The organism is Streptomyces sp. NPDC057900, assembly GCF_042887885.1.
Lineage (GTDB): Bacteria > Actinomycetota > Actinomycetes > Streptomycetales > Streptomycetaceae > Streptomyces.
In genome coordinates, this window is record NZ_JBHVOI010000001.1 from 914,931 (window position 1) to 1,029,326 (window position 114,396).

Sequence of the window (114,396 nt, forward strand, 5' to 3'; positions counted from 1 at the left end):
GCGCGTTCTTCGGTACCTGTGGGATCGGCCCCGCCATCACCGTGCAGTCGGCTGGCACGCTCACCTTCCCCGGCTCGGGCTCCGGGGCGTCCTGTGCCTTCGGTTCGGCGCTGAGGCCGGTGCTGTTCCTGGACGTCCCCGGTACGTCGGGAGAGTCGCCGGATCCCGGCGACGGGGCCCCGGCGAGCGGGGGCACGTCCACGGCGGCCAGCTCCGCGCTCCGGTCGGGGTCGATCGTGCACGAGAGGGAGACGGGAGACGGGACGGGAGTGGGCGCGGGAGACGGCGCGGTCGCCTCGCCCTCCGCGGCCCGGAAGGCGAGACCGACGTCGAGGTGCCCCAGGGCGAAGCCGATGGATCCGCTGGATCTCGGAGTGATCGTCGGCACGTCCCCGGTGGCCGTGAGCTCAAGGTCGCCCTCGGCGGGAACCGGCCCTTCCGGAATCTCCAGCCCCTGCCAGGGCACCGACGTCGTCTCCCCCCGCTGCGAGACGTCGGCCACCACGCTCGCGGATCCGGAGACGAAGGCGGAGTCGATGCCCGGCAGATCCGAGACGGCTGAACGCGGCAGTGTGAGGGAGACCTTCACGTCGTCGGCCCGGACCGGAGTCCCGACGTTCGCGGTGAGGGGCAGCTCCGCCGCGACCTTCACGGCCACCGGCACCGAACCGGATGGCGATTCACAGGTGTAGTCGAGCTCCGCCTCCGCGACCCGGGTGTCGTTGGCTTCCCCGGTGCCCGTCATCAAGCCGGTCATCAGGGCCAGCGCGCCGACCGTCGCGATCCGTGCCGCACGCCGCGGATCGCTCGTCCTGAATCTCATCTCGACCCAACCTGCCGTCGTCTCAGTGCTCAGCACTCGTCCATGGGAATCGGATGGCGGACGGGTCCGCCATCCGGGAGAGGGCCGCGGGACAGAGACGAGCTCCGCTCCGCAACCCTCTCCCGGTACAGAGGCCCCGGTCCGGTTACGGCGAGGTGATGGTGATCGGCGTGGCGAGCTTGTACGTCGCGTCGAAGGTGGCCGCGTCGCCGGTGTTGAGCAGCCCGCTGCAGTTGGTGGCGCTCTCCACCTTCAGGCCGGTCCCCTTGGCGATCTTGAGCTCGCCGGTGGAGTTGGTGTAGCTCGCGTTGCTCGCACTGCCGGTGATCACGGCCTTGCAGGTGCCCAGGATGGTGTCACCCGTCAGGTTGACGCGGATGCCGGACAGCGTTCCCTTGGTGACGCCGCCGCTGTAGGTGCTCCCGTTGACGCTGATGGTGGAGCCCGAGGCGAGCACCGCCGTGAAGGAGGAGCCGAGCGGTCCGGGGCACGGGCTGGCGGCCGAACCGAAGGTGGCGGCCGTGATCTTGGCGAGGCCCGTACCGGTGGCGTACGTCCCGCTCGTCGAGGTTCCACTGGCGGACGCCGTCGAGCAGTCCACCTGCTGGCTGGTGGCGGTGTCGACCAGGGTGGCCACGGTGCCGGACTTGAGCGACGCCGAGAAGGTGCCACTGGGGTTGGTCACGGTCCACGTCGCGAGTGCGGTGGCCGAGGCCGACGTCGTGGCAAAGCCGAGTGCCGCCGCGGCGACGGTGGTCGCGAACAGCGCTCGCTTGAGGGTGCTTCTCACGGAACTTACCTCCGGAATGTGGAGTTGGACGTACCCGATTGCCTTGCACCGCACCCGTCGAGGGGTTCGGTGCGAGGGCGGCTCAACATCATGGAACGCAGAAGTCGATGGACTCGACTGCGTGATCGAACTCCGTGCGGATCGAACGTTACGAGCCAGTAGCCCAACGCTGCAATACCCGGCACCGAAATTCCCCGAGCCTCTCGATAAAGACATTCCGTCTTAGCGATAACTCAGCAGATCGCCACGATTTTCTATCCGAAAGTGAGTAGTTGTACGCGGGCCGGGGGCCGGTGCCGCCTCCGCACACTCACCTGAGGCGTAGCCACGGGAGCGGCGAACTCCCCCCGCCCGACCAGCTACCCGCCGGTAAGATCGTCGATCACGCCACCGGGTGCGGCCCGACCGTCTTCCGGTACAGCGTCGCTGAACTGGGCGGAGCCGCCCATGGAGTCCGTACGGGTGGCTCGGCGGGTGGGCCGCAGGGTCCGGCCCCTCCCGGCGCCGCCCGCCGAGCCCCACCGGATCACCGCGACGGCGCGCCGGACAAGCTCCGGCGCTGGGCCCAAAACTCCGGCACGGACGACTCGGAATTCGTCCGGACCTCGGCCCCGAATCTTTCTTCCGGAACCAACGATGGATTCTTCACCGAAATTCGAATTACTCTTCGCGCGAGGCACTTTCGCACCACCGGACCTCCGGGCTCCGCAGACCGGGCGCGAGGATGCCCGCCGCCCCGTGACGTGCCCCGCCGCCGTCGCGGCCGGCCCGGCCGCCCGACAGGCCGTCACGGACGCCGCAGGCACACTTTCTTGTCGCCACGGCGGTAAATGTCCGAAAAATATTGTCCGGAAGTGAGCAGTCGCTTCCCACCTGCACCGGAGCACCACAACGGGGCCGAGATGTGTGCCCCCTGCACTTCGATCTTGTGCAAGTGGTGGGCATGGTCGTTGACTTGGTCTATCTTCATCGCGGACTTGGTACGCACCTGTCGGTTTGTGGGAGCGCTTTCCCCCACTGCCTCACCCCCACCGGGCGCTGGAGAGCAAGGGGACACGTCATGCGAGAAGTCATTTCGCCATTGGACACGGGGGATCCGCTGGGGCCGCTTCCCCAGGAGTTCGCCGCGATCATGCGGCCCGAACTTCCGAGCCTCATCAAAGAGATAGGCGTCGAGGTCACCCGGGCCTATCCGGAATACGCGCGTCTGCTCAGCGGACCCAACGGTCAGGCCATTCGCGTGGGTGTCGAGCAGAGCCTCTCCTCGTTCGTCGATCTGGTCGCGGAACCGTCCACCTCGACCTCGTTGCGGGACGACATGTGCCGCCGGTTCGGACGGTTCGAGGCCTACGAGGGCCGCACCATGGAAACGCTCCAGGGTGCCTACCGGCTCGGCGCCCGTGTCGCGCTGCGACGGGCGAAGAAGGTCGGCCGCAGTTACAACTTCTCGCCGACCCTGATGCTCAGTTTCGCGGATGCCCTCTTCGCCTACATAGACGAGCTCGAATCGCTCTCCCGCGAGGGCTTCCTGGAGGTGCAGTCGCAGTCGGGCGAGCAGAGCGAGGCCATGCGCCGTCGCCTGCTCCACCTGATCCTGGCCGGGCGCCCCGTGCCCCGTACCGCCATCGCCGAGCTGTGCGAGCAGACCGGGTGGACGCTCCCCGAGGAGGTCACCCTGGTCGCGGTGCGCACCCCCGCCGGGCTCGACCGGGTCAGCGCCGACCGCGACATCCTGGCCGATCTCAGCGATCCGCAGCCGCACTTACTGATCCCGGGCCCCCTCGACGACGCGCGAAGATCCATGCTCGACCAGTCCCTCCTGGGCAGTCGCGCCGCGATCGGACTGACCGTCCCCACCGCGCTGGCCTCGGACTCGATCCGCTGGGCCAGGCGGGTCCTCGAACTCGTCGACGCCGGTGTCATCGAGGACGCGCCGTTCGTCCTGTGCGAGGACCACCTCATCACCCTGTGGCTGCTGTCCGACCCGGTCCTGCTCGACCAGCTCGCCCAGCGGGAGCTCGCACCCATCGCCAAAATCAGCGCCACCCGGCGGGAACGCCTCGTCGAGACCCTGCGCATCTGGCTCGACACCCGCGGCACGGCGGCCCACATGGGCGAACTCCTGGATGTGCACCCGCAGACCGTCCGCTACCGCATGCGCAACCTGGAATCCATCTTCGGCGAGCAACTGATCGATCCCGAGAGCAGGTTCTCCACCGAGGCCGTGCTGCGGGCACTGCAACTGCAGTCCCGGAGTCGGGAGTCCGCCCTGTAGAAGTCCCGCAGAACGGTTTCAGGCCGGATCACGGCCCTCACGTCGAGTCAACTTACTTATGGGTAAGGCGAAATACCCGGTCACTCCCAAACGGTTGCCACACGGAGACGTTCTCAACGAGAAACCCGGAACTGCGTCCCGTTATATGGAGGAGTCGACCGCCCACCCGGCGGCCGCACCGTACGACCTCCTGGCCACCATTCGAGAGGGAACACCCATGACCGCCTCACACCTGCTCGTCCCCGTACCGATCCCGGACCGGGTCGCCGCGCTGATCGGCTCCTGCATCCCGCAGTACGTCCTGGAGGCGGAGTTCGACGCCGAGTGCGCCGCCCGCGAGGTCCGCAGGTTCCGCGGCCCGCGGCTCGGCGTCGAGGACCAGGCCGACCGCGAGCAGGCCCTGTCGGAGCTGGCCCGCGCCAACAAGGTGCTGGCCGCCCACCACCCCCTGCTGACGGTGCGCCCCGGCAGTGCCTGGTGACTCCCTCGCACCTCCCCCGCATCCGTCTTGCGAAGGGACGGCCCTGCGCCTACCTTACTCAAAAGTAAGTTTACTTCAGAGTAAGGAACTGGCGTGGCCGACAACAGCAGCGGCAACCTCACCGGTGAACTGGCCGCACTCGACTTCGCAGCCGTCTCCCCGCCGGAGTTCGCGCGGATCGTGAAGGGCCTGTCCGCCAAGCAGCTCGGCGAGGTCATGCACGGCGAACTGCGCGCCCGGATACTCGGCGAGGTCTTCGGCCGGATGAGGCAGCAGTTCCGCCCGGAGGCGGCCGGACAGCTCAAGGCGCTGATCCGCTGGAAGATCACCGGGGACACCGACGAGGTGTACGAGACCGCGATAGCCGACGGCGCCTGCACTGTCAGCGCGGGCCGTTCCGACGCCGAACCGCGCACGACGCTGGTGATGGGCGACGCGGAGTTCCTCAAGCTGGTCTCCGGCAACGGCAATCCCGTGACGATGTTCATGATGCGCAAGCTGAAGGTGGCCGGCGACGTCGGTCTGGCCTCGGGCCTCACCCGTTACTTCGACATCCCGAAGGCCTGAGCCGATGAGCTACTTCTCCCTCGCCCTCACCGAGGAGCAGCAGGACCTCCGCAATTGGGTGCACGGCTTCGCCGCCCAGGTGGTGCGCCCGGCGGCCGCCGAATGGGACGCCCGGGAGGAGACCCCGTGGCCGGTCATCCAGGAGGCGGCCCGGATCGGTCTGTACGGGTTCGAGTCGCTGGCCGACATGTACGGCGACCCGTCGGGGCTCTCCCTCCAGATAGCCAACGAGGAGCTGTTCTGGGGCGATGCCGGAATCGGCATGGCGCTCTTCGGCACCTCCCTCGCCGTCGCCGGGATCTTCGCGTCCGGCACACCGGACCAGCTCGCCGAGTGGGTTCCGCAGTGCTACGGCGACGAGGACGATCCCAAGGTGGCGGCGTTCTGCGTCTCCGAACCGCAGGCCGGCTCCGACGTCTCCGCGATGGCCACGAAGGCCCGGTACGACGAGGCCAGGGACGAGTGGGTGCTCTCCGGCCAGAAGGCGTGGATCACCAACGGGGGAATCGCCGAGATCCATGTGGTCGTCGCCTCGGTCGACCCGGCGCTCGGCGCCCGCGGACAGGCCGCGTTCATCGTGCCGCCCGCCACGAAGGGCCTGGAGGCGAGCCGCACCATCAAGAAGCTCGGCCTGCGCGCCTCGCACACCGCGGATGTCTTCCTCGACGACGTCCGGGTCCCCGGCCACTGCCTGCTCGGGGGCAAGGAGAAGCTGGACGCCCGCCTCGCCCGCGCCCGCGAGGGCGGCAACGCGAAGGGACAGGCGGCGATGGCGACCTTCGAGGTCAGCCGCCCCACCGTCGGCGCCCAGGCGCTCGGCATCGCGCGAGCGGCGTACGAGTACGCGCTGGAGTACGCCGGTGAGCGCGAGGCGTTCGGCCGCCCGATCATCGAGAACCAGTCGATCGCCTTCGCGCTCGCCGACATCCGTACCGAGATCGAGGCCGTGCGGCTGCTGATCTGGCAGGCCGCGTGGATGGCCCGTAACGACCGCACCTTCGACGCGGGGCAGGGCTCCATGTCCAAGCTCCGGGCGGGCGAACTCGCCGTCTCCGCCACCGAGAAGGCCGTGCAGATCCTCGGCGGCGCGGGGTACAGCCGGGAGCACCCGGTCGAGCGGATGTACCGCGACGCCAAGATCTACACCATCTTCGAGGGGACCAGCGAGATCCAGCGCCTGGTCATCGCGCGGGCGATCTCGGGACGCCACATCCGCTGATCCGGTACCCGGCAGCCGCCCTCCGGGTGAGAGGGCGGCGGCGCGGATGTCCGTACCGTCGCCCCTTCCGCTCAGCCCGCGACCGGGGTGAAGCGCACCGGCAGCGACCGGGGACCTCGGGTGAAGACGCCCTGCTCGGACGGGGTGAATCCGTCCGCGAGCCGTACGTCGGGCATCGCGTCCAGCAGCTGGTTCACCCCGGTCTCCACCTCGGCCCTGGCCAGCAGCGCGCCCACGCAGAAGTGCCGGCCCAGGGCGAACGCCAGATGGTCGGCCGCCGCGGAGAACGCCGTGGTGGCGGTCAGGTCCGTGCGGAAGATGTCGAACCGGTCCGGGTCGCGGTAGCGGGACGCGTCCCGGTTGGCCGCGCCGATCAGACAGGTGACGGTGGACCCTGCGGGCACCCGGCCGCCGCCGAGCTCCACATCCGTGGCGGCCTGACGCATGATCATGTGCACCGGCGGGGTGTAGCGCAGCGTCTCCGCGAAGGCCCGGTCGATGAGACCGCGGTCCTCCCGCACGGCCGCCAGCTGCTCGGGGTGGGTCAGCAGGTTGGCGAAGATCGAGGCGATGGCCTTGTCGGTGGTCTCGCCGCCCGCGGCCAGCAGCAGGCTGCAGAAGGCCTTGATGTCCTCGTCGCTCATCCGTACGCCGTCGACCTCGGCCGCGCAGAGCGCGGAGAGGAGGTCGTCTCCGGGGGCCGCCCGGCGCTGTTGGATGACCGGGATCATGTACGCGGCGAACTCCTGCCGGGTCCGCTCCCCCGCCGCCGCCACCACGGGGTCGCCCGCGAGGTTGCCCAGGAAGGCGATGACCGTGGTGTACCAGCCGTGGAAGCGGTCGTGGTCCGCCTTGTCCAGGCCGAGCATGTCCGCGATGACGAGGACGGGCAGCCGCGTCGCGAACGCTCCGACGAGATCGGCCTCCCCGGTGCGGCGGAAGGTGTCGATCAGCTCGCGCGCGTTGCGTTCGATGACCGGGAGGAACTTCTCCTGGAGGTCCGTGCCCCGGAAGGCCGGGGCGACCAGGGCCCGGCGCACCGCGTGTTCGCGGCCGCTGAGCTGGAGGATGGTACGGCCGTGGACGGGTTCGATCTGCCAGTCGTAGTTGTCGGTGGTGAACTCCCCCGCCTTGTCCTTGAAGACCCGCTCCACGTCCTCGTAGCGGGAGACGATGTAGCTGTCGGTGGCCTCGTGCCTGATCAGCGGGGCTCTGTCGCGCATGATCCGGTAGGCCCCGTAGGGATCGGCTGCGAAGGCGGGCGAGAGAATGTCGGGCACCGGCGGTTCGTGCGGGGCGAGCGACTCTTGCGGGGCAGACGTCATGACGCTCCAGGCTCGTTGACGGACAACGCCGTCCAGGTTATTGACCCACCCGTCCGCTCATACACCCCCTGGGGAACACCATGGCCACCGGCCCTCGCCCGTCCCTCCTCTTCGTCACCGACCTGGCCTACGAGGCGCGCGGGCGCCGCTACTGCGACGAGGACATCTTCCTGACCTCACGGCTGCGCGAGGACTTCGACACGGCGCTGTGCCATCCGCGCGACGCCGCCGCGCTGCTGGCCGGATTCGACGTGGCCGTCATACGCAACAGCGGCCCGGTGCTGCACTACCAGGAGGCGTACGACGCGTTCCGCACACGGGCCGGGGAACTGGACGCCCGGGTCTACAACCCGCTGACCGGCCGGGGCGACATGGCGGGCAAGCAGTACCTGGTCGACCTGAGCCGGGCCGGGTATCCGGTGATCCCGACCGTGGACCGGGTCGCGGACGTGGGCCTGTTGCCGGCGGCCGACGGATACGTGATCAAGCCGAAGCTGGGCGCGGACTCGGCCGGGCTGCGCTTCGTACAGAGCCCCGACCTGGGCCCGGAGACGGACGGGACGCAGCTGATCCAGCCCCGGATCGACTTCCGCTACGAGGTGTCCTTCTACTTCGTGGACCACGACTTCCAGTACGCGCTGCACGCGCCGCACCCGGAGCGTCGGTGGGTGCTGGAGCCGTACGCGGCGAGTGCGGCGGATCTGGAGTTCGCCCGGTCCTTCGTGGCGTGGAACACCCTCGATCACGGGATCCAGCGGGTCGACGCGTGCCGGACGGCGGACGGTGAGCTGCTCCTCGTCGAGCTGGAGGACCTGAACCCGTACCTCTCGCTGGACCGGGTGGCGGAGCCGGTGCGGGAGGCGTTCGTCACACGGATGAAGGCCTCGCTCAGGGATCTGGCCGCCTGAGCCATCCGGCGGCGCCCGGCATGCGGGTGACGGGGCGCGGTGTGAGGGTGCAAGCGTGACCACTGCCAGCGAGACCGCCCCCGCCGCGCAGAGTGCCGCCGCGCCGCCCCTGCTCGACCCGCGCCGCCGGAACATCGTCTTCGCCACGATCGTGCTGGGGATTCTGCTGGCCGCGCTCGACCAGACGATCGTGGGCACCGCGCTGCCCACGATCGTCTCCGACCTGGGCGGCGCCGCCCATATGTCGTGGGTGGTCACGGCGTATCTGCTCGCGGAGACGGTGGCGACGGTCCTGGTCGGGAAGTTCGGCGACCTGTTCGGCCGGAAGATCGTCTTCCAGCTGTCCGCGATCATCTTCATCACCGGTTCGTTCCTGTGCGGCCTCGCGACGAACATGACGCTGCTGATCGTGTGGCGCGGTCTCCAGGGCATCGGCGCCGGCGGGCTCATGGTCACGTCGATGGCACTGATCGCGGACGTCATCCCGCTGCGCGACCGGGGCAAGTACCAGGGCGCGATCGGTGCGGTGTTCGGTGTCTCCACCGTCATCGGACCGCTGCTGGGCGGGCTCTTCACCGACCATCTGACCTGGCGCTGGGCGTTCTACGTCAATGTGCCGATCGCGATCGTGGTGGTCATCGCCGCGGCCCGCACCATCCCCTCCGTGAAGGCCGCGGGGCGTCCGGTCATCGACTACCTGGGCATCGCCATGGTCACGGTCGGGGCCAGCTCGCTGATCCTGGCGACGAGCTGGGGCGGCAACCAGTACGCCTGGAGCTCCCCCGTCATCATCGGCCTGTTCGCACTCGGCGTGGTCGCGCTCGCGCTCTTCTGCCTCGTGGAGTTCCGGGCGAAGGAACCGATGCTGCCGATGCGGCTCTTCGGCAACCCGGTCTTCACGGTCTGCTCGATCCTCAGCTTCATCGTGGGCTTCGCGATGCTCGGCGCGATGATCTTCCTGCCGACGTATCTGCAGTACGTGGACGGGGACTCCGCGACCCTCTCCGGTGTCCGGACGCTGCCGATGGTCATCGGGCTGCTGGTCGCCTCGATCTTCAGCGGCAACGTGGTCAGCAAGACCGGCCGCTACCGGATCTTCCCGATCATCGGTTCACTGGTCATGGCGGCCGGCCTGTTCCTGCTCTCCCGGATGGGCCCGGACAGCGGGGTGTGGCTGGAGTCGCTGTACATGCTGGTGCTCGGTGTCGGGATCGGGCTGTCCATGCAGGTGCTGACGATCGCGGTGCAGAACACCGTCGACTACTCCGACCTGGGCACGGCGACCTCTGGCGTGACGTTCTTCCGTACGCTCGGCAGCGCCTTCGGCACCGCGGTGTTCGGCACCATCTACGCCAACACGCTCGGCCCCAACCTCAAGGACGGGATCGCCGCCGCGGCACGGGCGGGCGGCGATCCGGCGGTGCTGGTGAAGGCCTCGCAGAGCCCGGAGGGCCTGCACTCGCTGCCCGGCGCGCAGTCGGCGGTGCTGGCCCTGGCGTACGCCGACACCCTGCACACGGTGTTCCTGTGGACGGTGCCGGTCGCGGTGCTGGGGTTCGTCGTGGCGCTCTTCCTGAAGGAGGTGAAGCTGCGCGACACGGTGCGGGCCGGCTCGACCGACATGGGCGAGGGCTTCGCCTCACCGAACACCGGGGACCCGGCCCGGCTGCTCGAATTCTCGGTGGCCAAGGTCCTGCGCCGGGTCGACCCGGAAACGGCCCGGCGGATCATCGTGGAGTCGGACACCCGGCTGGACATGGCGGGGGCCTGGGCGGTGATGCAGGTCGAGCTGTTCACCCGGATGGTCGGCCACGCCGGGCTCCGGCTGATCGCGGCCCGGCACCGGCTTCCGCCCGAGGTACTGGTGCCCGTCTTCGACCGGATGATCGAGGAGGGCTACCTCACCGGGGACGGCCACCTGTTCGCCCACACGGAGGCGGGCCGCAGGGAGGCCGCGACCATCACGAACGCCTGGGCGGCCTGGCTCAACGACCAGCTGGGCCACGACGGCGAACGCCCCGACGACGCCCGCCTGCGCGCCGCGGTCGACGTCATCGCCAAGCGGCTGCTGGCGGAGGACCTCACCCAGGAACTGTCCCCGGCGGCCCCGGCCGGCGCCCCGGTCTGAGCGGGTGCCGGGCGGCTGACGGCTCGTACGTCCTGCGGGCTTCGAGGGGCGCGGCCAGGTGGTCACCTTCGGCGTGACGGTGGCAGTTGTCGACGAGCACGAGAGGCGCCGACCCCGCACCGCACGCGGGTGTCCGTGTTCAACTGACGTCGGCGGTCCGGGCCTCCGTGGTCAGTCCGCGAAGACCGCCGACTCGTAGACCCAGGCACCGCCGTGCCGGACGAAGCGGCTCTTCTCGTGCAGCGAGTCGGCGCGGCCGCGGTCCTTGAAGTGCGCCCGGAAGGTGACCGTGCCAGTGGTGTGGAAGGCGCTGCCCTCCGTCGTCCCCAGGATCTCCAGCCGCTCCCAGCGCACCCCCGGATCGAGGTCGAGGGTGGCCGGCCGGGTGCCGGGGTGCCAGGTGCGCAGCAGGTACCCGGCGTCCCGGACGACGAAGGCCGCGTACCGCGAACGCATCAGCGCCTCGCAGGTCTGCGCGGCGGCCCCGCCGTGCAGCCTCCCGCAGCACGCGCCGTACGTTGCGGGCAGCCCGCACGGGCAGGGCGATGCCGCGGTGATCTCGGCGACTGGAGCGGTACGGGCGCGAGCGGCGGAGGGTCGCCGGGGGTGGGAGGTACGTCGGGACATGGGTCCATTGTGGCCTGCGGCGGTACCGGGCCGGCAACCGGACCGCCGCCCGTCACCCTCAGGTCAGCAGGAAATCCGCCTGGCCGGCTTTGGCTCCCTGGATGAAGGCGGCGATCTCGCGGTGGGTGTAGATCAGGGCGGGGCCGTCCGGGTCCGCGGACTGGCGCATGGCGATTCTTCCGTCGGACAGCTTCATCGCTTCGACACAGTTGCCGCCGTTGCCACCGCTCCACGGCTTGTACCAGCCCTCGGAGCCGAGTTCGGCGGCCGGCATGCCGTTGTATATGGGTGTCATCACAGCTCCTTGCGGAAGCCCCGGAGGATTTCCTTCGTGCGTTGTGCAGTCGCGGCCTGGGCCGCCATTCGGTCCATGACCTCCAGGTAGGAGGCCACCTCGGGGCGTGCGTCGAAGTAGACGGCCCCGGTCAGGTATTCGCTGTAGACCATGTCGGGGAGCTCCGGGACGGCGAACCGGAAGAGCACGAAGGGTCCGTAGGTGCCCGGGTGATGGCCGGTGGAGAACTCGGCGATCTGGACGGTCACGTTGGGCATCGCGGTCGCTTCGAGCAGCTGGTCGATCTGGGCGCGCATGGTCTCCGGGGCGCCCACCGGGCGGCGGAGCACCGTCTCGTCCATCACGACCCACAGCCGCGGGGCATCCGGCTTGGTCAGCAGGGACTGGCGCTCCATCCGCAGCGCCACATGGCGCTCGATGTCCTCCGGCCTGGTCTGGCCGACGGCTCCGGTGCGCATCACGGAGCGCGCGTAGTCCTCGGTCTGCAGCAGCCCGGGGACGAAGTGCGGCTCGTACATGCGCAGCAGGCTCGCCGCGCCCTCCAGGCTGACGTACATGCTGAACCAGTCGGGCAGCACGTCGTGGAAACGCTGCCACCAGCCCGGCTTGTTGGCCTCCTCCGCGAGGACGACGAAGGCGTCGGCCTCCTCCTCGGAGATCCCGTAGGCCTTCAGGAGAAGTTGCACATAGGCGATCTTGAGGGCGACCTCGGCCGTCTCCAGCCTGCGTATCGTCGCGGGCGCGACGCGCAGCACCTTCGCAGCCTGGTCACGGCTCAGGCCGACACGTTCCCGCAGATCCTGCAGGCGCTTGCCGAGAACGACCTGACCCACGGTCGGGGCGGACCGCGGTTCACTCACTTCAGACCTCCCCATGCGCTGTTTGCGAGCAGTGTGCCATGCGCGTGCCGTCAAAGACACAGCCACTCTGGAAATTTCAGAGTGCCCCTTGCCAAGTGTTCGCGACAGGGGGAGAGTTGGTGAGTGAACCAGTTCACTAGTCGCGCTCAGCTGTTTTCACCAAGATCGCGAAGCGTGACACAGCCCCCACTGTGAGGATTCGGTCGTGGCACCTGGCAGTGCGCTCATCTCCCGGCTCGTCGACCTCAGCCCCGGGACCGAAGCGCTCCGGTACTGCTTCGCGCTGCCCGCGCACCCGGAGTCGGTCGCCGGTGCCCGCCGGCTCACGCGGGCCCGGCTGGACGAGTGGCGGCTGGACGACGACGCGCACGAGGCGGCGATCCTCATCGTGTCCGAGCTGGTGACCAACGCGGTGGTGCACACCTCCAGCTCTCGCGTCGTGTGCGAGCTGCGCTGCCTCGATCACCGGCTGCACATAGCCGTACAGGACCAAGGACACCAGCCCGGCGGACCTCAGTTGCGCCGCGACGCCGACGACGAGCACGGACGCGGCCTGCTGCTCGTGGACGCGATGTGCAGTGCCTGGGGGTCCCGCGACGCGGGGGACGGCTCGGGCCGCATCGTCTGGGCAGAACTGCCGCACGGCTCGGAGCACTCATGTTGAAGAACGCAATGTCCCATCTCCTGGGAACCCGTCGCCCCCGTGAGACGGGCCGCCCCGGTGGCGGCCGGGTGCAGCTCCCGCTCCCCTCGGCCCTCACAGCGGCCCTGGGCTGCGACGCGGTGGGGGTGCCCGCCCGGTACGGCTTCCGGCTGATGTCTCATCTGCCGCGCACCGGCTGCGTCTTCGACGACGGGGAGCGCTGGTGGTGGATCGTCCCGTCGGGTTCCGATCTCGAACTGGACTGGCCGGCCCAGGCCGCGTACGCGCGCGGCGCCTACGTACCGGCGGTGCGGCCCCGGCTGATCCATCAGCCCGACAGCCGCACGCCCTATACGCCGCCCATCCCGCTCTACCTGATGGTCTGCCAGGTGACGGGGGTGACGCCCTCGTGGACGTCCGCGGGCGGCCCGCGGGTCTCCTCCGCCCCCTGACCCGCGCGGCCGCCCCGTGAGCGGCGCTACTTGAGGTACGAGAGGCCCGGGTGGACGCGGGTGTAGCCGTCGAGCAGGCGGCGGGCGACCGAGACCGAGTCGACCAGCGGGTGCAGGGCGAAGGCCCGGACGGCGTCGCCGCGCGCACCGCTCGCCGCCGCGTCCAGCACCGCCCGCTCGACGGCCTTCACCGAGGTGACCAGCCCGACCGCGTGGTACGGCAGCGGGTCGACGGCGACCGGATGGGCGCCGTTCGCGTCCACCAGGCACGGCACCTCGATGACGGCGTCCGCGTCGAGCACGGAGAGCGTGGTGCGGTTGCGGACGTTGAGGATCAGGGAGGTCCGTTCGTCGCGGGCCACGGCCCGCATGAGGGCCAGCGCGACCTGCTCGTAGCCGCCCGAGCCGAGGTCGCTCTCCTCGCGCTCGCCGGCCCCCGCCACCTCCCGGTTCTCCGACATGTAGGTGGCCTCGCGCTCCGCGCGGGTACGGTCCCAGGTGGCGAGGGCGGGGGTGCCCGGGTTCTTCATCCGGCCGTAGAAGCCCTCCTGCTGCTCCCGGAGGAAGGCGCCACGGGTCTGCTCCGCCTCCTGGTAGGCGCGGACCGCCTCGCGGTTGAAGTAGTAGTAGTGCAGGTACTCGTTGGGGATCGCGCCCAGGGACCGCAGCCAGTCGGTGCCGAAGAGCCGGCCCTCCTCGAACGAGCCGAGCAGCTCCGGGTCCGCGAACAGCCTCGGCAGTTCGTCCCGGCCGTCGACGTACAGACCCCGTACCCAGCCGAGGTGGTTGAGGCCGACGTAGTCGATCCGGGCCCGGTCCGGGTCCGCGCCGAGCACCCGGGCGATCCGGCGGCCGAGCCCGACCGGCGAGTCGCAGATCCCGATGACCCGGTCACCGAGGTGGGCGGACATCGCCTCCGTCACCAGTCCGGCCGGGTTGGTGAAGTTGATGACCCAGGCGTGCGGGGCTAGCCGGGCGATGCGCCGGGCCAGGTCGACCGCGACCGGCACGGTGCGCAGTCCGTAGGCGATCCCGCCCGCGCCGACGGTCTCCTGTCCGAGCACGCCTTCGTCGAGGGCCACCCGTTCGTCGGCGGCCCGGCCCGCGAGCCCGCCGACCCGGATCGCGGAGAAGACGAAGTCGGCGCCGCGCAGCGCCTCGTCGAGTTCGGTGGTGGCGATGACGGCCGGGGCGTCCGCGATGCCCTCGGCCTGTTCGGTGAGCACCCGGGCGACGGCGGTGAGCCGGTCGGGGTCGGTGTCGTAGAGGGTGACCGAGGAGACCCGTCCCTCGGCGTGGTCGGCGAGCAGCGCCCCGTACACCAGAGGAACCCGGAACCCGCCGCCACCCAGAATTGTCAGCTTCACGCTTCCGCATGGTACGTGGGGGCGTCGCGAGGGGCTCGGCGCGACGGGCCGGTGGCGCCGCCGGAGGGTGACGACGGCCCGGCGGAAGGAAGCCTGAGGGTTCCCTTCCGCCGGGCCGTCGTCACCGTCCACCGCCGGTCAGTTGCCGCTCCACCAGCGGGTCACGACGCGCCACAGGCGGGCCGGGGCCGCGGGCCGGCGCTGCTGCGGGATGAGGCCGGACGCATCGCCGGGCGTGGCCGCCGAGCCGTCGGCCGCGGCGGTCGCCCCGGTCGGGCCGGTACCGGCCGGGTCCGGGGACACGGCGGCCCTGACCGGGATCGGCGCCGTGTGACGGACCGCCGACTGGACCTCCCAGTCCTGGCGGGCCGGGTTCGGCTTGCCCATGGACGGCGGTTCCCGGTCGTCCTGCGGCGGGCGCGAGGCGAACTCGGCGGGAAGCTCCACCAGATGACGGCCCATGATGTTGCCGACCCACTGGAGCTCGCTCTCTTCCACGGCGAGTTCCAGGTCGGGCAGCCGCATCAGCAGCGCGTCCACGCCGACGTCCGCGATGGCGCGCCCGATGTCCTGCCCCGGGCATTCGTGCGGTCCGCCGCTGAACGCGAGGTGGGCCCGGTTGCCCTCCATGTTGGCGCTGAGGTCGGGCCGTACCACCGGGTCGGTGTTGGCCGGCGCGATGCCGACGATCAGCGCGTCGCCCGCCTTGATGCGCTGCCCGCCCAGCTCGGTGTCCCCGACCGCCCAGCGGCCGAAGACCGCGGTGAACGGCGGCTCGTCCCACAGGGTCTGCTCCACCGCCTCCGGGACGGTCATGTGGCCGCCGCTGAGCCTGGCCCGGAACCGGGGGTCGGTGAGGACCATGCGGAGCACGTTGGCGATCAGGTTGGTGGTCGACTCGTAGGAGGCGATCAGGACGAGCCGCAGATGCTCGGCGACCTCTTGGTCGTTCATGTCCGCGGGGTGCTCGACGAGCCAGGTGGCGAAGTCGTCCGCGGGTTCGCGGCGGCGCCGCTCGACGAGGCGGCTCAGCGCGGCGAGCACGTAGGCGTTGCTCTCGACGGCGGTGGCGGTACCGCGGACCATGTCCCGGGCGGCCCCCACCATCCGGTCGTTGTACTCCTCCGGCATCCCGAGGATCGCGCACATCACCATCATCGGCAGCCGCTCGGCGAACTCGCTGACCAGGTCGGTGCGGCCCTCCCGGCAGAAGTCGTTGACGAGCCGGTTGCTGTAGCGGTTGACGTGGCGGCGGACGCCGCGGGTGTCGATCCGGTTCATGGAGTCGGTGACGGCACCGCGCTGGCGCTCGTGGGTGGCACCGTCGGCGAAGACGCAGATCGGCTGCCAGGTGAAGATCGGCGCCAGCGGGTGGTCGGGCGCCACGGTGCCGTCCTGCAGGGCGCGCCAGCGGCGGGAGTCGCGGGAGAACTGCGAGGGCGTACGGGTCATGTGCAGGTTCTCGCTGTGCCCGAGGACCAGCCAGGCCGGCACGTCACCGTGCAGCAGGACGGGCGCCACGGAGCCGTGCTCGGCGCGCAGCTTGTCGTACAGGCCGTGCGGGTCCTGCTCTGCCTCGGGACCGTAGAGCCGTCGCAGGCCGCCGGGGCCGATGCCCAGGCCGTGGGCCGGGCACTCGGGGGGCGGAACCGGCCCCGTGGCCGCTCCGGGCTCGTAGTGGAATGGGGTTGTCACGATCGCTCCAGGGATCAGACTGCCAAGGGCGGACGAATGGGGGTACGCGGTGGGGGCGCGCGGAACGGGTGCGCAGGACGCGTGGGACGTCAGCCGAGCGGGACAGCCGCACTGTGCAGATACCGCATCAGGGTCATCAGCACATCGCGGCTGGAGGCGCGCAGTCGGGCGTCGCAGTCGATCATCGGTACGTCGTCCGGCAGGTCCAGCGCGCTGCGCAGGGCCTCGACGGGGTGCTTCGGGGCGTCGGGGAAGGTGTTGACGGCGACGACGAACGGTACGCCGCGTTCCTCCAGCCGCCCGATGACGTCGAAGCTGACCTCCAGCCGGCGGGTGTCGATGAGGACGACGGCGCCCAGCGCTCCCTCGAACAGGCCGTTCCAGAGGAACCAGAACCGTTCCTGGCCGGGGGTGCCGAACAGATAGAGGATCAGTTCCTCACTGATGCTGATCCGGCCGAAGTCCATGGCCACGGTGGTGGCGGTCTTGCTCTCCACGCCGTAGTTGTCGTCCACGCCGACGCCGGCCTGGGTCATGGTCTCTTCGGTGGTCAGGGGCCGGATCTCGCTGACGGAGCCGACCATCGTCGTCTTCCCGACCCCGAACCCGCCGACGATCACGACCTTCACCGCGGCGGTGGCCGTGGTGGGCAGGACGTCCTCGCTCCGGGGGCCCGTGATCGTGTCAGAGTTTCTGAAGTCCATGCATCACCGCTTCGAGGAGGGACCTGTCCGGGAGGGTCGCGCGGACGATCGGCGCCCGCGATTCGATCAGCTCGGTCGCGAGGAGATCGGTCAGGAGCGCCGTCACCACGCTGAACGGCAGGCTGAGGTAGGCGGAGATCTCCGCGACGGACAGGGGGGCCTGGCAGAGCCGCAGGATCACGGCCTGTTCGGGCTGGACCGTCGGTGTCGGCTGTGATTTGGAGACCACCATCGTGACCAGGTCGAGTGCGGCCCGGTCGCTGCCGTCGGGATCGCCGGTGATCACGTAGAGCCGTTCCGGATCGCTCAGCGCCGGATCGACCGTGCGGCGTTCTCGTCGGATAGAACTCATCCGGCCTGCCCGTCGTGCCGGGGCGGGCTCGTCAGATGGGCGCCGATCCGTACGACCATGTCGCGCATCCGCGATCCGACGAGCCCCGCGTCCACCGTCTCACCGGCGAGCACGGCGAGATACGCGCCGGCTCCGGCGGCCATCAGGTAGAAGAACCCGCCGGTGACCTCGATGACGACGAGCCGCATCCGGCCGTCGCTGTACGGGATCTCGGAGGCGACGGCCGCGGCCAGGCTCTGCAGCCCGGCGCAGGCCGCCGCGAGCCGGTCGGCGACGTCGGGGTCACCGCCGTGCCGGGCGATGCGCAGCCCGTCCGCGGAGAGCACCACGATCTGGTGGATGTCCGGAACGTCGTCGGCCAGCTCTTTGAGCATCCAGTCCATGTTGCCCCGCTGCTGGATCACTTCAGGTCTCCCTTGTCCCACGCGTCATCGGAGTCTTCGTCGGGCCCGGGTTCCCGCGGAACGCCGTTGGCGCCCTTGGTGAACGCCTCCAGCCAGATTCCGGGAGGCGGTTCCTTGCCGTTCTCGTGGCCGTTTCCGTGGCCGTTGGTCCGGCCCGCGGTGGGGTCCGCGGGCTGCGCGGGGAGGTTGTGGGAACCCAGCGGCGCGCGGCCGCGGCTGCGGCGCTGCGGGAGTCCGCCGGCGGTCCACTCCGTCACCACGGGGAGATCGTCCTCCATGGCGACCGGGGCGGCGGGGGCGGCCGGGCGGGTGGCGGGGGCCACCGGGCCGGTGGCCGGACGGGCGCCCAGCGGGCTGGGCTTGCGGCGGTTGCTGCGTGCCGGGACGACGTGCTTCATGTCCGCGAGGTCGATGTCACTGGTCGGCCGCGAGGTGGCGCCGATGCCGTGGGCGATGCCGGGCGCGGGACCGGTGGTGATCATGGAGCGGGGCACGATGAGTACCGCGCGGACACCGCCGTACGCGGACTGCCGCAGCGAGACCTGGAGGTCGTACATCCGCGACAGCCGGCCGACGACCGCCATGCCGAGCCGCGGGGACTCGCCGAGGTCGTTCATGCTGGAGCCGGCCTGGGCCCTGGCGAGCATGTTCTCGGCCCGCGCGCGGGCCTCCTCGCTGAGGCTGACGCCGCCGTCCTCGATCTCGATGGCGATGCCGGTCTGCACCTCGACGGCGGTGACGTGCACACGGGTCTGCGGCGGCGAGTACCGGGTCGCGTTGTCGAGGAGTTCGGCGCAGGCGTGGATGAGCGGTTCGACCGCGGTGCCGATGATGGCGACCTTGGCGATCGAGTGCAGATCGACGCGCGGGTACTCCAGGATTCGCGACATGGCCCCGCGCAACACGCTGAACAGCGGTACGGGCTTGGGCCACTGGCGGCTGGGGCGGGCGCCGCCGAGGACGGCGATGGAGTCCGCGAGCCGGCCGATCAGCGCGGTGCCGTGGTCGATGCGGAGCAGGTCGTCGAAGACGTCGGGGTTGCGCCCGTGGTGCTCCTCCATCTCCCGCAGCTCACTGGCCTGCCGGTGGACGATCGCCTGGACGCGGCGGGCGACGTTGACGAAGGCGCGCTGCGCGGAGTCACGCGTCGCCTCCTCGTTGTCGATGATGTCCAGCACCGTGTAGACGAGAGAGCGCTGGGCGTCGGGCAGATGCCGGTAGACGGGGTCGGCGTCCACGACGTCGCGCAGCACCTCGTCCGGGGAGTTGCCCACCCGCAGCCGGTGGATCGCGGCGGGCAGGAGCTCCTTGCTGATCCGTACGGTCTCTTCGTCGTGGTTGGCCAGCCGGCGTTCCAGGCCGCCGCAGCGGTGCTCGTACTCGGCGCGCTGCCGGCGGATCGTCCGTGCGCGGCGGGCGAGTTCCGCGGTGAGCACGGCGACCACGACGGTGGCGAAGGCGCCGCACAGGACGACTGGTATCCGCGCGGCCCCGGAAACCAGCGCTACGGCTGCGGCGGTCGCGCCCGCCATCGCGACAACGGGCAGCAACACGGCGCGGACGACAGGTGTTTCTCGGTCGATCGGCGGTGATTCAACACGAACCATCTAAAACCTCTGGCGGTTGACTCGGGGGGATTATTCAGGAAGCACAGCGCTTACAGGGCAGTTGGGAACAAGCGCTCGAATTCGCATCAACTCGACTTCACTGCGCGTGAGCTTAGTCAGATCGAAACAGTGCTTCGGCACATTCACCCAACCCCCTGCGCGAGGACTCCAGCGGTAATACACTCGCGGGTTTTGCACGCACCGCCTCCGAGCGTGCGCGGGGAGTGACGGCAGGGCGGATTCCGGAGAAATCACCCGTCAGCGTCCCGTCCTGCGGAACGCGACGACCTGCCTGCCGGGCTTCGCGGATCCTCAACACCCTTGAGAAGTAAGGTGAATGGGCACACCGGCGACTCCAGCGGCTCCGGATCGGTCCAGTCCGTACCGGACAGCGGTACAGGGGCACATGTGATCGAAGCGGATCGAAAGGAACAGATTTCTGACCGGCACGCGAGTGGAGCGCGTGGTCGCCGTCCGAACGAACAGAGGAACGGGCATCTCATGGAGCCGACACGGGACTACACCATCGAGTCACTCGACACCGGACTTCGGCTGCTTCGGCTGTTCCTCACGCATGACTCGCTCACCGTCTCCGGGGCGGCCGAGCTGCTCTCCGTCGGCCGCTCCACCGCCCACCGCGTGCTCAGCACATTGGAGGGGCGCGGCTTCGCGGTCCGGGACGCCTCGGGACGCGGCTACTCCCCCGGTCCCGAACTCATGACGCTGGGGCGGCCCGCCGGCTTCGGAGCGGAGGACCGCGAACAGATCGGCGCGGTACTGGACGACGCGGTGCGGCGCACCGGCGAGACCGTGCAGAGCGTCGCCCTCGTCGGGGACCGGACCGTCGTCACCGACGGCCGCGAGTCCGGGCAGCCGGTGCGGGTGGTGCTGGAGACAGGGCGCACCCACCCCGCGTACGCGACATCGGGCGGCAGGATGCTGCTCTCCCGGCTGGCCCCGGAACAGGTCCGCGCCCTGTATCAGCGGGAGCGGTCGGACGGGCGGGAGCGGCCGGACGAGGGCGCGGACCGGGCCGAGCCGCCGTCGGCACTGCTCGACGAGCTGGCGGACATCCGCGCGTGCGGGTACGCGCTGGGCCGCGGCGAGCCGGTGCCGGGCATCAACACCGTCGCCGTACCGCTGGCCGGTTCCGGCCGCCGGGACCTGCTCGCGCTGACGGCCTGCGCACCCGCGGACCGGGGTGACGACGCCACGCTGGTGCGCCGCGCGGAGGAGCTGCGGCGGTCCGCCGCGCTCCGGGCGGTCAGCGGCGCGCCCCGCCGATCCGGCCCTCCAGCTGTACCAGCAGCTCGCTGAGCTGCGCGCTGAGCCGGTCCCTGGACTCCGCGTCGAGACCGGAGAGCACCGCGCGTTCGTAGGCCAGTTGCTGCGGCAGCAGTCCGTCGACGAGCGCGCGGCCCTCCTCGGTCAGCCGCACGTGCGCGACCCGGCGGTCACGCGTGTCGCCGCGACGCTCTGTGAGGCCGCGCTCCTGGAGGACGCGCAGGCGTTTGGTCACGGCCGCACCGGAGGAGAACGTCTCCCTGGCCAGTTCGCCGGGGGTGAGTTCGCGGTCGGTACGGCGCACCGCGCCGAGCAGGTCGAACTCGGCACGGGTCAGTCCGGCGGCCCGCAGCGGGGCGTCCTCGGCCTGCTGGAGCAGGGCGGCGCAGCGGTTGATCCGGCCGATCAGCTCCATGGGGCCGGTGTCCAGCTCCGGGTTGACTGCCTGCCACTGCCGTACCACCGAGGCGACGATGTCGTCGGTCACACCGCTCCGTTCTCCGGGGCCGGGGCGATCAGCCCCTGCCGTATCGCTGTCGCCGCGAGCGTACGGTGTCCGGCCTGCTCGGCGGCGAGTACCTCCTCCTGGGGCAGGTCGCGCTGCCACCATTCGCCGGCCGCCGTGTCGTCCGCGTCGCGCAGCTCGACCAGGCAGCCGGTGAGCCCTCGGCGGGCGGCTTCGAGCGCGGCGGGGCTCGAACCGGGGGCCGCGAGGGTCTGTACGGCGTGGGCGCGGGCCAGTTCGGCGGCGGCGAGTGCGCTCTCCACCCGCCCCCCGGCGCGCCGGTTGGTGACGAGCATCGCGGTGAGGATTCCGGCCGCGGCGCCGATGACGGTGTCCAGGACCCGGTCGCCGATGAGCTCACCGGCCGGGTGGCTGCCCGCGTACTCCAGGACGAGCAGCGCCATCGGGGTCACCGCGACGGAGCCGAGCCAGTAGTTGCGGGTGATCAGGGCCTCCGCCGCGAAGCTGAAGAAGAGGCAGAAGCCGATCAGGGCCAGCGGGCCGGTCCGGGTGACGGGGAGAACGGCGGCGAAGACCAGGACGCCGATGAGGTTGCCGAGGGTGCGCTGGAGGGCCCGGTTCCAGGAGAGCGTGACGTTGGCCTGGTAGAGGGAGGCCGCGGTGACGATGGCCCAGTAGGGGCGGCCGACGCCGACGGCCGACGAGAGGTAGCCGGCCAGGGCGCAGCCGATGAGGGTGCGGGCCGCGATCGGCAGCAGCGGGGATCCGGGGCCCAGCCGGTGGAGCAGTGCGCGGCGGGCTTCGCCGGGCGCGGTGGGGCGCAGGGCCGTGCGTTCGGCTTCGATGCCGAAGAGTTCGGCGGCCGTTCCGGGGGCGGCCGGTGGGGTGGGCACCGGGCCTCGGGCCCGGGTCCGGGCGGCCCAGTCGCGCAGCAGGGCGGGGTCTGCGGCCGAGGGGCGCTCCCCGCCGTGGGCAGCCGCTCCCCCGTCGGCGGCGGGCGTGGCTGCGGCGAGCGCGGTCTCCGCGTGCACGACGAGGCGTTCCAGCGCACGGCGTGCGGGGGTGGGGCGCCCGGCCGCGAGGAGGGTCTGCCACGCACCGTGCACCGCGGCGACCGCGGCGCGCCGGGTGTGGTGGCCGGGGTCCGCGGTGTGGGCCGCGGCCGCGTTCAGGGCGCGGGCCGTGGCGAGGCGCTCGGGCCCCTCGCGGCGGACGAGGGCGGGACCGGCGACGGTGACGAGCCAGGAGACCGCGCCCGCCCCGAGGGTCAGGGCGAGGTGACCGGGTATCTGGCCCAGGTGCTGCGGGGCGAACAGGGACGCCGAGCTGACGAACGTGAAGATCAGCGGTCCGGGGGGCCCGATCCGGGTGGCGTCGCAGAGCAGTTTCTGCCCGGCCGCCAGGAGTGCGCCGACGGCGATCAGGACGGCGGTCGAATCGGTCAGCGACGCGGTGACGAGCGATACGGCCAGTCCGGCGAGCATCCCGAGGACGACTCCGACGATGCTCCGGGCGCGTCGCGCGTACGGCAGGTTGTGGCCGTACAACGCGCAGAGGGATCCGGCCATCGTGTACATCACGAGGTCGAGGCGGTCGATGGAGAACAGCACCAGGTTGGGTATCGCCGTGGCCACGACCACGCTGGACGCCGGTTTGAGCCAGATGTCCGAGGGGCGGGCCAGGCGCAGCGGCCCCGCCAGTGGGAGCCGGTGGACGGAGGGCTGCCGACGCGGCCGGGTAGTTGTATCGCTCACCCAAATACGTTAACAGGTATTACACATATAAAACACTTGGATCGAGATCTCCCCCCGATGGCCCGCGACCGCCCACGGTCATAGCGTCGAACGGGTAGACACGTCCCGCCGAACGATGTGCGTACGGAGGAATCAGAATGAAACTCACGGCTCCGGTGCCCGGTGGTCCCTGCTGGATCGAACTGAGCACCTCCGACGTCCCGGCGGCCAAGTCCTTCTACGGGACGCTCTTCGGCTGGCGGTGCGAGACCGATCCGCGCGAGGAGGCGGGCGGCTACACGATGGCGCACCTCGGTGAGGCCCGTGTCGCGGCGCTCAGCCCCGTCTACCAGCCGGGCCAGGCGCCCGCCTGGACGGTCTCCTTCGCCACCGGGGACGTGGACTCCTCGGCCGGGAAGGTGACGGCGGCGGGCGGTTCGCTGCTAGTCGGCCCGATGGACATCTTCGACCAGGGCAGGTTCGCGGTGGTCGCGGACCCGTCCGGCGCGGTGTTCTCGCTGTGGCAGGGGCGCGCGTTCGCGGGCGCCGACCTGTTCAACGAGCCGGGCGCGCTGGGCTGGGCCGAGCTCGTCACCCGCGAGGCCGGGCCGGCGCTCACCTTCTATCCCGCCGTACTGGGCTGGACGGTCAGCGCCTCGGACACGTACCCGCAGTGGGGCATCGACGGTGCGGACTTCGGCGGCGTGCTGACGATGGACGAGAAGTTCCCGCCCGAGCTGCCGCCGCACTGGGTGCCGTACTTCGTCGTCGCGGACGTGGACGCGGCGGCGGAGAAGGCGAAGGGGGCCGGCGGCGATCTGCTGATGCCGCCCACGAGCATTCCGCAGGGCCCCAGGATCGCCGTGGTCCGGGACCCCCAGGGCGCCGTGTTCGGAGTCCACCGCACGGACGGATAGCGGCGGAGAAATCCCCCGAAGCTCCGGTCACCCGGTCTGCTCGTCCGTCGCCTGGACGTGGTCCGCGATGCCGACCACCAGGACCCGGGTGCCCGGTTCCGTCGGACGCCAGCGGTGGACGAGACCGCCGGCGCAGTAGAGGGTGTCGCCCCGCTCCAGCCGGTAGAAGCTGCCGTCCGCCTCGACCTCGGCACCGCCGTCCGCGACGTAGAGGATCTCGTCGTTGCGGTGCCTGAACTCACGGCCCCAGTCGTGGTCCCCGGTGAACTCAAGGGCGTGCAGACGCTGATGGCCGCGCACCAGCGGGCGCATCCGGCCGTCGCCGCCCTCCGCGCCGGTCTCCCGCACGGACGCGGAGGCGCCGCGCACCACATCGACGGGCCGGGGCGCCTCCGCCGTGGCCAGCAGTTGCACGGCGGTCGTGTCGAGCGCGTCCGCGATGCGCTGGAGCGACCCCATGCTCGGCCGGGAGCGGCCGTTCTCGATCTGGCTGAGGAAGGGGGTGGAGAGGCCGGCCCGGCGCGCGACCTCCGCGAGGGTCAGCTCAAGGGCGCGGCGCCGTCGGCGAATTCCCGGGCCGACCTGTGGGGTGTCCGCCTCGCTCATCTCACTCATTCCGTGTCCCGCGTGCCGCACACCACAGCCGGCGGGGCAGTGAGCAGCCTACCGGGCCGGTTAACCTTTTAAGTCCCACCTAATAAAGTTAACCGGGAGGACCGATCCATGCCCCTCGTGGACCAGAACCAGCGACGGCGCCGCGGCACCGGACTCATAGCCCTGGACGAGGAGGCCTCCTACGGCGGGTACACCCTCTTCGCCCCGCTGACCGGTGGCGGCGAGGTGTATCTCATCGACATGCGCGGTGAGGTCGTCCACCAGTGGAACCTCCCGCACCGCCCCGGCCGGCACGCCAGGATCCTGCCCAACGGCAACCTCGCGTACAGCGGCGTCCTCCCGGACGAGCCGGCGCTCTTCCCGATGTGGCACAAGTACCGCGGCGGGATCATGCAGGAGATCACCCCCGACGGCACGGTCGTACGCGAGCACCGCGACCGCTACCAGCACCACGACGCGTACCACTACGGCGACGGCCGGCTGCTGTACGCCGCGCTGGAGCCGCTGACCGGCGAGGCCGCGGCCGCCGTCCGGGGCGGGGTCCCCGGCTCCGAGCCGGACGGCACGGTCTGGGCGGACACCATCGTCGAGGTGGACGCGGAGGGACGCACGGTCTGGGAGTGGAAGGTCTCCGAGCACCTGGACCGCGAGGCCTTCCCGCTGCACCCCGACTACTCGCGCGAGCACTACCCGCTGATCAACAGCGTGCTGCCGACCAGCGACGGCAACATCCTGGCGAGCCTTCGCTCCGCCTCCGCGGTGATCGTCATCAGCCGGGAGACCGGCGAGATCATCTGGCGCAGCGAGCCCGGCGTCGTATCGCAGCAGCACTGCCCGACCGAGCTGGAGAACGGCAACTTCCTGGTCTTCGACAACGGCGTCTTCCGGCCGCACTGGGACGTGCCGTTCAGCCGGGTCATCGAGATCGAGCGGTCGAGTGGCACCATTGTCTGGGAGTACCACGACCCGGCACGCGAGTCGTTCTTCGCCCCGTTCATGGGCAGCGCCCAGCGGCTGCCGAACGGGAACACGCTCGTGACGGACTCCCCGGCCGGACGGCTCTTCGAGGTCACCCGGGACGGCTACCTGTGCTGGGAGTACATCGTGCCGTTCTTCGGCGGCTACCAGGAAGAAGAAGTGCGCAAGCTGTTCCCGTCCGAGCCCAACGCCGTGTTCCGCTCCTACCGCTACTCGGCCGGGGAGCTCCCCTGGCTCGACGTCCCGAAGGGCTGAGCCGGACCATGGCCTCCCCCGCCCCCGGCACGGCCGCCACCGACGCGGCCGCAACCGCCGGACCGGTTCCGTCCGTCGCACCGGTCGACGAGCGGCTGCCGCTCCCCCGGCTGGTCCCGCTGGCCTTCCAGCACTTGCTCGCCGGGGTCGCCGCCCCCGTCTCCTCCGTGATCCTGATCGGCACGACGCTGTCGCTGACCGCGTCCCAGACGGCGTCACTGCTCAGCGCCACGCTGGTGCTTTGCGGCATCGGGGCGCTGCTCCAGTCGCTGGGTGTGCGGGCGCTGCGGGTCGGCGCCCGGCTGCCGTTCCTGATGCTGCCGGGCGGTGCGGCGGTGGCGATCTTCCTCCAGGTCGCCAAGGAGCACGGGCCCGCCACCGCCTCGGGCTCCGTACTGATCGCGGCGGTCTTCCTGATCGCCGTACTGCCGCTCTACGGCCGGCTGGTGCGGTTCTTCCCGCCGCTGGTGATGGGCACCACGGTGGTCCTGATCGGGATCAACATGATCAAGATCACCGCGCCGATGATCGCCTCCGGACCCGGGCTCGGCTTCGCCACGCTCGGCATCATCGCCCTGTTCTTCCTGTTCATGCGCGGTGTCTGGCGGCAGATGTCGGTCCTCTTCGGGCTGGTGGGAGGCACCGTCGTCGCCGCGCTGAGCGGTACGGCGTTCCACATGGCGCACGGCAGCACGTTCGCGCTGCCGGACCCGTTCCCGTACGGCACGCCGCATTTCGATCTGCTGGCCGCCGTGCCGCTGCTGGTCTTCGCGCTCGCGTCGCTGGCAGAGGCGACCGGGCAGACCGTCCTGAACAGTGAGGCGGTCGGACGGACGCCGGACCCGGCCCGGGACGTCCCGCGGATCTCCCGCGCGGACGCCGTGACCTCGCTGGGCGCCGGGATCTTCGGTACGTCGCTGATGGTGACCAGCGCGGAGAACATCGGCATCGTCCAGCTGACCCGGGTGCGCAGCCGGTTCGTCACGGCGGGCGCGGGGGTGCTGCTGATCCTGTGCGGTCTCATCACGCCGCTCACCCGGCTGCTCGCCGCCATCCCGGAGCCGGTGGTCGGCGCGGCGGGGCTGATCATCTACGCGGTGATCGCGACGATGGGGTTCGGCATGCTCAGCCGGGAGGACCTCACGCACGGCACCAACGGCATCGTGGTCGCGCTCGCGCTCTGCGTCGGGCTGCTGCCGGTCTTCGCCCCCGAGATGTACGCGGGGATGCCGGTGTGGGCCCGGACCGTCTTCGGCAGCGGTGTGGCGGCCGGGGCGCTGGCCGCGGTGATCCTCGCGGCGGTGTTCGCGAGGCTGGGGCCGGACCGGGACTCGGAGCGGGATCCGGAGCGCACGGCGGACTGAACGCGGCGACCGCCCGCGCCCCTCACCGTGTCAGGTGGGGGCGCGGGCGGTTTCGCGTACGGGCCGTGCGGCTCAGCCGAGGCCGCGGGAGTCCTGCTTGAGGGCGGTGTCCACGGTCAGCGCCGTGGCGACCACCAGGCTCAGCAGCGGCTCGGGCAGCTGGTAGTGGATCTGCAGCACGTAGTTGTCCGCCGTGGTGAACAGCGTCTTGGCGAGGCCTTCCCAGGTCTTGGTGATCCGGGCGATCTCGGCGTCGTTGTGGTCCACGATCGCGAAGTTCCAGGCGCGCCAGTTCTCCGCCTTGATCGCACCGACCTGCTGGCCGTCGACCATGATCGCGAAGTTGATCTTGCCGATGGCGTTCTGCTGGACGATCTCGCCGACCGGCTGCCCGTCGGGGCGCTGGACGATGACCTTGGACTTGATGAACTTCGCGGGGCGGGTCAGCAGCAGCTGCGGCTGGCCGTAGGCGTCACGGATCTCAAGGCGGTGGGTCATGTACTGGTCGATGCTGCTGAGGAACCGCACCACCTTGCGGAGCGCGCTCTGACCGACCTCGACGACCGAGCCGACGGTGTTGCCGTGCTGGTCGAAGACGCTGTACTCGTTGGTGACCTCGATCAGCTTGGCCTTCTGGTTCACCACCAGGACCTGCTGGTTGAAGAGCGAGCCCGCACCCGGACCGCCGCCCTGCTGGGGGTGCGCACCCTGCTGAGGCATCGCGGCCGGCTGCTGGGCGGGAGCCTGCTGCTGGTGCTGCGGGGGCGCCTGCTGCTGGTACTGCTGCTGAGCCGCCTGCTGGTTGTGCTGCGGGGCCTGCTGCTGCGGCACCTGCGCCTGAGCGGGGGCCTGGGCCGGAGCCTGCTGCTGGCCGCCCGCCGGGTTGGTGTGCTCGGTCCACTGGGAGCCGTCCCAGTAGCGCAGCAGCTGGGGCGCGCCATGCGGATCCGGATACCATCCCGCAGATACGTTCGAGTGCGTTGTCACCGGGGCACACTATCCCGCCACGCCGTGGACGGAACCCCCTCCCCGCACATCCACAGTTTCGGAACACCCCTCCGCACTCATTGAAAGTTCACACACCGCTACGATGTCCGGGATGAACAGGCTGAGTGGACGGACCGTCCGGGTGTGCGACGCCCGTGTCCCCGTGCTGCTCGGCTGGCTGCTGATGCTGCTCTCCGTGGCGTCGTGCTGCTCGTTCAACTCCGCGGGAGCCACGGAGGACCCGCACCACGGCACGGTTCCCCTCAGCGCCTTCCACTCCTTCACCCCGGCAGCGGTGGCGGACCAGGCGCGCGTCGTGGTGGCCGACGCACCCCGGGACCGGGGGAGTTCCTGCCACGTCGCGCCCGACGACGCCACGCCGGTCGTACTCCCCACCCCGCCCGCACCGGCCGCGCTCCCCTGCGCACCGGCCGTCCTCCCGGCCGGTTCCCTCACCGGGGCCGCCGGCATCCGGGGCCCCTCCAACGACGCCGTCGGCGACGTCGACCATCTGCGCCTCCAGGTTCAACGGATCTAGCAGCAGCGCCTGTCCCCCCTCCCGAGGGGGCGCATCCGTCTGCCCGCGAACCGTCCGGCTCACCGAACCAGAGGACCCACCATGGCCTCCGCCAAGAAGAACACGCCCGCCAACGCCCGCCGCGCCAAGCTGGAGGAGGCCCGCCGCAAGGAGCGGGCCCGCGAGCGCCGCAGCCGCGTCATCACGATCACCGCCGCCGTCGCCGTCCTGGCCGGCCTCGTCGCGGGCGGCGGCTACCTGATGAACACCGCCGACAAGAAGGACAAGGCCGAGACCGCCGCCAAGTCCTCCCCCGTCCAGGGCGAGAAGAGCTGGGACAAGCTCGGGCGCGACCACGTCGACAAGAAGGTCGACTACCCGATGAACCCGCCGGTCGGCGGCGACCACAATCCGGTGTGGATGAACTGCGACGCGGACGTCTACACCGACGCGATACCGAAGGAGAACGCGGTCCACTCGCTGGAGCACGGCGCCGTCTGGGTCACGTACAACAGCAAGGCGGCGCCCGCCGACGTCAAGAAGCTCGGTGAACGGGTCTCGGCCACCCCGTACTCCCTGATGAGCCCCGTCGAGGACCAGGCCGCCCCGCTGACGCTCAGCGCCTGGGGGAAGCAGGTGACCGTGAAGAGCGCCTCCGACGCCCGGGTGGCGCAGTTCTTCACGAAGTACGTCCAGGGTCCGCAGACCCCCGAGCCCGGTGCGGCGTGCAGCGGCGGGATCGCCAAGTGACCCCCTCCGCCGGGTCCTCGGCCCGTGCGTCCCGCCCCCTTGTGCTGGCCGGCGGCGCACTGCTGCTGCTGGCGCTGGCCCTGGTCGCGCTCATGCTGGCCCGCCCCTCCGCGTCCGCCCCGGCACGGGACGCGAAGGCCGCGGTGTCCGCACCCGCCGAGTCCTCCGCGGACGTGGGGTTCGCCCGTGACATGGCGGTCCACCACCAGCAGGCGGTCGAGATGGCGTTCATCGTCCGGGACCGGACCACCGATGAGGCGGTACGCCGGCTCGCGTTCGACATCATCAACACCCAGGCCAACCAGCGCGGCATGATGCTGGGCTGGCTGGAGATGTGGGGCCGTGCGAAGAGTTCGCCCGGACCGCCCATGGCGTGGATGGGCCACACCTTCACCCCGCGCGGCGACGGGGCGCTGATGCCCGGTATGGCGACCGACACCGAACTCGACGCGCTGCGCGGGGCCGAGGGCAGAGACGCGGAGGTGCGGTTCCTGCGGCTGATGACGGCGCACCACCGGGCCGGTGCCGACATGGCTCAGGCCGCCGCGGATGCCGCGGGCACCGACGAGATCCGGAACCTGGCATCGGGCATGGTGACGGCCCAGCGCTCGGAGATCTCGCTCATGGCAGACATGCTCAAGGAGCGCGGGGCGACCGGCTGACTCCACCGGCCCCGGCCATGCCCCTGAACCGGGTGTGGCCGAGGCCGGTGGCAACCGCGTCCGGCCCGTACCGGTGTACGGGATCGCATAGGCTCGGCACCGATATGAAGAGCAACCTCACGCCGCTGGGGCCCAAGGCCGACAAGGACACCGTCCGGCGCAGCAACCTCAGCCTCGTGCTGCGGGCCGTCCGCGACGAGGGCGAGGGCGAGGCGACCCGGGCCGGGGTCGCCGCGCGGGTAGGGCTGACCCGGGCCGCCGTGTCCTCGCTCGTCGAGCAGCTGCTCGACAGCGGGTTCCTGACGGAGTCCGGCAAGACGTTCAGCGGGCAGGCGGGCCGGCCCGGCACCGCGCTCAAGATGGCCAGGACCGGTCCGGCCGGGCTCGGCGTCGAGGTCAACATCGACTATGTGTCGGTGTGCGTCGTCGACCTGGCGGGCACCGGCCGGGTCCGGCTCACCGAGCATCTCGACAACCGGGGCGCGCCGCCCGCGGAGGTGCTGGCGCGGGCGGCCAGGATCGCCGCGCGCACCCTGGACTCGGCGGGCGAGCAGGAGCTGTTCCCGGTGGGTGTCGCGTTGGCGCTGCCCGGACTGGTCTCGGGCGGCGCGGTGCGCCAGGCCCCGAACCTGGGCTGGAACCAGGTCCCGGCGCAGGAGCTGTTCGCGGCCGCGCTGGCCGAGGAGCGGCCCGGACGTCAGGCGCTGGCCGTCAGTTCGGAGAACGAGGCGAATCTGGCGGCGCTGGCCGAGCTGTGGTTCGGCGGGCTGGACCGGATCCGGAGCTTCCTGTACCTGACCGGTGAGATCGGCGTCGGCGGCGCCCTGGTCATCAACGGCGAGCTGCTGCGCGGGGCGCACGGCTTCGCGGGCGAGATCGGGCACGTGGTGGTGGACTCGCAGGGGCCGCAGTGCCGCTGCGGTTCGCGCGGCTGCCTGGAGCAGTACGCGGGTCAGGCAGCGCTCCTGCGGGCCGCCGGTATCGAGGAGACCGGCAGCGGCATCGCGGTCGCCGAGCTGGAGCGGCGCACCCGGGCGGGCGACGAACGGGCGGTCGCCGCCGTCGCCGGCGCGGGCCGGATGCTGGGCCGGGTGCTGTCGGGGGCGGTGAACCTGCTGGACCCGGACGCCGTGGTGCTCGGCGGGATCTACCGGAACCTGATGCCGTGGCTGTCACCGCCCGTCGACGAGGAGCTCACAAACCGGGTCGTGTCCGGGCTCTGGTCCCCGGGCAGCGGCCGGCTGCGCGCTTCGTCCGTCGCGGGCGACGCGGCACGGGGTGCGGCGGCCCTGGTCATGACCGACGTGCTCGCTGACCCGGTGGCGTACGCGGGGCGCGGCACGGCCTGAGGGGCCCCGCGGACACGGTCTGCGACGCGGGCACGGTCTGCGTCGCGTACGGGGCTGTGCGGCGGTCTGCGACGCGTCTCGGATACGGTCTGCGGCGCGGAGGCGGACGCGCCCGGGGGATGCCGCCTGGAGGCACGTCCCCCAGCAGGCGCGTCCCGGTAGGCGCGTCCGCCCCCGCGACGGGGTCAGCGGACGCCGAGCAGGTGGTCCATCGCCAGCTGGTCCAGGGCCTCGAACGCCATGCCGCGCTCGGCCGCGGCCGTCACGTCGAAGTCCTCGTACGCGGAGCGGTCGGCCAGCAGCCCGGCCACGCCGTCGGCCGCGGTGGGCTGCGCCAGCTCGTCCAGCCGGGAGGCGCGCAGCGCGTCCTGCACCGCCGGATCGGCGCGGAAGGCGGCGGCCCGGTCCTTGAGGATCAGGTAGTTGCGCATGCAGCCCGCGGCCGAGGCCCAGACGCCGTCGTAGTCCTCGGTGCGCGGCGGCTTGAAGTCGAAGTGGCGCGGGCCCTGGTAGCCGGCCGTCTCCAGCAGGTCGACGAGCCAGAAGGCCTGGCGCAGGTCACCGGCGCCGAAGCGGAGGTCCTGGTCGTACTTGATGCCGGACTGGCCGTTGAGGTCCAGGTGGAAGAGCTTGCCCGCCCAGATCGCCTGCGCGATGCCGTGCGCGAAGTTGAGCCCGGCCATCTGCTCGTGGCCGACCTCCGGGTTCACGCCGTACATCTCCGGGCGCTCCAGCCGCTCGATGAAGGCCAGGGCGTGGCCGACGGTCGGCAGCAGGATGTCGCCGCGCGGCTCGTTCGGCTTGGGCTCGATGGCGAACCTGAGGTCGTAGCCCTGCTCGACGACGTACTCCCCGAGCAGGTCGAACGCCTCCTTCATCCGGTCCAGCGCGAGACGGATGTCCTTCGCACCCCCCGACTCCGCGCCCTCACGGCCGCCCCACGCCACATACGTCTCCGCGCCCAGCTCGACCGCCAGGTCGATGTTGCGGATGACCTTGCGCAGCGCGAACCGCCGCACATCACGGTCGTTCGAGGTGAACCCGCCGTCCTTGAACACCGGATGCGTGAACAGATTCGTCGTGGCCATCGGAACCTTGAGACCGGCCGCGTCCAGCGACTGGCGGAACCGCTTCACGATGCCCTCGCGCTCGGAGTCCGTCGAGCCGAACGGGATCAGGTCGTCGTCGTGGAACGTCACACCGTACGCGCCGAGCTCCGCGAGCCGCTGCACGGAGTCGACCGGGTCGATCGCCTCCCGGGTCGCGTCACCGAACGGGTCGCGCCCCTGCCAGCCCACGGTCCACAGGCCGAAGGTGAATTTGTCCTGCGGGGTGGGGGTGAAACGCTCGGTCATGGTCCAACCGCCTTCGGTGCCATGGGTCCGCAGCCGGTCGAGCGGCCGAACCTCAATTTGTTCAGTGTCATGACTAATCATGCACGGACCACCCCGGCGACGTAACCCCCCAGCTCGACTCCATACCCACCCTCGCGCACGAACACCCGTCCGACGACCCAATCCGCCGCATGACGGAAATCCACCCCACCCCTGTTCCCAGCCGGTTCGATCACCTAATTTGTTCTCCGTACGATCAAATACCCGCAGGGCGATGTCCCACGGCATCCCGCCACGCCGGACCGACCCCTGAGACCAGAGAATGAGGCCAGCCATGCCGCCGCTCACCGTCGTCATCGGTGTGGACAGCTCCACCCAGTCCACCAAAGCGGCGTTCGTCGACATCGCGTCCGGGCGGCTGCTCGCCGTCGGCCGTGCCCCCCACGTCGTCACCGGGGAGGCCGGAGCCCGCGAGACGGACCCCGAGGTGTGGTGGCAGGCCCTGCGCGACGCGGTCGCCGCCGGGCTCAAGGAGTCGGGCGTCCCCGCGTCCGCCGTCGCCGGGATCGCCGTGGCGGGCCAGCAGCACGGCCTCGTCGTAATGGACGCGGACGGCGCCCCGCTCCGCCCGGCGCTGCTGTGGAACGACACCCGCTCCGCCCCGCAGGCCGCCGCCCTCACCGCCGCGCTGGGCGGCGCCGACGCCTGGACCGCGCGCACCGGCTCCGTTCCGGTGGCCGCGATGACCGCGTCGAAGTGGCAGTGGCTGCGGGAGAACGAGCCCGCCACCGCAGCGGCGACCGCGGCGATCCGGCTGCCCCACGACTTCCTCACCGAGCGGCTGTCCGGCCGCGCCGTCACCGACCCCGGCGACGCGTCCGGCACCTGCTGGTACTCCACCGCCACCGGAAGCTACGACCCCGAGCTCCTCGAACTCCTGTCCATCGAGCCCGCGTTGCTGCCCGAGGTGGCCGCGAGCGGCGCGGCCCGCATCGGCTCGCTGACCGCCCGCGCCGCCGAAGCGCTCGGCCTGCCCGCCGGTATCGCGGTCGCGGCGGGCACCGGGGACAACATGAGCGCCGCCGTCGGTCTCGGGCTCGGCGGCGCCGGGCTCCTGGACCATCCGGTGCTGAGCCTCGGCACGTCCGGCACGGTCTTCGCCGCTTCCCGGACCCGGCCCGCCTCCCCCGCGCTGTCCGGCTTCGCCGCGGCCGACGGCACGTACCTTCCGCTGGCCTGCACCCTCAACTGCACGCTCGCCGTCGACAAGGTCGCCGCCCTGCTCGGCCTGGACCGCGCCGACGCCGCACCCGGCGGCGAGACGGTGGTCCTGCCCTACCTGGACGGCGAGCGCACCCCCGACCTGCCCACCGCCTCCGGTCTCCTCACCGGGCTGCGGCACGACACCACTCCCCAGCAGATCCTGGGCGCCGCCTACGAGGGCGCGGTCTTCACCGTGCTGCGGGCGCTCGACGAACTGCTCCGGGCCTGCGGGCTCGACCCGGCGGACCCCGAGGTGGCGGCCCGGCCGCTGCTGCTGATCGGCGGCGGCGCCCAGGGGCACCAGTGGGTGGAGACCGTACGGCGGTTGTCGGGGCGCCCGGTGACGGTACCGGCGAGCGGCGAACTCGTCGCGGTGGGCGCGGCGGCCCTCGCCGCCTCTGCCGCCACGGGTACGGACCCGGTCGCCGTCGCCACCGGCTGGCGGAGCGATGGGGACCGGCAACTCGCGGCGGTGGAACGGGATCTGACCACCTGGGACAGGATCGGCTCGGTACTGGACCGGGCGGCCGGACCGCTTCTGGGCGCGAACCACGCGCAGGACCGCTCGCGGGACTGAACGCGGCACTGAAGCGGGACGGGACGCGGGCGGCGGCGCCCCCGCGCGGGACCGAACACGGGCCCGGTCGAACGCGGGCGGCGGCGCCCCGCCCGACGGCCGACGTCCCGTCAGCGACCCGTTTTGGATAGCGAACTGATGTTCACTACTATCCGGCGATGATCATAAGAAGAAGGCTGACGGTCGGGGTGGGCATTCTGCTCGCCACCCTGACCGCCGGGCTCGGCTCGGCCCTCCCCGCCGCGGCCGATGAAACCCCCACGAAAGCGTCCCCCAAGGTCGAGCTGGTGCTCGATGTCAGTGGCTCCATGCGGACCCGCGACATCGACGGCCAGTCCCGGATGACCGCGGCGAAGCAGGCGTTCAACGAGGTCCTGGACGCGGTGCCCGAGCAGGTGCAGCTCGGCATCCGCACGCTCGGCGCCGACTACCCGGGCGACGACCGGAAGGTCGGCTGCAAGGACACCAAGGCGCTCTACCCGGTCGGCCCGCTCGACCGCACAGAGGCCAAGACCGCGGTCGCCACCCTCGCCCCCACCGGCTGGACCCCGATCGGACCCGCCCTGCTGGGCGCCGCCGACGATCTGGAGGGCGGCGACTCCACCCGCCGGATCGTGCTGATCAGCGACGGCGAGGACACCTGCGGCCCGCTCGACCCGTGCGAGGTGGCCCGGGACATCGCCGCACGCGGCATCCACCTCGTCATCGACACCCTCGGCCTGGTGCCGAACGAGAAGATCCGCAAGCAGCTGACCTGCATCGCGGAGGCCACCGGCGGCACGTACACCGCCGTCCAGCACACCGATGAACTCTCCGGCCGGGTCAAGCAGTTGGTGGACCGGGCGGCAGAGCCCGTCGTCACCCCCGTGGCGACGGAGGGCGCGGACAGCTGTACCGACGCCCCGAAGCTCAAGGCGGGCCTCTACACCGACCGCGAGAAGATCGGTGAGCACCGCTGGTACCGGGTGGAGGTGCTGCCCGGCCAGGAACTGCGCGCCTCCGTCAGCGTCTTCGCGGACCGCGCCGTGAACAACGACTACGGGACGCTGCTGCGCGCGGTGACCGTGCACGGCCGCGAGATCGTCAGAGGGTCCGAGTCCGGCACCGGGCGCACCGACGCCATCTCGGCCGGGCTGCGCTACCCGAAGCCCGAACAGGACACGGACGACGAAAAGCCCGCCGCGGAGACCGTCTGCCTCCAGGTCAGCAACTCCTTCTCCGCGCCCGCCTCGGTGAAGACCTCGCCCGGAATGCCGGTCGAGCTGACCGTCGATGTGGTGGACGGGCCCGGCAACGCGGCCGACGTCGCCGCGTTCGGTCTGGGCCGCGGCTGGTGGCTGCTCGGCGTGCTCGTCCTCACCGGACTGGTCGCGGGCCTGCTGACCGGCTGGATCTCGCGCTGGCGCATCGCCGTCTGGAGGACCAACCGATGATCCGTACGACACGTGTGCTCGCGGGCGCGCTGCTGACCGGCCTCGCCCTGCTGACCGGGGCGGGAGCCGCCGTCGCGGACGACCCGTCACCGAGCCCCAGCGCTTCCGGCGACGGCTCGGGCCCCACGGAGGCGGGCACCGCCTTCCGTACCGCCACCGCGATCCAGCAGAACCAGACCGCCACCGCCGGCGGCTCCACGGGCGACTACCTGTACTGGGTGTTCCCGGCCGACGCGGGCCAGCGGCCCACCGTCAAGGCGAAGGTCACCCTGCCCGAGGCAGCCACCCGGCACGGCGTCTCGACGTGGCAGATCGACGTGTACGACGGTCTGCGCCGCCGCCAGGCCTGCATGTACGGCAAGCAGACCGGCAAGGCCGCGGCCGACGCCGCCACGGTCGAGCTGACCTGCGTCCTGCGGACCGTGAGGGCCTGGTCGGAGCCGTGGGCCAACGACCCGCTGCCCGGCAGCTATTACGTCCGCCTCACCGTCATCGATCTGCCCTCGTCCGATCTCGGTCTGCCGGTGCGGACCGAGGTCGAGGTCACGTCGGCCGGGAAGGGCGGTGCAGGGGACGTCGACGGCACCCTGTCCAAGCCGCTGGTGCCCGGGGTGTCCTCGGCCGAGCAGGCCTCCGACGACGACGCCTCGGCCGCCTCGGCCGCCCCGGTCCCGCTGGCCGGTGAACCCGAGGACGGCTGGGCCTCCGGCTGGTGGACCGACCGCTGGCTGTGGACCGTCGGCGGCGGGGTGCTGGGCGCGCTCGCGGCCGTCTTCGGCTACTCGCTGACCCGTGGCAACGGCCGCCCGTCCCGGGTCCCGCCGGGCATGTGACGTACGTCCGTCGGCCGGACCGGAACCCCGGACCGGCCGACGGACAAGGCCTGCTGACGGGCCGGCACGTTGATCAGGACGGGCGTTCGGCGCCGAACGGGCCGTCGGGCGCGAAGGCGAGCGCGGCGAAGCGGTCGCCCATACGACTGTGGGCGGCCGCGTCCGGGTGGAGCTGGTCCGGCAACGGCAGTTCGGCGAAGTCCCGCTCTCCGTACAGAGCCCGGCCGTCGAGGTAGTACAGGTTCGGGTCATCGGCGGCGCGCTGCTCGACGAGACCGCTCAGGGCCTCCCGGATGACGTTGAGCGTCAGCTTCCCGGCCGCCCTCTCCGCGGGGTCGCCCGCGGCCTTGAACTGGAGCCTTCCCTCATCGAGGTTGCTGAAGTCGGGCATGCTCGGGCCCGGGGTGTCCTCGTGAATGGGGCACAGGACGGGCGAGACCACCAGCAGCGGGACGGTGGGGTGCCCCTCGCGGATGGTGTCGAGGAAGCCGTGCACCGCAGGGGTGAAGGCCCGCAGCCGCATCAGGTCGGCGTTGACGAGGTTGATGCCGATCTTGACGCTGATCAGGTCCGCGGGGGTGTCGCGCATCGCCCGCGCCGTGAACGGGTCGAGCAGGGCGCTGCCGCCCAGGCCCAGGTTGACCAGCTCCACCCCGCCGAGGGAGGCCGCCAGCGCGGGCCAGGTGGTGGTGGGGCTCGCGGCGTCGGAGCCGTGGCTGATCGAACTGCCGTGGTGCAGCCACACCTTGCGGCCCCGGTCGGGGGCGGGTTCGACGGGGGCGTCGGTGCGCAGGGCGACGAGTTCGGTGCTCTCGTTGTACGGCAGCCAGATCTCGATGTCCTTGGCGCCTTCGGGCAGCCCGTCGAACCGTACGGTGCCGACCGGTCCCGGCTGTGTCCGCGCGGTCCCGGCGGTCATGTCGACCAGGAGGACGTTGCCGCCGGTCACGCTCCCCTGTCCCGCGAGGCGCCCGTCGACGAGCAAGTCGTAGACACCGTCGGGACGGGGCGGCGCACCCTGATAGGCCGTCTTGGTGCGGAGTGCGTCCAGCTCGATCACGGTGGCGGCGGTACGGAACACCAGCCGCACGCCGGACGGCTGGGCCTCCGCCATCGCCAACTGCGCGTCGGCGCACTGTGCGCGGGCGCGGGCGGGCAGCCGGTGCGGGCGCACGCCGTGCTCGGTGCGCTCCAGGTCGAGCGCACCACGCAGGAGCTGTGCGGTGATCGGTGTGGTGATCCAGTCGGTTTCGGTCTGCATGTCTCTGCCTGTTGTCTCTGCCTGTTGCTCGGGACGTTGAGGTGTCGCTCGGAACGCTGAGGTGCCCGGGAACTCCGGTCAGGGGGCGGGCCAGTTCCGCAGCAGGGCGTCCAGTGCGTCCAGGGACCGCGACCAGCTCTCCTGCGAGTCGGGGGCGCTGTGGCTGAATCCGCCCTGCGTCTCCAGGCTGACGTAGCCGTGGAAGACGCTGCCCAGCAGCCGGACGGCATGTGTCTGGTCGGGCTCGGTCAGGTCGTAGCCGCGCAGGATGGCCCTGGTCATCTGCGAGTGCCTGCGGCCGGCGCTGGCAGCAGCCGCTTCGGGGTCGAGTCTCAGTTGGGCCGCGGCGTAACGACCGGGGTGCTCGCGGGCGTAGTCGCGGTACACGTCCGCGAAGGCCTTGAGCGCGTCCTTGCCCGCCCGACCGGCGAGTGCGGCGGCACCGCGGTCGGCCATCTCCTCAAGGGCGAGCAGGGCGATTCTGGTCTTGAGGTCGTGGGAGTTCTTCAGATGCGAGTACAGGCTCGCGACCTTGACGTCGAACCGCCGGGCGAGCGCCGAGACGGTCACCTGGTCGAAGCCGACCTCATCGGCCAGCTCCGCCCCGGCCTGAGTCAGGCGGTCAGCCGTGAGCCCCGCGCGCACCATGCTCTTCCTTCCGTCAACCCGTCGGCCGTCACTCACGATCCTACATCTTTTAAGGATTTACCTAATAGGTGTAGGTACAGTCCGGGTACCCAGCCCCTTGGCCGTAGACATTGAACCGATATGACCCATCTATCGCCAGGAGCGTGGCATACCGTCCAGAATGTCCCTGTCGGTCCGCAAGCTGTCGACCCAAGGGGAGAAACATCATGGGCCCGTCCTCCGTCCTCACCGCCGCTCTCACCGCGACGGCCGCCGTGGCCCTGACCGCCACCGGCGCGGCCGCCGCCCCGGCCGGTACGCCGGCCGTCGCGTCGGCCCGTCCGAGTGTCTGCCAGGAGCGCTCCCTCAGCGTCTCGGCCTCGTCCGGCGGGCAGCGGAACGTGGCCCGGATCGCCGTCACCAACCGGGGCGGGAGCACCTGCGTGGTGGACCGCGTCCCCACGGTCACCTTCCGGGGGCTGGACGGCTCGGCCGAGGCCGTACCGCCCGCCACCAGCGGCCCCTATGTGCTCTCGCCGGGCGAGCGCGGGTACGCCGCCGTGCGCACGGCGGCCCCGGGCGCCACCGAAGGTCACGTCGTCCGCAGCCTGTCCGTGGCGGCGGACCCCTCGCACCACGGCGTCACGTTCGGCGCCGCGACAGTGGGCATGGGCCGGGGAATCCAGGTGTGGGAACCGGTCACCACCCTGTGGCACACCTCCCGCGCCGCCGCCGACCGGGCCCTGGCGGACGCGACACGCTGAGCGCGGGACGGTACCGGGGGAGCCGGTCACCGCCCGCGCGTCCGGGCGTCGCCCTCTCAGGCGCCCCTCACTCGCATCCGCACCGTCACCGTGCCCGCGCCCTCCCCCGTGGCTCCCGTCTCCTCGTCGACCACGCGGAAGGGCCGGTCGCTGCCCTCGGCCGTGACGCCCAGGGCGTCCCCGTCCCGGACCACCCTGAAGGTCGCGGCGACCGCGCCCGTCAGGTCCGGCACCGTGACCACGGTGTCGGCGGCGGCCGCCGGACCGAACGCGCGCAGGGTGAGTCCGTCGAGCCAGTCGCCGTCCGGGCGCTGGTCCTCCGCGCCCCAGGGGAGCACCGCGCCGGGGCGGACCAGGACCGGCAGGCTGTCGAAGCCGTGGGTCTCGTGGCGCCAGGCAGGCCCGGTGACGGTCTCCCCGGTCAGCAGCGACGTCCAGGTGCCTTCGGGGACGTAGTACTCGACCTGCCCGTCCTCGGTGAAGACCGGTGCGATCAGCAGGTCGGGTCCGAGCATGTACTGACGGTCCAGCATCCGGGTCGTCGGGTCGTCCGGGAACTCCAGCAGCATGGGGCGCATCATCGGGACGCCCGTCCGGTGGGCGGTGGCGGCCGCCCCGTACAGGTACGGCATCAGCCGGTGCTTGAGGAGGGTGAACGTGCGGGTGACGTCCACCGCCTCCTCGCCGAACGCCCACGGCACCCGGTACGACACGTTGCCGTGCAGCCGGCTGTGCGAGGAGAGCAGGCCGAAGGCGAGCCAGCGTTTGAAGACAGCAGGGTCCGGGGTGCCCTCGAAGCCGCCGATGTCGTGGCTCCAGAAGCCGAACCCGGACAGGCTAAGCGAGAGGCCGCCGCGCAGGGACTCGGCCATCGCCGTGAACGAGGCGAAGCAGTCGCCGCCCCAGTGCACCGGGAACTGCTGGCCGCCGGCCGTCGCGGAGCGCGCGAAGAGCACCGCCTCGCCGGCTCCGCGCTCCTTCTCCAGCAGTTCGAAGACCGTGCGGTTGTAGATCTGTGCGTAGTAGTTGTGCATCCGCTCCGGATCCGAGCCGTCGTGCCACACCACATCCGTGGGCACGCGCTCGCCGAAGTCCGTCTTGAAGCAGTCGACTCCCTGGTCGAGCAGGACGCGGAGCTTGCCGCTGTACCACTCGCGGGCCGCCGGGTCCGTGAAGTCGACCAGGGCCATGCCGGGCTGCCACAGGTCCCACTGCCAGATGTCACCGCCGGGCCTGCGGACCAGGTGTCCGAGCTCCGCGGCCTCCGCGAACAGCGCGGACTTCTGGGCGATGTACGGGTTGATCCACATGCTGATCCGCAGGCCGCGCTCCTTGAGCCGGGCCAGCATGCCCTCGGGGTCGGGGAAGACGTCCGGGTCCCACAGGAAGTCGGACCACTGGTACTCGCGCATCCAGAAGCAGTCGAAGTGGAAGACGGAGAGCGGGATTTCGCGCCCCGCCATGCCGTCGACGAACGACGCCACGGTCTCCTCGTCGTAGGAGGTGCAGAACGACGTGGTGAGCCACAGCCCGAACGACCAGGCCGGCGGCAGCGCGGGGCGGCCGGTGAGCGCGGTGTAGCGGGCCAGCACCTCCTTGGGCGTCGGCCCGGCGACGATGTAGTACTCCAGCGACTGGTCCTCGACGCTGAACTGCACCTGGCCCACCGACTCGGAGCCGATCTCGAAGGAGACCCTTCCGGGGTGGTTGACGAAGACGCCGTAGCCGCGTGACGAGAGGTAGAACGGGATGTTCTTGTAGGCGAGTTCGCTGCTGGTGCCGCCGTCGGCCTGCCAGATGTCGACGCTCTGGCCGTTCTTCACGTACGGGGTGAAGCGCTCACCGAGGCCGTAGACGTTCTCCCCGATGTCCAGGGCGAGCTGGGCGACCATGTGGTGGCTGCCGTCCGGCGCGGTCGCGAAGGCGGTGCCCTTGGTGTCGACCCCGGTGAGACGGCGGCCTTCGGCGTCGAGGAAGGTGAGGCCCCACGGCCCGTCGCCGTCCATGCGCAGGGTGAGCGGTCCGCTGGTCAGCTCGGTGACGGCCCCGTCCTGCCGGGTCCGGGCACCGGCGGCTGCCGGGTCCAGTCCGGGGAGCGCGAAGTCGGGCCCCCGGTTCGCCTTCCCGGCGTGGTGGGTGGCGCGCACGCCGATGATCCCCTCTGCCGGGGCGAAGCATTCGACGGTGATCAGTGGGGTGTTGAGGGTGTCGCCGCGTTCGGCGACGTGCTTGACCGCCGCGTAAGCGGTGAACCGGTCGTCACTGACGCGCAGATCGCGGATCTCGGTCGCGTAGCAGGCGCGTACGCCCTCACGCATGAGCCAGAAGCCGTCGGTGAACTTCATGAGGACTCCTTGCCGGGGACAACTCGAACGGGGCTTCCGGGAGCGGGGGTTCGCGGCACGGGCCGGTTCACTCGGCGTCCCCGGTGAAGGCGATCCGGGCGAGACGTACGCCGCCTTCCAGGGTGACGCGCAGGTCGCGGACGCCCGAGGCGCTGATCACGGCCCGGTGGGTGCGGTAGTCGTAGGGACCGCCGGTGGCGCCCACCGGTACGGTGACCGTCGCGCCGTCGACGGTGATGCGTACGGTCCCCTCCCCCGACGCCGACACCGCGAGGCCCCGGGTTCCGGCGCCGAAGTCGCAGTGGCGGTAGAGGAGTTCGTTACGGGCGTTGGACGCGGTCACGGCGTCGCCGTCGGTCTTCGTCCGGTCGACGATCGCGGTGCCGAGCTGTTCGTCGTAGTCGGCCGCCTCCAGACCCCGCGTCAGGATCTGCCGGGGTCCGGCCGGTTCGCCCTCGACGGTGAGTGCGGTGACGGTCCGGATGTCGGCGCTGGAGGCACCGGCCTGGATCTCGTACGCGCCGGGCTCGACGGTCCAGCGGCCGTGCGCCACGTCCCAGTGCCCGAGCTCGGTCATGGGGACGCCGAACTCGACACGCTCGGCGGCGCCGGGCGCCAGGTGCAGCCTGCGGTGGCCGGCCAACTGTCGCAGCGGCCTCGGGACGGACGGCGCGACCGCCCGCACGTAGAGCTGGGCGACCTCGTCGGCGGCGACGGCCCCGGTGTTGGTGACGGTCAGCGACACCCGCACGAGGTCGCCCGCACGCTCCGCGGTCAGAGCGCTGTAGGTGAACTCGCTGTACGACAGTCCGTGACCGAACGGGTAGAGGGGTGTGCCCCGGTAGTAGAGGTAGGTCTGGCGGGAGCCGATGATGTCGTAGTCGAGCAGACCGGGCAGTTCCGCGTCGGAGGCGTACCAGGTCTGCGGCAGCCGCCCTGCCGGAGAGACGTCGCCCGCCAGGACCCGGGCGAGCGCCGTTCCCGCGGCCTGTCCGCCGTGCGCGGTCCACAGCAGCGCGGGAAGCGTGGCCGCCGCGTCCGTGAGGGCGTACGGGTAGGCGGAGGTGACGGCAAGGACGGTGCGCGGGTTGGCGGCGTGGGCGGCGCGCCACAGACGTTCCTGCTGGGCGGGCAGGTCGAGCGTGGTGCGGTCCTCGGTCTCGCGGCCGTTGATGTGGGCGTCGTTGCCGGCCACGACGATCACGGTGTCGGCCGAGGCGGCGGCGCGGGCCACGGCGTCCTCGCCGCGCTCGGTCACCTCCATCTCGAAGACCGTCCCGAGAGCGGCCTCCGTCCCGAGAACTTCCTCCGCACCGCGGGCGGAGATTTCTTCGCCGGGGGCGGCAACCTTTACGCCCTCGGCGGCGACAGAGACATACCTACCCGTGCCGACGTGCAGAAGCCGGTGACCGCCCGCATGCCCCTCCACCGCCTCCAGCCGGAAAGTCTCCTGGACGATCCAGCCGCCGGGCTCGTCCGCGGATGCCCGCAGACAGCCGTCCTCGGCCACCGAGAGATAGCGGCCCGCCGGCTCGCGCAGGGTGATCACACCATTGCCCCAGTCCACGAGCGCCAGGTCTGTCGGGGTGTCGCCGCAGGTCAGCGGGGGCAGATCGGTGCGGCCCGCGAGGAGCGCCGGGTCCAGGGCGCCCTGGGCACCCCGTGCCGAGTCCTGGCCGGTGGCCGCGGCCGGCACCTGGAGCCAGCCGTCCGCGCACTTCAGCCGGACCAGGTCCGCGCCCTCCGCGAACACCACGTGCTCGGCGCCGAACCGTTCCCGGATCCCGTCGAGCGGGGTGGAGCGGTGGATCAGGGTGCCGCTGTACCAGTCGAGCTTGCAGGAGTCCGCGAGCAGCCCGACGACCGCCACGGTCCTCCCGGCGGCGGGCTCCAGCGGCAGCAGGCCGTCGTTCTTCAGCAGCACCACGGCCTGCTCCGCGGCCTCCTGGGCGAGCGCCCGGTGCTCCGGGGTGTCGAAGTCGGCGGCGCCCGCGAAGGGATCGAGCTCCGGGTCGAACTCGCCCAGGGAGAAGCGCAGTTCGAGCAGTCTGCGGACGGCGGTGTCGATGTCGTGCTCGTCGAGCAGTCCGCGCTCCAGGGCTCGCCGGATGCGGCCGGTCATGACGGCGGGGTCCTGGCCGTGATCGGTGAAGCTGTCGACACCGGCCCGCAGGGCGGCGGCCGTCGCCTCCTCGTGGGTGTCGAAGTAGTGCTCGGAGTCGACGAGGTTGGACGGCGCGCCCGCGTCGGAGCAGACCACCAGCGACCGGTCCGTCCAGCCGCGCAACTGCTGGGCCAGGAGCGGCGATACGTGGTTGGGCCGCCCGTTCACCAGGTTGTACGCGGGCATGACCCCGGCCACCGCGCCGGCCAGGACCGCGTCACGGAAGGCCTTGAGGTCGTACTCGTGCAGGACCCGGGGGCGGACGGAGGAGGAGGCGGTGTCGCGGTCGGTCTCGTTGTTGTGGGCGAGCCAGTGCTTGAGGACGGGGGCGGTGCGCCAGTAGTGCGGGTGGTCGCCGCGCAGCCCCCGGGTGTACGCGACCGCGATGGCGGAGGTGAGGCAGGCGTCCTCCGAGTACCCCTCCTCGCCCCGGCCCCACAGCGGGTTGCGCAGCAGATTCACGGTCGGGGCCCAGACGTTGAGCCCGACCCGGTCGTCCTGTGCCCGCTTGGCCCGGACCTCGTTGCCGACCGCCTCCCCGACCCGGCGCACCAGCGCTTCGTTCCAGGTGGCGCCGAGCCCGACAGCCTGCGGGAAGACCGTCGCCGGCCCCATCCAGGCGACGCCGTGCAGGGCCTCCTGGCCGGTCCTGAAGGCGCCGAGCCCGAGCCGGTCGACGGCCGGTGCGAACTGGTGCAGCATCGCGATCCGTTCATCGATCGTGAGCCGCTGGAGCAGATCGTCGATGCGCTTGGCGAAGGGCAGTCGCGGGTCGCGGAAGGGCTGCGGTTGTTCCGTCACGTACGGGTCCCCTTGGAGAGGTGGGAGGTTTTGGTGCCAGGGCCTCGTGTGGGCCTCCGAGAAGCCTCAGAAGATCTTTCGAAGCGCTTCGATGCTCTGCGGCCAACCCCGCCAGTGTCAAGGCCTCTGCCGTGACCTCCGTTCTCGGCGGCTCCCGTTGAGCCAGGAAACGGTTGGGAAACAGGTCGGAGGAATCTGGAAACGGACTCTTGTGCGGCCGGGAGCCTTCACTTAACCTCGCTGCAACATCGAAGCGCTTCGACATTGTTTCGACATCGCTCCGAAAGAGCTTCGACGGGACGCCGGACGTCCCGGAATTCCCGGGACGGTGACAGGTTCTGCCGCCTCCCTGTTGAACCGCTTCACCTGCGGCCGGTCACACCGGCCCAGTCAGCAACGCTCCACCTCAGACACAGGAACCGAACGGCGGTCACCCGCCACGTGTCGTCCTGGTGCGCCTCGAAGGGTTGACGCAATGACGCCGAATTCCTCCCCCTCCTCCACGGCTCCGAGCCGGAGAAGCTTCCTCGCCACCGGCGCGGTGGCCGCTGTCGCCGTGGCCGGCGGGGTACCGCTGCTCGCCGCGTGCGGGGGTTCCGGTTCCGGCTCCGGGAGCAAGGAGGGTGCGACAACGGGCAAGGCGCTGAAAAAGGTTGTACCGGCGTACGCCCGGCTGAACCTGGTCGAGCCGGATGTCGCGAGCGTCAACGGTTCGAGCCCCGGCTTCACCAAGCTGCCGGACCCGCTGGTCACCTCGGTCAAGTCGGTACCGGGCAAGGGTTCGCAGTTCCGCGTCATGACCCCGCTGTGGGGCACCGTCCCGAAGAAGAACAACCCGTACTACACGGCGGTGAACAAGGCGGTCGGCGCCACGCTGAACTTCGACCCGCAGGACGGCAACACCTACCAGGACAAAATCGGTGCGGTGCTGGCCGGTTCGGACATCCCGGACGCCATGACCATCCCCGGCTGGAACATGGTGGGCCAGATCCGCAACGCGATCACCGCCAAGTTCGCGGACCTGAGCCCGTATCTGGCGGGCGACGCCGTCAAGAAGTACCCCAACCTGGCGAACATCCCGACGGGCGCCTGGCAGTACTCCGTCTTCGGCGGCAAGCTGCGCGGACTGCCCATGCCGACGCCGGTCATCGGCAACGCGATCTTCTACCGCAAGGACCTGATCGGCTCCGGAGCCGTGCCCGCCGGCGCGGACGACCTGCTGGCCTTCGGCAAGGAGTACACCGCTCCCAAGAAGAAGGTGTGGGCCTTCGACGACCTCTGGACCTGCATCCAGAAGATCTACGGTCTGCTGCCCGACGCGCCGCACTACTGGCAGCTGGAGAACGGCAAGCTGGTCCACAAGATCGAGACGAAGGAGTACCGCGAGGCACTCGCCTTCGCCCGCAAGCTCCACGACGGCGGCTACGTCCACCCGGACGCCGAGGCCAACAAGGACGCCGACTCCAAGATCCGCTTCACCAGCGGTCACGTGGTCATGTACAGCGACGGCACCGGCGGCTGGAAGGGCATGGTCACCGAACAGGCCACCGCCAATCCGAAGTTCGACATGCAGGCACTCGACTTCTTCAACCAGGACGGCGGCAGGCCGGTCCTCTGGCAGGACGACCCGGCGGGCATCTTCACCTTCCTCAGCAAGAAGCTCTCCAAGGCGCGGATCGAGGAGTTCCTCGCGATAGCCGACTACGCGGCCGCGCCTTACGGCACCAAGGAGTTCATGCTCACCAACTACGGCGTCGAGGGCACCCACTACACGCTCAAGGACGGGGCCCCGACCTACACGCCGCAGGGTGTCGAGGAGGCCCAGCCCTCCACCTTCCTGTTCCTCGCCTCTCCCCCCACCTCCATCGCCTACCCGGACCAGCCGCAGCTGGCGAAGGACTACGCGGCCTGGATGGCGCGCCAGGCCCCGAACGTCAAGAAGCCGCTCTTCTTCGGCATGCAGATCGTCGAACCGCAGCGGTACGCCTCCCTGTACACACCCTTCGACGACCTGCAGAAGGACATCCGGCGCGGCCGCAAGAAGGTCAGTGACATCGACGACGCGGTGAACACCTGGAAGAAGAGCGGCGGAGAGAAGCTGCGCGCCTGGTACCAGGACATTCTCGAAAAGAACGGCTCCGGCAACTGACACGTACGGCAGGCACGGCGCGTACGACGCGCACGACACGTACCGACCGTACGCAGGACAGCACGAGGGCCGCCGTCGGGCGCACGACCCCGGCGGCCAGGGCGGAGAGCACGACATGGGGAGCACAGGGTGAAGCCACGGGCCACGGTCGCGACCGACCCGGACCGCATACCCGACGGGGCGGGCGCCCCGGCCGGCGGCAGCGGCATCGGTGACGTCGGCGGGGAGGGGAGCGGCCGCCCTCCTACGGTGAAGAGAAGACCGGCGCAGAACGCGAAACGGCCCGGCGGCATCACCTGGCGCCAGCGGCTGCGGCGCGACCGCACTCTGGTGCTGATGACACTGCCGGCCATCGCCCTGCTGCTGCTCTTCAACTACATCCCGCTGCTCGGGAACATCGTGGCCTTCCAGGACTACGACGTCTACGACCTGGGCATCACCGGCAGCCCCTTCATCGGCTTCGACAACTTCACCCGGATCTTCGAGGACTACCGCTTCTGGGAAGTCCTCATCAACACCCTGGTCATCTTCGTCACCCAGCTCGTCCTCTTCTTCCCCATCCCGATCGCCATCGCGCTGCTGCTCAACACGATCATGAGCGCACGGGTGCGGGCCTGGGTGCAGGCCGTCGTCTATCTGCCGCACTTCTTCTCCTGGGTGCTCGTCGTCACCGTCTTCCAGCAGATGTTCGGCGGCGCCGGACTGGTCGCCCAGTGGCTGCGGGAACACGGCCACGAAGGTTTCGACCTGATGACCAACCCGGGCTTCTTCAAGTTCCTGGTCTCCGCCCAGGCCGTGTGGAAGGACGCCGGCTGGGGCGTCATCGTCTTCCTCGCCGCGCTCGCCGCCGTCAACACCGATCTGTACGAGGCCGCCGCCGTGGACGGGGCGGGCCGCTGGCGCCGCATGTGGCATGTGACGCTGCCGGCGCTGCGCCCGGTCATCGCGCTGCTGCTCGTCCTGCGGGTGGGCAGCGCGCTCAACCTCGACTTCGAGCAGATCCTGCTCCAGCGCGACCAGGTCGGGGCCGGGGCCTCGGAAATCCTGGACACCTACATCTGGTGGACGGGCATCAAGACCGGCGACTTCGGCTACGCGGCCGCCGCCGGAATCTTCAAAGGGCTGTTCAGCGTCGCCATGGTGCTGGGTGCCAACAAGGTCGCCCACATGCTGGGTGAGCAGGGGGTGTACTCCAAGAAATGACAACTCTCCTGGAACATGCGAAGGACCCGGCGCCGGCCGCGCCCCGCACCGAGACCCCGCTCCAGCGCGCCCTGCGCATGGAGCCCCGGCCGGTGTGGGAGGAGGAGCCCACCAAGGCGGGTCTCGCCTTCAAGGGGTTCGGTCTCATCGCGATCTGCGCGGTCGTGATCATCCCCATCTGGGTGGTGCTCGTCACCAGCCTCTCCGACACCAGGACGATCAACGAGGCCGGCGGACTGGTCGTCTGGCCGAGGCACATCACCTTCATCGCCTACAAGGAGCTGCTCAGCGGAGGCGCGGTGACCCGCGCGGCCGCCGTCAGCGTCGGCCTCACTGTCGTCGGCACCGTGGTCAGCATGGTCGTCTCCGTCCTGTGCGCGTACGGGCTGAGCCGCCGCGATTCGTACGCGCACCGTCCGCTGCTGATGACCCTGATGGCCACGATGTTCTTCGGTGCCGGTCTCATCCCGACGTATCTGCTGGTCACGGGCATCGGGCTGAGCGACAGCTACTGGTCGATGATTCTTCCCAGCGCGATCAGCGTTTTCAATGTGCTGGTCCTGCGCGGCTTCTTCATGGACACCGCGCCCGAACTCATCGACGCGGCCCGGATCGACGGCGCCGGCGAGTGGCGCATCCTGCTCCAGATCATCATGCCGCTGTCGCGTGCGGTGATCGCCGTGATTTCGCTGTTCTACGCGGTCGGTTACTGGAGCCAGTGGTTCAACGCGATGCTCTACATCCAGGACAGCGACAAGTACCCGCTCCAGATGATCCTGCGTCAGCTGGTCCTCCAGCACCAGGTGCCGCCGGGCGCCATGGGAGCGGCGGTCAGCAGCGGGGCGATCAACAGCCTCGCCGTCCAGATGGCGGTCATGATCCTCGCGCTGATCCCGGTCGCGGTGCTGTCGCCGTTCGTCCAGAAGCACTTCCAGAAGGGGATGCTCACCGGCGCGGTGAAGGGCTGATCCGCAACATGGCCGCCCCATCTCACCGATCTCCCCGTCGCAGAACCCATTCCAAGGAACGAGAGACGCCATGCCGTCCCTGCGTGACGCGGCCCGCGGCCGCATCCTCTTCGGAGGCGACTACAACCCCGAGCAGTGGCCGGAAGAGGTGTGGGAGGACGACGCCCGGCTGATGAGGGAGGCCGGGGTCAACTCCGTCACGCTCGGCGTCTTCTCCTGGGCGAAGATCGAACCGCGCCCCGGTGCACGGGAGTTCGGCTGGCTCGACCGGCTGATGGACCTGATGCACGCACACGGAATCGGCGTCGTGCTCGCCACCCCGACCGCCTCCCCGCCGCCCTGGATGGGGGCGCGGCACCCCGACACGCTGCCGCGCGCGGAGGACGGTTCGGTCATCTGGTACGGCTCGCGCCAGCAGTTCTGCGCGAGCTCCCCGGTCTACCGCCGCTACGCCGCCGCTCTCACCGAGGACCTCGCCGCCCGGTACGCGGACCACCCGGCGCTCACCGTCTGGCACATCAACAACGAGTACTGCACGCACTGCTGGTGCGACGGGACGGCCGCCCACTTCCGGCGCTGGCTGCGGAGCCGGTACGGCACGGTCGACGCGCTCAACGAGGCCTGGGGCACCGCGTTCTGGAGCCAGCGTTACGACGCCTGGGCCGAGATCCTGCCGCCGCGCAAGGCGCAGTACATGAAGAACCCCACGCAGGTGCTGGACTTCAAACGGTTCACCTCCGACGCGCTGATGGAGTGTTACGTCGCCGAGCGGGACATCGTCGCCCGGCACACCCCGCACATCCCGGTGACGACGAACTTCATGCCGCTCTGGTCGGGACAGGACGCCTGGGCCTGGTCCGCCCAGGAGGACATCGTCTCCGTAGACATCTACCCGGACCCCCGGGACCCGCACGGCGGCCAGTACAACGCGATGATCGCCGACATGACGCGCTCCCAGGCCGCCGGGCCGTGGATGCTCATGGAACAGGCCGCGGGACCGGTCAACTGGCGTGGGGTCAACCACCCCAAGCCCGAGGGCCTGAACCGGCTCTGGTCGCTCCAGGCGGTGGCGCGCGGCGCGGACGCCGTCTGCTACTTCCAGTGGCGCCAGTCCCGGCAGGGCGCGGAGAAGTTCCACTCCGGGATGGTCGGCCACGCCGGCGAACAGGGCCGAACCTTCCGGGAGATCAAGCGCCTGGGCGCCGAACTGGCGGTGATCGGACCGGCCGTCAGCGGCAGCGGGGTCGGCGCGGACGTGGCGATCCTGCACGACTGGGACTCCTGGTGGGCGGGCGCGCAGGAGGGCAGGCCGTCCGCGCTGCTGGACTACACCGAGGTGGTACGGAGCTGGCACCGGGCGCTGTGGGAGGACGGGTTCGCCACGGAGTTCGCCCGGCCGGACGCCGACCTGAGCGGGTTCCGGGCGGTGGCCGTGCCGCACCTGTATCTGCTCGGCGACACCGCGATCGACAACCTCGTGGCGTACGTGCGCGGCGGCGGCACTCTGGTCTGCGGGTTCTTCAGCGGGGTCGCGGACGTGGACGACCGGATCAGGCCGGGCGGCATGGACGCGCGGCTGCGCGAGCTCTTCGGCATCAGGACCCTGCACGAGTGGTGGCCGCTCGACGCGGGCTCGGCCGTCCAGTGCGACGGCTTCCGGGGCGCCCTCTGGTCCGAGGAGCTGGAGGCGGAGGCGGGCACAGAGGTGGTGGCCGCCTACCGCGACGGCGAGCTCGCCGGGCTGCCCGCGGTGCTGCGCCGGGAGCGGGCCTGGTACCTGTCGACGCTCCCGGAACCGGAGGCGCTGCGCGCGCTGCTGGGCGGGGTGGCCCGGGAGGCGGGCGCGCGGCCGGTGGTGGCGGGGCTGCCCGACGGGGTGGAGGCGGTCCGCCGCGGCGAGCTGCTCTTCCTGCTCAACCACGGGCGGGCCGAGGTCACCGTGACCGTGCCCGGCGCCCTGGAGGACCTGCTGACCGGGCGGGCGGTGCGAGGCCGGGTGGAGCTGGGCCGCCACGGTGTGGCCGTGCTGAGGAGCGCCGCGCCGTGACCGGCCGCGCGCACATCGACGGCACCTGGGAGCCCCGCCCCGCCGCCCGCTGGGAGGACGCCTTCCTCGGCGGCAACGGCCGGCACGGCGCCATGGTGTACGGGGATCCGGCGGACGACCGGGTCATCGTCAACCATCACACGCTGGTGCGGCCCAACGGCAGCGAGCACCTCCGCCCGCCCGAGCTGGCGCACCGGCTGGAGCGGCTGCGGGACGCCCTGCTGACCGGGGACACCACGGCCGGTGAGCAGTTCGGCGCGGGGCGGCCACTGGTCTGGGTGCAGCCCTTCCACCCGGCGTTCCAGACCAGGATCCGCCCCACCCCCACCCGCGCCTCGGTACCGGGCTCCGGTGACGACACGGCGTACGGCGGCTACCGCCGCACGGTCGACTTCGCCACGGGTGAGATCACGGCAGTCTGCGAGGGCCGGCGCAGCCAGGTCTTCGTCTCCCGCGCGGACGACGTGATCGTGCAGCGGGTCACCGGCCCCGGCCTCGCCGTGGACCTGACCCTGGACCATGCCCTGCCCGGCGCCCCGCCCCGGCTCGCGATCGGGCGCGGCACCGCGCTGACTCCGGGCGGCGCCCGGCTGACGCTGCGGGCGGGCTACCCGGACAGCGATCTCGCGTACACCGGGGTGACCGAGGTCCGTGCGGACGGCGGGCGGGTGTCGGTGTCGGGCGAGGGCATCCGCGTCGCGGGGGCCCGGAGCCTGCTGCTGCTCACCCGGGTCCGGCGCCACGCGGGTGACCTCGACCTCGCGGCGGAGTGCGCCGCGCTGCCGGGGGACGACTACCCGGCGCTGCTCGACCGGCACGTCGCGCTGCACCGTGCCGCCTTCGAGCGGGCCTGTCTGACGCTGGACGCGGATCCGGCGGAACGGATGCTGCCCGGAAGCGAGTTGATCCGCCTGGCGGACAGTCCCGCGCTGCTGGAGCGGCTGTTCGCGGCGGGGCGCTACCACCTGCTCTCGTCCTCCGGTGTGCTGCCGCCCCGGCTGACGGGCCTGTGGACGGGCGACTGGGACACCGCCTGGTCGGGGGCGTTCACCACCAACGCCAACCTCAACCTCCAGATGGCCTCCGCGGCGGCCGCGGCGCTGCCGGAGGTGTCGCGGGCGCACGCCGCCCTGGTGTACGGACAGCTCGGTGACTGGCGGGACAACGCGCGGGCCCTCTTCGGCGCGCGCGGCATCGTCGCTCCCTCCCACACCGACGGCGAGTCCGGCCACACCCGTCACTACCAGCGCGCGTATCCGCTGCATCTGTGGACGGCGGGGGCGGACTGGCTCCTGGAACCGCTGATCGAGCACGCCGAGACCTGCGGGGTGACGGACCCGCGACTGGTCGGCGCGCTGGACGAGGCGGCCCTGTTCTACGAGGACTTCCTGACCCGTACCGCACCCGACGGCACGGTGGCCGTCGTGCCGTCGTACTCCCCGGAGAACCGTCCGGCCAACGCGAGCTGGGGGACGGTGAACGCGACGATGGACCTCGCGGCCGCCCGGCACGCGCTGACCGTGTCGGCCGACCGCTCCCCCACCCGTCCGGCCTCGGCACGGCGGCGGGCACTGGCCGCCCGGCTCCCGGAGTACCGGGTCAACGAGGACGGCGCGCTCGCCGAGTGGGCGTGGCCGGGCCTGGAGGAGACGTACGACCACCGCCATCTCAGCCACCTGTACCCGGTGTGGCCGCTGGACGCGATCAATCCGTACGACACCCCGGAGCTGTCGGCCGCGGCGCACCGCGCGCTGGAGCTGCGCGGCTCGGAGAACGACTCCGCGCACGGCCATCTGCACCACGCGCTGGTCGCCGCGCGGCTGCGGGACGGGGCACGGGCCTCGGCGGCCCTGGACGCGGTGCTGGCGGGCGACTTCTTCCACGACTCGTTGATGAGCGCCCACTATCCGTCCCGCAACGTCTACAACGCGGACGCGGCACATGGGCTGCCCGCCGCGGTGATCGAGTCACTGGTCCAGTCGACCCCGCACCGGCTGGTCCTGCTCCCGGCCCCGCTGACCAGCTGCCCGAGCGGCGAACTGCGCGGCGTGCGCACGAGGTTCGGCGCCGGACTGGACCTGGCCTGGCGGGCCGACGGCACCGCCACCGCGGTGCTGCGTCCCAGCCGGGACGCCCGTGTCGATGTACGTACGGGCGACGGCGGCACCCTCAACGGCTCCTCCACCGGATCACTCTCGGCCCCGCTGGAGCTGACGGCCGGTGTGGACCGCGTCCTCGAACTGCGGTCGCGGTTCCGATCCCCGCGCTGTCGAGTGCCGTCAGCTTCGTGACTCGGCGACCAAGTGCCGGTCCCGGTCCGTGCGTTCATGGTGTGCGGCGTCACCTCGGGGCGGGGCCGGTGCTCTCCCGTACCGTCAGCTCCGGTGCCAGCAACTCCGTTTCGTCCGTGCCCCGGCCGGAGAGCTTGGCGACGACCTGCTCGACCGAGCGGCGCCCCATCTCCTGCGCGGGAATGGCCACAGAGGTCAGCCGCACCGAGGCCTGGGAGGCCACCTGCTCGGGGCAGATGGCGACCACCGACACATCCTCCGGAACGGCCCGGCCCTGCTGGCGCAACAGGTTGAGCAGCGGTTCCACCGCGGACTCGTTCTGCACGATGAAGCCCGTCGTGCCGGGGCGCTCGTCGAATATCCGCGAGAGGGTCTGGGCCATCGCGGGGTAGCCGCCCTCGCAGGGCCGGTGCAGGACCCGTACGCCGGTCTCCCGTGCCTTGGCCCGCACTCCGTCGACGGTCCGCTCGGCGAATCCGGTGTGCCGCTCGTACACGGCGGCCGCCTCGCCGATCACCGCGACCTCACGGTGCCCGAGTCCGGCGAGGTGCTCGACGCAGAGCGCCCCGGTCGCCTCGAAGTCGAGGTCCACGCAGGTGAGACCGGCGGTGTCGGCGGGCAGTCCGATGAGCACGGCGGCGCGGTCCGTCTCGCGCAGCAGCGGCAGCCGTTCGTCGTGCAGTTCGACATCCATCAGGATCATGGCGTCCGCGAGCGAGCTGCCGGCGATCCGGCGCACCGCGGCCGGGCCCTCCTCGCCGGTCAGCAGCAGTACGTCATAGCCGTGGATGCGGGCCGTCGTGGCGACGGCGATGGCGATCTCCATCATCACGGGGACGTACATGTCGGTACGCAGCGGCACCATGAGCGCGATGATGTTCGACCGGCTGCTGGCGAGCGCCCGCGCTCCCGCGTTGGGGTGGTAGCCGAGCTCCTTGATGCTCCGCTCCACCCGTTCCCGGGTGGGGACCGAGATGGACCGCTTCCCGCTGAGGACGTAGCTCACCGTGCTGGCGGAGACTCCGGCGTGCTGCGCGACCTCGGCAAGGGTGACCATTCAGCTCTCCATCACAGAACGACGTCGGACACCGGCACGCGGAGGGGCGGCTTCAGTCGGACTCCACTGCGGCGAAGCGCTTCGATACCCCACCCATGACCTTCGGCGTGTACGGATGGTGCGAGCCTAGACCTGCTGCCACAACCTGTCCATAGAATCGTCGAAGCGCTTCGACAGGGAGTGCGCACCCTTCGCCGGACACCTCAGAAGGCGGCGGCCCGTGGCGGTCGCCCGTACGGCCACCGCCACGATATGCCGTCCGGCCCGGTTCAGGCGTTGAGCAGTACGGGGAAGGCCTCCATGTCGTTCTGGGTCATCACCGGGAGCTTGCGGATGTCCGCGTCCGGCACCGCGAGCCGCAGTCGGGGGAACCGGGCGAAGAGGGCGGGCAGCGCTATTCCGGCCTCGACGCGGGAGAGCGCGGCGCCGGGGCAGATGTGCGGACCGTGGCCGAAGGTCATGTGCCGGATCGGGGCGGGGCGGGTGATGTCGAAGGCATCCGCGTCGGCGCCGTGCTGCTCGAAGTCCCGGCCGATGGCCCGGTACGAGATGACCACGCCCTCGCCCTTGGCTATGACGCCGTCACCCACCTGGATGTCCTCGGTCGCGAACCGCATCAGCAGATGGGTGGTCGGGGTGTCCCACCGCAGCGTCTCCTCGATCACCGCCTCCCAGGAGACCTCCCCGTCGAGGACCATCCGCAGCTGTTCCGGGTGGGACAGGAGGGCTCGTACCGCGTTGAGAATGAGCCCGATGGTGGTCTCGTGGCCGGCCGCGACCATCGCCTTGAGGTTGCCCACGACCTCCTCCTCCGTGAGCGGCTCGCCGCCCTCGTCGGCGAGGATGAGCGCGGAGGTCAGGTCGTCGGTGGGCCGCGCGGTCTTCTCGCGGACCAGTCCGGCGTAGAAGACGTCCAACTCGGCCAGCAGGGCGAGTCGTTCGTCCTGCGGGGTGAGCATCGAGAAGAAGGCCTTGTACTGTCTGGTCAGCATGGCGTTCTCGGCGGGGTCCACGCCCATGAGCATGCCGACGACCCGCATCGGCAGCGGCTGCGCGAACACCGATTTGAGGTCGACGACGGCCCCGTCCCTGCCGCCGTCCGCGAGCGCGTCCAGCAGTTCCTCGGTGAACTTCTCGATGTCGGGCCTGACGGCGTCGAGCCTGCGGGGGGTGAGCGCCTGGGAGGTCTTGGTGCGCAGCCGCCGGTGCTCGGTACCGTCCACGGTGAACATGGACCGTCCGGCGTCGATCATGCCGATGAGCGGCCACGCGTGCGTCACCTCACCGCTCTGCCACAGCCCCCAGGCGCCGAGATCCTTCACCAGCCTGGGGTCGACCAGCAGTTGACGGGCATCGGCGTGCCGGGTGATCGTCCAAGCGGGTACGCCGAGCAGCTCGATCCTGGCGAGCCGGCCGGCCTCGCGCAGCCTCGCGGTCTCACCGTCCAGGTCCTGGACCATGGGGTCTATGACGACGGTCCCGGTGTCCGGGGCGGCGGCGTGCGCGGCGGCGTGAGGGCAGGTCACGAGAGGTCTCCTGTCGTGCGAACGGGGGTGAACCGAACGGGCAGCGCGGTGGTGCCGCGCAGGAACGCGGAGGGCCGTCGCACCAGGTCCGCGACGGGGACCCGGAGCTCCAGGTCGGGCAGGCGGTCGAGCAGCACCTCGATGCCGGTACGCGCGATGGTCTCCGCGATCTCCTGAGCGGGGAAGGGGCACCGGTACTCGCCGTGGCTGAAGGCGAGGTGCGCGCCGTTGCCGCCCTGGGCGGAGGAGCCGCCGCCGGTCAGGCTCTGCCGGATCAGCGGGTCGGTGTTGGCGGCGCCGAGCCCGAGCAGCAGCATGTCCCCCGCCCTGATCCGCTGTCCGCCGAGGCGGGTGTCGCGGGCGGCCCAGCGTCCGGCGAGGATCTGCGTCGGGCCGTCCTCCCAGAGCACCTCGTTCATGGCCTCGGCCACGCTGCGCCGGCCGCCCGCCATCGACCGCGCGAACTCGTCCTCCGTGAGCATCAGCCGCAGCGAGTTGCTGATCCAGTCGGCGGTGGTGAGGTGCCCGGCGGCCGTGATGGCCATCAGGTCGAGCATGTACTCCTCGTCGGTGAAGGCCTCGGGGAACGCGAGCATCCGGGAGGTCACGTCGTCGCCCGGGGCGGCACGCTTCGCGGCGACGAGCCGCGTCATGTGCTCCCCGAAACGCAGATGGGCCTCCTGCGCGCCCGGACCGCCGTCGGCCAGGTCCTTCAGCACCTGGGCGATCGAGCCGCCCTCTTCGTCGGGGAATCCGACCAGTCTCGCGAGGACCAGGACCGGAAGGGGCTCGCAGAAGTCGGCGACGAGGTCGGCCGTGCCCCGGCTGCACACGGCGTCGATCAGCCGGTCGGCCAACTGCTCGCAGTGGCTGCGGATCTCGAACGGATCGGCCCCTTCGAGGGCGGGTCCGACCATCCGCGCGTGCCGCCGGTGCTCCTCCCCCGCGCTGAAGTAGATGGACGGCAGCGGCCGCCCGACCATGGGCAGCAGCGGCCAGTCCTGCGGGATGTGCTCCCACTGGTTCCAGAGCCCGACGTCGCGCGGGAACAGCTCACCGTCACTGGTGACCTGATGGAGTTCCCGGTAGCCGATGACCAGCCAGGCGGGGAACCCGCCCGGCAGCTCGACGGGGACCACCGGCCCGTGGTCCCGCCGCATGGCGCGGTAGACGGCCTGCGGCTCGGTCTGGAACGAGGGCCCGCTGAGGGGTACGGGGCCCGGCCCCGCGTGCGCGGGGCACCCCGGAGGAGGTGAGACGGAATCGGGCTCTGCGGAGGAAGGGCGCGTCATCGTCCTGACTTCTGTGGCGGAAGCGTCACGCGTCACGATCGTGCGGTCAACGCACGCCCACTATAAGGATTTTATGTGACACCACAGCGGTCAATGACGATCAAATGTGCACTCACAATGAAGCAACCGGTAGACATCTCACGACAATTGACGACCGATGCGCAGCGGCTCGGCCACGAGCGCACGGGGCCGCTCGGCCGCCCCGTGCGCTCGTGGCCGTCCCGGTCAGCCGGTGACCAGGCCCGGGTCGCTCGTTCCGGCCTCTCCCGTCTCGACGTGTCCGGCGAACCGGCGAAGGAACGTGGCGTCCGTGTCCGAGACCACCTCGATGTCGTACCAGCGCTTGCTTCCGCGCAGGTCAACGGTGTGCCGCACGGTCGCGCCGGCCCGCACCGCGAAGGTCTGCGCCCCGCCGCCGTAGGCGTCCGCGTTACGCACGGTCAGCTGGACCGTCTCCGTACCGGCATGGGTGAGCGTCAGGTCGAGAGCTCCGCTCGCCGGGTTATGACGTGCCGTCACCTCCGGACCGGCCGCCTCGCCCGGGCTCCTGAAGGTCCGAAGGAACCCGTTGGGACCGTGCACCGTGAGGTCGGTCGCGCCACTGGAGTAGGCCGTGTTCCAGCTGTCGGAGAGCGACTTGCCCGCCTCGGTGGTGTAGGTCCACGGCCCGTCACCGCGATTGCCGGACGTCACCAGGAACTGCGCTCCGGCCGCGTCCCCGCCACTGAAGGTGAGCTGGTACTTCCCGGTGCCCGGGTCCGCAGCCCCGTCCACGAGCGGCGCGTACCGCAGCGGCCGGGTGGGCCGCGTGCCGGACTCCTGCTTCGGCACGCTGCCCGAGACCGGCGGCACCGGAACGTAGTCGGGGTGCCGCCCCTTGTCCGGCGGCGCGTATCCGTCCGTGGAGGGCAGCGAGGCGGGCGAGGTGTCCGTCGTACTGAAGTCGAAGGCCGAGGTGAGATCGCCGCAGACAGCGCGCCGCCAGGGCGAGATGTTCGGCTCGTGCACACCGAAGCGCTCTTCCATGAACCGGATGACGGAGGTGTGGTCGAAGACCTCCGAACACGCGAACCCGCCGGTGCTCCAGGGGGAAACCACCGTCATGGGCACGCGCTGCCCGAGCCCGTACGGCCCCGCCGCGTACCTGATGTCGCCGGGGAAGTGGTCGGCGGAGGTGTCCACGGTGGACAGACCCTGGGCCGCGCCGGACGGCACGAACGGCGGCACGACGTGGTCGAAGAACCCGTCGTTCTCGTCATAAGTGATGAAGAGGGCGGTCCGGCCCCAGACCTCGGGGTCGGAGGTCAGCGCGTCCAGCACCTGCGAGATGTACCAGGCACCGTAGTTCGCGGGCCAGTTGGGGTGCTCGCTGTAGGCCTCGGGCGAGACGACCCAGGAGATCTTGGGGAGCGTCCCGGCCCGGACATCGGCCTTCAGGTCATCGAGGAGCCCGTCCCCGTTCTTGACGTCGGTCCCGGTGCGCGCCTTGTCGAAGAGCGGGTCTCCGGGCTTGGCTTCGCGATAACTGTTGAAGTAAAGAAGCGAGTTGTCGCCGTACGTCCCCCGGTAGGCGTCGTCGATCCACCCCCAGGAACCGGCGGCGTCGAGCCCGTCACCGATGTCCTGGTACACCTTCCACGACACCCCGGCCTCCTCCAGCCGCTCGGGGTAGGTCTTCCAGCCGTACCCCGCCTCGTCGTTGCCCAGCACGGGACCGCCCCCGGTGCCGTCGTTGCCGGTGTACCCGCTCCACAGGTAGTAGCGGTTCGGGTCGGTCGAGCCGAGGAACGAGCAGTGGTACGCGTCGCAGACGGTGAACGCGTCGGCGAGGGCGTAGTGGAACGGGATGTCCTCCCGCGTGAGGTGGGCCATCGTCGTGGCCGTCTTGGCGGGCACCCACTGGTCGTACGCGCCCTTGTTCAGCGCCCGGTGCCCACCGGCCCAGTCGTGGTTCAGGTCCTGGAGGAACTGCAACCCGAGGTCGTCGGCGGGCGGCCTGAACGGCAGCACCTCCTTGCCGAGAAGGTCCTTCTGGTGCCAGACCGGCTTTCCGCCGGGCAGCGTGACCGGACGCGGGTCACCGAAGCCGCGCACACCCTTCATCGTGCCGAAGTAGTGGTCGAAGGAACGGTTCTCCTGCATCAGTACGACGATGTGCTCGACGTCCTGGAGCGTGCCCGTACGGCCCTTCGCGGGCAGCGAGGCGGCGCGGGCGATGCTGCTCGACAGCGTACTGAAGGCGACCGTGCTTCCGGCGAGTTGCAGGAGACGGCGACGGTTGAGATCTGCCATGAGTGGGGGCCTCTGTGGGGTGAGGAAGCATAAGGGCGAAAACGACAGGAGTGTTCCAGAACCGGCGGCCCGGTGGAAGACCCGTGCGGTGTGCACACGGTGGCGTCCGGCCGAACACTCGGCGACGAGGCGGGTCACCAACCGGGCAGGACGTGGGTGACACCCCCTGGGTGGTTGCCCCCCGAGGCCCCTGGGGGGACAACCCCCAGGAAAGTCGGGGAGAAACCGGGTCGTGGGGAGGACGCCGGGTCCGTAAGTTCTGGGGTGAGATGTTCGTACCGCCCCACACAGTCCCCGGAGGAACCCCGTGACCGCCGCTCCGTCCCGTCAGCCGACGCGCACGCCCCACGCCCTTGTCGCGGCATTCGTGCGCTTCGTGGTCTGCGGCGGCGGGGTCGGGGTCGCCTCCAGCGGGGTGCTGATGCTGCTCCACGACCGGATGCCGCTGGCCCTGGCGAACGCTCTGGTGACCGTGGTGTCGACGGTGATAGCCACCGAGCTGCACAGCCGGGTGTCGTTCCGCAGCGAACGCCGCGGGTGGGGCGTTCACCTCCAGTCGGGGCTGACCGTCGCCGTCAGCTACGCCTTCACGACCGGGGCGCTGCTCTGCCTCTACGCGCTCCGCTCCGAGCCGTCGGCCCTGGTCGAGCAGACCGTGTACCTGTCGGCGTCGGCGCTGGCCGGGGTCGGGCGGTTCGCCCTGCTGCGGGTGGTGGTCTTCGGGGACCGGAAGGCCGGCGCGACCCCTGGCCCGGTGCTCGGCAGGACCTCCGTGGCAATGGCCGCCTGACAGGCCACCCGTCCGGGCCGATTGGATATCGTGACTGGTCGGCCGGGCAGTCGCACGGCCCATGGGCCGAGTGGGGGCGCGGGTGACACAGGGGCGGGCCGGATGGCTGCGAGTGCCGGTCGGGGACGGTGCCGTGCGGTGGGCCACCCGTGGGAAGTGCCTGCGGGTGCTGGTCGTCGTGCACAACGTGACCTCCGCCACCCGGCTCCTTGACGTGCTGCCGCTCTTCGACGGCGATCTGCGGATCCAGCTCCTCGCCACCTGCCCGGAGTCCTCGGCGTTCTCGGCCGGTACGGCCGAGCTCCTCGCCGGAACGGGAGTGCCGGTGCTGCCGTGGGAGCAGGCCCTCGAAACGCCGGTGGACCTGGCCGTCTCCGCCAGCTTCGGTGGCCAACTTGAGCTTCTCCCAAGCAAGTTGGCCGTTCTCTCGCACGGTGTCGGATACACTAAAAAGCTGGCGACACCGGACACCGGACACCGGACACCGGACACCGGCGCTGGCTCTGGCGCCGGGGCAGGAGCGGAGCTCGGCTCTGTGCCCGTGTTCGGGCAGGCTCCGCAGTGGGTCCTGGCGGACGGCGTACCCATCGCGGACGCTCTCGTCCTCTCCCATCCCGAGCAGTGCGACCGGCTGCGCGCCGCGTGTCCCGAGGCCGCGCCGACCGCTGTACTCGCCGGTGACCCCTGCTTCGACCGCACACTCGCCGCCCGCCCCTACCGCGAGCGCTTCCGCCGGGCACTCGGGGTTCGGGCCGGGCAACGGCTGATCGTCCTCAACTCCACCTGGAATCCGGCGTCCTTCTTCGGGGACGGCGGCGCGGGCGGGGACGACCTCCTGCCCGCGCTGCTGCCTCGGCTCGCAGGCGAGTTCCCGGTGGACGAGTACCGGTTCGCCGCCGTCCTGCACCCCAATATCTGGCACGGGCACGGCCCCGGCCAGGTCCGGGCCTGGCTCGACCGGGCCCGGCGCTGCGGGCTGGTGCTGATCGATCCGCTGGAGGGATGGCGGCAGGCGCTGGTGGCGGCCGACGCGGTGGTCGGGGACCACGGGTCCGTCACCTTCTACGCGGCGGCGCTCGGCACTCCGGTGCTGCTGGCCGCTGCCCCGCTGGACGAACTCGATCCGGGGGCACCGATCTCCGACTTCATGCGGGTGGCGCCCCGGCTGGACCCCGGTGCGCCGCTGCGCGGGCAGGTCGACCGGCTCGTGGAGCAGCACCGGCCGCTGCCGGGGCCCGCCGAGTACACGACCTCCGTACCGGGTGAGGCCGCGGTCCGGCTGCGGTCCCTCTTCTACTCGATGATGGGTGCGGAGGAGCCGGAATGGGCCGCCTCGCTGGAACCGTTGCCGCTGCCCGGCCACGAGCCGGTGTCCGTCACGGCGCCCCTCGACGTGCTGACCCGGGTGACGGGGCCGGGCGAGGTCTCGGTGACCCGTTGGGCGGGGTCACCGCCCTCGGCCGGGTACGTGGCGGGTGACGTACACATCGCCGTGCACGAGGACACCCGCGATGTGGACGGGCTGGAGCTGGCCGACGTCGTCTTCAGGGACGGCCTGCCCGGCGATCCCCGGTTCGGGTCCCCGGCGGTCTGGACGGCCGAGGTGCTGCACCGCCATCCCGGCTGTGCGCTGGCCGCCTTCACGGTCGGCCCGTCCGAGTGTGTCGCCCGGCCGAGGGGCGGCCGGCTGCTCAGCCTGACGTGCCCGCCGGATGCCTCGGTGGACCCCGCTGCCGCCGCCTCCGCCCTCCACGCGCTGCTGGGGGCCGGAAGCGCCGGCGACGACGTCATGGCCGAGCGGCTCGCGGCTCTGCTGGACGACGGCGGGTTCACCGTGCGGTGCGGGGCCAGGAGCGCGCCGGTGCGGGTCACCGAGCTGTCCGCCGGGTGACTTGCCTCAGCCGGTGCCGAGCTCCCCGGCCGCACAGCGCTCGCGCATGGACCGCAGATACGCCACGTGGTACTCGGCACTCTGGCCGCGCAGCGTCGTGAGCGCCGCCTCGACCAGGGGGCGCGCGGTGGCGGTGTCCGACTGGTCCAGCCAGGTCTCGGCCAGATCGGTCAGCGTCCTGGCCGTGTTGTACGTGTCGCCGTCCGCGCGGAAGTGACGGAGCGCCGTTTCCAGTCGTTCCCTTGACTCCTCGAACCTGCCGAGGCCGCGCAGGGCACGGCCCCGGTGGCGTTCCAGCAGGGCGCGTGCGCGGGGGACGTCGGCGGTTCCCCGGTCGGCCGCCCCGATCGTGACCAGCACGGCGTCCGCCTCCTCGAAGCACTCGTACGCCTCCTGGAACCGCCATTGCCGAAGCCTCAGCAGTCCGAGGAACTCCGTCGCCGACGCATGGCCCCGCTTGTGCCCCGCCACCTCCTCGGCCCGCGCGGCCGCGAGCGCTTCCTCCTCCGCCTCGTCCCAGAGGCGCAGTTCGGTGAGCGTGTGCGCGAGCTGGGCGTGCAGTGCTCCCGCGTCCGCGCTCCCCGGGAGGTGGGCGTCGGCGAGCCGTGCACCGGCGCGCAGGGCGGGCAGCAGCGTCTCGTGGCGGCCGGCCTTGAGCTGCAGCGGCCACAGGGAACGGCACAGCTGTACGGCCGAGGCCGGGTCGCCGGACTCCTCCGCGCAGTGGACCGCCTCGATGAGGTTGCCGGACTCCGCGATCAGCGCGTCGAGCGCCTTGCCGCGGCTTTCGAAGTCCGGACTCTCGCGGGTACCCGAGGGCGCGGGGACCCGCCAGCTCTCTGGCAGCGCCTGATGCGCCGCGGATGTCGACAGATCGACGTACCAGCGCAGGGCCCGCGCCATCGCGGCCGAACAGCCGGCGATGCCGTCCTCCTGTACGGCGACGGACTCCGCGTGTCCGCGGACCGCCGGGCGGTAGTGGTAGCGGGCCCGGCCGCCGGCGGTGGTGTTGCGCTCCAGCAGGAGCCCGTCCGCCAGTTCCTCCAGCCGTCGCTCGGCGTCCTGCGGTGTCACCCCGGCGACACGGGCGGCCACCGCGGCGTCCAGGGCGGGCCATTCGCGTACCGCCAGCAGTCGGTACAGCCTCCCCGTCCCCGGGTCCAGCGCGCCGTAGGTGTCCTGCGCCGCCGCGCGTACCGGGTCGCCGCCGGCCGGTGTACCGGAGGCGGGCCCGGCGAGGCGGGGCGCCGCCGCGCGCAGGGCGTACGGCGATCCGCCGCACCGGTCAAGGACGGAGGGCAGGGTGGCGCGGGCCGCGGCGATCGCCGGCTTGTCCAGGAGCTGGGTCAGCAGCCGTACCGCGTCCTTGTCCGCCAGCGGGCCGACGGGTACGCGCACCGCGTCGAGGCCGGGGAACGGACTGCGGGCCACCATGATCATGAACACGCCGGGCGCGGAGGTGAGGAGCGGCCGGACCTGGGCGGCCGAGTGCACATGGTCGAGGACGATCAACAGCTTCCGGTCCGCCACACAGCCCCGGAAGAACTCGCTCAGCTGGTCGGCGGCGGTCGGCATCTCCTCGTCCGGTAGGCCGAGTTGACGCAGCAGGCTGCGCAGCACGGTCCCCGTGCCCCGCGCGGCGGTGGTGCCGCCCGCCAGATCCGCGTAGAGCTGACCGTCCGGGAACCGGCCGGCCCGGCTCACGCCCCAGTGCACCGCGAGCGTGCTGGTGCCCATGCCTTCGGCGCCGTACACCAGAGCCAGCCTCGGGGTGCCGTCCGCGCGCCGCGACGCCTCGCGGTCGAGGCTCTTCAGCGCCTCCTTGCGGTCGGTGAAGAACCTTGTGGAGGCGGGGAGACCGGACTGCCCGGCACGCGGGGTGAAGCCCGCCGCCGCGCCACGGCCGGTGCCGCCCACCCGGCTCGCGAACGCCGTCCAGGAGGAGGCGAGAGCGGGGTTCTGACGGAGCCGCTCCGACACCATGAGGGCCACCGCGTCGAGTTCGCCGGGGGCGACGGGCGCCGGGATCTCGCGGCCGACGATGCGGCGGACGTATCCGCCGGTGGATTCCCACGCCCATCTTCCGGCCTCGTTGGCCATTCCCGAGCCGACCGCGCCGAGCACCGCCGAGACGGCTGTCAGCGAAATGGGATCCAGCATGTGGCGCACTCCCCGTTCCCGGTGTTCCGCGCGATGCGCCCTCCCCGGCACCGCCGCTGCCACCGTGCGGATGCAATCTACCGAGTGGGGCGGCGCGCCGCGTGCTCACCGCGCCCCCAGGCCGGGGAGTTGGCCGATCCGGCGCGCTCCACGGGCTCGTGGAGCCGCACAGCGGTCCGGGCACGGAGGACGTCTGTCCCGGAGTACTTCACGGCGCCGTGAAGTACTCCGGGAAGCGGGGGCCCATCCACGGCTTGCGCCCCCAGGCCAGGACCCGCCCCCTGGCCATGGCGCCCGCCGGTGCGATGCGGCCGAGGGCCATCAGCAGGAACGTGACCGGCTCGATGGAGATCGTGCAGTCCGGGCGGTCCGGCGGCCGGTGGCCCACCGCCGCCGTGCCGTCGGTGAACGTCACCCCCAAGCGGCCGCCGCCCCACAGCCGGACCGAGTAGCGGACGGTGAGACCCGCCGTGGCCCGGTCGTCGGTCACCCGGGGCATGGCTACGACGAAGAAGGGCAGGGTCAGCGCGGCCCGGACCCGGTCGACCATGTGCGGACGCCGCAGTGCCCGCGCCAGGTCGTAGCCGTGGCCCAGCATGTGCGTCAGGAGGTACGCGCCGAGGACCGCGCGGTTCATCGGGCCCATCGGCGTCATCAGCGTCTCGTCCGGAGGGAGCTCGGCCACCGCGTCGAGGAACACGGCGGTCTGCGACACGATCATCGCGGCCAGCGGCTGCCCCGCCCGTTCACCGAACGCCGCGAGGGCCCGCTCGTTGGCCTCGGCCAGGCCCTTCGGGGTGCCGTCCCCGTAGTCGCGCGGGCGTCCGGCGGCCACATCGGCCATCAGCTGGTTGACCTGCGCCAGATGGGCCGCCGCCTCCCCCACCGTCCACTCGGACCCGGGGACCGGCAGTCCTGCGTCCGGGGCGGCGCGCAGCAGGGCGGCGATCTCCGCCGCCGTCTCCCGTATCGCGTCGGCCAGTCCTTCGGGCAGCCTGCCCCGTACCTCGTGCCCCGTCACCGGCTCCACCTTGCTACCCGCCCTCTTGAACCACGTGCCCGTCACGTACGCCTCGTCCGGCACACGGCCCGCACGGCTGACGCACCAGCACAGCCGTCGCACGCGTCCGGCTGTCGCACCCGTACGACCGGCGCGCATGCCAGTTACCTGCGGGTACACAAGAGCATTACCAGGGCTCCACGGGCAAGAGGCCGGGGCCCACTGTTCGAACCCCTCTACGATCGAGCTCGTGTGTGCAAACGTGATCGTCGCTGAAGACGACGAGAAACAGGCCGAACTCCTCCGCCGTTACCTGGAACGCGAGGGCCACTCCGTCACTCTCGTCGGCGACGGTCTGGCCGCCCTCGACCTGGTCCGGCAGCGGGAGCCGGACCTGCTGGTCCTCGATGTGATGATGCCTCGCGCCGACGGTCTGGATGTGGTGCGCGTCCTGCGCGCCGAGCGCCGGGAGCTGCCGGTGCTGATGCTGACGGCCCGCACGACGGAGGACGATCTGCTGCTCGGGCTCGATCTGGGCGCGGACGACTACGTCACCAAGCCGTACAGCCCGCGTGAGCTGATGGCCCGGGTCCGTACGCTCCTGCGGCGCAGCCGCCGCGTCACGGGCGCCGAGCCGGACGACGACCCGACGCTGACGGTCGGTTCGCTCGTCGTCGATCCGGCCCGGCATCTGGTCTCGGTCGGCGGTGAGCCCGTCGAATGCACCCCCGGTGAGTTCCGGATCCTCGCCGCGCTCGCGGCCGAGCCCGACCGGGTCTTCTCCCGGCAGCAACTGCTCGCGGAGCTGCACGGATTCGACCGGTACATCAGCGACCGGACGGTCGACGTGCACATCATGAACCTGCGCAAGAAGATAGAACCCGCCCCGCGCCGGCCGACCCGGCTGCTCACCGTCTTCGGTGTCGGGTACAAGCTGACGGACCCGGCGAAGGCGGCGGCACGTGCGTCGTCGTAGTGGCGCGGGACGCGCGGCCGGCTCCGGACAGCGGGCGGCGGACGCCGGGCAAGGGGCGCGGCTGCCGCTGCGCAAGAGCCTGTTCGCCCGGCTGCTGGCCGTCTCCGCGCTCGTGGCGGCATGTTCGGTGGCTGCCACCGCCTGGCTGGCCGTGCAGACGACATCCGGCGCGATCCGGCAGGAGCAGGGGCAGAACCTCACCGCCGATGCCCGGATCTACCACAGCCTGCTCGGATACGCGGCGGCTCATCCCACCTGGGACGGCGTCGGGAAGACCGTGCGTGACCTGGCGGAGCAGTCCGGCCGGCGGATCACGCTGACGACGGAACGGCGTGCTCCGCTCGCCGACTCGGCCGATCCGGAGACGGCGGCGGCGCTGCCCGCGCAGGCCTCCGCGATCGTCGATCCGCTGTCGGTGGACACGGCGCTGGCGGCCGAGACCGCGGGCGCGTCAGGGGCTCCGGCCGACCGGGTCGATCCGCGAGCGGTCGGGCCGTTCCGGCTGCCCGCCGCCGAGCGGGCGGCGTTGCAGAAGACCGCGGACCGGAAGGTGTCCTGTCTCAGCGCGACCGGGATCGCCTCCGACGTGGTCCGCAGCGCGAGCGGGCGCCCCCGGATCCAGGTGGTGGGCAACGACCCCGACCGCGTCCAGGGCACGCGCTGCGCCACCGATGAGCTGGACAGCCCGACCGCGACCGAGAGGAAGGCGCTCAAGGCCCTCAACCAGCTGGCCGACGCCTGTCTGAAGCGCCAGGGCCGGGCCGGGGTCCAGCTGAAGTTGGATCTGTCCTGGGGCCAGCCCATGGAATCCAGGCCTGCCGTGGCGCTTCCCACCGAGGTGCCGAGCGCGTCGCCCAGCCCCGTGCCGACCTATGCCCCCACCGACGCGCCGAGCCCCGCTCCGGACGCCACCCGCCCGCAGGCGGCCGGAAACGGCGAGGCCGACCGGGCGATCGCCTCCTGCGTCGGCACGGCCCGCCGCGAACAGCTCGGTTCGTACGTCGCCTCGCCCGCCCTGCTGTTCATCGGTGACACGGGCGGCACGACGGTGCCCGGGTTCGATCTCTCACCGGCCAACACCGCGAAGATCGCGGGGGCGGCGGCGCTCGTCCTCGCTCTCACCGTCGGCGCGTCGGTCCTCGTGGGCGCACGGCTCGTACGCCCCCTGCGCGCGCTGACGGGCGCCGCCCAGCGGATGCGGGACGGCGAGGACAGCGTGCCGGTGCTGGTCGCCGCGGACACCGAGATCGGGCGGCTCGCCGCCACGTTCAACGACATGTCCGCCCACCGCGCGCGGCTGGAGGCCCAGCGCAAGGCCATGGTCAGCGATGTCGCGCACGAACTGCGCACCCCGCTCAGCAACATCCGCGGCTGGCTGGAGGCGGCGCAGGACGGAGTGGCCGAGCCCGACCCGGCGTTCATCGCCTCGCTGCACGAGGAGGCGGTGCAGTTGCAGCACATCATCGACGACCTCCAGGATCTGGCCCAGGCCGACGCGGGCGCGCTCAGACTGCACGCCGAGCCGGTCCGGATGGAGGAGTTGCTGGGTCAGGTCGCCGCCGCGCACCAGGCCCGCGCCGAGACGTCCGGGGTGGCGCTGAGCGTGCTGCCGGTGGCCCCGGACCACCCGGTGCCGGGGCTGACGGCCGACCCGGTCCGGCTGCGCCAGGCCATCGGCAACCTGGTCTCGAACGCGGTGCGCCACACCCCGTCCGGCGGAAGCGTCACCCTGCGCCCGTACGGCTCCGATTCCGGCGACGCGGTTCTGGTGGACGTCACGGACACGGGCAGCGGCATACCTCCGGAGGACCTCGCCCATGTCTTCGACCGTTTCTGGCGCGGCGAGAAGTCCCGCAGCCGGCGTACGGGAGGCAGCGGGCTGGGGCTGGCGATCGTACGGAAGCTCACGGAGGCGCACGACGGCACCGTCACCGCTGCGAGCGTGCCGGGGCAGGGCTCCGTGTTCACCCTCCGCCTCCCGGCCGACCGCGTCCCGGCCCACGACCCGGACGGGTCGGAGCGCGGGTCAGAACGCGGGTCCGAGCAGCCCTGATGCGATGAACACAGCGTCCTGACAGCTTCTTCATATCTCCGGGACAGCCTGTCGGCACGCCCCGCGCCGCGGTGCGATTCCGCATCGCGGCGCCGTCGGGGCCGTCCTGAACGGAGCCATATTCATGTCCCTGCGCTCGTCCTTGCGTACCGCTGTCCTGGCCGCCGTGGTGGTCGGCGCGGTAAGCGTCCCCGCCGCCTCGGCCTTCGCCGACTCCTCCGCCACCCCCGCGCCCTCGCGGCCGGCCACGACGGCCACTCCCTCCGAATCGCCCTCGGCCGCCCCCGCCACCGCGGCACCGACCAGGGCCCCGCGCGGCGGAGTCGCCGCGGGCGACAGCCCCACGCCCGCGGTCCGACCCGCGACCGAGGCCCCGCGTGGCGGAGTCGCCGCGGGCGAGCGCCCGGCCGGCACGTCCGGTGACAACACCGCCGCCGTGACGGGGTCCGCCGTGGCGGCCCTCCTGGTCGCGGGCGCCGGAACGGTCGTCCTGCGCCGCCGCTCCACCGGCCGCCGCAACGGCTGACCACCCCTCAGCCGATAGAACCGGCAGTGGCGCCGTCCCGTATAAGGGCGGCGCCACTGCTGTCGGCCGATCACTCCTGGAGTCCGTCCTCATGTCCCGCACGCCCCAGATCCTCCGGCGTACCGCACTGCCGGTGTACGCCTGCCTCGCGCTGACCGCTCTGACCGCGTTGACCGGCTGCTCCGACGCCTCGCCGTCGAAGTCCTCGGCCGCGGCCCGCGGCGCCGAGTCGTCCACCACGGCCGGAACTCCCGCGCCCGATAAGGGAACCGCGTCCGAGCCCGCGCCCCCGTCCCCGTCCACATCCGCGAAGTCCGCCTCGCCGCCCGTACGTGTCTCCATCCCCTCCCTCGGCATCAACAGCGCGGTCATGCGCCTCGGGCTCAACGCCGACGGCACGGTCGAGGTGCCGCCCGCCGACAAGGGCATGACGACCGGCTGGTACACCGGCGGCTCCGTACCCGGCCAGCCGGGCCCCGCCGTACTGATCGGCCACAACGACACCCGCTTCGGCCGCGCCGTGTTCCACGACCTCAAGAAGATCACCAAGGGTGCGGACATCAGCGTCCGTGACGACCGGGGCACCGAGATCCACTTCGAGGTCACCGGCCGGGAGACGGCGAGCAAGAAGGCGTTCCCCACCGCGCGGGTCTACGGACACACCAAGGCCCGTGCGCTGCGGCTGATCACCTGCGACGGCGCGTTCGACGCCGCGGGGCACCCCGTGGACAACCTCATCGTGTACGCCGAACGGAAGTGACGGGCGGCGGAGACCGGGCGCGACGGGCACCTGTTGGACAGCTGCGGTCGGGGCTCCCGGCATCTGCCGTCTACCCACGGGTAACTCCCGCTGCTTTCATGGGTTCCAGCATTCATCCGCCCCCACGCAGCAGCAGACTCAGGAGTACCCCGTGCCGCACTCCGCGCTCCGCCGAATCTCCGGCGTGACCCTGTCCGCCACGCTCACCGCCGCCGCACTGGTGGCCGTCGCACCGCGGGCATCGGCCGCCGACACCCCGCCGCTCCGGGTGCTCACGTACAACACGTTCCTGATGAGCACCAGCCTCTACCCCAACTGGGGGCAGGCGCACCGGGCCGCGGAGATACCGAAGGCCGGCTTCTTCCGGGGCAATGACGTCGTCGTGCTGGAGGAGGCGTTCGACAACACCTCCTCCGACGCCCTGACCCGCGACGCCGCCGGCCAGTACCCGTACCACACACCGGTAGTGGGACGGAGTCGGAGCGGCTGGGACGCCACCAGCGGCGCCTACTCGGCCACCACGCCGGAGGACGGCGGCGTCACGATCCTGAGCAAATGGCCGGTCGTCCGCCAGGAGCAGCACATCTACAAGGACGCCTGCGGCAGCGACTGGTGGTCCAACAAGGGCTTCGCGTATGCCGAGTTGAACGTCAATGGCGTCCGCGTGCACGTGGTCGGAACCCATACCCAGTCGACCGACCCGGGGTGTGCGTCGGGCGAGGCGGCTGCTATCCGGGCGCTGCAGTTCCGGCAGATCGACGCGTTCCTCGACGCGAAGGACATCCCCGCCTCCGAACAGGTCATCGTGGCAGGTGACCTCAACGTGGACTCCCGCTCCCCCGAGTACGCCGCCATGCTCGCGAACGCCGGGCTGACCGCCGCGGACGCCCGCACCGGGCACCCCTACTCGTTCGACACCCGGGACAACTCGATCGCCGCCGAGCGCTACCCCGACGACCCCCGCGAGGACCTCGACCACGTCCTGCACCGCACGGGGCACGCGAGGCCGGCGGGGTGGACGAACGAGGTGGTCAAGGAGGAGAGCGCGCCGTGGACGGTGTCGAGCTGGGGGACGGACTACACGTACACGAACCTCTCCGATCACTACCCGCTCGTGGCATCGGGCCGATAACCGGCTTCCGGACCCCGGTCCTTGCCGGGATCGGGCAGGAAGCGGGGTCCGGGGCTGCCGGTCCCGCTTCTTGATGCCCGGCCGGGCGCGGCGCAGGCTGAACGGACAAGGGGATGGGGACGCGACGCGAGGGGGACCGGATGAGGGGGCATGTGCCCGTGTTCCGGTGGGTGCTGGCGGTCGGCCTGGTGCTGATCGGGTGTTCGCTGGGGGTGTATCTCGCCGTGCCCGGCTTCCCAGAGCTGCGGCAGGTGGAGCTGACGGTGCTCCACGAGTCGGCCGACGGGACGTGCACGGTGCGGTGGGACGATCCGTTCGGGCAGGGCCGGCGCGAGGGGCCGTACCGGTGTGATCCGGAACGCGATCCGCTCCTCAAGGCGCCGTACTACGACGAGGGTTCCGGGCTCGGCTGGGAAAGCGGTTTCGTGTTGGCAGAAGGCGCGGACCGAGGTGATCTGTACGAGCTGGACCAGGACGACGGACCGGCCGACAAGCTGATCCGGATCTCCGACGCGCTGCTGGCGGTCGGCCTTCTCGTGACGATCGTCGGTCTCGTCGGTGGGAACATCCGGGCCGTGGCGCGGGCGAGCGGGGTGAGACCGCAGGTGATACGCCGGGCCTGGCTGCTCAGTGACGCCGCAGAGGCGGTGGCCGTCGATCACCAGCGGGCCGTGGAGGCCGTACGGGCGGCCTGGGCGCCGTTGCACAGGGAGCTGGTGGACGAGCGGCTGGGCCGGCTCCCGGTGGCGCGGCTGCGCTGGGCGGTCAGGGGGCGGCCGGGGCCCGGTGAGTGGGAGCAGGGCGGCATCCGGAGCGTGCGGGACGTGCTCGATGCCGGGGCGTGGGAGCTGGGCCGGTTGCCGGGGGTGGGGCCCCGGGCGGCCGGGCGCGCGGTGGCCGCCGCGCGGCGGATCTCCGACCGGGTGGACGCCAACGCCGCCGTACGGGTCGACTCCGACCGGCCCGACCCCCGGACGACGGCTCTGCTGGTCGCCCTCCAGGTGCTGGTGGAGGGCGGAGCGGCGGCCCGGCGCACGGCGGTGGCGGGACGGGCCCTGGCCGAGCGGCTCGAACCGCTGCTGGCCGACGCCGAACCGTGCGGTGGGTACCGGGAGATGCTGCGTGCCGGGCCCGCCCGGCGCCGTCTCGCACGGGAGTCCGTGGCGCTGCTGCGTGCGGAGTTGGCCGAGGCCGCGCGGGACCGCCTGGCGGACCGGTTCACGCAGACGTCGGTGGACCTGCTGCGGGGTCAGCACAACGAGGCCGCCGGGCTGGCCGCGCGGGTGGACTTCGACGCCCGCCCCGCCGAGTACCGCCGGGTGCTCGTGGACGTCACGGGCCATGGCATCGTGACGGCGGACTGACGGCGCGGGACCCGGCGGTACGCCATGGGCGCGCGGGCCCGCCGGTACGCCGACGGCGCACGGCGCGCGGGGCCCGCCCGTGCGCCGTGCGCGGTCTGCTCAGAAGAAGACTCCGCAGCGCAGCAGCACATTCGCGTACGGCCGCGCCTCGCCCGTACGCACCACCAGGCGCGCGTGGGTCGTGAGCGCCTTGAGCGCGTCGTGGGGGACGTGGGTGAGGTCCGGGAGGCGTTCGGCCAGCAGGCGGGACGCCGCCGGGTTGGCGTCCCGGATCTCCTCGGCCGCCGTCGCGCCCTCCACCACGAGTTCGTCCAGCAGCCCGTCGAGCACCTCCGCGAACGACGGGACGCCCGCCCGGAAGGCCAGGTCGACGACGCGCGGGCCCGGCGGGACGGGCATGCCGACGTCGCAGACCAGGACGGTGTCGCCGTGGCCCAGTTCGGCCAGGGCGCCCGCGAGATGGCGGTTGAGGATGCCTGACTTCTTCACAGTGCGCCGATCTCTTCCTCGGTGGGGAACGACGCCTGCGCGCCCTGCCTGGTGACGGCGGCCGCGCCGACCCGCACGGCGAGGGTCGTCGCCACGGGGAGCGTCTCCCCCAGGCCGAGCCGCCAGGCCAGGGCCGCGGTGAACGCGTCGCCCGCGCCGGTGGTGTCCACCGCGTCGACCTCGGGGCTGGGTACCCGTACGCACTCCCCGGTACGGGTGTCGGCGGCCAGTGCGCCGCCCGCGCCCAGGGTGATCACCACCGAGCGGGGGCCGAGCGCGGTGAGGGCCTGAGCCCAGGACTCGGGGGTGGTGCCCGCGTCCCGGCCCAGGATGAAACGGGCCTCGTGCTCGTTGACCACCAGGGGGTCGCAGGCCGCCAGCACTTCGGCGGGGAGCGGGGCGGGCGGGGACGGGTTGAGGACGAGCCGGGTCCCGGCGGGGAGCACGCGGGCCGTCTCTGCGACCGTGTCCAGCGGGATCTCCAACTGGACGGAGACGACCCGGGCGGCGGAGAGGAGGGGGGCCGCCGCCCGGACGTCCGCCGGGGTGAGCCGTGCGTTGGCGCCCGGCGAGACGACGATGCTGTTGTCGCCCGTCGGATCGACCGTGATCAGGGCGACGCCCGTCGGCGCTCCGCCCACGAGGACCCCGGTGGTGTCGACGCCCGCAGAGCGCTGCGATTCCAGCAGCAGCCTGCCGTGCGCGTCATCACCGACCCGGGCCAGCAGCGCCGTGCGGGCGCCGAGGCGGGCGGCGGCGACCGCCTGGTTGGCGCCCTTGCCGCCCGGGTGGACGGCAAGGTCGGAGCCGAGCACCGTCTCCCCCGCCGCCGGGCGCCGGTCGACGCCGATGACCAGGTCGGCGTTGGCCGAACCGACGACCAGGAGGTCGTACCGGGCGGGCCCGGAGTCCTCGTTCTCGTACATCTGCTGCTACTGCCTTCCTTCCGTGGAGCGGGTGGCCGGGGTGGTGTGCCGCCCGGTCAGGAGAAGTCCGCCACGTTCTGCCGGGTGACGACCTTGACGGGGACCTTGACCGTGCCGGCGACCTTCTTGTCCTCGGCCGCCCGGACCGCGTTCTGTACGGCGATCTTCCCGAGCTCCTTGGGCTGCTGGGCGACGGACGCGTACAGCGTGCCGGCGCCGACCGCCTTCAGGCCGTCCGGTGTGCCGTCGAAGCCGACCACGGAGACCGACTTTCCGGCCTTGCTGCCGAGGGCCTTGACCGCGCCGAGCGCCATCTCGTCGTTCTCCGCGAAGACACCGGTGATTCCTGGGTGGCCCTGGAGGAGGTTGGTCATGACGTCCAGGCCCTTGGTGCGGTCGAAGTCGGCGGGCTGGGTGGCCACCACCTTGATGCCCGGGTACGCCTTGATTCCTGCGGCGAAGCCCGCCCCGCGCTCGCGGCTGGCGGAGGTGCCCGCGGTGCCCTGGAGGACGACGATGCTGCCCTTGCCGCCGAGTTTGTCGGCGAGGGCCTTGGCGGCGAGCTTGCCACCGGCCACGTTGTCGGAGGCCACCAGTGTCGCGGTGTCCGCCTTGTTGACGCCCCGGTCGGCGGCGACCACGGGGATGTCGGCGTCGTTGGCGCCGCGTACGGCCGGTCCGACCGCGTCGGAGTCCACCGGGTTGACGATGACCGCGTCGACCCCGGAACTGGTGAAGTTCTGGAGCTGGTTGGCCTGCTGGGAGGCGTCGTTCTGCGCGTCGGTGACGGTGAGGTCGATCCCGGCGGCCTTGGCCTCCGCCTGCGCACCCGCCTTCATCTGGACGAAGAAGGGGTTGTTGAGCGTGGAGAGGGACATCCCGATCCGGGTGTTGCCGCCGGAGGAACCGGAGTTGAAGAACGTCACGGCGGCGATGACGGCCGCCACGCAGACCAGTGCGAGACCGGCCTTCACCGCTCCCCCGCGCCCCGATCCCGGTGATCCCGGCCCGGCGGCGGAGGAACCGGCCGAGGACGTGGCCCCGGAACCGGCCTTGCGACGCAGTGTGTCGAGCAGCACCGCGAGGGCGATGACGACACCGATGACGACCTGCTGCCAGAAGGCGGACACGGACATCAGGTTGAGGCCGTTGCGCAGCACCGCCAGGATCAGTGCGCCGATCAGGGTGCCGGAAGCCTTGCCGACGCCGCCCGCGAGGCTGGCACCGCCGATGACGACGGCGGCGATCGCGTCGAGTTCGTACCCCTGTGCGGCCTGCGGCTGGGCGGAGGTCAGCCGGGAGGCGAGGACGATGCCCGCGACGGCGGCGAAGAGGCCGGACAGCGCGTAGATGGCCAGCTTCTGCTTCTTGACCCGGAGCCCGGAGAGCCGGGCCGCCTCCTCGTTGCCGCCGATCGCGTACATCGACCGGCCGAGGTAGGTGCGGGCGAGGACGAGTGCGGTGATCAGCCCCATGGCGATCATGACGAGGACCGGTACGGGCAGCCAGCCGCCGAGCGTGTCACCGAGGGTGGAGACGGAGTCGGGGAACGCGATCGGGCTGCCCTGGGAGATCACCAGGGACAGACCCCGCGCGATCGACAGCATGGCCAGCGTCGCGATGAACGAGGGCAGCTTCCCGTACGCGACGAGGGCGCCGTTGACGAAGCCGCAGGCGATGCCGGTGGCGACGGCGAGGAGGACGGCGAGTACGACGGGCATCCCCGCCGACGTCGCCGACCAGGCGAGGACCGTCGCGGAGAGCGCGGCGACCGAGCCGACGGACAGGTCGATACCGGCGGAGACGATGACGAAGGTGACGCCGAACGCGAGGATCGCGGTGACGGCGGCCTGCACGCCGACGTTCAGCAGGTTCTGGGTGGTGAGGAAGTCGCCCGAGAGCAAGGACATCGCCAGCAGCAGGACGACCAGGGCGGTGAGGGCTCCGTTGTCGAGCAGCAGGCGGCGCAGGCCCGGCCCGGCGGCTCCCGTGCCCGCCTTGCGCGGATGGGTGTCAGTGGCCACGGGGGCCCTCCTCGTCGTTCTCGATGCGTGCGGTGGGTTCGGTCGGGTCGGTCGGGTCGGTCGCGGGGGCGGAGCCGACGGCGAGGGCCATCACGGCGTCCTGGGTGGCCCGCTCCGCGGGGAGTTCACCGGCGATCCGGCCCTGGGCCATGACCAGCACCCGGTCGCTCATGCCGAGGACCTCGGGCAGATCGCTGGAGATCATCAGGACGGCGTGGCCGGAGGCGGTCAGTTCGTTGATGAGCTGGTAGATCTCGACCTTGGCGCCGACGTCGATGCCCCGGGTCGGTTCGTCGAGGATCAGCACCCGGGTGTCCGCGAGCAGCCATTTCCCGATGACGACCTTCTGCTGGTTGCCGCCGGAGAGGGTGCGCACGTGCTGGCCGAGGCCCGCCATCCGTACGCCGAGCTGTTCCGCGATCCGGGCGGCGGCCGTGCGCTGGCCCTTGAGGTCGACCAGCCCGGAGCGGCTCGCCGCGCGCAGGGTGACCAGGCCGAGGTTCTCCTGCACGGAGGCGTCGAGCACCAGGCCCTGGCCCTTGCGGTCCTCGGGGACGAGGCCGAGCCCGGCGCTCATGGCGGCGGTGACGTCGTGCTTGCCGAGCCGCTCGCCGCGTACGTCGACGGTGCCCGCGTCGTACGGGTCGGCGCCGAAGACGGCGCGGGCGACCTCGGTGCGGCCGGCCCCGACGAGTCCGGCGAGGCCGACGACCTCACCGGCGCGCACGTCGAAGCTGATGTCGTGGAAGACGCCGCCCCGGCTGAGGCCGCGCACGGACAGCAACGGCTCCCCGGCATCAGCACGTTCACGGGGGTACTGCTGGTCGATGCTGCGGCCGACCATCAGCTGGACGAGTTCCGTCTCCGGGGTCGAGGCGGGCACCTGGTCGATGCTGCGGCCGTCGCGCAGGACGGTGACGCGGTCACCGAGGGCGGCGATCTCGTCCAGGTGATGGGTGATGAAGACGATGCCGACGCCGTCCTCGCGCAGTCTGCGGACGATCCGGAAGAGCTTGTCGACCTCTTCCGAGGTGAGGACCGCGGTCGGCTCGTCCATGATCAGGACGCGCGCCCGAAGGCTGAGGGCCTTGGCGATCTCGACCATCTGGAGCCGGGCGATGCCCAGTTCGCGGATCTTCGCCCGGGGCGACACACGCAGGCCGACGCGGCGCAGCAGCACCTCGGCGTCGGCCTCCATCCTGCGCCGGTCGATCAGTCCGTACCGGCGCGGCTGGCGGCCGAGGAAGATGTTCTCGGCGACCGTGAGATCGGGGACCAGGTTGAACTCCTGGTAGATCGTTGCGATCCCGAGCTTCTCGGCGTCCTGCGCCCCGTTGATGCGGACTTCCTGTCCGCGGGCGAAGATCCGGCCGCTGTCGGGGCGGTAGGCGCCGGAGAGCATCTTGATGAGGGTGCTCTTGCCGGCGCCGTTCTCGCCGAGCAGGACGTGGACCTCGCCGCCGCGCAGATCGAAGTCGACGCTGTCCAGGGCGACCACGCCGGGGAAGGTCTTGCGTACGCCTTCGACGCGCAGCAACTCGACTGACTCGCTCACGCGTCACTCCTCGGCTCGGTGGCGGACGGTCCCGGTTCGCTCGTGCGCTCACCGCAGGAGCCGCGTACGACGAGACGGGCGGGCAGGGTGACGGACTGCGGGGGGCGGCCCTCGACGATGTCGACCAGGGCGCGTACGGCCGCGCGGCCGAGTTCGCCGGTCGGCTGGGCGATCGCGGTGATCGGCGGTCCGGTGTGGACGAACCAGGGGATGTCGTCGAAGGCGGCGATCCCGATGTCCTCTGGCACCCGCAGTCCGTGGGCGCGGATGGCGTCCAGGGCGCCGAGCGCCATCAGGTTGTCCGCCGCGAACACGATCTCGGGCGGTTCGGGGAGGGCGAGGAAGTGCTCGGTGGCGCGCCGGCCGCTGGCCGCCTGGAAGTCGCCCTGGCCGATGTAGGCGTCCGGCAGCGCGAGTCCGTGCGCGCTCATCGCGGACCGGAAGGCCTCGACGCGCTCGTCGCCGGTGGTGGTGGCGGCGGGCCCGGCGATGATGGCGAGCCTGCGGTGGCCGAGCGCGTACAGGTGGGCGACCAGGTCCTGGATGGCCCGGTGTCCGTCGGCGCGGACGACGGGGACGTCCACACCCGGCATCCAGCGGTCCACGAAGACCATCGGGGTACCGGCGCGGGCCACGTCGTGCAGCAGCGGGGAGTCGCCGTCGGCGGGCGAGACGAGGAGGCCGTCGATCCTGCGGTCCAGCAGGGTGCGGACGTGGTCGTCCTGCTGCTCGGGCCGCTCGTCGGCGTTGCCGATGATCACGCTGTAGCCGAGGGCGCGGGCCTCCTCCTCGACGGAGCGGGCCAGCGCGGTGAAGTACGGGTTGAGCACGTCGCTGATGACCAGACCGAGCGTGCGGGTCTGATCGGTGCGCAGCGAGCGGGCCAGAGTGTTGGGCCGGTAGCCGAGGGCTTCGACGGCGGCGAGGACGCGTCTGCGCGCGTCCGGGCTGACGGAGGGATGGCTGTTGAGGACGCGGGAGACCGTGGCGACAGAGACTCCTGCCTGGGCCGCGACATCCTTGATGCTCGCCATTTCCGGGACCACCTCCTTGTGGTTTCCGTACGCCTCGAAACCAGCGGCCCAGGGCCATGGAATCGATTACACGGATGATTGGAATCGATTACATGGCCGAAGACAACCCCCCACCCGCCCTCCGAGACCGGATCGTGACGCGAGGGGCCAGGCATGGCGGGGGTGGCCGCGCGGGCGGCTGAGGGAAGGGGGCACGGTGGTCGTACCGGTGCCGGGAAAAGCAAAAGACCCCTGATCAACAGGGGTCTGAGCTGGTGTCCGAGGGGGGACTTGAACCCCCACGCCCGATAAAGGGCACTAGCACCTCAAGCTAGCGCGTCTGCCATTCCGCCACCCGGACTGGGTGGTCAGCCGCGGTTTCCCGTGGCGACAAAGAAAACAATACCAGGGGTTTGGGGTCCGTCTCACCTGCATATTCGGTGGTCAGCGGGGTGCGGGCCGAGCGGGCGGGCGCTCGGGGCGGAGCGCCCCCGCCGTCGCGCACGTTGCGTCGCCACTCACGTACGGACGGTGTGCCCGGAGGGTCGGCGGCGGGGTCCACGAGGGGGCGGGCGGGGCGGGTTACGTTCGCCGGCATGAGTGATCGCGGCTATCGGCCACCCCGCGCCCTGTCACCGCTGCGCGAGCACCTGCGCGAGACCTTCTGGTTCGCACCGACCCTGACGCTGGTCTGCGCGATCGTGCTCTGGTTCGCCGCCTCCGCGCTCGACGAGCAGCTCGTCGGCTATCTCAAGGACGAGCGGGCGTACGACGAGATCAAGGATCTGATCTCCGTCGCGGACGACACCAAGCAGATCGTCGTCACCGTCAGCTCGGCGATGATGACCTTCATCGGTGTGGTCTTCAGCATCTCGCTGGTGGCCGTGCAGATGGCGAGCGGACAGCTCACGCCCCGGGTGGTGCGGATCTTCGTACGGAGCCGGATCAGCAAGCTCACCCTGTCGGTCTTCCTGGCCACGTTCGTCTTCTCGCTGCTGGTCCTCAGCTCGTACGAGAGCGAGAAGGATCCGCACCGGATCACGTCCGTACCGTTCGTGCAGAGTGTGCTGACCGCCGCGCTCGTCGGGCTCAGCCTGCTGCTGTTCATCGCCTATGTGAGCTCCACCCTGCGCCTGATGCAGGTGGGCCCCGTCGTCGACCGCATCACCCGGGACTCGTTCCGGGTACTGGGGCGGATGCCGGCCGGCCGGCCGCAGGAGGAGCCGCTCGGCGCCGAGACCGGGCAGCTCGTGCACGAGGGGCGGGCCGGGGTGCTGCGGGACGTGAACGTGGCACGGCTGGTGCGGGCCGCGCGGCACCAGGGCGTCGTTCTGCGGCTGATCCCCCGGCTCGGGGACTTCGTCGTGCCGGGGACGCCGGTGCTGGCGGTGCACGGCGGGGCCGCGCCGCCCCGGCGCGCGCTGCGGTACACGGTGTCCGTCGGGGTCGAGCGCACGCTCCACCAGGACCTGGCGTTCGGGCTGCGCCAGTTGTCGGACATCGCGCTGCGGGCCCTGTCCACGTCGGTGAACGATCCGACCACCGCCGTGCAGTGCCTGGACCGGATCGTGCAGTTCCTCGCGGCCGTCGCGGACCTGCCCCTCGGCACCGTCCACCACCGGGACCGCAAAGGAGTCGTGCGGCTGGTGCAGGACGTACCGGGCTGGGCGGATCTGGTGGATCTCGGATTCGAGGAGGTCCGGCGCTGCGCCTCGGACGCTCCGCAGGTCACCCGGCGGCTGCTGGCCGGGATCGACGATCTCCTGCTGCTGGCGCCGCCCGACCGGCGGCAGCCGCTGCTCCGGCACCGGGCGCTGCTGACCCAGGGGGTTGAGCGGACGGTGCGGGGCGCGGCCGAGCGGGAGTTCGCGCTGCTGCCCGACCGGCAGGGGATCGGGTGAGCCCGGCCCGCCCCCGACGGCCCCGGGCCTCCCCGCGCGGTGTGCGGGGAGGCCCGGCGTACGAGGCGCCGCGGGGCGGGCCCCGCGGGTGGTGCTACTTGCGCAGCGCCGCCATCCCCTCGTAGCTGATCCGCGCCTGCTTCAGGGACTGGGCGAGGTCCGTGTCGCTCGGGGCGGTGTCCTGCTCGACCATCGGGTTGCGGTAGTTCGTCTCCCCGACGCGGCGGAAGAACGTCCGGTAGTCGATGACCCCGGTGCCGAAGGGGACCATCTCGTAGCCGTCGCCGTTGGTCGTGCTGACCACACCGTCCTTGGCGTGGAAGAGCGGGTAGCGCTTGTTGTGGCGGCTGACCAGTGCCGCGGGGTCGAAGATGTTCTCCCGCTGCGATCCGTCACGCGTGGTGTAGGTGTGGAACTTGTACTGGGCGACGTGCGCCCAGAAGATGTCCATCTCCAGCCACACGGTCTTCGGGTCGGTGACCTTGAGGAAGTATTCGAGCTTGCGGACACCGGAGCTGCGGGTGGGCCGTCCCTGGTCGTCCAGCGGACCGCTGTCGAGCAGGAAGCCGTAGGCCGCGTCGTGGTTGTGGGTGTACAGCTTGATGCCCGCGCGATGAGCGATCTTCCCCAGTGAGTTCCACTTGTCTGCGGCCACGTCCCAGTCGGCGCGGTACGCGCTGCCGGTGGGGTCGCCACCGGTGCCCATGTGGTCCATGCCGAGGATGTTCGCTATTTCGAGGTGCCGCTTGAACTCGTCCAGGTCGCTCGGGGTCAGCGGCCAGGAGCCCGGAATGAAGCCGTGGTTGCCCTGGGCGCGCAGACCGTACTCGTCCAGCCAGGAGCGCAGCAGCTTCGCGCCCTGCACCGTTTCGAGGTTGCTGCCGCCGGGTGCGTTGGCGTGCTGTCCGTACCCGGCGAACTCGACCTGCTTGTAGCCGTAGCGGGCCAGCTCCTTGAAGACCGCGCGGAAGCCCGAGGGAAGGCTGGTGCTGAGCGGGTCCCGGGCCGTGGCGTCGCGCACGGTGTACAGGATGATTCCCCGCTTCGACGGCGGAACCAGAGCCTGGCCGTGCCCGTTGCCGTGGCCGTGGTCATGCCCGTGCCCGTGGCCGTTGCCGTGGCCCGGGTGGGAGGAGTGGGCGAAGGCGGGCGACGCGCCGAGTACGGGCGCGGCGATCGCCGTCGCCGCGACGGCGGTGCAGGTGCTGAGGAATCGGCGGCGGTCGACACCGAGGGTGCGGCGCAGGGCGTTGTCGGTTCCGGATTCGTCGTTGTACTCGGTCACGGTCTCTCTCTTTCTCGAAAAAGCGCACAGGGCTGCTGTGCACGGACCGATCTCATGCGAGGCCGGCAAGCGTGAGGAGCAGGGACTTCACTTCGGTGGCCCGGACCGGGCCGCTGAACGCGTGGGGGGTGGAGCAGAGGATGAGCGGCCCTTCTTCGTCGCTCAGGGGGAGGCGGCCGTGGCTGCCCCGGATCGGTGACGGGTCCAGGGGGACGACCGCCATGCGGTAGCGCATGCCGAGCTTCTTGCGGGCGACCGCCGTGACCGCCTTGACCCGTACGTACGGGTCCTCGGGATCCATGAAGAGCTCGACGGGGTCGTAGCCGGGTTTGCGGTGGATCTCGACGAGCTGGGCGAAGTCGGGCGCGCGGGCGTCGTCGAGCCAGTAGTAGTACGTGAACCAGGCGTCCGGTTCCGCGACGGCGACGAGTTCGCCGGAGCGCGGATGGTCGAGGCCCTGGGCCTTCTTGCCCTCGTCGTCGAGGAGTTGCTCGATGCCCGGGAGGTCCGCGAGCGCTTCGCGGGCCGCTTCGAGGTCCTCGGGGCGGCGTACGTAGATGTGCGCGATCTGGTGGTCGGCGACGGCGAAGGCCCGGGAGGCCATCGGGTCCAGGTACTCCATGCCGTCCTGGGTGTGGACCTCCAGGAGTCCGGCGCGGCGCAGCGCGCGGTTGATGTCGACGGGCCGGTCCACCCGGGTGATGCCGTACTCGGAGAGGGCGACGACGGTGCGGCCCTCGCGGCGGGCGTCCTCCAGGAGCGGGGCGACGGCCCGGTCGAGGTCTGCGGCGGCCTTGAAGGAGCGCGGGTCGTCGGGGCCGTAGCGCTGGAGGTCGTAGTCGAGGTGCGGGAGGTAGCAGAGGGCGAGGTCGGGGTGGCGGGTGTCGATGATGTGCCGGGTGGCGTCGATGATCCACTGCGAGGAGACGAGGTCGGCGCCGGGTCCCCAGAAGTGGAAGAGGGGGAAGGTGCCGAGCTTCTCGGTGAGTTCGTCGTGCAGGGCCGGCGGCCGGGTGTAGCAGTCGGGCTCCTTGCGGCCGTCGGCGTAGTAGACGGGCCTCGGGGTGACGGTGTAGTCGGTGTCGGCGCCCATCGCGTACCACCAGCAGATGTTGGCGACGGTGTAGCCGGGGTGGGCGCGGCGGGCCGCGTCCCAGAGCTTGTCGCCCGCGACGAGTCCGTTGTGCTGACGCCACAGGAGGACGTCCCCGAGCTCGCGGAAGTACCAGCCGTTGGCGACGATGCCGTGCTCGGCGGGGGTGGTGCCGGTGAGGAAGGTGGACTGGGCGGCGCACGTCACGGCGGGTAGCACGGTGCCGAGCGGGGCGTGGGTGCCGCTCCCGCCGAGTGCCTTGAGGTTCGGCATGTGTGCGAGGAGGCGAGGGGTGAGCCCGACGACGTCGAGGACGAGGAGGGGGGTGGGTGAGCCGGTCGTCCCTGCGGTGGTCATGGCAGCTCCTTGAGGCCGAGGTCGACCAGGAGGTCGCGGGCGAGGGTGAGTTCGGCGGCGATGCCGTCCGCGAGCTGGGCTCTGGTCCGGGGGCGCAGCTCGGCCGGGAGCGCCTGCCAGGTGTACGTCTCCACCTCCAGGTGCCGGGTGAGCGGCCGGGCCCCGCCGACCAGGCGGGTCAGCGTGGACCGGAGCACGGGGAGGGTGGAGGTGAGCGGTGGCGCGGGCGGCGCGTGCAGGGGAACGTGGAAGTGGGCGCGCCAGGGGGCGCTGTCGGGCAGGGTCTCGCCGCCGACCGCCTCGTCGAGGTCGTCGGTGCCGCGCAGTCCGGCGGCGGTGGCGACGCGGGTCTGGTGGAGGAAGCGGGGCTCGGCGAAGGCGGCGAGCGCGGTGCGTACCTCGGGGAGGTGGGGGTGTTCGGCGTGCAGGGCGGCGGAGAGCTGGGCCTTGACGGCGGGGATGCCCGCCGCGGTGAGCGCGTCGAGTGCGGTGTCCGGGTCCTCGAAGGAGGTGGCGAGGTGGCAGGTGTCGACGCAGATGCCGATGCGCGGGTGGCCGATGGTGGTGAGGGGCGCGATGGCGTCGGCGGTGGTCTCGACGGTGCAGCCGGGTTCGGGTTCGAGGCCGATGCGGATGGATTTGCCGGTGAGTTCGGCCAGTGCGTCGAGGCGTTCCCCGAGCGTGGTGAGCGCGGCCAGTGCGGTGCGGGCCGCGTCCGGGTCGCCGGTGTACGGGGTGCGCCAGGCGAGCGGCAGGGTGGAGATGGTGCCGTCGGTGACGTCGTCGGGGAGGAGCGTGGCGAGGAGCCGGGCGAGGTCGGTGGTGTGGGCGAGCCGTTCGGGGTCCGTCCAGTCCGGCTTGTACACCCGGTACTTGACCTCTTCGGCGCCGAACCCCTCGTACGGGAAGCCGTTGAGCGTGACGACTTCGAGTCCTCTGTGGTCGAGTTCGGCGCGCAGGGAGCGCAGTTGCGCGGGGTCGTTGATCAGGGTGCGGGCGGCGTCCCTGGCGAGCCAGAGGCCGATGCCGAGGCGGTCCCGGCCGAGCCGTTTGCGTACCGGTTCGCAGTGGTCGCGCAGTTGGGCGCGGACGCCTTCGAGGTTCTCGGCCGGGTGGACGTTGGTGCAGTACGCGAGGTGGACGACGGAGCCGTCGGGGTGGCGGAAGCGCATGGCCTCACTCCCCGCCGCGGAGGATGGAGTTGCCCTCGTGGAGCGCTTCGGGGGCGGCGGTGTCCAGGTGGAGGCGGCCGCTCTGGCCGTAGAAGGCGACGGGGTTGCGCCACAGCACCTGGTCGACGTCGTCCTCGGTGAACCCCGCGGCCAGCATCGCGTCGGCCACGCTGCGGGTCTTCAGCGGATCGCTCTTGCCCCAGTCGGCGGCGGAGTTGACGAGGATCCGCTCGGTGCCGTGCAGCTTGAGGACGGCGATCATGCGGTCCTCGTCCATCTTGGTGTCGGGGTAGATGGAGAAGCCGGCCCAGCAGCCGCTGTCCAGGGCGTCCTTCACCGTCGTCTCGTTGAGGTGGTCGAGCACCACCAGCTCCGGGGCCAGGTGGGATTCGCGTACGACGTCGATGGTGCGGCGCAGGCCGGCGAGCTTGTCGCGGTGCGGGGTGTGGACGAGTGCGGGCAGCCCGTGGTCGGCGGCGAGCTGGAGCTGGGCGGCCAGCGCGTGGTCCTCCGCCGGGGTCATGGAGTCGTAGCCGATCTCGCCGACGGCGACGACGGAGTCCTTGACGAGGTAGCGCGGCAGGGCGTCCAGGACGGGGGCGCAGCGCGGGTCGTTGGCCTCTTTGGGGTTGAGGGCGAGCGTGCAGTGGTGGGCGATGCCGTACTGGGCGGCGCGGAACGGCTCCCAGCCGAGCAGCGCGTCGAAGTAGTCGAAGAAGCTGCTCGGCGAGGTGCGGGGCTGGCCGAGCCAGAAGGAGGGTTCGACGAGCGCCCGGACCCCGGCGTCGTACATCGCCTGATAGTCGTCCGTGGTGCGGGACGTCATGTGGATGTGGGGGTCGAAGATGCGCATCAGGACTCCTCCGATGGGGCCGTTGAGGCCGTGGGGGCGGCGGGACCGGGGGCTTCGGGGCCGGGGGCCGTGAGGGCGAGCACGCGGTGCAGGTCGGCGGGGACCACGCGGCCGGCGGCGATGCGTTCGGCCGCGTAGTCGCCCAGCATCCGGGCGAGTTCCGCGTCACCGCGGGCGCGCCGGGCCAGTTGGTCGACGGCGTCGACGGGGACGCCCGTGAAGAGGCACTTGAGGACGGCGTGGCGCCAGTTGTGCGGATCGAGGTACTCGCCGGCGTACGGGCCGACGGCGGCGGCGATCAGCGTGGTGTCGTTGGCGCGCAGGGCGTCCTCGACGAGGGCCACGGCGGTGGCGCCGAGGTCCAGCGCGGGCAGGGTGAGCAGCACGGCGCGCCGTTCGGCGGCGGTGCCCTGCTCGTAGAGCCGGGTCACCGCGTCGAGTCCGGCGCGGGACTCGGTGAGCAGCAGGGAGCGTACGGAGTCGGCGCGTTCGAGTCCGCAGTGCCGCCCCGCGGCGGCGAAGCGCAGCTCCCACGGGGGGACGGCGTAGGCGTTGGTGGAGGGTTGGGCGTCCGGGTGGGCGGCGGCGTGGGCGGCCTCCGCGAGGGCTTCGTCGAGCCAGGCGCGGGCGCCGCCGCCGAGTTGTGCGTCGAGTTCGCCGCGGCTCAGCAGCGGGGCGTCCGGCGGGTTCATCGGCATGGTGTGGCTCCCTTCCGCGCGCTGTGGGCCGAGGGTCCGTGCTTGCGCAGGAACTCGATGGAGGACTGGGCGAGTTCGGGTCCGGCGTGGGAGTGGCGGGGCAGTTCGACGACGGTGAGCCCCTGGTATCCGCTGTCGCCCAGGGCGTCCAGGGCGGCGAGGACCGGCGGGAAGTCGATCTCGCCGTCACCGAAGGGAAGGTGTTCGTGGACGCCCCGGCGCATGTCCTCGATCTGGACGTGCCGCAGCCAGGGGGCCGCCTCGCGTACGCAGTCGACGGGCGTGTCGGTCTCCAGGCACTGGCAGTGGCCGATGTCGAGGGTGAGTCCCAGCGGTTCCGGGTCTCCGCACAGGGCGCGCAGGTGGTGGAAGTCGGAGAGGTGGCTGAGGAGGTGTCCGGGTTCGGGCTCGATGGCCAGCGGCACCCCCGCGCGTCCGGCCGCCTCGATGACCGGGGCGAGGGCGCCGGTCAGCCGATCCCAGCCGGTCCCGGCGTCCGTGCCCAGTGGCATGACCCCGCTGAAGCAGTGCACGGCGTGGGCGCCCAGTTCGGCGGCGACGTCGACGGCCCGCACGAGCAGCCCGGTCCTGGCCGCCCTGGCTTCGGGGTCCGGGTCGAGCAGGGAGGGGCCGTGCTTGCGGCGCGGGTCCAGGACGTAGCGGGCCCCGGTCTCCACGGTGACGCCGAGCCCCAGCTCCTGGAGGCGTGCGGCGACCCGGCGGGTGCGGACGAGGAGGTCCGGGCCCATGGGGTCGAGGTGCATGTGGTCGAGGGTGAGGCCGACCCCGTCGTAGCCGAGGTCCGAGAGGAGGCCGAGGGCGTCGCCCAGGCGGAGGTCGGTGAGTCCGTTGGTGCCGTAGCCGAGGCGGATCGTCATGTCAGGCTCACCTTCCGGGAGAGGCTGCGGGCGAGCGGGACGAGGCCCATGACGGCGAGCGCGGTGCCGGAGGCTCCGGCGCGGGCGGCGAGGGCGGCCTGGAGCGGGATCATCGCCCGGATGCCGCCGCCGACGGCGCGCTGGGTGAGCGGCGGCGACGGGTTCAGCGCGGCGTGCGCGAGCGGCCGCCCCGCGGTACGGAGGTAGGCGCCGGTGAGCGCGGTGACCAGCAGCCGGGCGGGGGCCGCCGCCCGCTTCACCTCGCCCGCGTGCTTCGTCTCCCCCGCGTACTTCGTCTCCCCCGGCCGCTCGCGTACCACCGCGCCGCCGAGCGCGGCGACCGCCGTGAGGGCGGCGAGCGGCGCCGTGGTGGAGCCGCCCTGTGCCTCGTGGCGCGAGACGGCGGTGACCGCGTAGGTGTGCGCCGTGAGCAGGGCGGCGGCGGGGAGCGCGGCGGTGGCGGCGGCCGTCGCCTTCGCCGGGGCCGTCGCGGTGGCCGTCGCCGTCGCGCCCAGGAGCAGGTCCAGGCCGCGGGCCGCCGCCATCGCCGCCGGGCCCGCCGGGGTGTGCTTCAGCCGCAGGTCGTACGCCCAGACGGTGGCCGCGAGGCCGGTGGCCACCGTCAGCGCCGGGCGGCCGGCGCGTGCGGCGAGGGCCAGGCCCGCCCCGGTCAGCGCCCCGGCCGCGGTGAGCGCCGCGCGGGGGGTGATCCGGCCGGACGGGATCGGGCGGTGCGGGCGGTCCACGGCGTCCTCTTCACGGTCGGCCCAGTCGTTGAGGGCCATGCCCGCCTCGTACAGGCACAGCGAGGCGCCGACGGCGAGGGCGGTGGAGCGGTTGGGGCGGCGCCCGACCGCTGCCGCGCCCGCGAGCGCGTCGCCCGGCACGGTGAAGAGCGCGGAGATCCTGAGCAACTCCGCCCAGGCGCGTGCCGTCACTTCTCGCCCCGCAGCCGCTCCGCGAAGGAGAGCAGCGCCAGGTACTGGTCGGACAGTGCGGCGGGGCCGCCGTCCGGGTCCTTGAAGTAGAAGCCGAGTTCGGGGCGCGGGCCGGTGAGGCCCACCTCGTGGGCGCGGGCCAGCAGCCGTGCCAGGTCCAGCACCAGGGGCGCGGCGAGTGCCGAGTCGCAGCCCTGCCAGGTGGTCTGGAGCACCATGCGGGCGCCGAGGAAGCCGTCGAACGCGATGTGGTCCCAGGCCGTCTTCCAGTCCCCGAGCGCCGGCACGTCGTCGATGTGGACCTCGCCCTCGGGGGCGGCGCCGAGCGTGTCGGCCAGGACGCGTTCCTTCCCGGCGTTCTTCGCGGCGGCCGCCGCCGGGTCGGCCAGTGCCGCCCCGTCGCCGCCGCCGAGCAGGTTGGTGCCGGACCAGGCCCGTACCGGCAGGGCCCGCTGCACGAACATCGGGGCGAGCACGGAGCGCAGCAGGGTCTGGCCGGTCTTGCCGTCGCGGCCCGCGTGAGGAAGGGCCGAGGCCGCGACGGCGGTCTGAAGGGCGGGGGTGCGCAGTCCGGTGGAGGGGGTGAAGTTGACGTACGGACAGCCGGCGCGCAGGGCGGCCGCGGCGTACAGGGAGCTGGCGGGCAGCCTCGGAGCTCCAGGGTCCGGGGCCGGTTCCGTGGAGGCGACGTTGATGACGACGGTCCTGGCCAGGCCGTTGCGGCGGGTGAAGTCGGTGAGGTCGGCGGCGAACGCGGTGACGAGTTCCTCGTCCGTCCGGGTGTCGCCGGGGAGCGGTCCGCCGGGGCGGATCTCCGCGTCGGCCGCGGCGAGTTCGGAGCCGACGGCGGAGGGGAGGCCGTGCGGCAGCACTCCCCCGGCGGCGAGTACTTCGGCCCGTTTGGGGAGCGGGCAGTCCAGGGTGTCGTGCCCGCCGAAGACGAGCGAGCCCACGGGTGGCAGTCCGCTCCCGGCGAACGGCGCGGTCTCGGTGACCATGCCGGCGGCCGGGTGGAGGCCTGCCGCGAGCGCCGCGCACCCCGCCGTGGCGGTGGTGGCGACGGAGCCGCGTGCTCCGATGAACCAGACTCCGGTACGAACGGCGGGTGCTGACACGGGCTGCCTCCCTGGCTGGGGGTCCTGGCGGTGCGGATCTGGTGGCGCTGTGCCTGAGGGGAAGGGCTGCGGACGGCGGGGGCCCTTGGCCGCTGACGGCGGGGCCCGGGGGTCCGGGCGGCGGGCGGGTGTGACGCCCGCCCGCCGCCCGGACGTGTCCCTACGCGGAGGGCAGTTCCTTCAGCTGGATGTTGCGGAAGGACACCTGGTCGTCGGCCCCGTGGTTCTGGAGGCCGATGTAGCCGTCCTTGAGGCTGCGGGCCGGGTCGGTGTTGGTGAAGTCGTTGATCTTCACTCCGTTGAGGAAGATCTGGAGGCGTTCACCCTGGACCTTGATCTCGTAGCTGTTCCACTGGCCGGGCGGCCTCAGGACCTGGTCGCGGGCCTTGATGTTGGCCGATTTGAAGGTGTAGACGGCCCCGGTGGTGCGGTCGGGGGCGTCGGTGGCGTCGATCTGGACCTCGTAGCCGTTGTCCACCGCGGACCACGGGTCGTCGGACTCCGGGAAGCCGACGAAGACACCGGAGTTGTCATCGCCCGCCAGCTTCCAGTCGAGCTTCAGCGAGTAGGACTTCAGCTCCTTGGCCTGGTAGGTGAGCAGACCCATGCCGCCCTCGGAGCGCAGCTCGCCGTCGACGATGTTGAACTTGCCGGGGCCCGCCTGCTTCCACCCTTCGAGCGTCTCGCCGTTGAAGATCGAGCGGTAGCCGGTGTCGGGCTTGCAGTCGGCCTTCACCTGGCCGGCCGCGTAGCGCAAACCGCCGGAGAGGACCTTGCGGAAGTCCGGGTCGGCGTACGACTCCTTGGTGTGGCCGAGGCCGGTGTAGAAGGAGCGGCCGCCCTGGTAGGTCTGGCACCAGGTGATCGGGTGGTCGCCCTTCATGTTGCCGCCGGTGTAGGTCGTCTCGTCGAGGGTGGCGAGGACCTTGACCTTGTCGCGCGGGTTGGTGCGGTAGTTGTACAGCTCGTCGGTGCGCTCCCAGGCGTTGCCCAGGTGTGCGGTCGCCGGGTTCTTGTGGTCCTCGACCCGGACGGTGACGGGCTGGATGGCGGGATGGCTGTCGAAGTACGCGCCGACGAGTCCGCCGTAGAACGGCCAGTCGTACTCGGTGTCGGCCGCGGCGTGCACGCCGACGTAACCGCCGCCGGTGGTCACGAAGTTCTCGAACGCCTTCTGCTGGTCGGCGTTGAGGACGTCACCCGTGGTCGACATGAAGACCACGGCGTCGTAGCGGGCCAGGTTGGAGGTGGTGAACTGACCGGCCTCCTCGGTCGCGTCGACCGTGATGTTGCTGTCCTTGCCGAGTTCCTTCAGTGCGGCGATGCCCTCGGGGATCGCGTCGTGGCGGAAGCCGGCGGTCTTGGAGAAGACCAGGACCCGCTTGGCGGTCTTGTCGGGCGGGGTGTTGGAGAGCTCGAAGTCGTCGATGTCGTAGAGCGCGCCGTCGCCTCCCTTGAAGACCAGGAAGAGTTCGGTCGACTTCTTCGGGACGCCGCGCAGGGGGACGTCGATGTCCTGGAAGGTCTCCCAGCCGCCCGTCACCGGTACGGGTGCGGAGCCGAGGATCTTCCCGTCCGCAGAGCCCGTGCGGACTTCGAGGAAGCCGCCCGCGCCGCCGGAGGAGATCCGGGCGGTGAGCTTGGTGGAGTCACCGAGCATGTACGGCTTGAAGGAGATCCAGTCGCCGTTCTGGATCTCGCCGACGGTCTTGCCGCCGTGCGCCTCCGCCTTGTTCTGCGGTACGACACCGGAGGAGTCGCTGTAGTGCTCGGCCTGGCGGTGGCGCGGCTGCAGCTCGGACTGGTCGTGACCGGACAGGGCCGCCTGGCCGCCGCCTCCGCCGTCCGTGTACGAGGCGTCGATGACGCCGAAGATGTTGGCGTTCGGGTCGTGCCCGCCGTCCATCTCGGTCTTGATGGTGCCTTCGCAGCCGTGCTCGGAGGTGATCGGGTGGCCGTGGGCGTCGTGGCCGAGGATGAAGCGGACCTCGACCTTGGAGCAGTCGATCGTGCCGTCCTCGGGATCGGTGACGGTCACCTTGAACGGGACCTCGTCGCCGAAGGAGAACAGCTGCCCGTCACCGGGCAGTTCCAGCTTCACGACGGGAGCGGTGTTGCCGACCGTCACGTGCACGTTGGCCGTTCCGGTGCGGCCCGTGGGGTCCGTGGCGGTGACGGTCGCGGTGTAGGTGCCGTTCTTCTTGTACGTGTAAGTGGGGTTGGCCGCGGTCGACTTGCCGCCGTCGCCGAAGTCCCAGCTGTAGGTGAGCTCGTCCCCGTCGCCGTCGGTGGTGCCGGCGGAGGAGAAGGCGACCTTGAGCGGTGCGGTGCCCGAGGTCTTGTTCGCGGTCGCCTCCGCGATCGGGGAGCGTCCGCCGGTGGCGTTCTCGATGCGGTAGAGAGCGGAGTTCTCGTCGCCGCCGAAGTAGCCGGTGCCGTAGTCGAGGACGTACAGCGCGCCGTCGGGCCCGAAGGCCATGTCCATGATCTGGGTGCCGGACCACGGCACGTCGTTGATGGACTCCACCTTGCCGTCGGCGTCCTGCTCGATCCGCTTGATCCACGCGCGGCCGAACTCGCCGGCGAAGAAGTCGCCGTCGTACTCCTCGGGGAACTTCACGGGCGAGTCGAGGTCCGCGTCGTAGTGGTAGACGGGTCCGCCCATCGGGGACTCGGAGCCGGTGCCGAACTCGGGCACGGACCCGTTGTCGTACGGGATCCAGGCGGGCTGGGCCGGGGGCAGGTCGACCAGACCGGTGTTGTACCGGGAGGTGTTCTTGGGGGCGGCGCAGTCGAAGGCCTCACCGGAGGTCTTCGTCGCGAAGTCGTAGTCGATGAACGGGTCGTTGTCACCCGTGCAGAACGGCCATCCGAAGTTGCCCGGCTTGGTGACGCGGGCGAACTCCACCTGTCCGGCGGGGCCGCGCTTCGGGTCGGCCGCACCGGCGTCGGGACCGTAGTCACCGACGTACAGGATGCCGGTGGTCTTGTCGACGGTGAAGCGGAAGGGGTTGCGGAAGCCCATCGCGTAGATCTCGGGACGGGTCTTGTCCGTGCCCGGCGGGAAGAGGTTCCCCTCGGGGACGGTGTACGAGCCGTCCTCCGCGACCTTGATGCGGATGATCTTGCCGCGCAGGTCGTTGGTGTTCCCGGCGGAGCGGCGGGCGTCGAACGCGGGGTTGCGGTCCGGCCGCTCGTCGATCGGGGTGTAGCCGTCGGAGGCGAACGGGTTGGAGTCGTCGCCGGTCGACATGTACAGGTTGCCCTGCGCGTCGAAGTCGATGTCACCGCCGACGTGGCAGCACATGCCGCGCGAGGTCGGGATGTCGAGGACCTTCTTCTCGCTGGCCATGTCGAGCGTGCCGTCCTCCTTGAGGACGAAGCGCGAGAGCCGGTTGACGCCGTCGAACTTGGCGAACTCCGCGGCGGTGCCGTTCTCGGGGGCGTCACCGGCCGGGGTGTCCAGCGGGGGCGCGTAGTAGAGGTAGATCGCCCGGTTCTTGCTGAAGTCCGGGTCGACTCCGACGCCCTGGAGGCCTTCCTCGTCGTGCGAGTAGACGGGGATGGTGCCGGCGAGGGTGGTGTCGCCGCCGTTGTCGGTGAGCCACAGTTCGCCGCCGCGAGCGGTGTGCAGGACGCTGCGGTCCGGGAGCACCGCCAGGGTCATGGGCTCGCCGGTCTCGGCGACCCCCTTGGCGAGGGTGACCTGCTGGAAGTCCCCGGCGGCCGGGGCCGGTGCGGGTTCCTCATGGGCGGCGGCGGTGCCGGCGCCCATGCTGAGGGTGGCGGCGGCCAGCAGGGCGCCGGTGAAGAGGGCGAGGGATTTACGGACGCGGAGCCTGGACCTGGTCCGGCTTCGGGTTCTGTGCACGAGTGTCCTCCGGAAAGTGCCGGTTGTACGGGCGGGTGCGGGTGCTGCCGTGCCGTTCCGCGCGGGGACTGCCGCGCAGGTCAGTCGGGGCCTGTGCGGCTCCGGTGACGAGAGTCATGCCGTGTACACGTTCTGGACGGTAGACCTGTTCGTCCTGGCTGGAAAGCCCTTGTGCAGCGGTCTTGTTGAACTTTTTCCTTGGTCAGGACAAAGGGGGTTTTGGGCAGGGGAAGCCCGCCCGGCGGCATATGCGGTCTGCCGCCGGGCCGGCCGAACGTTCAGCCCCTCCCGCGATTGAGGAGCGGGGCCCGGGGGCAGAGCCCCCGGGACGGTCAGTCGTTGCCGCCGAACGCCGCGTCGAACGACGAGCTCGGCGGGTCGAAGTCGAACCGCTTGAGCGAGGCAAGCGCTTCCGGGGCGCCCGTCAGGCGGTCCATGCCGGCGTCCTCCCACTCCACGGAGACCGGCCCGTCGTACTCGATGGACCGCAGCATCCGGAACACGTCCTCCCACGGCACATCGCCGTGCCCCGCAGAGACGAAGTCCCAGCCGCGCCGCGGGTCGCCCCACGGCAGATGGGAGCCGAGCCGCCCGTTGCGGCCGTCCAGCCGCTTGCGCGCCTCCTTGCAGTCCACGTGGTAGATCCGGTCCCGGAAGTCGTACAGGAAGCCGACCGGGTCCAGGTCCTGCCAGACGAAGTGGCTGGGGTCGAAGTTCAGCCCGAAGGCCGGCCGGTGGCCGACGGCCTCCAGCGCGCGGTGCGTCGTCCAGTAGTCGTACGCGATCTCGCTGGGGTGCACCTCGTGGGCGAAGCGCACCCCCTCCGCGTCGAACACGTCGAGGATCGGGTTCCAGCGCTCGGCGAAGTCCTCGTAGCCGCGCTCGATCATGTGCGGCGGGACCGGCGGGAACATCGCCACCAGGTGCCAGATCGACGAACCGGTGAACCCGATGACCGTGTCCACGCCGAACGCGGCGGCCGCCCGCGCGGTGTTCTTGATCTCCTCGGCGGCCCTGCGGCGCACCCCTTCGGGCTCCCCGTCGCCCCAGATCCGGGCGGGCAGGATGCCCTGGTGGCGCTCGTCGATCGGGTTGTCGCAGACGGCCTGGCCCACCAGGTGGTTGGAGACCGCCCAGCACTTCAGCCCGTACTTGTCGAGCAGCTGATGGCGCCCGTCCAGGTACCCCGGATCCGCGAGGGCCTTGTCGACCTCGAAGTGGTCTCCCCAGCAGGCGAGTTCGAGCCCGTCGTAACCGAAGTCACGGGCGTACCGGCAGACGTCCTCCAGCGGCAGATCGGCCCACTGACCGGTGAAGAGAGTGAAGGGACGGGGCATGCGCAGAACCTCCTAGAGCTGTGCGGTCGAGTGGACGGGGGTGTGCACGGAGTTCTTCGCGGCGCTCTCCTCCACCGCCGCCAGCACCCGTTGCACCTGGAGTCCGTCCGCGAACGACGGGGTGGGGGCGGTGTTTTCCGCGATCGTCCGTACCACGTCACGGGCCTGGTGGATGAACGTGTGCTCGTACCCGAGGGCGTGCCCCGGCGGCCACCAGGCCTCCAGGTAGGGATGCTCGGGCTCGGTGACCAGGATGCGCCGGAAGCCGGCCGTGGTGGCGGGCTCCGTGTGGTCGTGGAAGGACAGCTCGTTGAGCCGTTCCAGGTCGAAGGCGAGCGAGCCCAGCTCCCCGTTGATCTCCAGCCGCAGCGCGTTCTTGCGGCCGGCCGCCATTCGCGTCGCCTCGAAGGAGGCGACCGCTCCGGAGGCGAGCCGGCCGGTGAAGATGGCCGCGTCGTCCACCGTGACCGCTCCCCGCGCCGCGCTGTCCGCCACCCCGGCCAGGCCGTTCGACGGGCCCGACTGGAGGGGCCGTTCGCGTACGAAGGTCTCGGTGACCGCGGACACCCCGACCAGCAGCTCCCCCGCGAGGAACTGGGCGAGGTCCACGATGTGCGCCCCCAGGTCACCGAGCGCGCCGGAGCCCGCGTGTTCCCGTTCCAGCCGCCAGGTAAGCGGCGATCCGGGGTCGACCAGCCAGTCCTGGAGGTAGGTGGCGCGTATGTGCCGCAGGGTGCCGAGCCGCCCCTGCGCGATCAGCTTCCGGGCGTAGGTGATGGCGGGGACCTTGCGGTAGTTGAAGCCGACCACCGCCACCTGGCCCCGGGCGGCGGCGCGCGCCGCCGCCTCGGTCATGGCCTCCGCCTCCGCGACCGTGTTGGCGAGCGGCTTCTCGCACAGCACGTGCTTGCCCGCCTCCAGGGCCGCGATGGCGATCTCCGCATGGCTGTCGCCCGGGGTGCAGATGTCGACGAGCTGCACATCGTCCCGGGCGATCAGGGCCCGCCAGTCGGTCTCCGCCGCCGCCCAGCCGTGCCGGTCCGCGGCGGCCTCGACCGCCCTGCGGTCGCGTCCGCAGATCGCGGCGAGAGCCGGCCGCATCGGCAGCTCAAAGACATGGCCGGCGGTGCGCCATCCCTGCGAGTGGGCGGCGCCCATGAACGCGTATCCGACCATGCCGACCCCGAGCGTGGGTGCGCTCGCCATCGGTCGGTATGTCGGCGGCGCCGCCGCCTCCTGCTCCGTCTCTTCCCTACGGGCCATCCGGGCTTCCTCCTCATCGGTGGTTCGGTGGGTGCGGCGGGAGGGTCAGCACCCTCCCGCGGGGCTTCTCAGTTGAAGCCCGTCGGCAGGTACTGATCGACGTTCTCCTTGGTGACCACCGCGGAGAAGAGCGTGAGGTTGGTCGGGATCTCCACCTCGGAGAGGCCGGCGAGCCCCTTGCTCTGCCCGAGGGCGCGGGCCAGGTCGACGGCGGACGCCGCCATGCTCGGCGGGTAGAGGACCGTCGCCTTGAGCACGCTGTTGTCGGCCTTGATGGCGTCCATCGCGGACTTGGCCCCGGCCCCGCCGACCATCAGGAACTCGTCCCGGCCGGCCTGCTGGATGGCGCGCAGCGCGCCCACGCCCTGGTCGTCGTCGTGGTTCCACAGCGCGTCGATCTTCTTCTGCGCCTGGAGGAGCTGGGACATCTTCGCCTGGCCGGACTCGACGGTGAAGTCGGCTGCCTGACGGGCCACCAGCTTGATGTTGGAGTAGTTCTTCAGCGCGTCGGCGAAGCCCTGGCTGCGCTGCTTGGTGAGCTCCAGACCGTCGATGCCGGCCAGCTCGACGACCTTGGCGTTCGGCTTGTCCTTGAGCTGTTCGCCGATGTACGTACCGGCGTTGAGGCCCATGCCGTAGCTGTCACCGCCGACGTAGCAGCGGTACGCCTGCGGGGAGGCGAAGACGCGGTCCAGGTTGATCACGGGGATGCCCGCCCGCATGGCCTCCAGACCGACCTGGGTGAGCGCCTTGCCGTCGGCCGGGAGGATGATGAGGACGTCGACCTTCTTGTTGATGAGGGTCTTGACCTGGCCGATCTGGGCGGCGGTGTCGTTGGAGCCCTCGGTCGTCTCCAGGGTCACCTCTGAGTACTTCGCCGCCCGCGACTTGGCGTTCTCGTTGATGGCGTTCAGCCAGCCGTGGTCGGCCTGCGGACCCGCGAAGCCGATGGTGAGGGCCTTGCCCGGCTTGTCGTCCGCGGCGGGCGCGTTGCTCTGCGCCGCGGTGTCCTTCTCCTTGGGGTCGTTGCTGGTGCAGGCGGTCAGGAAGGCGCCCGCGGAGACTGCTGCGGTACCGAAGAGCAGTCCTCTGCGGCTGGTTTCTGGCATGGCTGTCAAACCCTTCATCCGGTGCGTGGGCATGCGGAACAGGCGTAATTGGTAAGAGAGTTGAACTGTGGTCAGCTGTCTCGGTTGACCGAGGTGCGGCCCTGGACCAGAACGGCGGCGACGATGATCGCGCCCTTGGCGATCTGCTGGACGTCGCTCTGCAGGTTGTTGAGCGCGAAGATGTTGGTGATCGTGGTGAAGACGAGGACGCCCAGCACGGAGCCGACGATGGTGCCCCGGCCGCCGGTGAGCAGGGTGCCGCCGATGATCGCGGCGGCGATGGCGTCGAGCTCGTACAGGTTGCCGTTGGTGTTCTGTCCCGAGCCGGACAGGATGATCAGCATGAAGGCGGCGATGCCGCAGCAGAGCCCGGACAGCAGGTAGAGGTAGAGGCGCTGGCGCCGTACGTCGATGCCCGCCAGCCGGGCCGCTTCCGCGTTGCCGCCGACGGCGACGGTGCGGCGGCCGAAGGTCGTACGGTTCAGCAGCAGCCAGCCGATGACGGTGACCACGGCGAACATCATGACCAGCGGCGGGATGCCGAGGACGTAGGAGCCGGGCAGGCCCAGGTCCAGGACGGACTTGACCGTGACGATCTGGGTCTTGCCGTCGGTGATCAGGAGGGCCATGCCCCGGGCGGAGGCGAGCATCGCCAGGGTCGCGATGAACGGCACCAGCCGGCCGTACGCGATGAGCACCCCGTTGACCAGTCCGGCGCCGAGGCCGACGAGCATCGCGGTGAACAGGATGCCGACGAAGCCGTACTCCTGGGTGGCGAGTGTGGTGGCCCAGACCGAGGCGAGGGCGACCATGGCGCCGACGGACAGGTCGATGCCGCCGCTGGTGATGACGAAGGTCACCCCGACGGTGACGACGCCGATGACGGACGCCTGGGTCAGGATCAGCTGGAGGTTCCCGGTGTCCAGGAAGGCGTCGGGCTCCGTGATGGCACCGACCACCACCAGTGCGGCGAGAACGCCGAGCAGCGAGAGACTGCGCAGGTCCAGCCGGAGCCCGAGGGCTCGCGGGGATCTGTCCTTGTTCGGGGACGCGGGGACGGATGCGGGCGCGGCGCCCTTGTCCGGCCCGGTCTGCTGCGCCGAGGAGACGGGTTGCGTCATGACGTCGGGCTCCCTTCCATCACGAGGTCGAGTACGCGGTGCTCATCGAGCTCCGTGGCGTCCGCCGTATGCACGACATGACCCTCACGGAGCACCAGCACCCGGTCGGCGAGGCCCAGCACTTCGGGCACTTCGCTGGAGACGAGCAGTACGGCGAGGCCTTCGTCGGCCAGCCGGCGGATCACGGCGTAGAGCTCGGCGCGGGCGCCGACGTCCACTCCGCGGGTCGGTTCGTCCAGCAGCAGCACCCGGCAGCCGCGCAGCAGCCAGCGGGCCAGGACCGCCTTCTGCTGGTTGCCGCCGGAGAGCGTGCGGACGGGGGTGTCCGGGTTGTCGGGGCGCAGCGAGAGCTCGCGGGTGGCGGCGCGAGCCGCCTTGCGCTCGGCGCCCCGGTCGAGCCAACCACCCCTGGAGAAACGGGACATGGTGGAGACCGAGACATTGCGGGTGACGGATTCGAGCATCAGCAGGGCCTGCGCCTTGCGTTCCTCCGGGGCGAGGCCGATGCCGGCCGCGACGGCGGCGCGGACACTGCCGGGCCGCAGCGGTTTGCCCGCGACGGTGACCTGTCCCGCGGTGGCGCGGCGGGCCCCGTAGATGGTCTCCAGGATCTCGGAGCGCCCGGAGCCGACGAGCCCGGCCAGGCCGACGATCTCGCCGGGCCTGAGTTCCAGGTCGACCGGGGCGAACTCGCCCTTCCTGGTGAGGCCTTCGACCTTGAGGACCGGCTCCGCGCCGGTGCTCTCGGGGACCTCTTCCGGCCTCGGCGGGAAGACGTACTCGACATTGCGGCCGGTCATCATGGCAACGATGTCGCGCGTGGGGGTTGACTCGGCGGGGAGGCCGACGGCGACGGTCCGGCCGTCCTTGATCACGGTCACCCGGTCACCGATCCGGCGGATCTCCTCCAGCCGGTGGGAGATGTAGACGACGGCGACCCCGTCGGCGGTCAGCGAGGCGACGATGCGGAAGAGGTTGGCGACCTCGTCCGGGTCGAGCGCCGCTGACGGTTCGTCCATCACGATGAGCCGTACGTCGTGGGAGAGCGCACGCGCCATCGAGACGATCTGCTGCTGCGCCGCGGAGAGTTCACCGACCGGGCGGGCCGGGTCGATCTCCGGGTGACCGAGGCGCTTCAGCAGCGCCCCGGCCGCGGCGCGGCCCTCACGGGTGCGGACGACGAAGCCCGCGGTGGTCGGCTCGTGGCCGAGGAACACGTTCTCCGCGACCGACAGCCCCTCCACCAGGTCGAGTTCCTGGTAGATGGTCGCGATCCCGAGACGCATCGCGGCGATGGGCGTCTTGAGCACGGCCGGTGAGCCGCGCCAGGTGATCTCGCCGTCGTCGGGCTGGTGAGCCCCGGCGAGCACCTTGATGAGGGTGGATTTGCCCGCCCCGTTCTGGCCGAGCAGACAGTGGACCTCGCCGGCCTGGACCTCCAGGTCGACGCCGTCCAGGGCGCGCACGCCGGGGAAGGTCTTGGTGATGCCGGACATGGTGAGCAGGGGTGGTTCTGGAGCCATGACAAATCCCCTCGGCGGGTGCCGGTGAGCGGGCAGGGCGAAGTACGGTCCCGGGGTTCACCCGGACCCCGGCCGCTGGCGCGGGGGTGGGTCGGGGTCGGGCCGGTGGTGCTGGGTCGGGCCAGTGGTACTGAGGTCAGGCCGGTGAGAAGAGGTGGTCGCTGATGAGCCTGGCCGCGCCGATCACTCCGGCGGCGGGTCCCAGCTCGCCCAGGACGATGGGAAGGTTGCCGGTGGCCAGCGGCAGTGACTGCCGGTAGACCTGGGTCCGGACGCTGGCCAGCAGCGTGTGACCCAGTCCGGTCACCCCGCCGCCGATCACCACCAGTCCGGGGTTGAAGAAGCTGACGAGCCCCGCGATGACCTGCCCGACCCGGTTGCCGCCTTCGCGGATCAGGTCGAGCGAGGTGGCGTCGCCGGCGGCCGCGGCGGCGGCGACGTCGACGGCGGTGAGTTTCCCGGACGCCGACAGCCGGGCCGCGAGCTCCGGGGACTGCCCGGCACGGGCGGCGTCCTCGGCGTCGCGGGCCAGTGCGGCGCCGCTGAAGTGTGCTTCCAGGCAGCCCCGGTTGCCACAGGCGCAGGGGCGCCCGTCCGGTGCGACCTGGATGTGGCCGATGTCGCCCGCACTGCCCGTCGTACCGCGGTGGACCTCTCCGCCGACGACGATGCCGCAGCCGATACCGGTACCGATCTTGACGCAGAGGAAGTCGCCCACGGAGCGCGCGACGCCCGCGTGCTGCTCCCCCATCGCCATCAGGTTCACGTCGTTGTCGACCATCACGGGGCAGCCCAGCTCCTGGCTGAGCGCCTCGCGGACCGGGAAGCCGTCCCAGCCGGGCATGATCGGCGGTGCGACCGGAATCCCCTCCGGGAACCGGACCGGACCCGGTACGCCGATACCGGCGCCGTCGAACCCCTCGGCGAGCCCGGAGGCCCGGAGCTTGGCCGCCATGGACAGCACCTGCTCGAAGATGGCGACGGGGCCCTCGCGTACGTCCATGGGGTGGTTGAGGTGGCCCAGGACCTCCAGCTCCGCGTTGGTGACCGCCACATCGACCGAGGTGGCGCCGATGTCGACGCCGAGGAAGCGCAGTGCCGGGGCGAGCCGGATGTTGTGCGAGCGACGCCCGCCGCGGGATGCGGCGAGTCCGTCGGCCACCACAAGGCCGGTCTCCAGCAGTCTGTCCACCTCGACGGCGAGCTTGGAGCGGGAGAGATCGACCTGATCCCCCAGCTGTGCCCGTGAGTTGGGCCCGCCGTCGCGCAACAGCCGAAGCAGTCGCGCCTGATGTGCATTCGCGGGTCGTGCCGTCATACGTCTCACGCGCCCCTCCCCGCCACATCGGCCTGTCCGTCGGGCTTTGGAGGGGAACGTAGCAGCGCTTGCCCGGAGTGGGAAGAAGTTGCGCAGGAATCCACCGCAACTTTCTCCACCCTGAGGACAAAGGTGGGTGGAGTGCCGGTCCCGCTCACCGGACCGGACGACCCCTCTGCCGGTGTTCGCGGGCCCGGAGGGTGCGGGGTTCAGCCCTCTTCGCGCTGGTGGTGGCCCTGGCGGCAGCGCTCCGTGTGGGACCGCATGATCGCCGCGGCCCGCTGCTCGTCGCCCGAGGCGATCGCGGCCGTCAGGGAGCGGTGCTCGGCCCAGGACGTGGCGCCCGACTGCCGGGCGGCGGGGGCGCGGTACCAGCGGGCCCTGCGGTCCACCTGTCCGGCCAGCCCGGCGAGTACGGCATTGCCCGCCAGCTCCATGACCTTGGCGTGGAAGGCGGCATCGGTCTCGGCAGCCGGCCCGGCGTCGCCGTCGGCGGCGGCCCGCTCACCGGTGGCGCACAGCTCCTCCAGCGCGGCGATGCCCGCACTGTCGAAGTGGGCGGCGGCGAGCCGGGCGGCCTCGGCCGCCAGGAGCGTACGGACCGACAGCAGCTGGTCCGCCTCCTCCTGGGTGGGTTCGTGGACGAACGCGCCGTGGGCGGGCCGCAGATCCACCCAGCCCTCGGTGTTGAGCCGCTGCAAGGCCTCGCGCACGGGCTGGCGGGACACCCCGAGGCGGTCGGCCAGCTCGCTCTCGACCAGGTGCCGGCCGGGGCGGAGCACATGGGTGGTGATGAGTTCGAGCAGCGCCCCGTAGACCTGCTCGCGCAGCGGACCGGGTCGTTCCAGCTTCTGCACGGTCCCTGGCGGCAGTTCTGCGGACGACACTGCGGCCCCCTCCGAGCAACGAGCAACGAGCATTGCCTGCCGTCTACAGCCTACTGAGCGCCATCTGCCCCGTCAGGGACAGCGGATCACCTGACCCGCGTAGCTGAGGTTCCCGCCGAAGCCGAAGAGCAGCACCGGAGCCCCGGTGGCGACCTCGCCCCGTTCCACCAGCTTGGACAGGGCCATCGGGATCGAGGCGGCGGACGTGTTGCCGGAATCCACCACGTCCCTGGCGATGACGGCGTTGACCGCGCCGATCTTCCTGGCGACCGGTTCGATGATCCGCAGGTTGGCCTGGTGCAGCACCACCGCGGCGAGGTCCTCCGGGGTGAGCCCGGCCTTCTCGCACACCTTGCGTGCGATGGGCGGCAGCTGGGTGGTCGCCCAGCGGTAGACGGACTGGCCCTCCTGGGCGAAGCGCGGCGGTGTCCCCTCGATCCGTACCGCGTCCCCCATACCGGGCACGGAACCCCACAGCACCGGCCCGATTCCCGGCTGAGCGGCAGAACCGGAGTCCGCGACCACAACCGCGGCCCCGGCGCCGTCCCCCATCAGGACGCAGCTGGTGCGGTCGGTCCAGTCGACGATGTCGCCCATCTTGTCGGCGCCGATCACCAGCGCGCGGCTGGCCGCCCCCGCGCGTACGGCGTGGTCGGCGGTGGCGAGGGCGTGGGTGAAACCGGAACAGACCACGTTGATGTCCATCACCGCGGGCGACGTCATGCCGAGGCGGGCGGCGACCCTGGCCGACATGCTCGGTGACCGGTCGATCGCGGTGGAGGTGGCGACGAGAACCAGATCGATGGCCGAGGGCTGGAGCCCGGCGGCGGCGAGCGCCTTGGCGGCCGCGTGCGCGGCCAGCTCGTCCACCGGCTCTTCGGGGCCGCCGAGGTGACGGGTCTTGATGCCGACGCGGCTGGTGATCCACTCGTCACTGGTGTCGACCATGGCCGCGAGGTCATGGTTGGTGAGCACCTTGGCGGGCTGATAGTGGCCGAGCGCCACGACACGTGAGCCGGTCATATTCAGGTTCCCCTCGCTACATATGGCAGGAACCATCCAGTCTTGGTCGCTACTGACCGGTACATGGGCACGTGATCCCACAGGATTACCGCTCAACGATTGGAGGCTTGACAACAGCCTCGACCCGGCGGACCGCATACTGTAGACAATATTTCCGCCGCCCCACGCGCACACCCGACCACCACCGGCATCGCCCCTCACGTGCGGCACCATGAGACCGTGGGGGTCACCGCGCCGCAGCGGGTGGCCCATGGGCAACCTCCGCACCACGGGCCGCTCCGGCTTCCACCACGTACAGAAATCGGGTCTGACGGTCATGGGACGGGTCACCGAGCGCCGCCGCACCATCCGCATCCGGGACGGGGCCGTGTCCACCCGCCCCGACACGCTCGTCGCGGAGGAGCCACTGGAGATCCGGCTGAACGGCAGGCCGCTCGCCATCACGATGCGCACCCCGGGCGACGACTTCGCGCTGGCGGCGGGCTTCCTGGTGAGCGAGGGCGTGATCGGTGAGGGCCACGAGGTGCAGTCGATCGTGTACTGCGCCGGGGCGACGGCCGACGGGGTCAACACGTACAACGTCGTGGACGTGCGGCTCGCGCCCGGTGTCGTGGTCCCGGACATCACGCTGGAGCGCAACGTCTACACGACGTCCTCCTGCGGACTGTGCGGGAAGGCCAGCCTGGACGCGGTCCGCACCACGACCCGGCACCCCGTCGCCGACACTCCCCCGCTCCGGGTGGAGCCCGCGCTGCTGTCCGCCCTCCCCGACCGGCTGCGCGCCTCGCAGCAGGTGTTCGACCGGACCGGAGGACTGCACGCGGCGGCGCTGTTCTCCGAGACGGGCGAGCTGATGGACATACGGGAGGACGTGGGGCGGCACAACGCGGTCGACAAGCTGGTCGGGCGGGCCCTCACGGACCACCGGCTGCCGCTGTCCCGGACGATTCTGCTGGTCTCGGGCCGGGCCTCGTTCGAGCTGGCGCAGAAGGCGGTGATGGCCGGCATCCCGATGCTGGCGGCCGTCTCCGCGCCGTCCTCCCTCGCCGTCGATCTGGCCGCGGAGACCGGGCTGACCCTGGTCGGCTTCCTGCGGGGGCCTTCCATGAACGTGTACGCGGGTGAGCACCGCATCGCCCTGGAGACAAAGGCGGAGTCGGAAGCGCAGGCGGAGGCCGGGCGGGCTGAGGCCTCCCGCGCCGTCAGCTCACGGTGACGGGCGTCGCCTGCGGCGCCTCACCGTCCGCAGCCGTCTCCAGCGGGTCACGGGCGCGCCGCTTCGCGAGCACCGCGCACACCATGAGCTGCATCTGGTGGAAGAGCATCAGCGGCAGCACGGCCAGGCTAGCCTGCGCGCCGAACAGGACGCTGGCCATGGGCAGGCCGGAGGCCAGGCTCTTCTTCGAGCCGGCGAACTGGATGGCGATGCGGTCCTCCCGGCCGAAGCCGAGCCGCTTGGCCCCGTACCAGCTGAGCGTGAGCATCAGCGCGAGCAGCACCGCCTCCGCACCGAGCAGCGCCCCGAGTCTGGCCGGGGTGACCTGGTGCCAGATGCCCGCGACCATGCCCTCGCTGAACGCGGTGTAGACGACGAGCAGGATCGAGCCCCGGTCGACCAGGCCGAGGATCTTCTTGTGCCGGGCGATGAAGCCGCCGATCCAGCGGCGCAGCAGCTGTCCCGCGACGAACGGCAGCAGCAGCTGGACGCCGATCTTCAGCAGCGCGTCACCGGAGAACCCGCCGCCGCTGTTGCCGAGCAGCGCGGCCGCGAGCAGCGGGGTGACGAAGATTCCGGCGATCGAGGAGAAGGAGCCCGCACAGATCGCGGCGGGCACGTTGCCCCGGGCGATCGAGGTGAAGGCGATCGACGACTGGATGGTCGAGGGGACCAGGCAGAGGAAGAGGAAGCCGCTCTGCAGCTGGGGTGTCAGTACATACGGGACCAGCCCCCGGCTCGCCAGTCCCAGCAGCGGGAACGCGACGAACGTGCAGGCCAGGACCGTGAGGTGGAGCCGCCAGTGCCGGACGCCGTCGAGCGCCTGGGCGGTGGAGAGCCGCGCGCCGTAGAGGAAGAAGAGGAAGGCGACCGCGCCGGTAGAGGCCCCGCCCGCGACATCGGCGGCCGTACCGGAGGCCGGCAGCAGCGCCGCGAGTACGACGGTGCCGATCAGCGCCAGGATGTACGGGTCGATCGGCAGCCAGGACGGCAGCTGTGGCTTGCGGCGGCTCATGTGCTCCACGTGTTCTCTCGTTCGGAGGTCTTGCCCCAGGGGCCCCGTAGCCATCGTGCCCCTGACCACCGAAATCGGGAATCCCGTATACCGCTCTGACTGCGATCACGGTCCGCGATAACGTGGCGGGCATGTACGAGCCCGCGCAGTTGCGAACCTTTCTCGCGGTCGCCCAGACGCTGAGCTTCACCCGGGCGGCCCGCCGGCTCGGGGTGCGGCAGTCCACGGTGAGCCAGCACGTGCGGCGGCTGGAGGAGGCGGCCGGACGTCAGCTGTTCACCCGTGACACGCACCGGGTCGACCTCACCGTGGACGGTGAGGCGATGCTGGGTTTCGCCCGGACGATCCTGGCGGCCCACGAGCGGGCGTCGGCGTTCTTCACCGGCACCCGGCTGCGCGGCCGGCTCCGGTTCGGGGCCTCGGAGGACTTCGTGCTGACCCGGCTGCCGGAGATCCTCCAGGCGTTCCGCCGCGACCATCCCGATGTCGAGCTGGAGCTCACGGTGGAGCTTTCGGGGACGCTGCACCAGCAGCTGGCGGCGGGCCGGCTCGATCTGGTGCTGGCCAAGCGGCGGACCGGTGACACGCACGGGGAGCTCGTCTGGCAGGACGCGCTGACCTGGATCGGCGCGCCGACGCTGCGGATCGACCCGGACCGGCCGGTGCCGCTGGTCCTGTTCCCGCCACCGGCGATCACCCGGGCCCGCGCCCTTGAGGTGCTGGAGGGCCAGGGCCGTTCCTGGCGGGTGGCGTGCACCAGCGGCAGCCTCAGCGGGCTGACCGCCGCCGCCCACGCGGGGCTCGGCGTGATGGCGCACAGCCGGGGTCTCATCCCGCCCGGCCTGGTCCCGCTGCCGGGCAGGGCGGGTCTGCCCGATCTGGGCGAGGTGGACTTCGTCCTGCTGCACGGCCGCCGCCGGGACGGTGCGCAGCAGGCGGCGGACGCGCTCGCCGCGGCGATCCTGGCGGGCGGCGACCGGCTGATCCGTCCGCCGGGGATTGCGGGGCGGTCCTGAGGGGGAGAATGAACGGAACGCGGCGGCCGGGGCCGGGGCGGCTCAACCCGGTCAGGCCCGGCAGCTGCGGAGCAAACCCCCGTATCCGCACGGAACGGCAGTGATCGCGGCGTACAGATTCCGTGGAGATTCCCGCGCGAGCCACTTACTCCTTGGTCGGAAGCGCGCCCGAGCCTTGCCCATCTGGCCGGATTTCAGCCCCTGACCAGTGCAGACGCCATGGTGCGCCGGCCGCGGCGGGCTCTCCCGCGGCGGCGTCCGGTGGGGTAGCGTCACGGCGCTGTGCGGAGCGCCACGAGGAGCAGGTCATTGCGCGAGTTCACTGTCCCACCCATGGCGGCCGCGCCCCACGTGGGCGGGCTCGCTGATGTGGTTTTCGACTACGCCGAGGAGGATCCGCACCGGATCGCCCTCGGCCGCAAGGACGCGTCCGGGAAGTGGCTGGATGTCACCTCCGGCACGTTCCGCGACGAGGTGCTCGCCCTGGCCAAGGGACTGATCGCGCACGGCGTGCGGTTCGGGGACCGGGTCGCCCTGATGTCGCGCACCCGCTACGAGTGGACGCTCTTCGACTTCGCCCTGTGGGCGGTCGGCGCGCAGTCCGTTCCGGTCTATCCGACGTCCTCGGCCGAGCAGGTCCTGTGGATGCTCCACGACGCCGAGGTCTCGGCGGTGATGGTCGAGCACGAGGACCACGCGATGACGGTCGCCTCCGTCATCGACCAGTTGCCCCTGCTGAAGCGGCTGTGGCAGCTGGACACCGACGCGGTGTCCGAGCTGATCGCCGCGGGCGCGCATGTCGAGGACGAGGTGGTGCACCGGCACCGGCGCGCCGTGACGCCCGACTCGGTCGCGACCGTCATCTACACGTCGGGGACGACGGGGCGGCCCAAGGGCTGTGTGATCACGCACGCCAACTTCATGTTCGAGACGGAGACGATGGCGTCGCGGTGGGAGTCGGTCTTCCACTCCCGGCCGGGCGACGAGGCCGCGACGCTGCTCTTCCTGCCGCTGGCGCACGTCTTCGGGCGGATGGTGGAGGTCACCGCGATCCGCGGCCGGGTGAAGCTGGGCCACCAGCCGGAGCTGTCGGCGAAGGCGCTGATGCCGGATCTGGTGACGTTCCGCCCCACGTTCATCCTGGCGGTGCCGTACATCTTCGAGAAGGTCTTCAACGGGGCCCGCCGCAAGGCCGAGACGGAGGGCAGGCTCGGCCCTTTCGACAAGGCCGTGGACATCGCGGTGAAGTACGCGGAGGCGATGGAGGCGCGGGCGTTCGGGACGGGGCCCGGCCCGTCCGCCGGGCTGCGGATGCAGCACCAGTTCTTCGACAAGGTCGTGTACAAGAAGGTGCGCGAGGCGATGGGCGGCCGGATCCGGCACGCCATGTCCGGCGGCTCTGGAATGGAGCGGCAGCTCGGGCTGTTCTTCGCGGGCGCCGGTGTCACGGTGTACGAGGGGTACGGGCTGACCGAGACGACCGCGGCGGCCACCGCCAACCCGCCGGAGCGCACCCGGTACGGCACGGTCGGGCAGCCGATCCCCGGGACCACGGTGCACATCGCGGCCGACGGCGAGATCTGGGTGTACGGCCGCAATGTGTTCTCCGGGTACCTGGGCGACCCCAAGTCCACCGACGCGGTGCTGAACGACGGCTGGCTGGCCACCGGGGATATCGGTGCGCTGGACGAGGACGGCTATCTGACGATCACCGGGCGCAAGAAGGAGATCCTGGTGACGTCCGGCGGCAAGAGCGTCTCACCGGCCGGTCTGGAGGAGCGGGTGCGGGCGCATCCGCTGGTGGCGCAGTGCATCGTGGTCGGCAACGACCGGCCGTACATCGCGGCCCTGGTCACGGTGGATCAGGAGTCGGTGGAGCACTGGCTGGCCATGCAGGGCCGGCAGCGGCTGTCACCGGGCGAACTGGTGCGGGACCCGGATCTGGAGATGGAGGTCCGGCGGGCCGTGGTGGCCGCGAACACGGCGGTGTCACAGGCCGAGTCGATCCGGACATTCCGGATTCTGGCCCATCAGTTCACCGAGGAGCACGGGCTGCTGACCCCGTCGCTGAAGCTGAAGCGCAAGGCCATCGAGACGGCGTACGCGGCCGAGGTGGACGCGCTGTACCGCTGAGCCGGGAAGCTGTCCCGCTGAGCCGGGAGGAATCCGGACCACCGATCGGGAAGAGTCCGTACCGCCGAACCGGAAAGAACGGGTCCGCGGACGGGAATGTGCGGGCCGTCTTGATCGTTGAAGGTTCGAGTCCCACCTCCCAACGTAAGGATCGACCGCTCGTGAGCCAGGTCCCCTCCCTCACCCTCAACAACGGCGTCGAGATGCCCCAGCTCGGTTTCGGAGTCTGGCAGGTGCCGGACGACGAGGCCGCGAAGGCGGTCGCCACAGCCATCGAGTCCGGGTACCGCAGCATCGACACCGCCGCGATCTACCGGAACGAGGGGGGCACCGGCAAGGCCATCGCCGCCTCCGGTGTCGCCCGCGACGAGCTCTTCGTGACCACCAAGCTGTGGAACAGCGAGCAGGGCTACGATTCGACGCTGCGCGCGTTCGACGCCTCGCTGGACAAGCTCGGTCTCGACTACGTCGACCTGTATCTGATCCACTGGCCGGTTCCGGCCAAGGACGCGTACGTCGACACGTACCGGGCGTTCGAGAAGATCTACGCGGACGGCCGCGCGAAGGCCATCGGCGTGTCGAACTTCCTCCCCGAGCACCTGGAGCGGCTGCTCGGCGAGACCTCGGTCGTACCCGCGCTCAACCAGATCGAGCTGCACCCGCAGCTCCAGCAGGCCGAGTCCCGCGCGCTGCACGCCAAGCACGGCATCCTGACCGAGGCCTGGTCGCCGCTGGGTTCCGGCAAGGGTCTCCTGGAGGTCCCGACGGTGGTCGCGGTCGCGCGGAAGCACGGCCGCACGCCCGCTCAGGCGGTGCTCCGCTGGCACCTCCAGACCGGCCACGTGGTGATCCCGAAGTCCGTGACCCCGTCGCGGATCGCGGAGAACATCGACGTGTTCGGCTTCGAGCTGGACGAGGACGACCTGGCGGCGTTCGCGGCGCTGGACGAGGGCAAGCGGCTGGGCTCGCACCCGGGTGAGTTCAACCTCGGCGCCTGAGCCGGAAGGTCAGCGGTGGCGTTTCGCCACTGACGTGACAGAAAGGGAGTCCGCCGGTCCGGCGGACTCCCTTCGTCGTGCTCAGGCCTTGCGGCCGAGGTGGAAGGTCCGGGCCAGCAGCAGGAAGGTATCCGTGCGCCGGTGCAGCCCGGCCGGGTCCTCGGGGTCGGCCAGCCGGTCGAGCACCGCGTTGTCCTCGGCGTCGAGCCGCTCGCCCAGGATCTCGCGGCGGCGGGTGAAGTTGTCGATGACGTGGTTCCGAGCCACCTCGCTGAGGGGCGCGGGCAGGTCGAGCAGGAAGCTCCGGGTGCCCTGCGGGTCGAGGCCCACCGCGGTGAAGAGGGCGGCCCAGTTCTCGGTCTCCCGCTTGGAGCCGGGCAGATCCGCCCGCATCTGCTCGAAGGTCTCCGCCTGGATCACGTCGAGCCGCTCCTCCAGACCGGGCCGGCCGAAGCCGATGTCGCGCGGGAGATGGCGGGGCTGGAGCCCGCCCTCGACGAGTGCGACGGTGCCGCCGGGGCGCAGCAGCCCGGCGAATCCGGCCAGCGCGGCGCGCTGGTCGCCCATGTGGTGCAGCGCGTTGCCCGCCCAGATGAGGTCCGCCTCCCCGGCGCGGTCCAGCTCGTCGGGCAGCTCCGCGTGCAGGGTGGTGACGCGGTCACCGAGCCCGAGCCGCTTCGCGCGGTCGCGGGTGCGCTCCAGCAGGGCCGGGGTGCCGTCCACGGCGACGACCTCGGCCTCCGGGAAGACCTCGGCGAGCAGGCAGGCGACGACGCCCGGTCCGCTGCCGATGTCCAGGACCCGGCGGACCCGTGGAGCGTCGGGCAGACCGGCGATCCAGCGGGCGGCCTCCGTGTACTGGCCGGTGCTGAGTTCGGCGTTCTTCTCCAGCAGCGGGCCGATGGCGTCCCAGTCGAGATCGGAGCCGTGGTGGTGGGCGTGGCCGCTCTCGTGCCGGTGCCCCTGGCTGCTGTCGTGGTGGTGGTGACCGTGACCGGTGTCGTTGCTCATGGGAACAGCCTCACCACCCATCAGCCCACGGGCAAATCCTGTTGCCGTTCCGGCAAGCCCCGTCCGTTGCGGTAGTCCTGCGGGCCGACCCCGCGCACCCGCTTGAAAGCGGTACTGAAGGCGAACGCCTGGCTGTAGCCGACCTTCCGGGCCACCGCCTCGACCGTCGCGTCCGTCTCCCGCAGCAGGTCCGCCGCGACGGCGAGGCGCCAGCCCGTCAGGTACGCCATCGGCGGCTCCCCCACCAGCTCGGTGAAGCGGCGGGCGAGCCCGGCCCGGGAGACTCCGGTCCGGTCGGCCAGCGCGGCGACCGTCCAGGGGTGGGCCGGCTCGTTCTGGAGCAGCCGCAGCGCCTGTCCGACGACGGGGTCACCCATGGCCCTGTACCAGGCGGGGGCCTCGGCACCCGGCCGGGAGAACCAGGTGCGCAGGGCGTCGATCAGCAGCAGATCGAGCAGCCGGTCCAGGACCACGCTCTGCCCCGGCTCGTCCCGGGCGATCTCGCTGTCGAGCAGGGTCAGCAGCGGGCTGCTCCGGCCGTCGCCGGGGAGCAGGATCAGGGCGGGCAGCGCGTCCAGGAGGCGTCTGCTGATCTCGCCGTCCAGCAGGTAGGTGCCGACGAGCATGGACGCCCCGCCGTCCGGGGCGTTGCCCCAGGTACGTACGCCCAAGTGCATGGACTGGGCGAGCGGTTCGCCGTGCAGGGTGGTGCAGACGCCGCCCGGACCGATCCGGGTCCGCGGCCGGGTGCCGGGCCGGTCCGCGACGGTGTACGGCTCGGGGCCGCGCGCGATGGCCAGGTCGCCGGGGCGCAGCAGGACGGGTTCGGCGTCGTCGGCGGGCACGATCCAGGCCTCGCCCTCGGTCATCGACATCAGGCAGAGCGGAGCCCGGTCCTCGATCCGTACGGACCACGGCGGTTCCATCACCATCCGCAGCAGGAAGGCCCCTCTGGCCCGCGGCCCGTCCAGAAGTCCGGCAAGTGCGTCCATGGGCAGCAGCGTAGACGTTCACGAAGGGAGCTGAGCGGCTGAGGGATGGAGGCGGCGGGGGCGCGCGGCGAACCTTGAGTCATGACAGACGACATGGTGAAGCAGCAGCAGGAATCGCGTACGGCCGGACCGGTGCTGGTGACGAGTGGGACGGGCAAGACGGGCCGCCGGGTGGTGGAGCGGCTCGCGGCGCGCGGGGTGCCGGTGCGGGCCGGATCGCGCGGCGGCGAGGTGGTGTTCGACTGGGCGGACGAGTCGGGCTGGGAGACGGCGCTGCGGGGTGCGGAGGCGGCGTACATCGCGTACTACCCCGATCTGGCGGCGCCCGGCGCACCGGAGGCGATGGCGACCTTCGGGCGGATCGCGCGGGACTGCGGGGTGCGGCGGCTCGTGCTGCTGTCGGGACGGGGCGAGGAGCGGGCGGTGATCGCGGAGGAGGCGCTGCGGGCGACGGCCGGGGGTGCCGAACTCACCGTGGTGCGCTCGGCGTTCTTCGCGCAGAACTTCAGCGAGGGTGCGCTGCTCGACGGGGTGCTGGGCGGCGAGCTGGTGTTCCCGGCCGGCTCCACCGCCGAGCCGTTCGTGGACGCCGGGGACCTCGCCGACGTGGTGGTCGCGGCGCTGTGCGGCGAGGGCGGTGCGGGGCAGGTGCACGAACTGACCGGCCCCCGGCTGCTGACCTTCGCGGAGGCGGCCGCGGAGATCACCCGGGCGACCGGCCGCGAGGTGCGGTACGTCGCGGTGACGGGCCCTCAGTACGCGGCGATGCTGGCGGAGTTCGGGGTACCGGAGGACGAAGCGGGCTTCCTGGCCGAGCTGTTCGCGATGCTGCTGGACGGGCACAACGCCACGGTTACGGAGGGCGTCAAGCACGCCCTGGGGCGTGACGCGTCGTCGTTCACCGCCTTCGCCTCGGAGGCCGCGCGGAGCGGCGCCTGGGACGCGTAGGGGGCGCCCCGACGCGCGCGGGACATCACACGCGGGCCGGTCCGGGATTACGGCGGAACGCCAGCAGCCGGTACTCCGGTTCCGCGCGGCGACGGTCCTGGCCGGGCAGCCCTGCCAGGACCTCGACGAGCCGGTCGGCCGCCGTCCCGGGCAGCTCCAGGCGGGAGACGTAGTAGCCGCGGCGCACTCCGCGTGCCGCGCTCATCGGCGTCCGGCCCTGCCCGTGCCCCCGGAAGACCGCGCTCCCCACCACGTCGAGGCCGCACTCGGCCCCGTACCCGATGACCCGGTCCGTGGCGTCGGACGGAGAGGGTGCCAGGTACGGGGCGAACGCCGCGTCGATGTCGCTGGACACGTCGTGCGAGGCGTCCTTGTCGACCGTGGCGACGAACACGCCGCCGGGCCGCAGCACTCGCGCCGCCTGCGCCACCACGGCCCGGACATCGCCGTCGCCGCGCAGCAGGTGCAGTAGCCAGACCGCCGTCACCGCGTCGACGGCCCCGTCCCGCAGCGGCAGCCGGCGTGCGTCGGCGAGCGCCACGCCGGCGACGCGCTGCTTCGCGACCCGGGCCATGCCGAGCGCGGCATCGGTGCCGGACACCCGCAGACCGGCCCTGCCCGAGGCGATCCGTTCGGTGACCAGTCCGGTCCCGCAGCCGATGTCGAGCAGTGAGCGCGCACTGGGCGGGATCAGACCGAGCAGCGCGGTGGCGGCGGCCTCGGCCCGGGGCACGCCACCGCGCGTGGCGTCGTAGGCGGCCGCCTCTTCGTTGTAGTCCAGCATGCGAGCGACTCTAGGGCGTGTCCGCGTCAGCGCGATGCGGGCGATGCTCGCGTACCGCCCACGGCAGGTTCCGGCAATCCGGCAAGTGGTGTGTCGATGACCCAACCGGGAGTCGGCCCCGCGGTGTCCTCTTGCGTGCGCGTGCGGCCCGGCCTACTATCCCGAACATGTTCACTGAACGCGTTCAGTCACGCGCGGAGAAGCGGGAGACGACTCGGCTCAGGGTGCTGTCATCGGCCGAACGGCTTTTCCGCGAGCAGGGGTTCGGCTCCAGCACCATCCGCCAGATCGCCACCGACGCCGGTGTGAGCACCGGGACCGTCATGTCGGTCGGTGACAAGGACGCGCTGCTCGTGGCCATCTTCGACACCTGGATCGCCGCCGTGCACCACGGCCGGGAGGCCGAGCACGGGCGGGGCGACGGGACTCCGCTGTCCCCCGGCGCGGCGGCCGGGGCGGTCCTGGATCTCGTCGAACCCTTCATCAGCTACTTCGCGCTCGACCTCGAACTGTCCCGCGAGTACGCCGCGGTCATCGTCCGAGGCACCCACGAGTCCGAGATCTTCCAGACCCTCGCCGGGGCCCTGCTGGCCGAGCTCGAAGCCCTCCTGTCCCGCACTTCGCTCACCGCGACCGGGGCCGCGAGCGGCGCGCGCACGCTCTACTTCGCCTACCTGGGGATCCTCATGACCGTGGGCTACGGCGCTCTCGACCAGCGGGGCGCTGTAGCCCAGTTCCAGGAAGTCATCCATTTCGTCGTCGACCGCGAAGGAACACAACGATGATCAGCACTCCCGACCCATGGTGGCCGACCGCACTGCTCGCCCTGGTCCTCCTCTCCGACGCGGCCATGTCCGTACGTCCCCCGGTGTTCATCCAGCAGTGCCTGGAAGGAGTGCGCTTCCCCCGCGACTGGTGGTGGGTACTGGTGGTCGTCAAGTTCCTGGCGGCGGCCGGACTCGCCGCCGGACTCCGGTACGAGGGTGTCGCTGTCACGACCAACGTCGCGGTGATCGCCTACTTCCTGTGCGCGGCCTATGCCCACTACCGGGCGCGGTTCCTCAAGCAGGAGTTCTGGCTGAACTGCCTGGGGATGCTCGTGCTGTCGACAGCGGTCCTGTTCGTCTCCCACCTGTCCACGCTCTGACCGGCCCCGGCCCGGTTTCGGCGCGCTGAAACCACCGTGAAACCACGTTGAACGCGTCATGCCGCAACCTGCGCGGCATGACCACAACGACCACTCGCCCTCTCGCCATCGCGGCCAGGGGGCTGCGCAAGTCCTACGGTGACAAGACGGTCCTGAACGGCATCGATCTGGCGGTGCCGGCCGGCACGGTCTTCGCCCTGCTCGGCCCGAACGGCGCCGGCAAGACCACCGCCGTCAAGATCCTCTCCACCCTCGTCTCCGCGGACGCCGGCTCCGGTGACATCCGGGTCGCCGGCCACGACCTGTCCGTCTCCCCGCAGGCCGTGCGGGCGGCGATCGGCGTCACCGGGCAGTTCTCCGCCGTCGACGGCCTGATCACCGGCGAGGAGAACATGCTCCTCATGGCCGACCTGCACCACCTCTCCCGCCGCGAGGGCCGCGTCGCCACCGCCGAACTGCTGGAGCGCTTCGACCTGACGGACGCGGCGAAGAGGCCCGCCGCCACCTACTCCGGCGGCATGAAGCGGCGCCTCGACATCGCCATGACCCTGGTCGGCAGCCCGCGGATCATCTTCCTCGACGAGCCGACCACCGGTCTCGACCCGCGCAGCCGGCACAACATGTGGGGCGTCATCCGCCGGCTGGTCTCCGGTGGCGTCACCGTCTTCCTCACCACGCAGTACCTCGACGAAGCCGACGAACTCGCCGACCGCATCGCGGTACTGAGCGACGGGGCGATCGCCGCCGAGGGCAGCGCCGACGAGCTGAAGCGGCTCGTCCCCGGCGGGCACGTGCGGCTCCGGTTTACCGACCCGTCCGCGTACCGGACCGCCGCCGTCGCCCTGCCCGAGGGTGCCCGGGACGACGAGGCGCTCTCGCTGCGGATGCCCAGCGACGGCAGCCAGCGCGAACTGCGCTCCGTCCTGGACCGGCTGGACGCGACCGGCACCGAAGCCGACGAGCTGACCGTGCACACCCCCGACCTCGACGACGTGTTCTTCGCCCTCACCAGCGGCACCGACGCGCCCCCCACAACCAAGGAAGCCGTCCGATGAGCGCCTTCTCCCTCGCCGCACGCGACTCCGGCACCATGCTGCGCCGCAATCTGC

At 71.4% G+C, this 114,396-nt stretch carries 96 protein-coding genes and 1 tRNA gene (2 of these 97 running past the window's edge); 43 read left to right on the forward strand and 54 right to left on the reverse strand.

Going from position 1 to position 114,396, the window contains the following annotated elements; genetic code table 11:
• Together ACFVQ0_RS03760 and ACFVQ0_RS03765 are read right to left on the reverse strand one after the other, a co-directional pair.
• A protein-coding gene (locus ACFVQ0_RS03760) for a DUF6801 domain-containing protein (protein WP_390084198.1) crosses the window boundary here: on the reverse strand, positions 1–823 show its 5' portion. It extends 677 nt beyond the left edge of the window; the window shows 823 of its 1,500 coding nt (coding positions 1–823); it begins with the start codon at positions 821–823; its stop codon lies off the left edge, out of view.
• Positions 824–968: 145 nt separating this feature from the next.
• On the reverse strand, positions 969–1,613 hold the full coding sequence (locus ACFVQ0_RS03765; RefSeq protein WP_390084200.1) for a hypothetical protein: 645 nt from the start codon (positions 1,611–1,613) through the stop codon (positions 969–971).
• Positions 1,614–2,673: 1,060 nt separating this feature from the next.
• On the opposite strand from ACFVQ0_RS03765, the gene ACFVQ0_RS03770 reads away from it, so the two are divergent.
• The 4 genes from ACFVQ0_RS03770 to ACFVQ0_RS03785 all read left to right on the forward strand — a co-directional run bounded on the left by ACFVQ0_RS03770 (position 2,674) and on the right by ACFVQ0_RS03785 (position 6,155).
• The gene (locus ACFVQ0_RS03770; protein WP_390084202.1) at positions 2,674–3,888 is read left to right on the forward strand and encodes a helix-turn-helix domain-containing protein; all 1,215 of its coding nucleotides are present in this window, start codon (positions 2,674–2,676) and stop codon (positions 3,886–3,888) included.
• A gap of 217 nt (positions 3,889–4,105) precedes the next feature.
• Entirely contained in the window at positions 4,106–4,369 is a 264-nt protein-coding gene (locus ACFVQ0_RS03775; protein ID WP_390084204.1) for a hypothetical protein, read from the forward strand.
• Positions 4,370–4,462: 93 nt separating this feature from the next.
• Complete coding sequence (locus tag ACFVQ0_RS03780) at positions 4,463–4,936, forward strand: SCP2 sterol-binding domain-containing protein (RefSeq protein WP_390084206.1); 474 nt, start codon at positions 4,463–4,465, stop codon at positions 4,934–4,936.
• Between the two features lie 4 nt (positions 4,937–4,940).
• Positions 4,941–6,155, forward strand: coding sequence for an acyl-CoA dehydrogenase family protein (locus ACFVQ0_RS03785; protein WP_390084208.1), 1,215 nt, complete (start codon positions 4,941–4,943; stop codon positions 6,153–6,155).
• A gap of 71 nt (positions 6,156–6,226) precedes the next feature.
• Here the strand turns inward: ACFVQ0_RS03785 and ACFVQ0_RS03790 are convergent, their stop codons facing one another.
• Entirely contained in the window at positions 6,227–7,480 is a 1,254-nt protein-coding gene (locus ACFVQ0_RS03790) for a cytochrome P450 (protein ID WP_390084210.1), read from the reverse strand.
• A gap of 80 nt (positions 7,481–7,560) precedes the next feature.
• Here ACFVQ0_RS03790 and ACFVQ0_RS03795 point away from each other — a divergent pair, with 80 nt between their 5' ends.
• Complete coding sequence (locus ACFVQ0_RS03795; protein WP_390084211.1) at positions 7,561–8,388, forward strand: hypothetical protein; 828 nt, start codon at positions 7,561–7,563, stop codon at positions 8,386–8,388.
• 55 nt (positions 8,389–8,443) lie between these two features.
• A complete protein-coding gene (locus tag ACFVQ0_RS03800; RefSeq protein WP_390084213.1) occupies positions 8,444–10,516 on the forward strand; it encodes an MDR family MFS transporter in 2,073 nt (690 codons plus the stop codon).
• A gap of 171 nt (positions 10,517–10,687) precedes the next feature.
• Here the strand turns inward: ACFVQ0_RS03800 and ACFVQ0_RS03805 are convergent, their stop codons facing one another.
• Genes ACFVQ0_RS03805 through ACFVQ0_RS03815 form a run of 3 tightly spaced genes read right to left on the reverse strand, consistent with a single transcriptional unit; the run spans position 10,688 to position 12,298 of the window.
• Complete coding sequence (locus ACFVQ0_RS03805) at positions 10,688–11,143, reverse strand: YchJ family protein (protein ID WP_390084214.1); 456 nt, start codon at positions 11,141–11,143, stop codon at positions 10,688–10,690.
• Positions 11,144–11,201: 58 nt separating this feature from the next.
• A complete protein-coding gene (locus ACFVQ0_RS03810; protein WP_024490276.1) occupies positions 11,202–11,438 on the reverse strand; it encodes a DUF397 domain-containing protein in 237 nt (78 codons plus the stop codon).
• Positions 11,438–12,298, reverse strand: coding sequence for a helix-turn-helix domain-containing protein (locus ACFVQ0_RS03815; protein ID WP_390084216.1), 861 nt, complete (start codon positions 12,296–12,298; stop codon positions 11,438–11,440). The genes ACFVQ0_RS03810 and ACFVQ0_RS03815 overlap by 1 nt, the downstream gene beginning before the upstream one ends.
• A gap of 205 nt (positions 12,299–12,503) precedes the next feature.
• Here ACFVQ0_RS03815 and ACFVQ0_RS03820 point away from each other — a divergent pair, with 205 nt between their 5' ends.
• Both ACFVQ0_RS03820 and ACFVQ0_RS03825 read left to right on the forward strand, forming a co-directional pair.
• Positions 12,504–12,962 (forward strand): ATP-binding protein, encoded by a 459-nt coding sequence (locus tag ACFVQ0_RS03820; protein ID WP_390084218.1) that lies wholly within the window; start codon positions 12,504–12,506, stop codon positions 12,960–12,962.
• Complete coding sequence (locus ACFVQ0_RS03825) at positions 12,956–13,393, forward strand: hypothetical protein (RefSeq protein ID WP_390084220.1); 438 nt, start codon at positions 12,956–12,958, stop codon at positions 13,391–13,393. Before ACFVQ0_RS03820 ends, ACFVQ0_RS03825 begins: the two co-directional genes overlap by 7 nt.
• 26 nt (positions 13,394–13,419) lie before the next feature.
• Here the strand turns inward: ACFVQ0_RS03825 and ACFVQ0_RS03830 are convergent, their stop codons facing one another.
• The 6 genes from ACFVQ0_RS03830 to ACFVQ0_RS03855 form a co-directional block, all read right to left on the reverse strand.
• Positions 13,420–14,760: a 6-phospho-beta-glucosidase gene (locus ACFVQ0_RS03830; RefSeq protein ID WP_390084222.1), complete on the reverse strand. Its 1,341-nt coding sequence runs from the start codon at positions 14,758–14,760 to the stop codon at positions 13,420–13,422.
• A gap of 138 nt (positions 14,761–14,898) precedes the next feature.
• Positions 14,899–16,455 carry a cytochrome P450 gene (locus ACFVQ0_RS03835; RefSeq protein WP_390084224.1) on the reverse strand — a complete coding sequence of 519 codons (1,557 nt, stop codon included), beginning with the start codon at positions 16,453–16,455 and terminating at the stop codon, positions 14,899–14,901.
• A gap of 89 nt (positions 16,456–16,544) precedes the next feature.
• Positions 16,545–17,159, reverse strand: a complete 615-nt coding sequence (locus tag ACFVQ0_RS03840) for an ATP/GTP-binding protein (RefSeq protein ID WP_390084226.1) — start codon at positions 17,157–17,159, stop codon at positions 16,545–16,547.
• The gene (locus tag ACFVQ0_RS03845) at positions 17,140–17,511 is read right to left on the reverse strand and encodes a DUF742 domain-containing protein (protein ID WP_390084228.1); all 372 of its coding nucleotides are present in this window, start codon (positions 17,509–17,511) and stop codon (positions 17,140–17,142) included. Before ACFVQ0_RS03845 ends, ACFVQ0_RS03840 begins: the two co-directional genes overlap by 20 nt.
• On the reverse strand, positions 17,508–17,915 hold the full coding sequence (locus tag ACFVQ0_RS03850) for a roadblock/LC7 domain-containing protein (RefSeq protein WP_024494673.1): 408 nt from the start codon (positions 17,913–17,915) through the stop codon (positions 17,508–17,510). The genes ACFVQ0_RS03845 and ACFVQ0_RS03850 overlap by 4 nt, the downstream gene beginning before the upstream one ends.
• Positions 17,912–19,522, reverse strand: coding sequence for a sensor histidine kinase (locus tag ACFVQ0_RS03855; RefSeq protein WP_390084229.1), 1,611 nt, complete (start codon positions 19,520–19,522; stop codon positions 17,912–17,914). The genes ACFVQ0_RS03850 and ACFVQ0_RS03855 overlap by 4 nt, the downstream gene beginning before the upstream one ends.
• 501 nt (positions 19,523–20,023) lie before the next feature.
• Between ACFVQ0_RS03855 and ACFVQ0_RS03860 the strand changes: the two genes are divergently transcribed.
• A complete protein-coding gene (locus tag ACFVQ0_RS03860) occupies positions 20,024–20,839 on the forward strand; it encodes an IclR family transcriptional regulator (protein ID WP_390084231.1) in 816 nt (271 codons plus the stop codon).
• On the opposite strand, the gene ACFVQ0_RS03865 is transcribed toward ACFVQ0_RS03860, so the two are convergent.
• Positions 20,787–21,293: a MarR family winged helix-turn-helix transcriptional regulator gene (locus tag ACFVQ0_RS03865; protein WP_390084232.1), complete on the reverse strand. Its 507-nt coding sequence runs from the start codon at positions 21,291–21,293 to the stop codon at positions 20,787–20,789. The genes ACFVQ0_RS03860 and ACFVQ0_RS03865 overlap by 53 nt on opposite strands.
• On the reverse strand, positions 21,290–23,026 hold the full coding sequence (locus tag ACFVQ0_RS03870) for an FUSC family protein (RefSeq protein WP_390084233.1): 1,737 nt from the start codon (positions 23,024–23,026) through the stop codon (positions 21,290–21,292). The genes ACFVQ0_RS03865 and ACFVQ0_RS03870 overlap by 4 nt, the downstream gene beginning before the upstream one ends.
• A gap of 137 nt (positions 23,027–23,163) precedes the next feature.
• Between ACFVQ0_RS03870 and ACFVQ0_RS03875 the strand changes: the two genes are divergently transcribed.
• A complete protein-coding gene (locus ACFVQ0_RS03875; RefSeq protein ID WP_390084235.1) occupies positions 23,164–23,922 on the forward strand; it encodes a VOC family protein in 759 nt (252 codons plus the stop codon).
• 27 nt (positions 23,923–23,949) lie between these two features.
• Here ACFVQ0_RS03875 and ACFVQ0_RS03880 read toward each other — a convergent pair whose 3' ends face one another.
• Positions 23,950–24,537: a helix-turn-helix domain-containing protein gene (locus ACFVQ0_RS03880; RefSeq protein WP_390084237.1), complete on the reverse strand. Its 588-nt coding sequence runs from the start codon at positions 24,535–24,537 to the stop codon at positions 23,950–23,952.
• Between the two features lie 108 nt (positions 24,538–24,645).
• On the opposite strand from ACFVQ0_RS03880, the gene ACFVQ0_RS03885 reads away from it, so the two are divergent.
• Together ACFVQ0_RS03885 and ACFVQ0_RS03890 are read left to right on the forward strand one after the other, a co-directional pair.
• Positions 24,646–25,770: an aryl-sulfate sulfotransferase gene (locus ACFVQ0_RS03885; RefSeq protein ID WP_390084238.1), complete on the forward strand. Its 1,125-nt coding sequence runs from the start codon at positions 24,646–24,648 to the stop codon at positions 25,768–25,770.
• A gap of 8 nt (positions 25,771–25,778) precedes the next feature.
• On the forward strand, positions 25,779–27,134 hold the full coding sequence (locus ACFVQ0_RS03890; protein ID WP_390084240.1) for a uracil-xanthine permease family protein: 1,356 nt from the start codon (positions 25,779–25,781) through the stop codon (positions 27,132–27,134).
• Positions 27,135–27,206: 72 nt separating this feature from the next.
• On the opposite strand, the gene ACFVQ0_RS03895 is transcribed toward ACFVQ0_RS03890, so the two are convergent.
• Positions 27,207–28,121, reverse strand: coding sequence for a phospholipid scramblase-related protein (locus ACFVQ0_RS03895; RefSeq protein WP_390084242.1), 915 nt, complete (start codon positions 28,119–28,121; stop codon positions 27,207–27,209).
• A gap of 112 nt (positions 28,122–28,233) precedes the next feature.
• Here ACFVQ0_RS03895 and ACFVQ0_RS03900 point away from each other — a divergent pair, with 112 nt between their 5' ends.
• The 4 genes from ACFVQ0_RS03900 (at position 28,234) to ACFVQ0_RS03915 (ending at position 31,399) form a co-directional block, all read left to right on the forward strand.
• Positions 28,234–28,659, forward strand: a complete 426-nt coding sequence (locus ACFVQ0_RS03900; RefSeq protein ID WP_390084244.1) for a hypothetical protein — start codon at positions 28,234–28,236, stop codon at positions 28,657–28,659.
• Positions 28,660–28,740: 81 nt separating this feature from the next.
• Positions 28,741–29,388, forward strand: coding sequence for a DUF3105 domain-containing protein (locus ACFVQ0_RS03905; protein WP_390084246.1), 648 nt, complete (start codon positions 28,741–28,743; stop codon positions 29,386–29,388).
• A 92-nt stretch (positions 29,389–29,480) separates the two neighbouring features.
• Positions 29,481–30,050 (forward strand): DUF305 domain-containing protein, encoded by a 570-nt coding sequence (locus ACFVQ0_RS03910; protein ID WP_390085368.1) that lies wholly within the window; start codon positions 29,481–29,483, stop codon positions 30,048–30,050.
• Positions 30,051–30,154: 104 nt separating this feature from the next.
• On the forward strand, positions 30,155–31,399 hold the full coding sequence (locus tag ACFVQ0_RS03915) for an ROK family protein (RefSeq protein WP_390084248.1): 1,245 nt from the start codon (positions 30,155–30,157) through the stop codon (positions 31,397–31,399).
• 185 nt (positions 31,400–31,584) lie between these two features.
• Here ACFVQ0_RS03915 and xylA read toward each other — a convergent pair whose 3' ends face one another.
• Entirely contained in the window at positions 31,585–32,754 is a 1,170-nt protein-coding gene (gene xylA, locus ACFVQ0_RS03920; protein ID WP_390084250.1) for a xylose isomerase, read from the reverse strand.
• Positions 32,755–33,067: 313 nt separating this feature from the next.
• Between xylA and xylB the strand changes: the two genes are divergently transcribed.
• The 3 genes from xylB to ACFVQ0_RS03935 all read left to right on the forward strand — a co-directional run bounded on the left by xylB (position 33,068) and on the right by ACFVQ0_RS03935 (position 36,839).
• The gene (gene xylB / locus ACFVQ0_RS03925; protein WP_390084252.1) at positions 33,068–34,573 is read left to right on the forward strand and encodes a xylulokinase; all 1,506 of its coding nucleotides are present in this window, start codon (positions 33,068–33,070) and stop codon (positions 34,571–34,573) included.
• Positions 34,574–34,731: 158 nt separating this feature from the next.
• Entirely contained in the window at positions 34,732–36,006 is a 1,275-nt protein-coding gene (locus ACFVQ0_RS03930) for a VWA domain-containing protein (RefSeq protein WP_390084254.1), read from the forward strand.
• Positions 36,003–36,839: a hypothetical protein gene (locus ACFVQ0_RS03935; RefSeq protein ID WP_390084256.1), complete on the forward strand. Its 837-nt coding sequence runs from the start codon at positions 36,003–36,005 to the stop codon at positions 36,837–36,839. The genes ACFVQ0_RS03930 and ACFVQ0_RS03935 overlap by 4 nt, the downstream gene beginning before the upstream one ends.
• Positions 36,840–36,912: 73 nt before the next feature.
• On the opposite strand, the gene ACFVQ0_RS03940 is transcribed toward ACFVQ0_RS03935, so the two are convergent.
• Together ACFVQ0_RS03940 and ACFVQ0_RS03945 are read right to left on the reverse strand one after the other, a co-directional pair.
• Complete coding sequence (locus ACFVQ0_RS03940; protein ID WP_390084258.1) at positions 36,913–38,100, reverse strand: GDSL-type esterase/lipase family protein; 1,188 nt, start codon at positions 38,098–38,100, stop codon at positions 36,913–36,915.
• Between the two features lie 78 nt (positions 38,101–38,178).
• The gene (locus tag ACFVQ0_RS03945; RefSeq protein WP_390084260.1) at positions 38,179–38,748 is read right to left on the reverse strand and encodes a TetR/AcrR family transcriptional regulator; all 570 of its coding nucleotides are present in this window, start codon (positions 38,746–38,748) and stop codon (positions 38,179–38,181) included.
• 206 nt (positions 38,749–38,954) lie between these two features.
• Between ACFVQ0_RS03945 and ACFVQ0_RS03950 the strand changes: the two genes are divergently transcribed.
• Positions 38,955–39,491: a DUF4232 domain-containing protein gene (locus tag ACFVQ0_RS03950; RefSeq protein ID WP_390084261.1), complete on the forward strand. Its 537-nt coding sequence runs from the start codon at positions 38,955–38,957 to the stop codon at positions 39,489–39,491.
• 56 nt (positions 39,492–39,547) lie between these two features.
• Here the strand turns inward: ACFVQ0_RS03950 and yicI are convergent, their stop codons facing one another.
• Together yicI and ACFVQ0_RS03960 are read right to left on the reverse strand one after the other, a co-directional pair.
• Positions 39,548–41,836 (reverse strand): alpha-xylosidase, encoded by a 2,289-nt coding sequence (gene yicI, locus ACFVQ0_RS03955; RefSeq protein WP_390084263.1) that lies wholly within the window; start codon positions 41,834–41,836, stop codon positions 39,548–39,550.
• A 67-nt stretch (positions 41,837–41,903) separates the two neighbouring features.
• Entirely contained in the window at positions 41,904–44,801 is a 2,898-nt protein-coding gene (locus ACFVQ0_RS03960; RefSeq protein ID WP_390084265.1) for a glycoside hydrolase family 3 C-terminal domain-containing protein, read from the reverse strand.
• Between the two features lie 541 nt (positions 44,802–45,342).
• Between ACFVQ0_RS03960 and ACFVQ0_RS03965 the strand changes: the two genes are divergently transcribed.
• From ACFVQ0_RS03965 to ACFVQ0_RS03985, 5 genes are all read left to right on the forward strand, one after another.
• Positions 45,343–46,950 (forward strand): extracellular solute-binding protein, encoded by a 1,608-nt coding sequence (locus ACFVQ0_RS03965; protein WP_390085370.1) that lies wholly within the window; start codon positions 45,343–45,345, stop codon positions 46,948–46,950.
• 129 nt (positions 46,951–47,079) lie between these two features.
• On the forward strand, positions 47,080–48,153 hold the full coding sequence (locus tag ACFVQ0_RS03970; RefSeq protein WP_390084267.1) for an ABC transporter permease: 1,074 nt from the start codon (positions 47,080–47,082) through the stop codon (positions 48,151–48,153).
• Positions 48,150–49,121 carry a carbohydrate ABC transporter permease gene (locus tag ACFVQ0_RS03975; RefSeq protein WP_390084269.1) on the forward strand — a complete coding sequence of 324 codons (972 nt, stop codon included), beginning with the start codon at positions 48,150–48,152 and terminating at the stop codon, positions 49,119–49,121. Before ACFVQ0_RS03970 ends, ACFVQ0_RS03975 begins: the two co-directional genes overlap by 4 nt.
• Positions 49,122–49,191: 70 nt before the next feature.
• On the forward strand, positions 49,192–51,168 hold the full coding sequence (locus tag ACFVQ0_RS03980) for a beta-galactosidase (protein ID WP_390084271.1): 1,977 nt from the start codon (positions 49,192–49,194) through the stop codon (positions 51,166–51,168).
• Positions 51,165–53,459: a glycoside hydrolase N-terminal domain-containing protein gene (locus ACFVQ0_RS03985; RefSeq protein WP_390084273.1), complete on the forward strand. Its 2,295-nt coding sequence runs from the start codon at positions 51,165–51,167 to the stop codon at positions 53,457–53,459. Before ACFVQ0_RS03980 ends, ACFVQ0_RS03985 begins: the two co-directional genes overlap by 4 nt.
• A gap of 49 nt (positions 53,460–53,508) precedes the next feature.
• Here the strand turns inward: ACFVQ0_RS03985 and ACFVQ0_RS03990 are convergent, their stop codons facing one another.
• From ACFVQ0_RS03990 to ACFVQ0_RS04005, 4 genes are all read right to left on the reverse strand, one after another.
• The gene (locus ACFVQ0_RS03990) at positions 53,509–54,516 is read right to left on the reverse strand and encodes a LacI family DNA-binding transcriptional regulator (RefSeq protein ID WP_390084275.1); all 1,008 of its coding nucleotides are present in this window, start codon (positions 54,514–54,516) and stop codon (positions 53,509–53,511) included.
• A 269-nt stretch (positions 54,517–54,785) separates the two neighbouring features.
• Positions 54,786–56,042 carry a cytochrome P450 gene (locus tag ACFVQ0_RS03995; protein ID WP_390084276.1) on the reverse strand — a complete coding sequence of 419 codons (1,257 nt, stop codon included), beginning with the start codon at positions 56,040–56,042 and terminating at the stop codon, positions 54,786–54,788.
• The gene (locus tag ACFVQ0_RS04000; RefSeq protein ID WP_390084277.1) at positions 56,039–57,334 is read right to left on the reverse strand and encodes a cytochrome P450; all 1,296 of its coding nucleotides are present in this window, start codon (positions 57,332–57,334) and stop codon (positions 56,039–56,041) included. The genes ACFVQ0_RS03995 and ACFVQ0_RS04000 overlap by 4 nt, the downstream gene beginning before the upstream one ends.
• Positions 57,335–57,559: 225 nt before the next feature.
• The gene (locus tag ACFVQ0_RS04005; protein WP_390084279.1) at positions 57,560–59,626 is read right to left on the reverse strand and encodes a phosphocholine-specific phospholipase C; all 2,067 of its coding nucleotides are present in this window, start codon (positions 59,624–59,626) and stop codon (positions 57,560–57,562) included.
• 307 nt (positions 59,627–59,933) lie between these two features.
• On the opposite strand from ACFVQ0_RS04005, the gene ACFVQ0_RS04010 reads away from it, so the two are divergent.
• Together ACFVQ0_RS04010 and ACFVQ0_RS04015 are read left to right on the forward strand one after the other, a co-directional pair.
• Positions 59,934–60,416, forward strand: a complete 483-nt coding sequence (locus ACFVQ0_RS04010; RefSeq protein ID WP_390084280.1) for a hypothetical protein — start codon at positions 59,934–59,936, stop codon at positions 60,414–60,416.
• Positions 60,417–60,477: 61 nt separating this feature from the next.
• Positions 60,478–62,307 carry a hypothetical protein gene (locus tag ACFVQ0_RS04015; protein WP_390084282.1) on the forward strand — a complete coding sequence of 610 codons (1,830 nt, stop codon included), beginning with the start codon at positions 60,478–60,480 and terminating at the stop codon, positions 62,305–62,307.
• A gap of 6 nt (positions 62,308–62,313) precedes the next feature.
• On the opposite strand, the gene ACFVQ0_RS04020 is transcribed toward ACFVQ0_RS04015, so the two are convergent.
• The gene (locus ACFVQ0_RS04020) at positions 62,314–64,467 is read right to left on the reverse strand and encodes a tetratricopeptide repeat protein (RefSeq protein WP_390084284.1); all 2,154 of its coding nucleotides are present in this window, start codon (positions 64,465–64,467) and stop codon (positions 62,314–62,316) included.
• Positions 64,468–64,675: 208 nt separating this feature from the next.
• Positions 64,676–65,497 carry a maleylpyruvate isomerase family mycothiol-dependent enzyme gene (locus ACFVQ0_RS04025; RefSeq protein ID WP_390085372.1) on the reverse strand — a complete coding sequence of 274 codons (822 nt, stop codon included), beginning with the start codon at positions 65,495–65,497 and terminating at the stop codon, positions 64,676–64,678.
• Between the two features lie 220 nt (positions 65,498–65,717).
• Between ACFVQ0_RS04025 and ACFVQ0_RS04030 the strand changes: the two genes are divergently transcribed.
• The 6 genes from ACFVQ0_RS04030 (at position 65,718) to ACFVQ0_RS04055 (ending at position 72,278) form a co-directional block, all read left to right on the forward strand.
• Entirely contained in the window at positions 65,718–66,443 is a 726-nt protein-coding gene (locus tag ACFVQ0_RS04030) for a response regulator transcription factor (protein WP_390084286.1), read from the forward strand.
• The gene (locus ACFVQ0_RS04035; protein WP_390084288.1) at positions 66,430–68,496 is read left to right on the forward strand and encodes a sensor histidine kinase; all 2,067 of its coding nucleotides are present in this window, start codon (positions 66,430–66,432) and stop codon (positions 68,494–68,496) included. Before ACFVQ0_RS04030 ends, ACFVQ0_RS04035 begins: the two co-directional genes overlap by 14 nt.
• 124 nt (positions 68,497–68,620) lie before the next feature.
• Entirely contained in the window at positions 68,621–69,022 is a 402-nt protein-coding gene (locus ACFVQ0_RS04040; RefSeq protein WP_390084289.1) for a sortase-dependent protein, read from the forward strand.
• Between the two features lie 91 nt (positions 69,023–69,113).
• Entirely contained in the window at positions 69,114–69,782 is a 669-nt protein-coding gene (locus ACFVQ0_RS04045; protein WP_390084290.1) for a class F sortase, read from the forward strand.
• A 151-nt stretch (positions 69,783–69,933) separates the two neighbouring features.
• Positions 69,934–70,914 carry a sphingomyelin phosphodiesterase gene (sph, locus tag ACFVQ0_RS04050; RefSeq protein ID WP_390084292.1) on the forward strand — a complete coding sequence of 327 codons (981 nt, stop codon included), beginning with the start codon at positions 69,934–69,936 and terminating at the stop codon, positions 70,912–70,914.
• Between the two features lie 152 nt (positions 70,915–71,066).
• Entirely contained in the window at positions 71,067–72,278 is a 1,212-nt protein-coding gene (locus ACFVQ0_RS04055) for a hypothetical protein (RefSeq protein ID WP_390084294.1), read from the forward strand.
• Positions 72,279–72,377: 99 nt separating this feature from the next.
• Here the strand turns inward: ACFVQ0_RS04055 and rbsD are convergent, their stop codons facing one another.
• The 6 genes from rbsD to ACFVQ0_RS04085 form a co-directional block, all read right to left on the reverse strand.
• Entirely contained in the window at positions 72,378–72,767 is a 390-nt protein-coding gene (rbsD, locus tag ACFVQ0_RS04060) for a D-ribose pyranase (protein WP_390084295.1), read from the reverse strand.
• On the reverse strand, positions 72,764–73,693 hold the full coding sequence (locus tag ACFVQ0_RS04065; RefSeq protein ID WP_390084297.1) for a ribokinase: 930 nt from the start codon (positions 73,691–73,693) through the stop codon (positions 72,764–72,766). Before ACFVQ0_RS04065 ends, rbsD begins: the two co-directional genes overlap by 4 nt.
• Positions 73,694–73,749: 56 nt before the next feature.
• On the reverse strand, positions 73,750–75,717 hold the full coding sequence (locus ACFVQ0_RS04070) for a substrate-binding domain-containing protein (RefSeq protein ID WP_390084299.1): 1,968 nt from the start codon (positions 75,715–75,717) through the stop codon (positions 73,750–73,752).
• Positions 75,707–77,272 carry a sugar ABC transporter ATP-binding protein gene (locus ACFVQ0_RS04075; protein WP_390084301.1) on the reverse strand — a complete coding sequence of 522 codons (1,566 nt, stop codon included), beginning with the start codon at positions 77,270–77,272 and terminating at the stop codon, positions 75,707–75,709. Before ACFVQ0_RS04075 ends, ACFVQ0_RS04070 begins: the two co-directional genes overlap by 11 nt.
• Positions 77,269–78,306 carry a LacI family DNA-binding transcriptional regulator gene (locus ACFVQ0_RS04080; protein WP_390084303.1) on the reverse strand — a complete coding sequence of 346 codons (1,038 nt, stop codon included), beginning with the start codon at positions 78,304–78,306 and terminating at the stop codon, positions 77,269–77,271. The genes ACFVQ0_RS04075 and ACFVQ0_RS04080 overlap by 4 nt, the downstream gene beginning before the upstream one ends.
• Positions 78,307–78,558: 252 nt before the next feature.
• Positions 78,559–78,646: transfer RNA gene (locus ACFVQ0_RS04085), tRNA-Leu, on the reverse strand.
• A gap of 235 nt (positions 78,647–78,881) precedes the next feature.
• On the opposite strand from ACFVQ0_RS04085, the gene ACFVQ0_RS04090 reads away from it, so the two are divergent.
• Positions 78,882–80,186: a DUF2254 domain-containing protein gene (locus tag ACFVQ0_RS04090; protein WP_390084305.1), complete on the forward strand. Its 1,305-nt coding sequence runs from the start codon at positions 78,882–78,884 to the stop codon at positions 80,184–80,186.
• 94 nt (positions 80,187–80,280) lie between these two features.
• Here ACFVQ0_RS04090 and ACFVQ0_RS04095 read toward each other — a convergent pair whose 3' ends face one another.
• The 17 genes from ACFVQ0_RS04095 to ACFVQ0_RS04175 form a co-directional block, all read right to left on the reverse strand.
• Complete coding sequence (locus tag ACFVQ0_RS04095) at positions 80,281–81,471, reverse strand: sugar phosphate isomerase/epimerase family protein (RefSeq protein ID WP_390084307.1); 1,191 nt, start codon at positions 81,469–81,471, stop codon at positions 80,281–80,283.
• 52 nt (positions 81,472–81,523) lie between these two features.
• The gene (locus ACFVQ0_RS04100) at positions 81,524–82,921 is read right to left on the reverse strand and encodes an alkaline phosphatase family protein (protein ID WP_390084309.1); all 1,398 of its coding nucleotides are present in this window, start codon (positions 82,919–82,921) and stop codon (positions 81,524–81,526) included.
• Entirely contained in the window at positions 82,918–84,093 is a 1,176-nt protein-coding gene (gene eboE / locus ACFVQ0_RS04105; RefSeq protein WP_390084310.1) for a metabolite traffic protein EboE, read from the reverse strand. Before eboE ends, ACFVQ0_RS04100 begins: the two co-directional genes overlap by 4 nt.
• Positions 84,094–84,097: 4 nt before the next feature.
• A complete protein-coding gene (locus ACFVQ0_RS04110) occupies positions 84,098–84,946 on the reverse strand; it encodes a TatD family hydrolase (protein ID WP_390084311.1) in 849 nt (282 codons plus the stop codon).
• Complete coding sequence (locus ACFVQ0_RS04115; RefSeq protein WP_390084312.1) at positions 84,946–85,644, reverse strand: EboA domain-containing protein; 699 nt, start codon at positions 85,642–85,644, stop codon at positions 84,946–84,948. Before ACFVQ0_RS04115 ends, ACFVQ0_RS04110 begins: the two co-directional genes overlap by 1 nt.
• Positions 85,635–86,522, reverse strand: a complete 888-nt coding sequence (locus ACFVQ0_RS04120; protein WP_390084313.1) for a sugar phosphate isomerase/epimerase family protein — start codon at positions 86,520–86,522, stop codon at positions 85,635–85,637. The genes ACFVQ0_RS04115 and ACFVQ0_RS04120 overlap by 10 nt, the downstream gene beginning before the upstream one ends.
• The gene (locus tag ACFVQ0_RS04125; RefSeq protein WP_390084314.1) at positions 86,519–87,460 is read right to left on the reverse strand and encodes an SCO3242 family prenyltransferase; all 942 of its coding nucleotides are present in this window, start codon (positions 87,458–87,460) and stop codon (positions 86,519–86,521) included. The genes ACFVQ0_RS04120 and ACFVQ0_RS04125 overlap by 4 nt, the downstream gene beginning before the upstream one ends.
• Positions 87,457–88,575 carry an inositol-3-phosphate synthase gene (locus tag ACFVQ0_RS04130; protein WP_390084316.1) on the reverse strand — a complete coding sequence of 373 codons (1,119 nt, stop codon included), beginning with the start codon at positions 88,573–88,575 and terminating at the stop codon, positions 87,457–87,459. The genes ACFVQ0_RS04125 and ACFVQ0_RS04130 overlap by 4 nt, the downstream gene beginning before the upstream one ends.
• A gap of 160 nt (positions 88,576–88,735) precedes the next feature.
• The gene (locus ACFVQ0_RS04135) at positions 88,736–92,446 is read right to left on the reverse strand and encodes a ThuA domain-containing protein (protein WP_390084318.1); all 3,711 of its coding nucleotides are present in this window, start codon (positions 92,444–92,446) and stop codon (positions 88,736–88,738) included.
• A gap of 332 nt (positions 92,447–92,778) precedes the next feature.
• Positions 92,779–93,783 (reverse strand): sugar phosphate isomerase/epimerase family protein, encoded by a 1,005-nt coding sequence (locus ACFVQ0_RS04140; protein ID WP_390084320.1) that lies wholly within the window; start codon positions 93,781–93,783, stop codon positions 92,779–92,781.
• A 12-nt stretch (positions 93,784–93,795) separates the two neighbouring features.
• Positions 93,796–95,046 (reverse strand): Gfo/Idh/MocA family protein, encoded by a 1,251-nt coding sequence (locus tag ACFVQ0_RS04145; RefSeq protein ID WP_390084322.1) that lies wholly within the window; start codon positions 95,044–95,046, stop codon positions 93,796–93,798.
• A gap of 68 nt (positions 95,047–95,114) precedes the next feature.
• Positions 95,115–96,155, reverse strand: a complete 1,041-nt coding sequence (locus ACFVQ0_RS04150; protein ID WP_390084324.1) for a substrate-binding domain-containing protein — start codon at positions 96,153–96,155, stop codon at positions 95,115–95,117.
• 71 nt (positions 96,156–96,226) lie between these two features.
• Entirely contained in the window at positions 96,227–97,276 is a 1,050-nt protein-coding gene (locus tag ACFVQ0_RS04155) for an ABC transporter permease (RefSeq protein WP_390084326.1), read from the reverse strand.
• The gene (locus ACFVQ0_RS04160) at positions 97,273–98,799 is read right to left on the reverse strand and encodes a sugar ABC transporter ATP-binding protein (RefSeq protein WP_390084328.1); all 1,527 of its coding nucleotides are present in this window, start codon (positions 98,797–98,799) and stop codon (positions 97,273–97,275) included. Before ACFVQ0_RS04160 ends, ACFVQ0_RS04155 begins: the two co-directional genes overlap by 4 nt.
• Positions 98,800–98,935: 136 nt before the next feature.
• Positions 98,936–100,117, reverse strand: coding sequence for an ROK family protein (locus ACFVQ0_RS04165; RefSeq protein ID WP_390084330.1), 1,182 nt, complete (start codon positions 100,115–100,117; stop codon positions 98,936–98,938).
• Between the two features lie 209 nt (positions 100,118–100,326).
• Complete coding sequence (locus ACFVQ0_RS04170; protein WP_390084331.1) at positions 100,327–101,004, reverse strand: GntR family transcriptional regulator; 678 nt, start codon at positions 101,002–101,004, stop codon at positions 100,327–100,329.
• Between the two features lie 72 nt (positions 101,005–101,076).
• Positions 101,077–102,027, reverse strand: a complete 951-nt coding sequence (locus tag ACFVQ0_RS04175) for a beta-ketoacyl-ACP synthase III (protein WP_390084333.1) — start codon at positions 102,025–102,027, stop codon at positions 101,077–101,079.
• 316 nt (positions 102,028–102,343) lie between these two features.
• On the opposite strand from ACFVQ0_RS04175, the gene fdhD reads away from it, so the two are divergent.
• Positions 102,344–103,243 carry a formate dehydrogenase accessory sulfurtransferase FdhD gene (gene fdhD / locus ACFVQ0_RS04180; protein ID WP_390085374.1) on the forward strand — a complete coding sequence of 300 codons (900 nt, stop codon included), beginning with the start codon at positions 102,344–102,346 and terminating at the stop codon, positions 103,241–103,243.
• On the opposite strand, the gene ACFVQ0_RS04185 is transcribed toward fdhD, so the two are convergent.
• On the reverse strand, positions 103,230–104,258 hold the full coding sequence (locus tag ACFVQ0_RS04185; RefSeq protein ID WP_390084335.1) for a bile acid:sodium symporter family protein: 1,029 nt from the start codon (positions 104,256–104,258) through the stop codon (positions 103,230–103,232). The genes fdhD and ACFVQ0_RS04185 overlap by 14 nt on opposite strands.
• A 131-nt stretch (positions 104,259–104,389) precedes the next feature.
• On the opposite strand from ACFVQ0_RS04185, the gene ACFVQ0_RS04190 reads away from it, so the two are divergent.
• The 3 genes from ACFVQ0_RS04190 (at position 104,390) to ACFVQ0_RS04200 (ending at position 108,405) form a co-directional block, all read left to right on the forward strand.
• Positions 104,390–105,274 carry a LysR family transcriptional regulator gene (locus tag ACFVQ0_RS04190; RefSeq protein ID WP_390084337.1) on the forward strand — a complete coding sequence of 295 codons (885 nt, stop codon included), beginning with the start codon at positions 104,390–104,392 and terminating at the stop codon, positions 105,272–105,274.
• 333 nt (positions 105,275–105,607) lie between these two features.
• Complete coding sequence (locus ACFVQ0_RS04195; protein WP_390084339.1) at positions 105,608–107,407, forward strand: AMP-dependent synthetase/ligase; 1,800 nt, start codon at positions 105,608–105,610, stop codon at positions 107,405–107,407.
• A gap of 161 nt (positions 107,408–107,568) precedes the next feature.
• Entirely contained in the window at positions 107,569–108,405 is an 837-nt protein-coding gene (locus ACFVQ0_RS04200; protein WP_390084341.1) for an aldo/keto reductase, read from the forward strand.
• A gap of 81 nt (positions 108,406–108,486) precedes the next feature.
• Here the strand turns inward: ACFVQ0_RS04200 and ACFVQ0_RS04205 are convergent, their stop codons facing one another.
• Together ACFVQ0_RS04205 and ACFVQ0_RS04210 are read right to left on the reverse strand one after the other, a co-directional pair.
• Entirely contained in the window at positions 108,487–109,416 is a 930-nt protein-coding gene (locus tag ACFVQ0_RS04205) for a class I SAM-dependent methyltransferase (protein WP_390084343.1), read from the reverse strand.
• 20 nt (positions 109,417–109,436) lie between these two features.
• Positions 109,437–110,408: an AraC family transcriptional regulator gene (locus tag ACFVQ0_RS04210; RefSeq protein ID WP_390084345.1), complete on the reverse strand. Its 972-nt coding sequence runs from the start codon at positions 110,406–110,408 to the stop codon at positions 109,437–109,439.
• 81 nt (positions 110,409–110,489) lie between these two features.
• Here ACFVQ0_RS04210 and ACFVQ0_RS04215 point away from each other — a divergent pair, with 81 nt between their 5' ends.
• Positions 110,490–111,356 (forward strand): NmrA family transcriptional regulator, encoded by an 867-nt coding sequence (locus ACFVQ0_RS04215; protein WP_390084347.1) that lies wholly within the window; start codon positions 110,490–110,492, stop codon positions 111,354–111,356.
• 25 nt (positions 111,357–111,381) lie between these two features.
• Here the strand turns inward: ACFVQ0_RS04215 and ACFVQ0_RS04220 are convergent, their stop codons facing one another.
• Positions 111,382–112,140 (reverse strand): class I SAM-dependent methyltransferase, encoded by a 759-nt coding sequence (locus tag ACFVQ0_RS04220; protein WP_390084349.1) that lies wholly within the window; start codon positions 112,138–112,140, stop codon positions 111,382–111,384.
• Positions 112,141–112,307: 167 nt separating this feature from the next.
• On the opposite strand from ACFVQ0_RS04220, the gene ACFVQ0_RS04225 reads away from it, so the two are divergent.
• The 4 genes from ACFVQ0_RS04225 to ACFVQ0_RS04240 all read left to right on the forward strand — a co-directional run.
• Positions 112,308–112,925: a TetR/AcrR family transcriptional regulator gene (locus ACFVQ0_RS04225; protein ID WP_390084351.1), complete on the forward strand. Its 618-nt coding sequence runs from the start codon at positions 112,308–112,310 to the stop codon at positions 112,923–112,925.
• A complete protein-coding gene (locus tag ACFVQ0_RS04230; protein ID WP_390084353.1) occupies positions 112,922–113,287 on the forward strand; it encodes a DoxX family protein in 366 nt (121 codons plus the stop codon). The genes ACFVQ0_RS04225 and ACFVQ0_RS04230 overlap by 4 nt, the downstream gene beginning before the upstream one ends.
• Positions 113,288–113,364: 77 nt before the next feature.
• The gene (locus ACFVQ0_RS04235) at positions 113,365–114,342 is read left to right on the forward strand and encodes an ATP-binding cassette domain-containing protein (protein WP_390084355.1); all 978 of its coding nucleotides are present in this window, start codon (positions 113,365–113,367) and stop codon (positions 114,340–114,342) included.
• Positions 114,339–114,396, forward strand: partial view of an ABC transporter permease gene (locus ACFVQ0_RS04240; RefSeq protein ID WP_390084357.1) — the 5' portion only. Its footprint extends 731 nt past the window's final position; 58 of the gene's 789 nt are visible here — the first part of the coding sequence; its start codon is at positions 114,339–114,341; its stop codon lies beyond the right edge, outside the window. The genes ACFVQ0_RS04235 and ACFVQ0_RS04240 overlap by 4 nt, the downstream gene beginning before the upstream one ends.

Coding starts and splice junctions, on each gene's coding strand:
- ACFVQ0_RS03770 (WP_390084202.1), top strand. CDS start 2,674: ATGCGAGAAGTCATTTCGCCATTGGACACGGGGGATCCGCTGGGGCCG.
- ACFVQ0_RS03775 (WP_390084204.1), top strand. CDS start 4,106: ATGACCGCCTCACACCTGCTCGTCCCCGTACCGATCCCGGACCGGGTC.
- ACFVQ0_RS03785 (WP_390084208.1), top strand. CDS start 4,941: ATGAGCTACTTCTCCCTCGCCCTCACCGAGGAGCAGCAGGACCTCCGC.
- ACFVQ0_RS03790 (WP_390084210.1), bottom strand. CDS start 7,480: ATGACGTCTGCCCCGCAAGAGTCGCTCGCCCCGCACGAACCGCCGGTG.
- ACFVQ0_RS03795 (WP_390084211.1), top strand. CDS start 7,561: ATGGCCACCGGCCCTCGCCCGTCCCTCCTCTTCGTCACCGACCTGGCC.
- ACFVQ0_RS03805 (WP_390084214.1), bottom strand. CDS start 11,143: ATGTCCCGACGTACCTCCCACCCCCGGCGACCCTCCGCCGCTCGCGCC.
- ACFVQ0_RS03810 (WP_024490276.1), bottom strand. CDS start 11,438: ATGACACCCATATACAACGGCATGCCGGCCGCCGAACTCGGCTCCGAG.
- ACFVQ0_RS03825 (WP_390084220.1), top strand. CDS start 12,956: ATGTTGAAGAACGCAATGTCCCATCTCCTGGGAACCCGTCGCCCCCGT.
- ACFVQ0_RS03840 (WP_390084226.1), bottom strand. CDS start 17,159: ATGGACTTCAGAAACTCTGACACGATCACGGGCCCCCGGAGCGAGGAC.
- ACFVQ0_RS03845 (WP_390084228.1), bottom strand. CDS start 17,511: ATGAGTTCTATCCGACGAGAACGCCGCACGGTCGATCCGGCGCTGAGC.
- ACFVQ0_RS03855 (WP_390084229.1), bottom strand. CDS start 19,522: ATGGTTCGTGTTGAATCACCGCCGATCGACCGAGAAACACCTGTCGTC.
- ACFVQ0_RS03860 (WP_390084231.1), top strand. CDS start 20,024: ATGGAGCCGACACGGGACTACACCATCGAGTCACTCGACACCGGACTT.
- ACFVQ0_RS03875 (WP_390084235.1), top strand. CDS start 23,164: ATGAAACTCACGGCTCCGGTGCCCGGTGGTCCCTGCTGGATCGAACTG.
- ACFVQ0_RS03880 (WP_390084237.1), bottom strand. CDS start 24,537: ATGAGTGAGATGAGCGAGGCGGACACCCCACAGGTCGGCCCGGGAATT.
- ACFVQ0_RS03885 (WP_390084238.1), top strand. CDS start 24,646: ATGCCCCTCGTGGACCAGAACCAGCGACGGCGCCGCGGCACCGGACTC.
- ACFVQ0_RS03890 (WP_390084240.1), top strand. CDS start 25,779: ATGGCCTCCCCCGCCCCCGGCACGGCCGCCACCGACGCGGCCGCAACC.
- ACFVQ0_RS03900 (WP_390084244.1), top strand. CDS start 28,234: ATGAACAGGCTGAGTGGACGGACCGTCCGGGTGTGCGACGCCCGTGTC.
- ACFVQ0_RS03905 (WP_390084246.1), top strand. CDS start 28,741: ATGGCCTCCGCCAAGAAGAACACGCCCGCCAACGCCCGCCGCGCCAAG.
- ACFVQ0_RS03910 (WP_390085368.1), top strand. CDS start 29,481: ATGCTGGCCCGCCCCTCCGCGTCCGCCCCGGCACGGGACGCGAAGGCC.
- ACFVQ0_RS03915 (WP_390084248.1), top strand. CDS start 30,155: ATGAAGAGCAACCTCACGCCGCTGGGGCCCAAGGCCGACAAGGACACC.
- xylA (WP_390084250.1), bottom strand. CDS start 32,754: ATGACCGAGCGTTTCACCCCCACCCCGCAGGACAAATTCACCTTCGGC.
- xylB (WP_390084252.1), top strand. CDS start 33,068: ATGCCGCCGCTCACCGTCGTCATCGGTGTGGACAGCTCCACCCAGTCC.
- ACFVQ0_RS03930 (WP_390084254.1), top strand. CDS start 34,732: ATGATCATAAGAAGAAGGCTGACGGTCGGGGTGGGCATTCTGCTCGCC.
- ACFVQ0_RS03935 (WP_390084256.1), top strand. CDS start 36,003: ATGATCCGTACGACACGTGTGCTCGCGGGCGCGCTGCTGACCGGCCTC.
- ACFVQ0_RS03940 (WP_390084258.1), bottom strand. CDS start 38,100: ATGCAGACCGAAACCGACTGGATCACCACACCGATCACCGCACAGCTC.
- ACFVQ0_RS03945 (WP_390084260.1), bottom strand. CDS start 38,748: ATGGTGCGCGCGGGGCTCACGGCTGACCGCCTGACTCAGGCCGGGGCG.
- ACFVQ0_RS03950 (WP_390084261.1), top strand. CDS start 38,955: ATGGGCCCGTCCTCCGTCCTCACCGCCGCTCTCACCGCGACGGCCGCC.
- yicI (WP_390084263.1), bottom strand. CDS start 41,836: ATGAAGTTCACCGACGGCTTCTGGCTCATGCGTGAGGGCGTACGCGCC.
- ACFVQ0_RS03975 (WP_390084269.1), top strand. CDS start 48,150: ATGACAACTCTCCTGGAACATGCGAAGGACCCGGCGCCGGCCGCGCCC.
- ACFVQ0_RS03980 (WP_390084271.1), top strand. CDS start 49,192: ATGCCGTCCCTGCGTGACGCGGCCCGCGGCCGCATCCTCTTCGGAGGC.
- ACFVQ0_RS03990 (WP_390084275.1), bottom strand. CDS start 54,516: ATGGTCACCCTTGCCGAGGTCGCGCAGCACGCCGGAGTCTCCGCCAGC.
- ACFVQ0_RS04000 (WP_390084277.1), bottom strand. CDS start 57,334: ATGACGCGCCCTTCCTCCGCAGAGCCCGATTCCGTCTCACCTCCTCCG.
- ACFVQ0_RS04005 (WP_390084279.1), bottom strand. CDS start 59,626: ATGGCAGATCTCAACCGTCGCCGTCTCCTGCAACTCGCCGGAAGCACG.
- ACFVQ0_RS04015 (WP_390084282.1), top strand. CDS start 60,478: ATGGGCCGAGTGGGGGCGCGGGTGACACAGGGGCGGGCCGGATGGCTG.
- ACFVQ0_RS04020 (WP_390084284.1), bottom strand. CDS start 64,467: ATGCTGGATCCCATTTCGCTGACAGCCGTCTCGGCGGTGCTCGGCGCG.
- ACFVQ0_RS04040 (WP_390084289.1), top strand. CDS start 68,621: ATGTCCCTGCGCTCGTCCTTGCGTACCGCTGTCCTGGCCGCCGTGGTG.
- ACFVQ0_RS04045 (WP_390084290.1), top strand. CDS start 69,114: ATGTCCCGCACGCCCCAGATCCTCCGGCGTACCGCACTGCCGGTGTAC.
- ACFVQ0_RS04065 (WP_390084297.1), bottom strand. CDS start 73,693: ATGTACGAGAACGAGGACTCCGGGCCCGCCCGGTACGACCTCCTGGTC.
- ACFVQ0_RS04080 (WP_390084303.1), bottom strand. CDS start 78,306: ATGGCGAGCATCAAGGATGTCGCGGCCCAGGCAGGAGTCTCTGTCGCC.
- ACFVQ0_RS04090 (WP_390084305.1), top strand. CDS start 78,882: ATGAGTGATCGCGGCTATCGGCCACCCCGCGCCCTGTCACCGCTGCGC.
- ACFVQ0_RS04100 (WP_390084309.1), bottom strand. CDS start 82,921: ATGACCACCGCAGGGACGACCGGCTCACCCACCCCCCTCCTCGTCCTC.
- eboE (WP_390084310.1), bottom strand. CDS start 84,093: ATGCGCTTCCGCCACCCCGACGGCTCCGTCGTCCACCTCGCGTACTGC.
- ACFVQ0_RS04110 (WP_390084311.1), bottom strand. CDS start 84,946: ATGCGCATCTTCGACCCCCACATCCACATGACGTCCCGCACCACGGAC.
- ACFVQ0_RS04115 (WP_390084312.1), bottom strand. CDS start 85,644: ATGCCGATGAACCCGCCGGACGCCCCGCTGCTGAGCCGCGGCGAACTC.
- ACFVQ0_RS04120 (WP_390084313.1), bottom strand. CDS start 86,522: ATGACGATCCGCCTCGGCTACGGCACCAACGGACTCACCGACCTCCGC.
- ACFVQ0_RS04140 (WP_390084320.1), bottom strand. CDS start 93,783: ATGCCCCGTCCCTTCACTCTCTTCACCGGTCAGTGGGCCGATCTGCCG.
- ACFVQ0_RS04145 (WP_390084322.1), bottom strand. CDS start 95,046: ATGGCCCGTAGGGAAGAGACGGAGCAGGAGGCGGCGGCGCCGCCGACA.
- ACFVQ0_RS04150 (WP_390084324.1), bottom strand. CDS start 96,155: ATGCCAGAAACCAGCCGCAGAGGACTGCTCTTCGGTACCGCAGCAGTC.
- ACFVQ0_RS04155 (WP_390084326.1), bottom strand. CDS start 97,276: ATGACGCAACCCGTCTCCTCGGCGCAGCAGACCGGGCCGGACAAGGGC.
- ACFVQ0_RS04160 (WP_390084328.1), bottom strand. CDS start 98,799: ATGGCTCCAGAACCACCCCTGCTCACCATGTCCGGCATCACCAAGACC.
- ACFVQ0_RS04165 (WP_390084330.1), bottom strand. CDS start 100,117: ATGACGGCACGACCCGCGAATGCACATCAGGCGCGACTGCTTCGGCTG.
- ACFVQ0_RS04175 (WP_390084333.1), bottom strand. CDS start 102,027: ATGACCGGCTCACGTGTCGTGGCGCTCGGCCACTATCAGCCCGCCAAG.
- fdhD (WP_390085374.1), top strand. CDS start 102,344: ATGGGACGGGTCACCGAGCGCCGCCGCACCATCCGCATCCGGGACGGG.
- ACFVQ0_RS04185 (WP_390084335.1), bottom strand. CDS start 104,258: ATGAGCCGCCGCAAGCCACAGCTGCCGTCCTGGCTGCCGATCGACCCG.
- ACFVQ0_RS04190 (WP_390084337.1), top strand. CDS start 104,390: ATGTACGAGCCCGCGCAGTTGCGAACCTTTCTCGCGGTCGCCCAGACG.
- ACFVQ0_RS04195 (WP_390084339.1), top strand. CDS start 105,608: ATGGCGGCCGCGCCCCACGTGGGCGGGCTCGCTGATGTGGTTTTCGAC.
- ACFVQ0_RS04205 (WP_390084343.1), bottom strand. CDS start 109,416: ATGAGCAACGACACCGGTCACGGTCACCACCACCACGACAGCAGCCAG.
- ACFVQ0_RS04210 (WP_390084345.1), bottom strand. CDS start 110,408: ATGGACGCACTTGCCGGACTTCTGGACGGGCCGCGGGCCAGAGGGGCC.
- ACFVQ0_RS04215 (WP_390084347.1), top strand. CDS start 110,490: ATGACAGACGACATGGTGAAGCAGCAGCAGGAATCGCGTACGGCCGGA.
- ACFVQ0_RS04220 (WP_390084349.1), bottom strand. CDS start 112,140: ATGCTGGACTACAACGAAGAGGCGGCCGCCTACGACGCCACGCGCGGT.
- ACFVQ0_RS04225 (WP_390084351.1), top strand. CDS start 112,308: ATGTTCACTGAACGCGTTCAGTCACGCGCGGAGAAGCGGGAGACGACT.
- ACFVQ0_RS04230 (WP_390084353.1), top strand. CDS start 112,922: ATGATCAGCACTCCCGACCCATGGTGGCCGACCGCACTGCTCGCCCTG.
- ACFVQ0_RS04235 (WP_390084355.1), top strand. CDS start 113,365: ATGACCACAACGACCACTCGCCCTCTCGCCATCGCGGCCAGGGGGCTG.